The sequence below is a fragment of the Promicromonospora sp. NPDC050249 genome, from assembly GCF_040656015.1.
Taxonomy (GTDB): Bacteria; Actinomycetota; Actinomycetes; order Actinomycetales; family Cellulomonadaceae; genus Promicromonospora.
The window spans coordinates 172089-284573 of sequence record NZ_JBFAKY010000001.1 but is presented as its reverse complement, the minus strand read 5'-3'; the positions used below and the strand labels follow the sequence as shown (position 1 = coordinate 284573).

Annotated in this window: 111 protein-coding genes (2 of these 111 running past the window's edge); 53 read left to right on the top strand and 58 right to left on the bottom strand. The window is 71.2% G+C overall.

Translation table 11 applies throughout. The features are described 5' to 3' along the window. The 13 genes from infB to AB0I32_RS01230 form a co-directional block, all read left to right on the top strand. Positions 1–1317: the final stretch of a translation initiation factor IF-2 gene (gene infB / locus AB0I32_RS01290; RefSeq protein WP_357502042.1), read on the top strand. It extends 1722 nt beyond the left edge of the window; only the last 1317 of its 3039 coding nucleotides appear in the window; its start codon lies beyond the left edge, outside the window; it ends in the stop codon at positions 1315–1317. Between the two features lie 92 nt (positions 1318–1409). Next, positions 1410–1850: a 30S ribosome-binding factor RbfA gene (gene rbfA, locus AB0I32_RS01285; protein WP_357502040.1), complete on the top strand. Its 441-nt coding sequence runs from the start codon at positions 1410–1412 to the stop codon at positions 1848–1850. 136 nt (positions 1851–1986) lie between these two features. After that, positions 1987–3063, top strand: coding sequence for a tRNA pseudouridine(55) synthase TruB (gene truB / locus AB0I32_RS01280; protein ID WP_357502038.1), 1077 nt, complete (start codon positions 1987–1989; stop codon positions 3061–3063). 103 nt (positions 3064–3166) lie between these two features. Continuing rightward, entirely contained in the window at positions 3167–4189 is a 1023-nt protein-coding gene (locus AB0I32_RS01275) for a bifunctional riboflavin kinase/FAD synthetase (protein ID WP_357502036.1), read from the top strand. Positions 4190–4224: 35 nt separating this feature from the next. Continuing rightward, complete coding sequence (locus AB0I32_RS01270) at positions 4225–4905, top strand: ABC transporter ATP-binding protein (protein ID WP_357502034.1); 681 nt, start codon at positions 4225–4227, stop codon at positions 4903–4905. Further along, positions 4902–6446 carry a DUF6297 family protein gene (locus AB0I32_RS01265; RefSeq protein WP_357502032.1) on the top strand — a complete coding sequence of 515 codons (1545 nt, stop codon included), beginning with the start codon at positions 4902–4904 and terminating at the stop codon, positions 6444–6446. The genes AB0I32_RS01270 and AB0I32_RS01265 overlap by 4 nt, the downstream gene beginning before the upstream one ends. 86 nt (positions 6447–6532) lie before the next feature. Further along, on the top strand, positions 6533–7909 hold the full coding sequence (locus tag AB0I32_RS01260) for a peroxidase family protein (protein ID WP_357502029.1): 1377 nt from the start codon (positions 6533–6535) through the stop codon (positions 7907–7909). Between the two features lie 26 nt (positions 7910–7935). After that, positions 7936–8421: a hypothetical protein gene (locus AB0I32_RS01255; RefSeq protein ID WP_357502027.1), complete on the top strand. Its 486-nt coding sequence runs from the start codon at positions 7936–7938 to the stop codon at positions 8419–8421. A gap of 250 nt (positions 8422–8671) precedes the next feature. Next, entirely contained in the window at positions 8672–8941 is a 270-nt protein-coding gene (gene rpsO, locus AB0I32_RS01250; RefSeq protein WP_020016810.1) for a 30S ribosomal protein S15, read from the top strand. A gap of 218 nt (positions 8942–9159) precedes the next feature. Continuing rightward, a complete protein-coding gene (locus AB0I32_RS01245) occupies positions 9160–11406 on the top strand; it encodes a polyribonucleotide nucleotidyltransferase (protein WP_357502025.1) in 2247 nt (748 codons plus the stop codon). A gap of 1 nt (position 11407) precedes the next feature. Then, positions 11408–12736: a pitrilysin family protein gene (locus tag AB0I32_RS01240; protein WP_357502023.1), complete on the top strand. Its 1329-nt coding sequence runs from the start codon at positions 11408–11410 to the stop codon at positions 12734–12736. 91 nt (positions 12737–12827) lie between these two features. Beyond that, positions 12828–13601 (top strand): 4-hydroxy-tetrahydrodipicolinate reductase, encoded by a 774-nt coding sequence (gene dapB, locus AB0I32_RS01235; protein WP_357502021.1) that lies wholly within the window; start codon positions 12828–12830, stop codon positions 13599–13601. Further along, positions 13598–14122 carry a hypothetical protein gene (locus AB0I32_RS01230; RefSeq protein ID WP_357502019.1) on the top strand — a complete coding sequence of 175 codons (525 nt, stop codon included), beginning with the start codon at positions 13598–13600 and terminating at the stop codon, positions 14120–14122. Before dapB ends, AB0I32_RS01230 begins: the two co-directional genes overlap by 4 nt. Before the next feature lie 22 nt (positions 14123–14144). Here AB0I32_RS01230 and AB0I32_RS01225 read toward each other — a convergent pair whose 3' ends face one another. Then, complete coding sequence (locus tag AB0I32_RS01225; RefSeq protein WP_357502017.1) at positions 14145–15107, bottom strand: TIGR03557 family F420-dependent LLM class oxidoreductase; 963 nt, start codon at positions 15105–15107, stop codon at positions 14145–14147. Between the two features lie 140 nt (positions 15108–15247). On the opposite strand from AB0I32_RS01225, the gene AB0I32_RS01220 reads away from it, so the two are divergent. Further along, positions 15248–16597 (top strand): APC family permease, encoded by a 1350-nt coding sequence (locus tag AB0I32_RS01220; protein WP_357502015.1) that lies wholly within the window; start codon positions 15248–15250, stop codon positions 16595–16597. Between the two features lie 52 nt (positions 16598–16649). Here AB0I32_RS01220 and AB0I32_RS01215 read toward each other — a convergent pair whose 3' ends face one another. The 7 genes from AB0I32_RS01215 to AB0I32_RS01185 form a co-directional block, all read right to left on the bottom strand. Then, positions 16650–17948 (bottom strand): MFS transporter, encoded by a 1299-nt coding sequence (locus tag AB0I32_RS01215; protein WP_357502013.1) that lies wholly within the window; start codon positions 17946–17948, stop codon positions 16650–16652. Between the two features lie 43 nt (positions 17949–17991). Continuing rightward, positions 17992–18525 (bottom strand): GNAT family N-acetyltransferase, encoded by a 534-nt coding sequence (locus tag AB0I32_RS01210; RefSeq protein WP_357502010.1) that lies wholly within the window; start codon positions 18523–18525, stop codon positions 17992–17994. A 10-nt stretch (positions 18526–18535) separates the two neighbouring features. After that, on the bottom strand, positions 18536–19003 hold the full coding sequence (locus tag AB0I32_RS01205; RefSeq protein ID WP_357502008.1) for a hypothetical protein: 468 nt from the start codon (positions 19001–19003) through the stop codon (positions 18536–18538). 124 nt (positions 19004–19127) lie between these two features. After that, positions 19128–19631, bottom strand: coding sequence for a GNAT family N-acetyltransferase (locus tag AB0I32_RS01200; protein WP_357502006.1), 504 nt, complete (start codon positions 19629–19631; stop codon positions 19128–19130). A gap of 100 nt (positions 19632–19731) precedes the next feature. After that, positions 19732–20052, bottom strand: a complete 321-nt coding sequence (locus AB0I32_RS01195) for an AzlD domain-containing protein (protein ID WP_357502004.1) — start codon at positions 20050–20052, stop codon at positions 19732–19734. After that, positions 20049–20810: an AzlC family ABC transporter permease gene (locus AB0I32_RS01190; RefSeq protein ID WP_357502002.1), complete on the bottom strand. Its 762-nt coding sequence runs from the start codon at positions 20808–20810 to the stop codon at positions 20049–20051. Before AB0I32_RS01190 ends, AB0I32_RS01195 begins: the two co-directional genes overlap by 4 nt. 72 nt (positions 20811–20882) lie before the next feature. After that, complete coding sequence (locus tag AB0I32_RS01185) at positions 20883–22355, bottom strand: NAD-dependent succinate-semialdehyde dehydrogenase (protein ID WP_357502000.1); 1473 nt, start codon at positions 22353–22355, stop codon at positions 20883–20885. 108 nt (positions 22356–22463) lie between these two features. On the opposite strand from AB0I32_RS01185, the gene rraA reads away from it, so the two are divergent. The 6 genes from rraA (at position 22464) to AB0I32_RS01155 (ending at position 27900) form a co-directional block, all read left to right on the top strand. Next, positions 22464–22928 carry a ribonuclease E activity regulator RraA gene (gene rraA, locus AB0I32_RS01180; protein WP_357501998.1) on the top strand — a complete coding sequence of 155 codons (465 nt, stop codon included), beginning with the start codon at positions 22464–22466 and terminating at the stop codon, positions 22926–22928. Continuing rightward, a complete protein-coding gene (locus AB0I32_RS01175) occupies positions 22925–23446 on the top strand; it encodes an AAA family ATPase (protein ID WP_357501996.1) in 522 nt (173 codons plus the stop codon). The genes rraA and AB0I32_RS01175 overlap by 4 nt, the downstream gene beginning before the upstream one ends. Positions 23447–23474: 28 nt before the next feature. Next, complete coding sequence (gene dapA / locus AB0I32_RS01170; RefSeq protein WP_357501994.1) at positions 23475–24446, top strand: 4-hydroxy-tetrahydrodipicolinate synthase; 972 nt, start codon at positions 23475–23477, stop codon at positions 24444–24446. A 34-nt stretch (positions 24447–24480) separates the two neighbouring features. Then, the gene (locus AB0I32_RS01165; RefSeq protein WP_357501991.1) at positions 24481–26166 is read left to right on the top strand and encodes a ribonuclease J; all 1686 of its coding nucleotides are present in this window, start codon (positions 24481–24483) and stop codon (positions 26164–26166) included. A 250-nt stretch (positions 26167–26416) separates the two neighbouring features. After that, positions 26417–27151: a DUF4328 domain-containing protein gene (locus tag AB0I32_RS01160; RefSeq protein ID WP_357501989.1), complete on the top strand. Its 735-nt coding sequence runs from the start codon at positions 26417–26419 to the stop codon at positions 27149–27151. Positions 27152–27228: 77 nt separating this feature from the next. Continuing rightward, positions 27229–27900, top strand: a complete 672-nt coding sequence (locus AB0I32_RS01155) for a DUF4328 domain-containing protein (RefSeq protein ID WP_357501987.1) — start codon at positions 27229–27231, stop codon at positions 27898–27900. Here AB0I32_RS01155 and AB0I32_RS01150 read toward each other — a convergent pair. After that, a complete protein-coding gene (locus AB0I32_RS01150) occupies positions 27897–28712 on the bottom strand; it encodes an SDR family oxidoreductase (RefSeq protein WP_357501985.1) in 816 nt (271 codons plus the stop codon). The genes AB0I32_RS01155 and AB0I32_RS01150 overlap by 4 nt on opposite strands. Positions 28713–28802: 90 nt before the next feature. On the opposite strand from AB0I32_RS01150, the gene AB0I32_RS01145 reads away from it, so the two are divergent. From AB0I32_RS01145 to AB0I32_RS01130, 4 genes are all read left to right on the top strand, one after another. Further along, a complete protein-coding gene (locus tag AB0I32_RS01145; RefSeq protein WP_357501983.1) occupies positions 28803–29222 on the top strand; it encodes a MarR family transcriptional regulator in 420 nt (139 codons plus the stop codon). A 139-nt stretch (positions 29223–29361) separates the two neighbouring features. Continuing rightward, positions 29362–30018 carry a DUF998 domain-containing protein gene (locus tag AB0I32_RS01140; RefSeq protein WP_357501981.1) on the top strand — a complete coding sequence of 219 codons (657 nt, stop codon included), beginning with the start codon at positions 29362–29364 and terminating at the stop codon, positions 30016–30018. A gap of 161 nt (positions 30019–30179) precedes the next feature. Next, on the top strand, positions 30180–31016 hold the full coding sequence (locus tag AB0I32_RS01135) for a DUF4328 domain-containing protein (protein WP_357501978.1): 837 nt from the start codon (positions 30180–30182) through the stop codon (positions 31014–31016). Positions 31017–31048: 32 nt separating this feature from the next. Then, positions 31049–32062, top strand: a complete 1014-nt coding sequence (locus AB0I32_RS01130; RefSeq protein WP_357501976.1) for an adenosine deaminase — start codon at positions 31049–31051, stop codon at positions 32060–32062. Between the two features lie 75 nt (positions 32063–32137). Here the strand turns inward: AB0I32_RS01130 and AB0I32_RS01125 are convergent, their stop codons facing one another. Further along, on the bottom strand, positions 32138–32725 hold the full coding sequence (locus AB0I32_RS01125; RefSeq protein ID WP_357501974.1) for a TetR/AcrR family transcriptional regulator: 588 nt from the start codon (positions 32723–32725) through the stop codon (positions 32138–32140). Positions 32726–32817: 92 nt separating this feature from the next. On the opposite strand from AB0I32_RS01125, the gene AB0I32_RS01120 reads away from it, so the two are divergent. Both AB0I32_RS01120 and AB0I32_RS01115 read left to right on the top strand, forming a co-directional pair. Then, on the top strand, positions 32818–33228 hold the full coding sequence (locus AB0I32_RS01120; RefSeq protein WP_357501972.1) for a hypothetical protein: 411 nt from the start codon (positions 32818–32820) through the stop codon (positions 33226–33228). A 134-nt stretch (positions 33229–33362) separates the two neighbouring features. Continuing rightward, positions 33363–36188, top strand: coding sequence for a DNA translocase FtsK (locus tag AB0I32_RS01115; RefSeq protein WP_357501970.1), 2826 nt, complete (start codon positions 33363–33365; stop codon positions 36186–36188). Between the two features lie 10 nt (positions 36189–36198). On the opposite strand, the gene AB0I32_RS01110 is transcribed toward AB0I32_RS01115, so the two are convergent. Continuing rightward, a complete protein-coding gene (locus AB0I32_RS01110) occupies positions 36199–37449 on the bottom strand; it encodes a CapA family protein (RefSeq protein WP_357501968.1) in 1251 nt (416 codons plus the stop codon). A gap of 90 nt (positions 37450–37539) precedes the next feature. Between AB0I32_RS01110 and pgsA the strand changes: the two genes are divergently transcribed. The 3 genes from pgsA to AB0I32_RS01095 all read left to right on the top strand — a co-directional run bounded on the left by pgsA (position 37540) and on the right by AB0I32_RS01095 (position 39247). Next, positions 37540–38130 (top strand): CDP-diacylglycerol--glycerol-3-phosphate 3-phosphatidyltransferase, encoded by a 591-nt coding sequence (gene pgsA, locus AB0I32_RS01105; RefSeq protein ID WP_357501966.1) that lies wholly within the window; start codon positions 37540–37542, stop codon positions 38128–38130. Between the two features lie 50 nt (positions 38131–38180). Then, entirely contained in the window at positions 38181–38630 is a 450-nt protein-coding gene (locus AB0I32_RS01100) for a CinA family protein (RefSeq protein WP_357501964.1), read from the top strand. A 263-nt stretch (positions 38631–38893) separates the two neighbouring features. After that, positions 38894–39247 carry a helix-turn-helix domain-containing protein gene (locus tag AB0I32_RS01095; protein ID WP_116674556.1) on the top strand — a complete coding sequence of 118 codons (354 nt, stop codon included), beginning with the start codon at positions 38894–38896 and terminating at the stop codon, positions 39245–39247. A gap of 72 nt (positions 39248–39319) precedes the next feature. Here AB0I32_RS01095 and AB0I32_RS01090 read toward each other — a convergent pair whose 3' ends face one another. Then, positions 39320–40123 (bottom strand): DNA-formamidopyrimidine glycosylase family protein, encoded by an 804-nt coding sequence (locus tag AB0I32_RS01090; RefSeq protein ID WP_357501961.1) that lies wholly within the window; start codon positions 40121–40123, stop codon positions 39320–39322. 211 nt (positions 40124–40334) lie between these two features. Between AB0I32_RS01090 and AB0I32_RS01085 the strand changes: the two genes are divergently transcribed. Next, entirely contained in the window at positions 40335–41117 is a 783-nt protein-coding gene (locus tag AB0I32_RS01085) for a DUF998 domain-containing protein (protein ID WP_357501959.1), read from the top strand. Here AB0I32_RS01085 and AB0I32_RS01080 read toward each other — a convergent pair. Further along, positions 41083–46230, bottom strand: a complete 5148-nt coding sequence (locus AB0I32_RS01080) for a DEAD/DEAH box helicase (protein ID WP_357501957.1) — start codon at positions 46228–46230, stop codon at positions 41083–41085. The genes AB0I32_RS01085 and AB0I32_RS01080 overlap by 35 nt on opposite strands. A 68-nt stretch (positions 46231–46298) precedes the next feature. Between AB0I32_RS01080 and AB0I32_RS01075 the strand changes: the two genes are divergently transcribed. The 3 genes from AB0I32_RS01075 to AB0I32_RS01065 all read left to right on the top strand — a co-directional run bounded on the left by AB0I32_RS01075 (position 46299) and on the right by AB0I32_RS01065 (position 48687). Then, positions 46299–46535: a DUF3046 domain-containing protein gene (locus AB0I32_RS01075; protein ID WP_357501955.1), complete on the top strand. Its 237-nt coding sequence runs from the start codon at positions 46299–46301 to the stop codon at positions 46533–46535. Between the two features lie 261 nt (positions 46536–46796). Next, positions 46797–48020: a recombinase RecA gene (recA, locus tag AB0I32_RS01070; RefSeq protein ID WP_357501953.1), complete on the top strand. Its 1224-nt coding sequence runs from the start codon at positions 46797–46799 to the stop codon at positions 48018–48020. Positions 48021–48054: 34 nt separating this feature from the next. Beyond that, positions 48055–48687, top strand: a complete 633-nt coding sequence (locus AB0I32_RS01065) for a regulatory protein RecX (RefSeq protein ID WP_357501951.1) — start codon at positions 48055–48057, stop codon at positions 48685–48687. A gap of 123 nt (positions 48688–48810) precedes the next feature. Here the strand turns inward: AB0I32_RS01065 and AB0I32_RS01060 are convergent, their stop codons facing one another. The 4 genes from AB0I32_RS01060 to AB0I32_RS01045 all read right to left on the bottom strand — a co-directional run bounded on the left by AB0I32_RS01060 (position 48811) and on the right by AB0I32_RS01045 (position 52295). Further along, entirely contained in the window at positions 48811–49719 is a 909-nt protein-coding gene (locus tag AB0I32_RS01060; protein WP_357501949.1) for an amino acid ABC transporter permease, read from the bottom strand. After that, complete coding sequence (locus tag AB0I32_RS01055) at positions 49716–50405, bottom strand: amino acid ABC transporter permease (RefSeq protein ID WP_357501946.1); 690 nt, start codon at positions 50403–50405, stop codon at positions 49716–49718. The genes AB0I32_RS01060 and AB0I32_RS01055 overlap by 4 nt, the downstream gene beginning before the upstream one ends. A gap of 138 nt (positions 50406–50543) precedes the next feature. Continuing rightward, positions 50544–51404: a glutamate ABC transporter substrate-binding protein gene (locus tag AB0I32_RS01050; RefSeq protein ID WP_357501944.1), complete on the bottom strand. Its 861-nt coding sequence runs from the start codon at positions 51402–51404 to the stop codon at positions 50544–50546. 75 nt (positions 51405–51479) lie between these two features. Further along, positions 51480–52295, bottom strand: coding sequence for an amino acid ABC transporter ATP-binding protein (locus tag AB0I32_RS01045; protein ID WP_357501942.1), 816 nt, complete (start codon positions 52293–52295; stop codon positions 51480–51482). Positions 52296–52434: 139 nt separating this feature from the next. Here AB0I32_RS01045 and miaB point away from each other — a divergent pair, with 139 nt between their 5' ends. Further along, positions 52435–54117: a tRNA (N6-isopentenyl adenosine(37)-C2)-methylthiotransferase MiaB gene (gene miaB / locus AB0I32_RS01040; protein ID WP_357501940.1), complete on the top strand. Its 1683-nt coding sequence runs from the start codon at positions 52435–52437 to the stop codon at positions 54115–54117. Between the two features lie 19 nt (positions 54118–54136). On the opposite strand, the gene AB0I32_RS01035 is transcribed toward miaB, so the two are convergent. After that, the gene (locus AB0I32_RS01035) at positions 54137–54709 is read right to left on the bottom strand and encodes a YbjN domain-containing protein (RefSeq protein WP_357501938.1); all 573 of its coding nucleotides are present in this window, start codon (positions 54707–54709) and stop codon (positions 54137–54139) included. Beyond that, positions 54706–55305, bottom strand: coding sequence for a YbjN domain-containing protein (locus AB0I32_RS01030; protein ID WP_357501936.1), 600 nt, complete (start codon positions 55303–55305; stop codon positions 54706–54708). The genes AB0I32_RS01035 and AB0I32_RS01030 overlap by 4 nt, the downstream gene beginning before the upstream one ends. A 130-nt stretch (positions 55306–55435) precedes the next feature. Between AB0I32_RS01030 and AB0I32_RS01025 the strand changes: the two genes are divergently transcribed. The 3 genes from AB0I32_RS01025 (at position 55436) to dapF (ending at position 58024) form a co-directional block, all read left to right on the top strand. Next, on the top strand, positions 55436–56014 hold the full coding sequence (locus AB0I32_RS01025; protein WP_357501934.1) for a hypothetical protein: 579 nt from the start codon (positions 55436–55438) through the stop codon (positions 56012–56014). A gap of 73 nt (positions 56015–56087) precedes the next feature. After that, the gene (gene miaA, locus AB0I32_RS01020) at positions 56088–57062 is read left to right on the top strand and encodes a tRNA (adenosine(37)-N6)-dimethylallyltransferase MiaA (protein ID WP_357501932.1); all 975 of its coding nucleotides are present in this window, start codon (positions 56088–56090) and stop codon (positions 57060–57062) included. Next, positions 57059–58024 carry a diaminopimelate epimerase gene (gene dapF / locus AB0I32_RS01015; protein ID WP_357501930.1) on the top strand — a complete coding sequence of 322 codons (966 nt, stop codon included), beginning with the start codon at positions 57059–57061 and terminating at the stop codon, positions 58022–58024. The genes miaA and dapF overlap by 4 nt, the downstream gene beginning before the upstream one ends. 27 nt (positions 58025–58051) lie before the next feature. Here dapF and AB0I32_RS01010 read toward each other — a convergent pair whose 3' ends face one another. Continuing rightward, entirely contained in the window at positions 58052–58651 is a 600-nt protein-coding gene (locus AB0I32_RS01010; protein ID WP_357501927.1) for a methyltransferase, read from the bottom strand. Positions 58652–58703: 52 nt separating this feature from the next. Here AB0I32_RS01010 and AB0I32_RS01005 point away from each other — a divergent pair, with 52 nt between their 5' ends. The 9 genes from AB0I32_RS01005 to AB0I32_RS00965 all read left to right on the top strand — a co-directional run bounded on the left by AB0I32_RS01005 (position 58704) and on the right by AB0I32_RS00965 (position 70282). Continuing rightward, positions 58704–59288 (top strand): GNAT family N-acetyltransferase, encoded by a 585-nt coding sequence (locus tag AB0I32_RS01005; RefSeq protein WP_357501925.1) that lies wholly within the window; start codon positions 58704–58706, stop codon positions 59286–59288. Between the two features lie 104 nt (positions 59289–59392). Further along, the gene (hflX, locus tag AB0I32_RS01000; RefSeq protein ID WP_357501923.1) at positions 59393–60934 is read left to right on the top strand and encodes a GTPase HflX; all 1542 of its coding nucleotides are present in this window, start codon (positions 59393–59395) and stop codon (positions 60932–60934) included. Positions 60935–61030: 96 nt separating this feature from the next. Further along, positions 61031–62050: a LacI family DNA-binding transcriptional regulator gene (locus AB0I32_RS00995; RefSeq protein WP_357501921.1), complete on the top strand. Its 1020-nt coding sequence runs from the start codon at positions 61031–61033 to the stop codon at positions 62048–62050. Positions 62051–62103: 53 nt separating this feature from the next. Continuing rightward, positions 62104–63774 (top strand): glycoside hydrolase family 13 protein, encoded by a 1671-nt coding sequence (locus AB0I32_RS00990; RefSeq protein ID WP_357501919.1) that lies wholly within the window; start codon positions 62104–62106, stop codon positions 63772–63774. 66 nt (positions 63775–63840) lie between these two features. Next, positions 63841–65214 carry a sugar ABC transporter substrate-binding protein gene (locus AB0I32_RS00985; RefSeq protein ID WP_357501917.1) on the top strand — a complete coding sequence of 458 codons (1374 nt, stop codon included), beginning with the start codon at positions 63841–63843 and terminating at the stop codon, positions 65212–65214. A gap of 65 nt (positions 65215–65279) precedes the next feature. Then, positions 65280–66254 carry a sugar ABC transporter permease gene (locus AB0I32_RS00980; protein WP_357501915.1) on the top strand — a complete coding sequence of 325 codons (975 nt, stop codon included), beginning with the start codon at positions 65280–65282 and terminating at the stop codon, positions 66252–66254. A 1-nt stretch (position 66255) separates the two neighbouring features. Then, complete coding sequence (locus tag AB0I32_RS00975) at positions 66256–67143, top strand: carbohydrate ABC transporter permease (RefSeq protein ID WP_357501913.1); 888 nt, start codon at positions 66256–66258, stop codon at positions 67141–67143. Between the two features lie 33 nt (positions 67144–67176). Further along, positions 67177–69282: an ATP-dependent DNA helicase gene (locus AB0I32_RS00970; protein ID WP_357501911.1), complete on the top strand. Its 2106-nt coding sequence runs from the start codon at positions 67177–67179 to the stop codon at positions 69280–69282. Positions 69283–69292: 10 nt separating this feature from the next. Next, positions 69293–70282: an L-lactate dehydrogenase gene (locus tag AB0I32_RS00965; RefSeq protein ID WP_357501909.1), complete on the top strand. Its 990-nt coding sequence runs from the start codon at positions 69293–69295 to the stop codon at positions 70280–70282. 84 nt (positions 70283–70366) lie between these two features. Here the strand turns inward: AB0I32_RS00965 and lexA are convergent, their stop codons facing one another. After that, complete coding sequence (gene lexA / locus AB0I32_RS00960; protein WP_357501907.1) at positions 70367–71182, bottom strand: transcriptional repressor LexA; 816 nt, start codon at positions 71180–71182, stop codon at positions 70367–70369. Between the two features lie 190 nt (positions 71183–71372). On the opposite strand from lexA, the gene AB0I32_RS00955 reads away from it, so the two are divergent. From AB0I32_RS00955 to AB0I32_RS00935, 5 genes are all read left to right on the top strand, one after another. Beyond that, a complete protein-coding gene (locus AB0I32_RS00955; protein ID WP_357501905.1) occupies positions 71373–71819 on the top strand; it encodes a LysM peptidoglycan-binding domain-containing protein in 447 nt (148 codons plus the stop codon). Between the two features lie 119 nt (positions 71820–71938). Next, positions 71939–72409, top strand: coding sequence for a transcriptional regulator NrdR (nrdR, locus tag AB0I32_RS00950; RefSeq protein ID WP_357446087.1), 471 nt, complete (start codon positions 71939–71941; stop codon positions 72407–72409). Between the two features lie 147 nt (positions 72410–72556). Then, positions 72557–72784 (top strand): DUF5302 domain-containing protein, encoded by a 228-nt coding sequence (locus AB0I32_RS00945; RefSeq protein WP_357501903.1) that lies wholly within the window; start codon positions 72557–72559, stop codon positions 72782–72784. A gap of 95 nt (positions 72785–72879) precedes the next feature. After that, positions 72880–73236 carry a helix-turn-helix domain-containing protein gene (locus tag AB0I32_RS00940; protein ID WP_357502163.1) on the top strand — a complete coding sequence of 119 codons (357 nt, stop codon included), beginning with the start codon at positions 72880–72882 and terminating at the stop codon, positions 73234–73236. A 3-nt stretch (positions 73237–73239) separates the two neighbouring features. Next, positions 73240–74580 carry a tyrosine-type recombinase/integrase gene (locus AB0I32_RS00935; protein ID WP_357501901.1) on the top strand — a complete coding sequence of 447 codons (1341 nt, stop codon included), beginning with the start codon at positions 73240–73242 and terminating at the stop codon, positions 74578–74580. A 203-nt stretch (positions 74581–74783) separates the two neighbouring features. On the opposite strand, the gene AB0I32_RS00930 is transcribed toward AB0I32_RS00935, so the two are convergent. The 14 genes from AB0I32_RS00930 to AB0I32_RS00865 all read right to left on the bottom strand — a co-directional run bounded on the left by AB0I32_RS00930 (position 74784) and on the right by AB0I32_RS00865 (position 88506). After that, positions 74784–75809, bottom strand: a complete 1026-nt coding sequence (locus AB0I32_RS00930; protein ID WP_357501899.1) for a hypothetical protein — start codon at positions 75807–75809, stop codon at positions 74784–74786. A gap of 84 nt (positions 75810–75893) precedes the next feature. Next, the gene (locus tag AB0I32_RS00925; protein WP_357501897.1) at positions 75894–76991 is read right to left on the bottom strand and encodes a hypothetical protein; all 1098 of its coding nucleotides are present in this window, start codon (positions 76989–76991) and stop codon (positions 75894–75896) included. A 112-nt stretch (positions 76992–77103) separates the two neighbouring features. Continuing rightward, a complete protein-coding gene (locus tag AB0I32_RS00920) occupies positions 77104–78189 on the bottom strand; it encodes a hypothetical protein (protein ID WP_357501895.1) in 1086 nt (361 codons plus the stop codon). A gap of 199 nt (positions 78190–78388) precedes the next feature. Next, positions 78389–78598, bottom strand: a complete 210-nt coding sequence (locus tag AB0I32_RS00915; RefSeq protein ID WP_357501893.1) for a hypothetical protein — start codon at positions 78596–78598, stop codon at positions 78389–78391. Between the two features lie 426 nt (positions 78599–79024). Beyond that, positions 79025–80011 (bottom strand): hypothetical protein, encoded by a 987-nt coding sequence (locus tag AB0I32_RS00910; RefSeq protein ID WP_357501891.1) that lies wholly within the window; start codon positions 80009–80011, stop codon positions 79025–79027. Between the two features lie 56 nt (positions 80012–80067). Continuing rightward, positions 80068–81042, bottom strand: a complete 975-nt coding sequence (locus tag AB0I32_RS00905; RefSeq protein ID WP_357501889.1) for a hypothetical protein — start codon at positions 81040–81042, stop codon at positions 80068–80070. Next, complete coding sequence (locus AB0I32_RS00900) at positions 81039–81728, bottom strand: hypothetical protein (RefSeq protein ID WP_357501887.1); 690 nt, start codon at positions 81726–81728, stop codon at positions 81039–81041. Before AB0I32_RS00900 ends, AB0I32_RS00905 begins: the two co-directional genes overlap by 4 nt. Positions 81729–81922: 194 nt before the next feature. Then, positions 81923–82336 carry a single-stranded DNA-binding protein gene (locus tag AB0I32_RS00895; protein WP_357501885.1) on the bottom strand — a complete coding sequence of 138 codons (414 nt, stop codon included), beginning with the start codon at positions 82334–82336 and terminating at the stop codon, positions 81923–81925. Between the two features lie 342 nt (positions 82337–82678). Then, a complete protein-coding gene (locus AB0I32_RS00890) occupies positions 82679–83368 on the bottom strand; it encodes a hypothetical protein (RefSeq protein ID WP_357501883.1) in 690 nt (229 codons plus the stop codon). 77 nt (positions 83369–83445) lie between these two features. After that, the gene (locus tag AB0I32_RS00885; protein ID WP_357501881.1) at positions 83446–83634 is read right to left on the bottom strand and encodes a hypothetical protein; all 189 of its coding nucleotides are present in this window, start codon (positions 83632–83634) and stop codon (positions 83446–83448) included. A 197-nt stretch (positions 83635–83831) separates the two neighbouring features. Then, a complete protein-coding gene (locus tag AB0I32_RS00880; protein WP_357501879.1) occupies positions 83832–84812 on the bottom strand; it encodes a hypothetical protein in 981 nt (326 codons plus the stop codon). A 67-nt stretch (positions 84813–84879) separates the two neighbouring features. Further along, positions 84880–85881 (bottom strand): hypothetical protein, encoded by a 1002-nt coding sequence (locus AB0I32_RS00875; RefSeq protein WP_357501877.1) that lies wholly within the window; start codon positions 85879–85881, stop codon positions 84880–84882. A gap of 175 nt (positions 85882–86056) precedes the next feature. Then, entirely contained in the window at positions 86057–87835 is a 1779-nt protein-coding gene (locus AB0I32_RS00870) for a TraM recognition domain-containing protein (RefSeq protein ID WP_357502161.1), read from the bottom strand. 29 nt (positions 87836–87864) lie between these two features. Further along, the gene (locus AB0I32_RS00865; RefSeq protein ID WP_357501874.1) at positions 87865–88506 is read right to left on the bottom strand and encodes a hypothetical protein; all 642 of its coding nucleotides are present in this window, start codon (positions 88504–88506) and stop codon (positions 87865–87867) included. Between the two features lie 483 nt (positions 88507–88989). Here AB0I32_RS00865 and AB0I32_RS00860 point away from each other — a divergent pair, with 483 nt between their 5' ends. Then, positions 88990–89148 (top strand): hypothetical protein, encoded by a 159-nt coding sequence (locus tag AB0I32_RS00860; protein ID WP_357501872.1) that lies wholly within the window; start codon positions 88990–88992, stop codon positions 89146–89148. An 81-nt stretch (positions 89149–89229) separates the two neighbouring features. On the opposite strand, the gene AB0I32_RS00855 is transcribed toward AB0I32_RS00860, so the two are convergent. The 6 genes from AB0I32_RS00855 to AB0I32_RS00830 all read right to left on the bottom strand — a co-directional run bounded on the left by AB0I32_RS00855 (position 89230) and on the right by AB0I32_RS00830 (position 95406). Then, complete coding sequence (locus tag AB0I32_RS00855) at positions 89230–89709, bottom strand: hypothetical protein (protein ID WP_357501870.1); 480 nt, start codon at positions 89707–89709, stop codon at positions 89230–89232. 50 nt (positions 89710–89759) lie between these two features. Beyond that, entirely contained in the window at positions 89760–90830 is a 1071-nt protein-coding gene (locus tag AB0I32_RS00850) for a DNA-processing protein DprA (protein ID WP_357501868.1), read from the bottom strand. 925 nt (positions 90831–91755) lie between these two features. Continuing rightward, a complete protein-coding gene (locus AB0I32_RS00845) occupies positions 91756–93117 on the bottom strand; it encodes an ATP-binding protein (protein WP_357501865.1) in 1362 nt (453 codons plus the stop codon). 176 nt (positions 93118–93293) lie between these two features. Further along, entirely contained in the window at positions 93294–93770 is a 477-nt protein-coding gene (locus AB0I32_RS00840; protein WP_357501863.1) for a hypothetical protein, read from the bottom strand. 73 nt (positions 93771–93843) lie between these two features. Then, complete coding sequence (locus tag AB0I32_RS00835; RefSeq protein ID WP_357501861.1) at positions 93844–94764, bottom strand: hypothetical protein; 921 nt, start codon at positions 94762–94764, stop codon at positions 93844–93846. Positions 94765–94950: 186 nt separating this feature from the next. Continuing rightward, a complete protein-coding gene (locus AB0I32_RS00830; protein ID WP_357501859.1) occupies positions 94951–95406 on the bottom strand; it encodes a hypothetical protein in 456 nt (151 codons plus the stop codon). Positions 95407–95632: 226 nt separating this feature from the next. Here AB0I32_RS00830 and AB0I32_RS00825 point away from each other — a divergent pair, with 226 nt between their 5' ends. Then, the gene (locus AB0I32_RS00825; RefSeq protein ID WP_357501857.1) at positions 95633–95815 is read left to right on the top strand and encodes a hypothetical protein; all 183 of its coding nucleotides are present in this window, start codon (positions 95633–95635) and stop codon (positions 95813–95815) included. Between the two features lie 106 nt (positions 95816–95921). Here AB0I32_RS00825 and AB0I32_RS00820 read toward each other — a convergent pair whose 3' ends face one another. From AB0I32_RS00820 to AB0I32_RS00740, 17 genes are all read right to left on the bottom strand, one after another. Next, positions 95922–97373: an SCO6880 family protein gene (locus AB0I32_RS00820; protein ID WP_357501855.1), complete on the bottom strand. Its 1452-nt coding sequence runs from the start codon at positions 97371–97373 to the stop codon at positions 95922–95924. 3 nt (positions 97374–97376) lie between these two features. Then, positions 97377–98789 carry a conjugal transfer protein TrbL gene (locus tag AB0I32_RS00815; RefSeq protein WP_357501853.1) on the bottom strand — a complete coding sequence of 471 codons (1413 nt, stop codon included), beginning with the start codon at positions 98787–98789 and terminating at the stop codon, positions 97377–97379. Further along, positions 98789–99094: a DUF6112 family protein gene (locus tag AB0I32_RS00810; protein ID WP_357502159.1), complete on the bottom strand. Its 306-nt coding sequence runs from the start codon at positions 99092–99094 to the stop codon at positions 98789–98791. The genes AB0I32_RS00815 and AB0I32_RS00810 overlap by 1 nt, the downstream gene beginning before the upstream one ends. Before the next feature lie 180 nt (positions 99095–99274). Further along, on the bottom strand, positions 99275–99583 hold the full coding sequence (locus AB0I32_RS00805) for a DUF6112 family protein (protein WP_357501851.1): 309 nt from the start codon (positions 99581–99583) through the stop codon (positions 99275–99277). Further along, positions 99580–100776, bottom strand: a complete 1197-nt coding sequence (locus AB0I32_RS00800) for a M23 family metallopeptidase (protein ID WP_357501849.1) — start codon at positions 100774–100776, stop codon at positions 99580–99582. The genes AB0I32_RS00805 and AB0I32_RS00800 overlap by 4 nt, the downstream gene beginning before the upstream one ends. 9 nt (positions 100777–100785) lie before the next feature. Next, positions 100786–101481 carry a hypothetical protein gene (locus AB0I32_RS00795; RefSeq protein ID WP_357501847.1) on the bottom strand — a complete coding sequence of 232 codons (696 nt, stop codon included), beginning with the start codon at positions 101479–101481 and terminating at the stop codon, positions 100786–100788. Between the two features lie 2 nt (positions 101482–101483). Further along, complete coding sequence (locus tag AB0I32_RS00790) at positions 101484–102560, bottom strand: ParB N-terminal domain-containing protein (protein ID WP_357501845.1); 1077 nt, start codon at positions 102558–102560, stop codon at positions 101484–101486. Further along, complete coding sequence (locus AB0I32_RS00785) at positions 102553–103512, bottom strand: hypothetical protein (protein ID WP_357501843.1); 960 nt, start codon at positions 103510–103512, stop codon at positions 102553–102555. Before AB0I32_RS00785 ends, AB0I32_RS00790 begins: the two co-directional genes overlap by 8 nt. Next, positions 103509–103901 (bottom strand): hypothetical protein, encoded by a 393-nt coding sequence (locus AB0I32_RS00780; RefSeq protein WP_357501841.1) that lies wholly within the window; start codon positions 103899–103901, stop codon positions 103509–103511. The genes AB0I32_RS00785 and AB0I32_RS00780 overlap by 4 nt, the downstream gene beginning before the upstream one ends. Further along, complete coding sequence (locus AB0I32_RS00775; RefSeq protein WP_357501839.1) at positions 103898–104665, bottom strand: bifunctional DNA primase/polymerase; 768 nt, start codon at positions 104663–104665, stop codon at positions 103898–103900. The genes AB0I32_RS00780 and AB0I32_RS00775 overlap by 4 nt, the downstream gene beginning before the upstream one ends. A 409-nt stretch (positions 104666–105074) precedes the next feature. Next, on the bottom strand, positions 105075–108677 hold the full coding sequence (locus AB0I32_RS00770; RefSeq protein WP_357501837.1) for a LysM peptidoglycan-binding domain-containing protein: 3603 nt from the start codon (positions 108675–108677) through the stop codon (positions 105075–105077). Beyond that, positions 108674–109078 carry a pilus assembly protein TadG-related protein gene (locus AB0I32_RS00765; protein ID WP_357501835.1) on the bottom strand — a complete coding sequence of 135 codons (405 nt, stop codon included), beginning with the start codon at positions 109076–109078 and terminating at the stop codon, positions 108674–108676. Before AB0I32_RS00765 ends, AB0I32_RS00770 begins: the two co-directional genes overlap by 4 nt. Before the next feature lie 56 nt (positions 109079–109134). Next, a complete protein-coding gene (locus tag AB0I32_RS00760) occupies positions 109135–109584 on the bottom strand; it encodes a TadE/TadG family type IV pilus assembly protein (RefSeq protein WP_357501833.1) in 450 nt (149 codons plus the stop codon). Beyond that, a complete protein-coding gene (locus tag AB0I32_RS00755) occupies positions 109581–110063 on the bottom strand; it encodes a TadE family protein (protein WP_357501831.1) in 483 nt (160 codons plus the stop codon). The genes AB0I32_RS00760 and AB0I32_RS00755 overlap by 4 nt, the downstream gene beginning before the upstream one ends. Before the next feature lie 34 nt (positions 110064–110097). Beyond that, complete coding sequence (locus AB0I32_RS00750) at positions 110098–111003, bottom strand: type II secretion system F family protein (RefSeq protein ID WP_357501829.1); 906 nt, start codon at positions 111001–111003, stop codon at positions 110098–110100. Then, on the bottom strand, positions 111000–111866 hold the full coding sequence (locus AB0I32_RS00745; RefSeq protein ID WP_357501827.1) for a type II secretion system F family protein: 867 nt from the start codon (positions 111864–111866) through the stop codon (positions 111000–111002). The genes AB0I32_RS00750 and AB0I32_RS00745 overlap by 4 nt, the downstream gene beginning before the upstream one ends. After that, positions 111863–112485, bottom strand: the 3' portion of a protein-coding gene (locus AB0I32_RS00740) for an ATPase, T2SS/T4P/T4SS family (RefSeq protein ID WP_357501825.1). 739 nt of this gene lie beyond the right edge of the window; the window shows 623 of its 1362 coding nt (coding positions 740–1362); its start codon lies off the right edge, out of view; the stop codon is at positions 111863–111865. Before AB0I32_RS00740 ends, AB0I32_RS00745 begins: the two co-directional genes overlap by 4 nt.

The window sequence follows — 112485 nt, the reverse complement described above, 5'->3', positions numbered from 1 at the left end:
CGTGCACGTGGTGCGCAGGTCACCGACATCGCGATCCTCGTGGTCGCGGCCGACGACGGCGTGATGCCGCAGACGGTCGAGGCCCTGAACCACGCGCAGGCAGCAGGCGTGCCGATCGTGGTCGCGGTGAACAAGATCGACGTCGAGGGTGCCAACCCGTCGAAGGTCCGTCAGCAGCTCACCGAGTACAACCTGGTGGCCGAGGAGTACGGCGGCGACACGATGTTCGTCGACGTCGCGGCGAAGCCGGGCATCGGTATCGACAGCCTGATCGACGCCGTCCTGCTCACCGCGGACGCGTCGCTCGACCTGCGCGCGAACCCGACCAAGGACGCACGCGGTGTGGCCATCGAGGCGAACCTCGACAAGGGTCGCGGTCCGGTGGCGACGGTGCTGGTCCAGGCCGGCACGCTGCACGTCGGTGACGCGATCGTCGCGGGTACGGCCTACGGCCGCGTCCGTGCGATGTTCGACGAGCACGGCAACGCGGTCGAGGCGGCAACCCCGGCTCGCCCGGTCCAGGTGCTGGGTCTGACCAGCGTCCCGGGCGCCGGCGACACGTTCCTCGTGGCGCCCGACGACCGGACCGCTCGCCAGATCGCCGAGAAGCGTCAGGCGGCGGAGCGTGCAGCGACGCTGGCCAAGCGCCGCAAGCGGATCAGCCTCGAGGACTTCGACGTCGAGCTCAAGAAGGGCAAGGTCGAGAGCCTCAACCTCATCCTCAAGGGCGACGTGTCCGGTGCCGTCGAGGCACTGGAGGACGCGCTGCTCAAGATCGATGTGGGCGAAGAGGTCGAGCTGCGTGTCATCCACCGTGGTGTGGGTGCAATCACGCAGAACGACGTCAACCTCGCGACCGTCGACAGCGCCGTGATCATCGGCTTCAACGTGAAGTACGGCGAGCGCGTCGAGGAGCTGGCGGAGCGCGAAGGCGTCGACGTCAAGTTCTACTCGGTCATCTACCAGGCGATCGAGGACGTCGAGGCAGCCCTCAAGGGCATGCTCAAGCCGGAGTACGAGGAGGTCCAGCTCGGGACCGCGGAGATCCGCCAGGTCTTCCGTTCCTCGAAGTTCGGCAACATCGCCGGTTCGATGGTTCGTTCGGGCAGCATCCGCCGCAACTCGAAGGCGCGTGTGCTGCGCAACGGCACGGTCGTGGGCGACAACCTCACCATCGAGTCGCTGCGTCGCGAGAAGGACGACGTCACCGAGGTCCGCGAGGGCTTCGAGTGCGGTATCGGTCTCGGGTCGTTCAACGACGTCAACGAGGGCGACACCATCGAGACCTTCGAGATGCGCGAGAAGCCGCGCGTCTGACGCTGATGGTTCATTGAGTGCGGGGTATCCGCCCGGCCGGCTCGTCCGGACCGGGCGGATACCCCGCACTCACGCCGAAAGGATCAATGCTCATGGTCGACTCCCCGAGATCTCGCAAGCTCGCCGACCGCATCAAGGTGATCGTCGCGCAGATGATCGATACGCGGATCAAGGATCCGCGGCTCGGTTTCATGACGGTCACGGACGTCCGGGTCACCGGTGACCTGCAGAACGCCTCGGTGTTCTACACGGTCTACGGCTCGGACGAGGAACGGGAGGGTACGGCCGCGGCGCTGAAGAGCGCCACCGGTCTGATCCGCTCGGAGGTGGGCAAGCAGACGGGTATCCGCCTGACGCCTACCCTCGAGTTCCACCTGGACTCCGTCCCGGACACCGCCGCCAACCTCGACGCCGCTCTGATCGAGGCTCGCAAGCGCGACGCCGAGCTCGAGGCGCTGCGTGCCGGTGCCCGGTACGCGGGCGACGAGGACCCCTACAAGAAGCCGCGCGAGGCGGACGAAGAGTCCGAGTGACCTCCGTCCCGTCCCTGACGGGCTGCGCCGACGCCACCTGACGTCCGGCCGGAACCAGTGCGTTCCGGCCGGCGCGGGTGGCTTCGTCGTCTCCCGGCGCCGCGCGTCACTCCTGAACCACTGGATACTGATACCCATGATTTCCCCCACCCCGCAGGCGCCCGTGCGCCGTCCGACGGCTGCCGACGGCTTCGTCGTCGTCGACAAGCCGCAGGGCTGGACCAGCCACGACGTCGTCGGGCGCATGCGGCGCCTCGCCGGGACGCGCAAGGTCGGCCACGCAGGCACGCTCGACCCGATGGCGACCGGCGTGCTCGTGCTGGGCATCGGCAAGGCGACCCGCCTGCTCACCTATGTGGTCGGTGCGGACAAGGACTACGACGCGACGATCCGGCTGGGCGTCGCGACGACCACGGACGACGCAGAGGGCCAGGTGCTGTCCGTGGCCGATCCGGGCGCCGTCGAGCGGGTGGACCGGGCCGCGCTGGACCGGGTCATCGCCGATCTCACGGGCGACATCCAGCAGGTCCCGACGTCGGTGTCCGCGATCAAGGTGGACGGCAAGCGCGCCTATGCGCTGGTCCGGGCGGGGGAGTCGGTCGAGCTGCGGGCACGACCGGTCACCGTGGCCCGCTTCGACGTCCTGTCCGTCCGCCCGGTCACGGCGACGGTGCCCGACGTCGACCCGGTGGAGGTCTACGTGGACGGTCCTGCCGACCGGGACCTCGGCGCGGCGCCGGGTGTGGCGCCCACCGCTGCCGAACCGGGGAACGGCCCGACCCGCGACGTACCGGCCGTCGACATCGACGTCCGCGTCACCGTCTCCTCGGGGACCTACGTGCGTGCCCTGGCGCGCGACCTGGGTGCGGCCCTCGGCACCGGTGGGCACCTGACGGCGCTCCGCCGCACCCGCGTGGGCGGCTACGACCTCGCCGGCGCCCGCACGCTGGAACAGCTCGAGACGCAGGCCGACGCCGACGGAACGCTGGCCACCCTGCCCATGGCAGAGGCCGCCCAGGCCACGTTCCCGGTGCGCGAGCTGGACGAGGACGAGGTCAGGGCGCTCGGCTACGGGCAGTGGGTCGCGCCGTCGGACCGTAGCGAGGTCGTGGCGGCGCTGTCGCCGTCGGGCGAGCTCGTGGCGCTGCTCGAGGACACGCGACGGCGGGGCGAGAACCTCGCCAAGCCCGTGCTGGTGCTCGCCGCCCACTGAGCACGGGCACTCCCGGCTCCGGCTAGGCTTTCAACGATCGGTGCGGGCAGTCGCGTGTGCGGCAGCCGCACCCGCGCCACCCGATTCATGAGGAGCAACCCGCGTGCAGCTGTGGACGGACCTGGAACAGGTTCCCCCGGGATTCGGGCCATCTGTGGTGACGATCGGCAACTTCGACGGCGTCCACCGCGGCCACCAGGCGGTGCTCGACCGCATCCTCCGGCTCGCCCGGAGCGACGGGGCCAGCGCCGTCGCGGTGACGTTCGAGCCGCATCCCTCGGCCGTGCACCGCCCGGAGTCAGCCCCCGAGCTGATCACCGGGCTCGAGGACCGGCTCGCACTCATGGAGCGCACCGGCCTCGACGCGACGCTGCTCGTCAACTACACCCTCGACTTCGCCGCCCAGACGCCTGAGGAGTTCGTCTCGCGCTACCTCGTGGAGGGCCTGGGCGCCCGCACGGTGGTGGTGGGCCACGACGTGCGTTTCGGCAAGCAGAACGCCGGCACGCTCGCGACGATGGTCGAGCTCGGCGGCCAGCACGGCTTCGAGGTGGTCGCCATCGACGACGTCGGCGACTTCCTGCCGCCGGAGGGCGACGGGCACCAGCGCTGGTCGTCGACGGCGGTGCGTGCGCTGCTCGCGGAGGGCGACGTCGACCAGGCCGCCGACGTCCTCGGCCGTCCGCACCTCGTGCGCGGGACCGTGGTGCACGGCGACGCGCGCGGCCGCGAGATGGGCTTCCCGACCGCCAACCTCGGCGACATCACCGGCCTGGTCCCCGCCGACGGCGTCTACGCCGGGTGGCTGCGCCGCGGCACGGCCGCGACCTGCGCGAGCCTCGCCGGACCGGAGGGTGACCGCGCCGCCGTGTCCGGCACGGGGATGGGGCAGGAGGAGATCCTCCCGGCAGCGATCTCCGTCGGCACCAACCCCACGTTCGACGGTGTGGAGCGTCGCGTGGAGGCGTACGTGCTCGACCGCACCGACCTCGACCTGTACGACCAGACGGTGGTGCTCGAGTTCGTGGCCCACCTGCGGCCCACGCTGCGCTTCGACGGCATGGAGCCGCTCATCACCCAGATGAACGACGACGTGGCGCGCGCCCGCAAGATCCTGCGCGCGTAGGGAGATCTTGCGGACCTTCGTACGTTGAGGTGGGCATGACGCTCCTCGAACTGTCCGACCTGGTCGTCGGGTACGGCGGCAACGCCGTCTGCCCGCCGGTCACGCTCACGCTAGAACCGGGCGACGTCGTCGCCGTGATCGGGACCAACGGAACCGGCAAGTCCACCCTGCTGCGCACGGTGCTCGGCCTGCAGGAGCCGCTCTCTGGCACGGTCAGCGCGTTCGGGCGGGTGGTGGACGAGCGCGAGCGAGGGTTCCGCACCCGGGTCGCGGGCGTGCTGGACGACGACGCGTTCTTCCCCGGCGTGACCGTCCGAGAGCACCTGGTGCTCACCGCGCGCGGCCACGGCGTGCCCGACGCCGGTGCGGTCACCGACCAGGTGCTCGACCACGTGGGCATCAGCGGGCACGGCGGCGCAATGCCGCACACGCTGTCGTCCGGGCAGCGCCGGCGGTTCCTGCTCGCGAGCGCCCTGGTCCGGCCGCGGGACCTGCTCGTGCTCGACGAGCCGGAGCAGCGCCTCGACACCGCCATGCGCGCCCGGCTCGGCGACCTGCTGCGTGCCGAGGCCGACGCCGGCACGGCGGTCCTGTTCGCGACGCACGACGACCGCCTGCTCGCCGCGACCGGCGCGAGCGCCCTGTACCTGTCCGACGACGGCGCCGTGCTGCTGCCGTCCGCCGACGCGCCGGGCGTGCTGGCGGGCTTCCGGTGACCCGCGAGGAGTCGGGCGCCGGCGTCCCGTCCCCGCTGCCCCGGCTGGTCGGGGACGAGGAGGAGCAGCTCACCGGTGCCGAGCTGCGCCGTCTGACCGCGCGTGTGCGGGCGCACAACCTGCCTGCCGAGGCCGGCCGGGTGGCGATGGACGTCGCCGAGGTGGTGATCTCCCTCGCGATCGTCACGCTGTACGTGTGGGGGTTCGGTGCGCCCGTGCGGGAGCTGCTCGGGTCGGACGCGACCCGCTTCGGGCTCGGCCAGGGCCTGATCCAGGCGATGGTGCTCGCGCTGGCGGCCGTAGCGGGTGCGGTGGTGGCGCTGCGCGTCGGTCCGGCGGGGCTGCCCGCCGCCGGGGTGCGCTGGTGGGTACCGACCCCTGCCGACCGCGCGGGCCTCGCCTCGCCGTCAGTGGTCCGCACGGTGCTCGCCGGGATCGGCGCCGGCCTGGTCGCGGGCGGCGTACCGGCCGCCTTCGTGGGTGTGGGCCTCACCGGGATCCTCGCCGACGCCGCGTTCGGCGGCGCGCTCGGGCTCGTCGTGGTGGCCGGAACGGGTGCGCTCCAGGTGACCGGAGCGGCGTCGGGCGACCGTGCGGGGAGGGTGCTCGTCCTGTTGCTCGCCGCCGTGCCGGTGGCCGGGCTCGGCCTGGCGCTCTGGGCCCCCGGGTGGGCGGCCTGGTCCGTACCGTTGCCCGTGCTCGCGGCAGTGGTCGTCGTGGGCGGTGCGGCGCTCGCGGTCTGGGCCACTCGACTGGACCGGCTCCGGGCCGGCGAGCTGCGCGCCCGCGCGTCGGCCGCGATGCAGGCCTCGGCAGCCCTGCTCTCGCTCGACAGCGGCGGCATGAGCCGCGCGCTCCTCAGCGGCGGCCCGACGGCGTCGCGCGTGCTGCCCTGGCTGCCCGGTACGGCACGCGGCCCGGCCGGCGCGCTGCTCGCCGCCGACGCCACCCTTCTGGCCCGCTCGCCCGCCGCGCTGGCCGGGCTGGTCGCGCTCGCCGCCACCGGAGCCGTCGCCGTCCAGGTGCCCGTGCTGGCGGACGGGATAGGGCTCTGGGCGGTCCTCGCGTGCGTCGGGTACGCGGGGGCGCTCGCGGGCGCCGTCGGGCCGCGGGCGGCGGGGGAGAACCCCCGGCTGGACTCGCTGGTACCGCTGGGTGCCCGCGCCACCCGGGCCGTGCGCACCGCGTGGCCGGTGCTGACGGCGGCGGTGGTGCTGCTGGCGGTCGCCGCGACGGTCGGGGGCGGGCAGTGGCTGGCGATGGCGGTGCCTGCGGCCGTGGTGCTCGGGGCCGCCGCCGTACGGACCGCCTACCGCGGGCCGGTGCCGTGGGACGTGCCGATGATCGCGACGCCCGCTGGCGGTGTGCCGACCGGGCTGGTGCTGCACCAGTTCAAGGGACTGGACCTGGCGGTGCTGGGCACGCTCCCGCTCGCGTGGGTGGCCGTCTCCGGGGTCGTGGCGCCGTCGGTGGTCGCCGTGCAGGTGCTGTTCGCGGCCGGCGCGGTGCTGTGGGCGGCGCACGTCAAGCGGACCGCCTGATTCGGTTCTGGCCGAATACGTCACTGACCGGGCTGTGGTGCTCTCTGACTTGGTGAAGGCCTTCACCCCTAGAGAAGGAGAGACCCATGGCCCAGACCACTGAGGCGCCGCCTCAGGGCGAACCGAACCACGCCCCCCACGAGGCGGTCGACCTGGCGCAGACGCCGGCCGGCCGCACGGTGCGGCGGATCGGGCACGGTGGCGTGTTCGTGCCCGCCGACCCCGACGACACGGCCGAGCCGCACGAGAGCACGGCGACCCTCATGCCACGCACGGAAGCGGCCGTGCGGCGCGACCTGCGCGAGGACCGCTTCGACGCGACGACGTCGTTCGACTACCTGCTGAGCGGCCTGGCCGGGAGCTACCCGGAGGGGCACCTGCCCGTGGGTGGTGGTCGCCTGAACGAGACCCGGGACGCCCTGCTGCGGCTGGGCGCCGCCATGATCGAGCCCGCCGCCGCACCCGGGCCGCTCGACGCGACGGTCCCCGCCGTCTACACGTACTGGGGCCAGTTCATCGACCACGACATCACCCTGAACACGAACGGGCCTGACGACGGCTCCGGCCCGGGCGGCGACAAGGCGCTCGGCGACGTCGTCAGCGACCCGTTCCGCGTGTTCCGGCCGAAGACCGTCGTGCGCAGCCTCCACAACGGGCGTGTCCCGCTGCTCGACCTCGACAGCCTGTACGGCTCCGGCCCGCGGTTCGAGGGTGAGAAGGACCGCGGCACCACCCGCAGCGAGGCGGCGTACGTGCCGAACTCGGCCAAGCTGCGGCTCGGCAGGGTCTCCACCGAACCGCTCGGGCCGTTCTCGCTCGTGGCGCCCGGCGACGACCCGCAGCGCGACCTGCCGCGCAGCACCGAGCCGGGCAGCGAGCGCATGCCGCTGATCCCGGACAGCCGCAACGACGAGAACCTGGTCGTCGCGCAGTTCCACGTCGCGATGATCCGGTTCCACAACGCCACCGTCGACTGGGTGGCGCGGCACGAGCCGTGGTCGGCGACGACGCAGCGCGAGCTGTTCGACCGGGCGCAGCAGCTCGTCCGGTACCACTACCAGTGGCTGGTCGTGCACGACTATCTGCGCACGCTCACCAAGCCCGGTGTGCTGGACGCGGTGCTCGCGACGGACCGAGGCTGTTCCGGCCCGCGCGCCGCGTGTCGATGCCGCTGGAGTTCGCGGTGGCGGCGTTCCGGTTCGGACACTCGATGGTGCGCGGCACCTACGACTACAACGTCAACTTCACGCGGAACGGTCCCGGCGGGACGGCGACGCTGGACCAGCTCTTCCAGTTCACGGGCAACGGGGGTCTGTCGCCGAGCCCCGAGAACCCGCTGCCCGCGCTGCCGTCGAACTGGCCCATCGAGTGGGCGCGGTTCACCGACAAGGGTGACGCGGCCGCGTTCCGCAAGGCCCGCAAGATCGACCCGTTCCTGGCGGACGGCCTGGGTGACCTGCTGAACGAGGGCAACGCCGCCGCCGGCCCGGTGCGGGCGCTGCTGAAGCACCTCGCGCAGCGCAACCTGCTGCGCGGGTACATGCTGGCGATCCCGACGGGCGAGGCGGTGGCCAAGGAGCTCCGGGTCCGGCCGCTGACGCCGGAGCAGCTCCGGCAGAACGCGTCGCCCGAGCTGGTGGCCGCGCTCGACGACCTGGACGGCACGCCCCTGTGGTACTACGTCCTCAAGGAGGCCGAGGTCCAGGGCAACGGCAACTTCCTGGGTGAGGTCGGCAGCCGCGTCCTCGTGGAGACGTTCCTGTACCTGCTGCGGCTGGACGACGAGTCGTTCATGCGACGGCCCGGCCGCGACTGGACGCCGGCGAACGGCGTCCGGTTCGACGACCGGCGTCTCATCACGACGCTCCCGGACCTGCTGGCGTTCGCGGGCGTGCTCCCGATCGGGCAGGACCAGGCGGGCCTGCCGGTCTTCCGCAAGGTCAAGGGCAGGTACGCGGGCCACGACGGCGCGTGAGCCGGCGTGGTCGGTAGTTCGTCAGGTGATCGGCAGTCCGGACTGCCGATCACCTGACAAACTACCGACCGCGTTGCCGGTCTCCTGACCAGGCGCGACCAGAGACGAGCGTCATACGCGGCACCGCGTCCGCCGTCGGGCAGAGAGGCCTGGCACTGGTAATGTGGTACTGCCGTCTGAACGGCCGCGGATCGAGAGCGCCCCGGTGAACTAGTCCCGGAGCACCGCGCAACGACACTGAAGGAGAGCCATGCCGCTCGACACTGCCACGAAGCAGCAGATCATTTCCGAGTACGGAACCAAGCCGGGCGACTCGGGCTCGCCGGAGGTGCAGATCGCGCTCCTCACGCAGCGCATCAAGGACCTCACCGAGCACCTCAAGGAGCACAAGCACGACCACCACAGCCGTCGTGGTCTGCTGCTCCTCGTGGGCCAGCGCCGTCGTCTCCAGGGTTACCTCAAGGGGATCGACATCGAGCGCTACCGCGCCCTGGTCGACAAGCTCGGCCTGCGCCGCTGATATGACGCCCACCAGCCCGGCCCCCGCTGCGGGGGCCGGGCTGGTCTGGTGAGATGCTGTAGTACGACAACAACGCGCCGCCCGTGACCTCGTCCGGTCCTCGGTAGTGGCTTCCCGAACACCTCGCCTGTGGCGAGCGGCGGTTCGGTAGGCCTCGATCGATGACCGTCAGGCACGGGGGCGTTCCAAGAGAACACCCCAACAGAAGGAGGGCACCCGTGGAGGGTCCCGAGATTCAGTTCGCCGAGGCAGTCATTGACAACGGTCGCTTCGGCACCCGTACCGTCCGGTTCGAGACCGGACGCCTTGCCAAGCAGGCAGCCGGCGCAGTCGCCGCCTATCTCGACGGCGAGACCATGCTGCTGTCGACCACGACGGCCGGCAAGCACCCCAAGGACCAGTTCGACTTCTTCCCGCTGACGGTGGACGTCGAGGAGCGGATGTACGCCGCCGGGCGCATCCCCGGCTCGTTCTTCCGTCGCGAGGGTCGTCCGTCGACCGACGCGATCCTGACCTGCCGCCTGACCGACCGCCCGCTGCGCCCCCTGTTCGTCAAGGGCCTGCGTAACGAGGTCCAGATCGTCCTCACGGTCATGGCTCTGCACCCGGACGACGCGTACGACACCCTGGCGATCAACGCCGCGTCGGCGTCGACCCAGATCTCCGGCCTGCCGTTCGACGGCCCGGTCGGTGCCGTGCGCATCGCGCTGGTCGACGGCCAGTGGGTTGCGTTCCCCAAGTACTCCGACAAGGAGCGCGCCGTCTTCGACATGGTCGTCGCCGGCCGTGTCGTGGGTGACGACGTCGCGATCGCCATGATCGAGGCCGAGGCCACCGACAACGCCTGGAACCTCATCAAGAACGAGGGCGTCGCGGCTCCGAACGAGACGGTCGTCGCCGAGGGCATCGAGGCGGCCAAGCCGTTCATCAAGGCTCTGTGCGACGCGCAGGCTCAGCTTGCGGCGCAGTCGGGCAAGGAGACCAAGTCCTTCCCGCTGTTCCCGGACTACCAGGACGACGCGTTCGCCGCCGTCGAGGCAGCCGTGACCGAGCCGCTGCGCGAGGCCCTGGCCATCGCGGACAAGCAGGACCGCGAGAACCGCCTCGACGAGATCAAGGACCGCCTGCTGGGCGACCTGCAGGCGGGCTTCGACGGCCGCGAGAAGGAGCTGTCGGCCGCGTACCGCTCGCTGCAGAAGAAGCTCGTCCGCCAGCGCGTGCTGACCGAGGGCGTCCGCATCGACGGCCGTGGCCTCGCGGACATCCGCACCCTCTCGGCCGAGGTCGAGGTGCTGCCCCGCGTGCACGGCTCGGCGATCTTCGAGCGCGGCGAGACCCAGATCCTGGGTGTCACCACGCTGAACATGCTCCGCATGGAGCAGCAGATCGACTCGCTCGGTCCGGAGACGCGCAAGCGCTACATGCACAACTACAACTTCCCGCCGTACTCGACCGGTGAGACGGGCCGCGTGGGCAGCCCGAAGCGCCGCGAGATCGGCCACGGTGCGCTCGCCGAGCGTGCCCTGGTGCCGGTCCTGCCGAGCCGCGAGGAGTTCCCGTACGCGATCCGCCAGGTGTCCGAGGCTCTCGGCTCCAACGGTTCGACCTCCATGGGCTCCGTGTGCGCGAGCACGCTGTCGCTGCTCAACGCCGGTGTGCCGCTGCGTGCAGCGGTCGCCGGTATCGCGATGGGCCTCGTGTCCGACACCGTGGACGGCGAGACCCGCTACGCCGCGATGACGGACATCCTGGGCGCCGAGGACGCGTTCGGCGACATGGACTTCAAGGTCGCCGGCACCAAGGAGTTCGTCACGGCCATCCAGCTCGACACGAAGCTCGACGGCATCCCCGCGTCGGTGCTGAGCGCCGCGCTCGGCCAGGCCCGCGACGCGCGCCTGACCATCCTCGAGGTGCTCGACGAGGCGATCGACACGCCCGACGAGATGTCCCCGAACGCCCCGCGCGTCATCTCCGTGAAGGTCCCGGTCGACAAGATCGGCGAGGTCATCGGGCCGAAGGGCAAGATGATCAACCAGATCCAGGAGGAGACGGGCGCGGACATCTCCATCGAGGACGACGGCACCGTGTACATCGGTGCTGTCGACGGCCCTTCGGCCGAGGCCGCCCGCGCGGCGATCAACGCGATCGCCAACCCGCACGTCCCCGAGGTGGGCGAGCGGTTCGTCGGAACCGTCGTCAAGACGACGTCGTTCGGCGCCTTCATCTCGCTCTCCCCGGGCAAGGACGGTCTGCTGCACATCAGCCAGATCCGCAAGCTCGTGGGTGGCAAGCGCGTCGAGAACGTCGACGACGTGCTGTCCATCGGCCAGAAGGTTCAGGTCGAGATCGGTGAGATCGACCCGCGCGGCAAGCTGTCGCTGGTCGCCGTGACCGACGAGGACGAGTCGGCTCCGGCCGACGCCGTCGAGCCGGCCACCGAGGCCACCGCATCCGCGGACGCCTGACATGGCGTGGCACCTGCCGCTCGTCCCCACGGGCGAGCCCGGTGCCGAGCTGACCGCCGGGCAGGACGGGGCGACCATTCGTCGCTCCGTCCTGCCCGGCGGTGTCCGTGTACTCACCGAGCACATGCCGGGCCAGCGCTCGGCGACGGTGGGTGCGTGGATCGGCGTCGGCTCGCGGGACGAGACCGACGGCCACTTCGGCTCGACGCACTTCCTGGAGCACCTGCTCTTCAAGGGGACCGCACGGCGGTCCGCGATGGACATCGCCGAGGCGTTCGACGCCGTCGGCGGTGAGGCGAACGCGGCCACCGGCAAGGAGCACACCTGCTACTACGCGCGGGTGCTCGACTCCGACCTGCCGATGGCGGTCGACGTCATCTCCGACATGGTCACCTCCGCGCGCCTGGACGCCGACGAGCTCGAGACCGAGCGCGGCGTCATCCTCGAAGAGCTCGCGATGAACGACGACGACCCCACCGACGTCGTGCACGAGCAGTTCTCCGCCGTCGTCCTGGGCGACCACGCGCTGGGCCGCCCGATCGGCGGCACGCCCGAGACGATCAACGCCGTCCCGCGCGCCGCCGTCTGGGACCACTACCGCTGGAACTACCGGCCGGAGACCCTCGTGGTCACGGCCGCTGGCGGCATCGACCACGACAAGCTCGTGCAGCAGGTGACCCAGGCGCTGACCGACGGCGGGTGGGATCTCGACGCCGCCGTCGCGCCGCGCGACCGCCGGGTCACGACCGAGGACCGCACCGGTGTGCCGGAGGCTGGCGCCGAGCTGACCGTGAAGCGCCAGGTCGAGCAGGCCAACATCATCGTGGGCTCCACCGGTATCGCGGCGACGGACGACCGGCGCTTCGCGCTGTCCGTGCTGAACGCTGTGCTGGGCGGCGGCATGTCGTCCAGGCTGTTCCAGGAGATCCGCGAGAAGCGGGGCCTGGCGTACTCGACGTACTCGTTCGCCTCCGCGCACGGCGGCCTCGGCACGTTCGGCCTGTACGCGGGCTGTGCCGCCGCCAAGGCGGACCAGGTCACGGAGCTGCTCGTCGAGGAGCTGGAGAAGCTCGCGAACGACGGGATCACCGAGTCCGAGCTGAAGCGGTCGATCGGGCAGCTGTCCGGCGGCACGGTGCTCGGGCTGGAGGATTCCGGGTCGCGCATGAGCCGCCTCGGCAAGGCCGAGCTCGTGTACGGCGACCTGCTGTCGCTGGAGGAGTCGCTCGAGCGCATCCAGGCGGTCACGGCGGCAGAGGTCCAGGAGCTGGCGGTGGACCTGGCTGCCCGCCCGAGATCGATCGTCCGCGTGGGCCCGTTCGACAACTGACGACCCCGTTGAGTGCTGGATATTTGTCGATCTGAGCCCTCAGTTTCGACAAATACCCAGCACTCAACGAAGAACCAGAGGGTGGAAGATCGTGAGTGACATCAAGGTGGCAGTGCTCGGAGCGGCCGGGCGCATGGGTACCCAGGCGTGTGCGGCCGTCGAGGCCGCGGACGGCCTCGAGCTGGTCGCCAGGCTGGACCACGGCGACACGATCACCGGCGAGACGCTCGGCGGGGCCGACGTCGCCGTCGACTTCACCATCCCGGCCGTTACCGAGGCCAACGTGCACGCGGTGCTCGACGCCGGGGTGCACGCAGTGGTCGGCACCACCGGCTGGGACGACGACTCGCGGGCCCGCGTCGCGGCGCACCTCGCCGAGCTGTCGCCGCGGGGGACGGGCGGCACGGGTTCGCTCGGCGTGCTCATCGCCCCGAACTTCGGGCTGTCGGCCGTGCTGGCGATGACGTTCGCCGCGAAGGCGGCCCGGTACTTCGAGTCCGCGGAGGTCATCGAGCTGCACCACCCGAACAAGGTGGACGCCCCGTCCGGCACCGCCCGGCACACGGCCGCGGCGATCGCCGCGGCCCGCGCCGAGGCGGGCCTCGGTCCGTCGCCCGACGCGACCGAGACGGGCTGGGAGGCTCGCGGAGCCGACGTCGACGGGGTACGCGTGCACGCCGTGCGGCTGCGCGGGCTCGTGGCGCACGAGGAGATCCTCTTCGGCAACGAAGGGGAGCAGCTGATCATCCGGCAGGACTCGTTCGACCGGTCCTCGTTCATGCCCGGCGTGCTGCTCGCGATCCGGTCGGTGGTGTCCCGCCCGGGGCTGACGGTCGGCCTCGAGCACGTGCTGGACCTGTCGTGAGCGACCCGGGGGGCGACGGCCCCGCCGCGGACCCGCGGCCGTCGTCGGGCCGCAAGCTGCCCAAGGGGCTGCCCGGCACGCTGGCCGTCACCGCGCTGCTCGCGCTGTACATCTGGCAGATCGCAGGGCGCGGCATCACGATGGTGCGCGCAGGCGAGCCCGTGCTGATCGCCATCGGCCTGGCCGTGCTGATCATCCCGTTGCTGGTCATCGGGCTGATCGTGCGCGAGTACCGGCTCGCGGCGACGGTACAGACGATGGCGGACACCTTGTTCGCCGAGGGCAACCTCCCGGCGGACGACCTGCCCCGGTCACCCGGCGGGCGCATCGACCGGGCGGCCGCCGACGAGGCGTTCGAGCCACGGCGGGCAGCCGTCGAGGCCGCGCCGGAGGACTGGCGCGCCTGGTACCACCTCGCGTTCGCGTACGACGCCTCGGGTGACCGCCGCCGGGCCCGTGAGGCCCTGCGCAAGGCCGCGGGGTTCTACCGCGCCAAGCCCGCCCCGGCCGCCCAGGACTAGCCCGCAACGCAGGGCTGGCCCGTTAGAGCGCCCGCAGGCGCTCCACGAGCGGCCCCGCCGCCTCGGCGAGGAACCGGTCCTGGTTGTGGTCGCCCACCTGCACTATCGCGAGGTCGGTGAACCCGGCGTCCAGGAACGGGCGGGCGCTCTCGGCGAGCTTGTCCAGGTCCGGTCCGCAGGCGATCGAGGACGCGACGTCCTCCGGCCGCACGAACTGCGAGGCCCCGGTGAACCCGGCCGGCGTGGGCAGGTCCGCGTTCACCGACCAGCCGCCGCCGAACCAGCGGAACTCCGAGTGGGCGCGCTCTATCGCCTTGTCCTCGTCCGGGTCCCAGCAGATCGGCACCTGCCCGAAGATCCGGGACCCGCCCGGGTGCTTGTCGTTCCAGCCCTTGACCACGTCGGCGTCGGGCATCGCCTGGACCAGGTGGTCCGCGAGCGGCGCGAACCGCTCGACCCCGTGCTCGCCCGAGAGGGCGACGCCGATCTGGACCCCGGCGTCCGGCACGTCCCAGAGGCGCGCCGAGTCGACCCGGAAGTACTCGCCCTCCCAGGTGACCAGCTCGCCCGTGAGCAGCTCGCGGATGATGTGCGTCGCCTCCTCGAGCATGTCCTGCCGGACGGCGATGGCGGGCCAGCCCTCGCCGACCACGTGCTCGTTGAGGTTCTCGCCGGAGCCGAGCCCGAGGGTGAACCGGCCGTCGGCCAGGAGCTGGAGCGTCGCCGCCTGCTGCGCCACCACCGCCGGGTGATACCGCATGGTCGGGCAGGTCACGAACGTCATCAGCTCGACCCGGCTCGTCGCCTGGGCCACCGCCCCCAGGAGCACCCACGCGTTGGGTGCGTGTCCCTGCTCGGGGAGCCAGGGGGAGAAGTGGTCGCTGGAGAGCTCGAAGTCGAAGCCCGCCTCCTCGGCGGCGACCGCATACCGCAGCAGCTCCCGCGGTCCGCTCTGCTCGGTCATGAGGGTGTACCCGATGTGCATGGTGTGCTCCTTCCCGCGTCGTCCTCACGACGATAGGCAGGTGTGGTTGCTGCTCGCCGCTCGGGGCCGTGCGGTACCCACCGGCGCCGTAGCCGCCGTCGCGCCCTGCGAGTAGACGCCGGAGGTGTCAGCCTCTGGTCATGACGACGACCAGCCAGGCAGACCCGGAGACCCGGCTCTCCCGTGCCGTCAGCGGGCGGCTGCTGTACCTGTTCATCCTCGGCGACGTGCTCGGCGCCGGCGTCTACGCCCTGGTGGGGGTGATGGCCGGCGAGGTGGGCGGCCCTGTCTGGCTGCCGCTGCTGGTGGCACTCGGCCTCGCCCTGCTCACCGCGGGCTCCTACGCCGAGCTGGTCACCAAGTACCCGAGGGCCGGCGGCGCCGCCGTGTTCGCCGAGCGCGCCTTCCGGCGTCCGGTGATCTCGTTCCTGGTCGGGTTCTCGATGCTGGCCGCCGGCGTCACCAGCGCGGCGGGACTCTCCCTGGCGTTCGCCGGCGACTACTTCGGCACCTTCGTCGACGCGCCGGAACGCCTCGTGGCGGTGCTGTTCCTCGTCGCCGTCGCCGCGCTCAACGCGCGGGGAATCCGCGAGTCGCTGGGCGCGAACGTCGCCATGACGATCATCGAGGTCAGCGGCCTCGTCCTGATCGTCGTCCTCGCGGTCGTGGTGCTCGGCCGTGGCGACGGCGACCTGGGGCGCGTCACGCGGTTCGCCGACGACACCACGCCCGCGCTCGCGGTGCTCTCCGGGGCGATCCTCGCGTACTACTCGTTCGTGGGCTTCGAGACGTCGGCCAACGTGGTCGAGGAGGTCCGGGACGTGCGGCGGGTCTACCCGCGTGCCCTGTTCGGCGCCCTGATGACGGCCGGAGCGGTCTACGTCGCCGTCGGGCTGGCCGCCGTCGTCGTCGTGGACCCCGAGACGCTGGCCGGCTCCAGCGGGCCGCTGCTCGAGGTGGTCGAGCGGGCCGGGACGGTGCCCGGGTGGCTGTTCTCTCTGGTCGCCCTGATCGCGGTGGCGAACGGGGCGCTCCTGACCATGATCATGTCGAGCCGGCTCGCCTACGGGATGGCCGAGCAGCGGCTCCTGCCCGCCGCCCTCGGGCGCGTCCTGCCGCGTCGCCGCACGCCGTGGGTAGCGATAGTGGTCACCACGCTCGTCGCCATGGGGCTGGTCTTCACCGGGGACCTCGCCTCGCTGGCCGAGACGGTGGTCCTGCTCCTCCTGCTGGTCTTCATCAGCACCAACGTCGCGGTGCTCGTGCTGCGCCGGGACCACGTGGAGCACGAGCACTTCCGGGTGATCACCGTGGTGCCGTGGCTCGGGGTCGCGAGCTGCGTGCTGCTGCTCACGCAGCAGTCGGGCGAGACCTGGCTGCGGGCCGGCGCGCTGCTGCTCCTCGGGCTCATGCTCTACCTCGTGATGCGCCTCCTCGGGCGCGGTCAGCGGGCGGCGACGGGTTCGTCCGAGGGGCCCTCGGCCGGCTGACAGTGGGGGTGCGCGCGGGCCGGCCACACCGGCGACGGCGGGCCGGCCCGCGTCAGGCCGGGTCGGGCGTCAGGTCGGTCTCCGCGTCCGGGTGGGTGGGCACCCAGCGCACCATCACCAGCACGAGCCCGACGACGAGCAGAGCCGCCGTGAGTATGAACGGATAGGTGCGGTCGATCCCGGAGAGCCAGCCGGCGATCCAGCCGAACGGCGCCGCGGCGAGCATGATGCACGTGCGCTGGAGCGCCATCACCCGTGAACGTTCGGCCTGGTCCACGTGCAGCGCGACGAGCGACTCCGAGAGCATGTACAGCATGCCCGCGCCGAAGCTGTCCAGCAGCAGGCACAGGCCGAGGAACGCGTACGTCGCCGGCGTCGCGCCGCCTTCGGCAGCGGGGATGGCGACCAGCACCACCTGTCCGGCGAGGTGGACGCCGAAGCCCCACAGCGTGGCGCGCCTGAGGTCGACGGCGGTGGTCAGGAGCGGGATGAGCGTGAAGAAGAAGACCACGGACAGGATCGAGCGGACCATCGGGAAGAAGGGCAGCAGCGCGTCCGGCACGTGCAGGTGCTGGCTGACCACCACCTGCCAGAACGTGCCGTTGACGAGCGTGACCGCTGCGGTCAGCGCGGCCACGGCCAGGGCGAGGAGCGAACCGCGCGAGCGCAGCAGCAGGCCCAAGGCGCCGCGGTACCCGGCCAGCATGCGCCACATGCTGTGCCCGCGGGTGGCGGCCATGCGGACGCGGCCCTGCCGGGTCTCCCGCGACCACAGGTAGAGCCAGATGATCTTCACGGTCATCACGACCGCCGCGTTGATGTACAGGATGCGCACTGCGGGTTCGAGCCCGAGCTGCGCGACCAGGATGGCGGCCAGCGGAGCGAACAGGGCCGAGCAGTCGGCCGCTACCTTGACCAGCGAGTAGATCCGGGTGATCTGGCCCCGTTCGGCGTCCTCGACCATGAGGCAGTCCCACGAGTTCTGCGTGACCTGCAGGGCTCCGTTCACGAGCGACGCCGCGAGGAAGAACCAGAAGTTCTCCGCGAACGCCCACAGCACGCACGGGATCACCCAGGCGATCACGTCGAACCACGCGGTCGTGGCGCGCCGGCCCAGCCGGTCGGTGATGATCCCGCCGGCCAGCCCGAAGACGACCTGGGAGAGCATCGCGACGGTCGCCAGGAACCCGATCTGCTGGTCGTGCAGGCCCAGCGCCAGCATGAACACCGACGCGTACGGCAGCACGAGGGCCATGGACAGCCCCCACAGCGGCTCGGTCCACACGCAAGCGCGAGGGTTGCCACGGAGCTCGACAAAAGTCCGCCAGAGCGGGTTGGGGGTGCGGATCACCGGGTTAGTGAAGCACCTCCACGGCCCTCCGGTCACGCTGCTTTCAAACGTTGTCCGTCGGCCGGACGGCGCGCTCCATGCAGACCAGGTCGTCGCGTTCGTCCCACGAGTCGACGACGGCGAAGCCGAGCCTCTCGTAGAGGCCCAGCGCGCCCGTGCGCCAGCTCCAGACCGAGAGCGCGACAGTGCTGACGCCGACGGCGGCCGCGTGGCTCAGCGCAGCGCCGACCAGTGCCGAGGCGACGCCGTGGCCGCGGAGCTCTGGAACCGTCCAGAGCCGTTTGATCTCCACCCGGCCCGCCACGGGCGCGGTGACGACCACGCAGCCCGCGGACCGGTCGCCGCGGCGCGCGACCAGGACGACGTCGTCCGCGAAGGCCGACCGGGGGTCGCTGATCTCCGCCCGGTAGCGGGCGGGCAGCCCGTCCACGTCCGTGACGGTGGCGCCCTTCTCCTCCTCGGTCCGCAGGTGGTACGCGGCAAGGAGCGGGCCGAGCCCGAGCTCCGCGGGGCAGTCCCGGCCGGGAGTGCGGACGATGATCGTCATCTCGGTGATCGTCATCTCGGTGCTCGTCATTGAGGGCTCGTCATTCGGTGAGGCTCGTCCAGCAGTAGAGCCCGTACCCCTGGTCGGCCGCGCGTGCGGCGAGCGCCGCGAGCGGCAGCAGCGCCGCGGCGAGCTGGCGCGGCGGCACGGCGGGCGTGGCGGTCGCGTGCCACTCCCGGGCCACCCGGGCCAGGCGGGCGGGTGCGGCGGACGCGAGGTCGTCGGCGAGCATCTGCGAGACGGTGACTATCCACGGACCCTCGTCGCCTCCGCTGCAGACCAGCGTCCCGTGTCGCGGGTGCGCGGTGACCTCGCCGTACGGCCGGCCGGACAGCGCGCCGGCGAGTCCGCCGAGCATCACGAACGGGTCCATCGACGGCACCGCGACGGCGTCGAAGCGCGGCAGGTCGGTGCGCTGGTCCGGGTCGGCCGGCCCGCCCGGTGTGCGGAGTGCCGTCGCCGCCACCTCATCGCTCGGTGCGGCGAAGTACTCCGTGCGTATCCCCATGAAGGTGATGGTCGCAAGGCCGTGTCACGGGACTGTCACGCGGGCGTGAAACCTGCGATTCGCTCGGTGGACCGGGCAGTCGGCAGGGTGGTGTGCAGGGCGGCGGACCCGGACGGCGCAGCCGTCAGATCGTGGCGGACCAGCGACGTTCGACGACCTCGCGGACCCCTGTCGCGAGGGTGCGGCTGCGCCCGTCCTCGCCGAGCCCGCTGGACTCCAGGAAGGCGGCACGCGCGGTGTCGTCCGCCAGGGTCCAGGTGGTCACGGTCTCCGAGCCGTCGGAACGGAGCCGGTCGACGGCGGCCGCGAGCAGGCGGGACCCGTGCCCTGCGCGCTGCGCCTCGGGCAGCACCTCGAGCGACAGCACCTGACCGGGGGAGACGGCGGCGAACCCCACGACGTCGGGCCCCGCGAGCGCGACGAACACCGCGAAGCCGGGGCCGGGCGGCGAGGTGATGGCCGACGACCAGCGCGCCCGCATGGCGGGCACGTCGAGCGCGTCGATGACCCCCTCGCCGAGCACGCCCGTGGCGCGCCACGCGGCGACCTGCACGTCGGTGACGGCGGCCTCGTCGCCGGCGATCGCTGGGCGGACGGATACGTCGGCGGTCTCGCGAAACAGTGCCACGCAGCCACCCTAGCTGCCCGGCGGCTCGTCAGGATGACCATGCACCTGCTGCCAGGCATGGCTCGATCCTGGCAGCAGGTGCATGGTCATCGGGAAGGCTTCAGCCCCAGCCGAGGGCGCGGAGGCCTGCCGCTGTTGCTGCCGCCAGCACGACGACCAGGATGAAGGGCGCGCGCAGGGCGAGCGCCAGTGCGGCCACCGCGAGCGCCGGCACGCGCGCGTCGACGGTCAGGGTGCGGCCGTCGGCGAAACCCTGGACCACGACGAGGGAGACGAGCAGCGCCACGGTGACGAGCGCGGTGACCCGCTGGACGCGCTCGGAGGCGAGCCAGCCGCGCGGGATCAGATGCCCGCCCAGCTTGAGGGCGAAGCAGGCCAGGGACGCCAGCAGCACGGTGATCCACAGGACGGTGGTGGTCATCGGGCAGGCTCCCGGTCGGTGTGGTGGTCGGTGTGGTGGTCGGTCTGGTTCTCGGGCCGCCCGGCAGCTGTGGCACCGGGGCCGGACGGCGCGACCAGGCCCACGACGATCGCGACCGCCGCCGCGGCGAGCACCGGGATGCCCGGCGGGACGAAGGGGATGAGCGCCGCGGTGGCCACGACGGCGAGCCCCGCGACGAGCTGGGCACGGCGCGGTGCGAGCCGCGGCCACACCAGGGCCAGGAACGCGGCGGCCGCCGCCGCGTCGAGGCCCCAGGCGCGCGGGTCGCCGAGTGCGTCGCCGGCGAGCGCGCCGAGGAGCACGAACACGTTCCAGAGCACGAAGACGCCGACCCCGGTGACCCAGAACCCGATCCGGGAGGCCGCGGGTTCTGGCTGGGCGACGGCGACCGCCGTCGACTCGTCGATGGTGACGTGCGCGGCGGCGAGCCTGCGCCAGCCGCGCACCTGGAGCAGCGGCGAGACCACCGCGCCGTACAGGGTGTTGCGCAGGCCGAGCAGGGCGGCGGTGGCGATCGCCGCGACGGGGGTGCCCGCCGCGCCGATGACGCCGATCAGGGCGAACTGCGAGCCGCCGGAGAACATGAGCAGGCTCAGGGCCATGGTCGGGCCGAGGCCGACCCCGGCGGCGACCGAGAGGGCGCCGAACGAGATGCCGTACAGGCCGGTCGCGACCGAGACGCTCACGCCCTGGCGGACGGCGGCGCGGGCCTCCGGATCACTGGGGAGGACGTTCACGCAGCGAGGCTACGTCGTCGTCCGGCGTACGCGGCACCCCGCCCGCCCGCCGGACGGGTCTGCCGGACGGAGCTACAGAGCCACGTACACGGTCTCCTGGTACTCCTCCATACCCGCCTCGCCGCCCTCGCGGCCCAGACCGGAGGCCTTGACGCCGCCGAACGGCGCACTCGCGTCGGACACCAGGCCGCGGTTGATGCCGATCATGCCCGCCTCGATCTCGTCCATCGCGCGCTGGGCCCGCGCCAGGGACGTCGTGTACGCGTACGCGGCCAGGCCGTACGGGGTGCCGTTGGCCAGCTCGACCGCCTCGTCGTCGGACCCGAAGGCGACGATCGGGGCGACCGGGCCGAAGATCTCCTCGGTCACGACCGGAGCGTCGGCGTCGACCCCTGCGAGCACTGTCGGCTCGAAGAAGTGGCCCGGCCCGTCGAGCCGCGAGCCGCCGGTGAGCACTTGCGAGCCGTGCGCGACGGCGTCGTCCACCAGGCCGGAGACCTTGTCCACCGCAGCCTCGTCGATGAGCGGGCCCACCTCGGTGCCCGGCCGGTTGCCCGGTCCGGTGACCTTCGCACCCATCGCCGCGGCGAGCTTCTCGCCGAATTCGCGCGCGACGGTGACGTGCACGAGGAAGCGGTTGGCGGCCACGCAGGACTGGCCGGAGTTGCGCAGCTTCGCGATCAGCGCGCCCTCGACCGCGGCGTCGAGGTCGGCGTCCTCGAAGACGACGAACGGCGCGTTGCCGCCGAGCTCCATCGAGGTGCGCAGCACGTTCTTCGCGGCCTGGGCGAGCAGGACCTGACCCACGCGGGTGGACCCGGTGAAGGAGATCTTGCGCAGGCGCGGATCCTCGAAGAGCGGCTCGGTGACCGGCCCCGACCGCGAGGTAGGGACCACGTTGACGATGCCGGTGGGCAGCCCGCGCGCCTGCGCCTCGGAGCGGATGATCTCGGCGACCAGCAGCGTGGTCATCGGGGTCAGCGAGGCCGGCTTGATCACCACTGTGCATCCGGCGGCGAGCGCCGGGGCGATCTTGCGGGTCGCCATGGCGATGGGGAAGTTCCAGGGCGTGATCAGCAGGGAAGGTCCCACGGGCCGGCGGCTCACGTACTGCTTGTTGGTGCCAGACGGCGCCGTGCGCACCAGGCCGTCGGCGCGCACCGCCTGCTCGGCGAACCAGCGCAGGAAGTCGGCACCGTAGACGACCTCTGCACGCGCCTCGGCCAGCGGTTTCCCGGCCTCGGCGGTGATGAGGGCGGCGATGTCGTCGGCGCGGGCGACGAGCCGCGCGAAGACGGCGCGCAGCAGCTCGGAGCGCTCGCGGGGCGGTACCGCCCGCCAGGCAGGGGCCGCGGCGTGTGCGGCGTCCAGGGCCCGCACGGCGTCGGCGGGCGTGGCGTCGGAGACGTCGAAAAGGGGCTCGGCGGTCGCCGGGTCGGCGACCTCGAACGTGGCGCCGCCCACGGCGGAGCCCCAGTGCCCGTCGACGAGGATGCCGGTGGGCAGGTGCGCCACGAAGGCGGGTGAGAGCGTCGTCGCCGTCATCCTTCGAGTATCCACGTCCGTGCACGGCTCGCCCGGGCAGGACGAACCGGGCGCCGGGTGAATCACTGAGTAGGGTGCTGGCGCAGACCCATCCACGAGAGGACCACGATGACCGCGACGGCCGACCTGTACGACGAGCACGGCGAGGCGCTGGCCTCGCTCCCCGTCCAGCTGCGCGACTTCGGCGGGGTGCGCGCCTTCTCCGGCCCGGTGCGCACCGTGCGGTGCCACGACGACAACGGCTTGGTCAAGGCGGTGACGCAGACCCCTGGCGAGGGGGCGGTGCTGGTCGTCGACGGCGGCGGCTCGCTCCGCAGCGCCCTGATGGGTGACCTCATCGCGGCCGCGGCGATCGAGAACGGCTGGGCCGGCGCGATCATCCACGGCGCGATCCGCGACTCCGTGGCGATCGGCGGGCTGCGCCTGGGGGTCAAGGCGCTCGGCACCAACCCTCGCAAGTCGTCGAAGACGGGCGCGGGCGTGCTGGACGAGGCCGTGGAGATCGGCGGCGTCGTGTTCCGCCCGGGTGCCACCGTGTATGCGGACGAGGACGGCGTCCTGGTCGAGCGGTGACCCGGGCCGCCGAGGGCAGGGCCCGGCTGATCCTGCTCAACGGGCTGCCGGGCGTCGGCAAGTCGGCCGTCGCGGCGGCCTGGTCGGCACGGCACCCCGGTACGCTCGACCTCGACATCGACCGGGTCCGGTCGCTGATCAGCGGCGACCCGCGGGACACCGCAGGGCCGGCCCGGGCGCTCGGGCTCGCCATGGCGGCCGTGCACCTGCGCGGCGGGCACGACGTCGTGGTGCCGCAGCTCGTGGCGCGGCCGGACCAGGTGGCACGCTTCGCGGACGCCGCCGTCCGCGGGGACGCTCGTCTTGTCCATGTCCTGGTGGAGGCGCCCGACGACGTGGTCGCGGACCGGGTCGCCGCGGACGCCGCGCCCCACCGCCGGGGCCTCGACGCGACCGCGGTCGCCGTCTACGCGGCCGGCCTGGCCGAGGTGGCCCGGGAGCCCGGCGTGCACCGGCTGACCAACGACGAGGTCGCCGCCGCCGTCGACCGGCTGGAGGAGCTCGTGCGACGGCGGTGACCGGGGCGGTAAACGGTACGGTAGAGCCATGGTTCTTCCCACTGACCCGACGCGCCCGTTCGGCGCTGTCCTGACCGCAATGGTCACCCCGATGACGCCCGAGGGCGCCGTGGACCTCAAGGCAGCGGTCAAGCTGGCGAAGAAGCTGGTGGACGACGGCAACGACGGCCTCGTCCTCTCCGGCACCACAGGCGAGTCCCCGGTGACGCACACGCCCGAGAAGGAAGAGCTCGTCGCCGCGGTCGTCGAGGCCGTGGGCGACCGCGCGGCCGTCGTCGCCGGCGCGGGCTCGAACGACACGGTGCACGCGATCCGCATGGCCGAGCAGGCCGCCGAGGCCGGCGCGGACGGCGTGCTCGTCGTCTCGCCGTACTACTCGCGGCCCAGCCAGGAGGGCCTGTACCAGCACTTCGTGGCCGTCGCGGACGCGACGGACCTGCCCGTCATGCTGTACGACGTGCCCGGCCGTACCGTGGTGCGCATCGCGCCCGAGACCTACCGGCGCCTGGCCCAGCACCCGCGGATCATCGCGAACAAGGACGCCACCGGCGACGTCTACGCCGCCACCAAGCTCATCGCGGAGACCGGGCTGGCGTGGTACTCGGGCGACGACGGCCTGCTGCTGCCGTTCCTGAGCGTCGGCGGCGCGGGCATCGTCTCCGTGTCGGCGCACGTGGTCGGCGCGCACTTCGCGGAGACCGTCCGCCGGTTCGACGCCGGCGACATCGCCGGGGCCGTCGAGGTCTTCCGCACGGCGACCGGCGTCATCGACGCCCTCAACGGCGCGGGCGCCCAGGCCGTCATGGCCAAGGCCGCGGTCGAGGCGATCGGCATCACGGACAACCGGTTCCTGCGCCTGCCCAACGTCGCCGCGACGGACGACGAGGTGGCCGCCCTGCGTGTGGTACTGGCCGAGGCCGGTCTGCTGAGCGACGGCGCCGTCGCGCACCAGCCCGAGGTGAGCGAGCTCGCGGAGGCGAGCTCCGCCGTCGGGCACTAGATCTCTTCTGTTGGAACGAGGCCTTGGAGGCCACGTGAGTCATCCTCACCCCGAACTGTCCCTGCCCCCCGCGCTGCCCGAAGGCGGACTGCGGATCGTCGCCCTCGGCGGCCTGGGCGAGGTGGGACGCAACATGGCGGTCCTGGAGCATGCCGGAAAGCTGCTCGTCATCGACTGCGGCGTGCTGTTCCCCGAGGACAACCAGCCCGGCGTGGACCTGATCCTGCCGGACTTCGACTACATCAAGGACCGCCTCGACGACATCGAGGCGATCGTGCTGACGCACGGGCACGAGGACCACATCGGCGCCGTGCCGTACCTGCTGCGGCTGCGCGGGGACATCCCGCTGGTCGGCTCGCGCCTGACGCTCGCCTTCATCGAGGCGAAGCTCAAGGAGCACCGCATCAAGCCCTACACCCTCGAGGTGAAGGAAGGGCAGCGCGAGCAGCTCGGCATCTTCGACTGCGAGTTCGTCGCGGTCAACCACTCCATCCCGGACGCGCTCGCCGTTGCGGTCACCACCGCAGCGGGCACCGTGCTGCACACGGGTGACTTCAAGATGGACCAGCTGCCGCTCGACGGCCGCATCACCGACCTGCGCGCCTTCGCCCGCCTCGGCGAGAAGGGCGTCGACCTCTTCATGGTGGACTCCACCAACGCGGAGGTGCCGGGCTTCGTGACGCCCGAGGCCGAGATCGGGCCCGTGCTCGACGACGTCTTCGCGCACGCCGACAAGCGGATCATCGTCGCGTCGTTCTCGTCGCACGTGCACCGCGTGCAGCAGGTGCTCAACGCCGCGCACGCGCACGGCCGGCGCGTGGCCCTCGTCGGCCGCTCCATGGTGCGCAACATGGGCATCGCCGCCGACCTCGGCTACCTCGACGTCCCGCCGGGTGTGCTCATCGACATCAAGAAGGCCGACTCGGTGCCCGACGACCAGATCGTCTACATGTCGACCGGTTCCCAGGGCGAGCCGATGGCGGCTCTGTCCCGCATGGCCAACGGCGACCACAAGGTGCAGGTCGAGTTCGGCGACACCGTGATCCTCGCCTCCTCGCTCATCCCGGGCAACGAGAACGCCGTCTTCCGCATCATCAACGGCCTGACCCGCCTCGGCGCGCGCGTCGTGCACGGCGGCAACGCCAAGGTGCACGTCTCCGGGCACGCCTCGGCCGGCGAGCTCATGTACTGCTACAACATCCTGAAGCCCAAGAACGTCATGCCGGTGCACGGCGAGGTGCGCCACCTGGTGGCGAACGGGGCGCTCGCGGTCAAGACCGGCGTGCCGGCCGACCGCGTCGTGCTCGCCGAGGACGGCGTAGTCGTCGACCTCGTGGACGGCAAGGCCTCCGTCGTGGGCGCCGTGCCGTGCGGTTACGTGTACGTCGACGGCTCGTCGGTCGGCGAGATCACCGAGGCCGAGCTCAAGGACCGTGTGGTCCTGGGCCAGGAGGGCTTCGTGTCCGTCTTCGCCGTCATCGACACCGCAACAGGTAAGGTGCTGGCACCCCCGCAGGTTCTCGCGCGGGGTATGGCCGAGGATGCCTCGGTGTTCGACAAGGTGATGCCGGAGGTCACCGCGGCGCTGGAAAACGCGATCGCGGGCGGGGCCACGGACACGCACCAGCTGCAGCAGATCATGCGCCGCACCATCGGGCGCTACGTGGCGACGCGGCTGCGCCGCAAGCCGATGATCGTCCCGGTGGTCCTCGAGGCCTGATCCGGGCCGGCCGGCTGCAGGTGAGAACGGGGTTATGTGCGTGACCAGCCCGGTCACGTACATAACCCCGTTCTCGTCGAGCCTGCATGCCGTGGTCGGCGTGTCGCGTGCAATGTGTAGGGCTCGCCGGTTCGGGAGAAGATCACCCCACGGCGATGGGGGCATATCGGGCAACGATGGCTAGCGTTGGCGGCTGCCTGACGCCTTCTCGACAAGGCTCGGGTTTCCCGGACATCTATGGAGCCACCCCATGACGCACGACCCGTACGCCCCACCCTCCGGGCCGACGTCGCCCGCCGTGCCCCCGCCGGTGCAGTACACGTACGGCGCGCCACTGTACGACGTGCCGCCCTTGCGCAGCGCGGCCGGACTGGGAGTCGCCGCGATCGTCCTGGCGAGTGTCTGGACGGCGGTCGAGGTCTTGGAGCTGGCGTTCGCACCCCAGGCGGCGGAGGCGCTCCGGCGAGCGGGTGAGGCGGGCTTCGGCAGCTTCGACAGCGAGTTCACCGGGTATGACGCCGTCGGCCTCCTGTCCCTCCCGGTGCAGGCCGCCGCGTACATCGTGACGTGCCTCTGGCTGTACCGCAGCCGGTCCACTGCCGTGGCCGCCACCCCTGGTTGGATCCACGAGCGCAGCAAGGTCTGGGTGTGGCTGGGCTGGTGGGTGCCGTTCGTCTCGCTCTGGTTCCCCCACCAGGTGGTGCGCGATATCCGACGGGCGACGGCGTCCGGCCCTGTCTCGGGCATCGGCGGCTGGTGGGCGGCCTGGCTGGTCTTCATCCTCGGGTCCAACCTCGCGGGCCGCATGGCGTCCAGCACGACGGCGGATCAGACGCTGGCGGTTGCGGATGCGCTCGTGCTCGTCGAGGTGGTCTCGACCGTCGCGATGATCGTGGCACTGCCGCTCTGGATCCGTATCGTCCGGGACATCACGCGCTTCCAGGCGGAGCGGATCGCGGCGGCCGAACAGGAGCTCATCTCGTGACCGACTCTCGGTCGTGGGCACCTCCGGGGCCGCCACCGGCACCGCCGTCGCCGCGGCCGGTGTCGACCGATGCGCAGGTGAGCGGAGTCGCAGCACCCGGCCGCCGACCGCCGACGGGCCTCGCCGAGGCGGTGATCGTGCTGGGCTGGACCTGGGTCGCCTGGCTGGCGGTCCTCGGCGTCGCGGCCGATGCGTCCGAGGAGATCTGGCGGGATGCGGTCGACAAGGGTCTGACGTACCAGGAGTCGGCTCTCGCCCCGTTCGCCCTCTTCAATCTGCCGGTACGCCCGTTCCTCGTCGCGGCGTTCGTGGTCGTGGCGCTCTGGCTGCACCGGAGCCGCCGGTTCGCCGAGGTGCACAACCCGCGTTCATGGTTCTCGCTGCCCATCGCCTGGGCATGGCTGGGCTGGGTGGTTCCCTTGGTGTCCTTGTGGTTCCCGGCGTGGGTGGTGTCCGACGTCTGGCGGGCGACGCTGCGCAGACGCGTCGCCTGGTACGTGTTCCCGTGGTGGGGCTGCTGGCTCCTCATGCTGGTGCTCTCCTTTACTGCCGTGGATCGGCTGGGAGGACTCGCCGGGATCGGCGTGCTCGAGGACGACGTGCTCCTGATGAGCGAGCAGTACATCGCCAGCGCGGTCCTGGGGCTGTTCGCGTGCTGGGCGTGGACGGCGATCGTGATGCGTGTCCGCCGTGGCCAGCTGGCCCTTGCGTCAGGTTCGGCACCGAACGGTGACACGGCCGTCGGCTAGGCGGCGTCGGCCACCTCGTGCAGGCGCAGCCGGCGGTTGAGCCCGCCGGTCAGGCGCGGGACGAGCGTGCGCGGCAGCAGGCGTGCCGGCCAGGTCATCGCCCGGGTCACGGCGCGGCCCGGATAGGAGACCGCGCGCCGCCGGGCGTAGTCGTCCAGGGTGCGGGTCGCGACGGCGGCCGGGGCATCGGCCAGCCGTTCGTCGATGCTGGCCGTGGTGCCGTCGAAGAAACCGGTGGCGACGGCGCCGGGGTGCGCCGCCATGACGTGCACGCCGGTGCCACGCAGCTCCTCGGCCAGTGCCTCGGTGAAGGAGAGCACGAACGCCTTCGTCGCCGCGTAGCTGGCCTGGTAGGGCATGGGCTGGAAGGCCGCGGTCGACGAGACGTTGATGATGCCGCCCGACCCGCGCGCGACCATCTCGGCCCCGATCGTGTGGGTCAGCGTGAGCAGACCGCTGATGTTCAGCCCGACGGTGCTCAGCTGCGGCCCGAGCGGTCGGCCGAGGAACGGGCCCACGCTGCCCGCACCGGCGTTGTTGAGCAGCAGGTCGATGGTCAGGCCGCGGTCGCGCAGCTCGCGCAGAACTCGTTCGGGGCCGTCGGGTGCGGCGAGGTCGCCGGTGATCACCTCGGTATCGATGCCTGCGTGCCGTTCGCGGATCTGGGCGGCAACCGCCCGGAGGTCTGCCTCCGACCGGGCCAGCAGGATCACGCGGGCTCCCCGGAGTGCCAGCTCCAGCGCGTAAGCCCGCCCGAGCCCCTTCGACGCGCCGGTGACGAGGGCGGTGACGCCGCGGTAGTCGTCGCTCACAAGGTCCTCCATTGTTTCGAGACTCGAAGTATCGGGGCGCTGAACGTAGCACGATTCCTTCGAGCCTCGAAGTATCGGTAGGATGTGGGCATGACCAGGCCCGACCTCACCGCGGTGGTCGCCGCGACGCACGACCTCTGGATGCGGACGAACGACCTGCTGGGGGAGTCGCTGGCCGAGCACCAGATGACGCCGGCGACGTTTCAGGCGCTGTGGGTCATCGACCCGGACGAGCCGCCGCCCTCGATGAAGCTGATGGCCGAGCGCCTCTACTGCAACGCACCGAACCTCACCTTCATCAGCAACCAGCTCGTCGACCGGGGGCTGGTGGAGCGCGCGGTGGACCCGGACGACCGCCGCTCCCGGGTGCTGGTGCTGACCGGCAAGGGCCGTCAGGTCCGCGACGAGCTGGTCTCGACGGTGCTGGAGAAGACCCCGCTGGCCGCGCTGTCGGCGAGTGAGCTGGCGCAGCTTGCCACCCTGCTGGGCCGCGTCGCCCGGCCGGACTGATCCGGCCCAGGCCTGAAGCGGTCGGCCTCGGGTCACGCCCCGGGCCCGGATCGGTGCGCATCGCTCAGTTCCCGTTGCCGCCGTCGTCTACCGGGGAGGACGTCGGCACCTCGCCGGCGCGACACGTCCGGAGGGCGAGATGGCACAGGAGAGAAAGTTCGACACGGCGGCCGCGGTGACACGGTCGATGCTCGGCTGGGGTGTGGTCGCGGGGCCGTTCTACCTGCTCGTCGGGCTCGTCCTGGCGTTCACCCGGGATGGGTTCGACTTCGCGCGGCACCCGCTGAGCGTGCTCATGCTGGGCGACGGCGGCTGGATGCAGATCACGAACCTGGCGCTGAGCGGCGTGATGGTGCTGGTCGCCGGGATCGGGCTGGTCCGGGCGGGCGCCCGCGGCACCGGCATCGGGGTGGGTGTCTATGGCGCCGCCATGGTGGCGAGCGCGATCTTCCCGCCGGACCCGATGCCCGGGTTCCCGCCCGGGCAGGACGGCGCCACGACGATGAGCCTCTCCGGCGTGCTGCACTTCGCGTTCGGCGGCATCGGGTTCATCGCGTTCGGGGTCGCCGCCCTGCTGCTCGGCGGATGGCTCGCGCGGCACGGTGAGCGTGGGCACGCGGCCTGGTCGAGGGCTGCCGGGGTCGTGGTCCTCGCGGGCTTCGTCGGCGGGGCCGCGCTCGGCCCTGCCGGGATGGGCGGGCTGTGGCTCGCCGTGGTGGTCGGGTTCGCCTGGCTGCTGCTCGCGTCGCTCCGCCTGTACCGGGAGGTGCCGCACCCCGATCTGGCGCGCCGCTGAACCGGACTCAAGGCCCGGGACCGTGCTCACCGCCCGCACAGCCCCACGAAAGTCCACCTTGCATCCATAAAATCGCCAGTTGGGCGCTGGTTCACCCGCAACTGGTTGCTATCGGACATTGCGGTGTGAGTACGGTGGCCGGAACACATCGGAGGCCATTGATGTCCGACCCGCGCACCCCCCACCAGAACGGCGCTGCCCCCTGGGGCGAGCCCGTCCCCCAGCGAGGCATGCAGCCCCACCCGGAGCAGCTAGGCAGCCCCGCACATCCGCAGTCCCCCTACGCCGAACCCCAGTACCCGCAGCACTACGCCGGTGCGAGCACCGGACAGCACGCAGGACCGCACACGCCGGTCAGCGGGCAGCAGCGAGTGCCCGTCGACCGGGCCCACCCGCCCGCACGTCGTCGCACGTCCAGCAAGCCGCTGCCCGAACCGCCCGCGGGGCTGGCAGTCGGGACGATCGTGGCCGCGTCCTGCCTGATCTTCGTCGAGCTGGCCGGCCTGGCGATCCTGTTCGTCACGGGCGGCAGGGGCGAGGCGCTCGGCCTCAACATCGGCCTGGGCATCCGGATCGACCCCAACGGCGCCACCGTGGCGCTCCTGTTCGGCCTGGCCGCCTACGTCGCCGCCTGCGTCTGGCTCCAGGCCAGCCGTTCGTTCGCCGAGGCCTGGAACCCCGGAGCCCGGTTCGCGCACGGCAGGGCCTGGACCTGGCTCGGCTGGCTGGTCCCCGTCGCCAACCTCTGGGTCCCCTTCCGGGTGGTCCGGGACATCCGCGGCGCGGTCCTGCCCGACGGGCAGCGCCGAGCCGCGCTGGGCCTGTGGTGGACCTTCTGGCTGCTGTCCGGCCTGCGCGTGTTCACCTCGTCCGCACAGGACGTGGAGATCATCGTCCGGTCCGTCGCCGCCGTCGCGCTCACCGTGGCGTTCGTCTACTGGGTAAGGATCGTCCGGGAGACCACGGCGGCCCAGGAGAAGGCCGCCGGGTTCGCCTGATCGGGGGCGCTGACGGGACGTAACCTGCCGTCATGACCACACCCGCTTCGACGTCGCGACCTCCTCGCGCAGAGCTGCACGTGCACATCGAGGGCACGCTGGAACCGGAGCTGGCGTTCGAGCTCGCCGCACGCAACGGCGTGGCGCTGCCGTATCCGGACCCGGCGAGCCTGCGTGCCGCGTACGAGTTCGAGGACCTGCAGTCGTTCCTCGACCTGTACTCGGCGGGCATGTCGGTGCTCCGCACCGAGGCCGACTTCGCCGACCTGACCCGCGCCTACCTGGTGCGGGCGGCGCGCGCCGGGGTGCGCCACGCGGAGATCAGCTTCGACCCGCAGGCGCACCTGGTGCGCGGGGTGCCGCTGGAGGCCGTCGTCGACGGCATTGCCGGCGTCCTCGAGCGCAGCGAGGCCGAGTACGGCATCACTACCCTGCTCATCGCCGCGTTCCACCGCGACCGCGACAGCGCCGACGCGCTCGACGTCCTGGAGCGGCTGCTCGCGGCGGACGCGCCGATCGTCGGCGTGGGGCTGGACAACGCGGAGGTCGGCTACCCGCCAGGTCTGTTCCAGGCGGTCTACGCGCGCGCGGAGGAAGCCGGCCTGCGCCGCACCGCGCACGCGGGGGAGGAAGGGCCCGCCCAGAACATCCGGGACGCGCTCGACCTCCTGCACGCCGAGCGGATCGACCACGGCATCGCAGTCGTCGACGACCCGGAGCTCGTCGCCCGCGTCGTGGCGGAACAGGTCCCGTTCACCGTGTGCCCCGTCTCCAACGTGCGGCTCCGCGCCGTCCCCACCCTGGACGAGCACCCGCTGCCCGCGATGATCGAGGCGGGCATGCTCGTCAGCATCAACTCCGATGACCCGCCGTACTTCGGCGCCTACGTGGACGACGTCGACGACGCCGTCACCGCCGCCTTCGACCTCACCCGGGAGCAGCGGGCGGCGCTCGCGGCGGCATCGTTCCGGGGGTCGTTCCTGCCGCCGGACCGGGTCGCCGCCTATCTGGCAGAGGTCGAGTCCTGGCGGGCCGCCGGCTCCTGAGCGGCCAGGCCGGCCGGTCCGGCCAGCCAGGCCAGGTCGGCCGGACCAGCCGGACCGGCTGACCCGTGACCGGCGTCAGCCCGCGAGCAGTGCCGGCCCGACCGTTCCGGCGGCCCGGTCGAACGCCGCCTCGCGTGCGCTCTCGTCCCCGGGCAGCAGCCCGGCCAGCTCGAGCGACACCAGCCCGTGCACCAGCCCCCACAGCCCGACGGCAGCGCCCAGCACGCGCTCGGGCGGCGCGCCGTCGAGCGCCCTGGCGACGGCGTCGTGCAGCACCTGGAAGGTGGGGCGCTCGACGGCGGCCGCCGGACCGCCGTCGGCCGGTGCCACCGCGCGGTAGAACATGACGCGGTAGAAGTGCGGGTCCGCCAGGGCGAACTTCCGGTACGCGCCGCCGAGGGCGCGCAGGTCCGCCGCGGGGTCGTGGCCCTGGCCGACGGCGGCGAGGCGCTCGGCGAAGCGTCGGAAACCCTCGTCGCTGACCGCCGCGACCAGCGCCTCGCGTGAGCCGAAGAGCGCATAGACGGCCGACGCGCTGGTGCCCGCCTCCGCGGCAACCTTGCGCACGGTCACGGCGCTCTCGCCGTCGGAGGAGATCATCCGCGAGGCGACCTCGAGCAGGCGGGTGCGCAGGGCGTCGTCGTGCAGTCGTGGTCGAGCCATGGCGCGAGTCTAGAAGCCTTGACGTCCGTTTGCGAACGTTGTTTGATAACACTGTTATGAAACACCGGAACAGCTAGTCCCTGGAGGACGCCGTGCTCGAGCTCTCGGATCCGGCCCGCATCACAGCGGGCATCGTGCTGCTGACCGTCGTGGGGATCGAGTCGGGCGGGTTCTTCCTGCTCAAGGTCTTCGGCGGCCGGCTGGTCACCACCGACCTGCAGAAGAGCTTCTACCGGGCAGGCCACGCGCATGCGGGAGTGCTCGTGATCCTCGGCCTGCTCTGCCTGCTCCTGTCCGAGGCGACGAGCCTGACGGGGTTCGCGCACTGGCTGGCCGCCACCGGCGTGCTGTACGCGGCGATCCTGATGCCTGCCGGATTCTTCTTCTCCGCGATGGGCGAGGGGCGGACGAGGCCCAACCGCGCGGTGGTGCTGCTCCCGGTCGGCGCGGCGGTCCTTGCTGCCGGGGTCGTCACGCTGGCGGTGGGGCTGCTTCTGGGCTGAGCCGGAAGCGGAACCGCAGGCTCAGGCCATACCGACTGAGCCTGATCCCGGCAAAGCGGACAAGAACCCGGTCCTGGGACACACCGCGGGACTTCCTGGGCCCGGCCGCGCTCCCCGGTTACGGTGGCGACATCATGGCGACCCGCACGTCGGCCCGGCGAAGCTCCGGGAAGGGATCCGGGCAGGGCGCGAAGAGCGCCAAGCCCAAGGCTGCCGCGTCGAAGCGACCGGCGCAGCGCCGGGGGGCTGCCCGCCCGGCGGCCAAGGCCGCGTCCGGTCCGTCCCGCCCGCCGTGGCCGGTCCGTGCACTACGCGGGCTGTGGATGGGGATGGCGCACGCGGTGGGTGGCGCCACCCGCGCCGCCGGGCCGCGGACGGTGCAGGACCCGTCCGACGAGGGCACGCAGAAGCAGCAGGGAGGACAGGAACTGGAACCGGACCACCGGCGCGACGGCGTCGGCTTCGCCCTGCTCGCGGTCGCGGTGATCGTCGCCGCACGCGAGTGGTGGGGCATCGACGGACCGTTCGGCGACGGTGTGCACGCGGTGGTCGCCGGCACCTTCGGCATCGCGGGCGTAGCCCTGCCCGTGCTGCTCGTCTGGCTCGCCTTCCGCGTCATGCGCCACCCGGAGCGCGCCCAGCAGAACGGCCGGGTGGCGATCGGGCTCAGCTTCCTGGTGGTCGCCACGTGCTCGCTCGTGCACATCAGCGCGGGTCTGCCCTCGCCGACGGCGGGCTTCGCCCCCGTGCAGGACGCGGGCGGCATCATCGGGTTCCTCTTCGCGACGCCGGTGGTCACCGGCCTGACGCAGTGGTTCGCGATCCCGCTGTACGTCCTGGCCGGTTTCTTCGGCGTCCTCATCGTGACGGCGACGCCGGTGCACCGGATCCCAGCGCGCCTGCGCGGCATGTACGACCGGCTGACCGGTAACCACCGCGAGGGGGCCGCCACCGACGAGGACGGGCTCTCGCTCGCCGACGGCGTCTCGCGGCACGACGGCACCACCGGGGCCACGAAGCGCCGCAAGCGCCGCAGCAAGGAGGAGATCGCCGCCGAGAAGGAGCGCCTCGCCGGGTTCGTGGGCGACGAGGCCTTCGAGAAGGCCGCCGAGGTGGAGGCCGCCGAGCGTGCCGCGAAGGCCGGCAGGCTCATGACGCAGCGCATCCCGACCAGTGAGTCCGCGGGCAAGGTCACCGGCGCTCCGGCCATCGGGCCGGGGGTGCTCGGCCCCGACGGCGAGCGGGCGGCGTCAGGCGCCAAGGCCGCCACCAAGTCGGACGGGCCCAGGCCGCCGCAGGCGGGCGAGCCGATGCCGCGGGGCGTGCAGCCCATGCTGGAGGGCGACACGGTCTACCTGCTGCCCGACGAGGACCTCCTGGTCGCGGGAGCGCCGCACAAGGCACGGTCGGCGGCCAACGACCGGGTGGTCGAGTCGCTGACGGGCGTGTTCGAGCAGTTCGGCGTGGACGCCAAGGTCACCGGCTTCAGCCGCGGGCCGACGGTCACGCGGTACGAGGTCGAGGTGGGCGCCAAGACCAAGGTCGAGCGCATCACGTCGCTCTCCAACAACATCGCGTACGCGGTCGCGAGCGCGGACGTGCGCATCCTGTCGCCCATCCCGGGCAAGTCCGCCATCGGCATCGAGATCCCGAACACGGACCGCGAGACCGTGGTGCTGGGCGACGTGCTGCGCTCGGGCGCCGCGCGGCGCACCGAGCACCCCATGGTGATGGGTGTGGGCAAGGACGTCGAGGGCGGCTACGTCGTGGCGAACCTCGCGAAGATGCCGCACATCCTCGTGGCCGGCGCCACCGGCGCGGGCAAGTCGAGCTTCATCAACTCGATGATCACGTCGATCCTGATGCGCTCCACGCCCGAGCAGGTGCGGCTCATCCTGGTGGACCCCAAACGCGTCGAGCTCACCGTCTACGAGGGCATCCCGCACCTCATCACGCCGATCATCACCAGCCCCAAGAAGGCCGCGGAGGCCCTCGACTGGGTGGTGCGCGAGATGGACGCCCGGTACGACGACCTGGCGCTGTTCGGCTTCAAGCACATCGACGACTTCAACACCGCCGTCCGGGCGGGCAAGGTCAAGCCGCTGCCCGGCTCGGAGCGCAAGATCGCGCCGTACCCGTACCTGCTGGTCGTGGTCGACGAGCTGGCCGACCTGATGATGGTCGCCCCGCGCGACGTCGAGGCCTCGATCCAGCGCATCACGCAGCTGGCCCGCGCGGCGGGCATCCACCTCGTGCTGGCCACGCAGCGTCCGTCCGTCGACGTCGTCACCGGGCTCATCAAGGCGAACGTGCCGTCGCGGCTCGCGTTCGCGACGTCGTCGGTCACCGACTCGCGGGTCGTGCTCGACCAGCCGGGCGCCGAGAAGCTCATCGGTCAGGGTGACGCGCTGTTCCTGCCCATGGGCGCCGCCAAGCCGATGCGTGTCCAGGGCGCCTGGGTCACCGAGTCCGAGGTGCACCAGGTCGTCGAGCACGTGAAGAGCCAGCTCAAGCCTGTGTACCGCGAGGACGTCGCCGCGCCCGCCGCGGCGAAGAAGCAGGTGGACGACGACATCGGCGACGACCTCGACCTGCTGCTGCAGGCCACGGAGCTCGTCGTCACCACGCAGTTCGGCTCGACGTCGATGCTGCAGCGCAAGCTCCGCGTGGGCTTCGCCAAGGCGGGGCGGCTCATGGACCTCCTGGAGTCCCGCGAGATCGTGGGGCCCTCTGAAGGGTCCAAGGCGCGCGACGTGCTGGTTGCCGCGGACGACCTCCCCTCGGCGCTCGCCCTCATCCGTGGCGAGCCGCAGGCGCAGGTCTTCGACCAGTCGGCCTCGGGGGACGACGGCGCGGACGACAGGTCCGCCGCGTCGCCGGACCAGTACGCCGACGGCACCGACGGCCACATGCCTCCGGTCGCCACGGACTACCACGACGGCGCCGAGGCGCTGCGCTGACCGGATCAGGTCAGGGGGTGCGCGGGACCACGCGCGGCGGTTCGCCCGTGGAGGTGGACGGCCTGTCCTGCTCCTTCGCGCCGTCCCCGGCCGCCTCCTGCGCGATCAGGAGGCGCTCCTGGAGCTCGGCGGCCGTGAGCACGGCGCCGTCCGGCCGTGCGAGGGCGTCGCGCGTGCTCCGCAGGCGGTGGCCCGCCCCGCGGTCGACCGTGGTCGCCGCCCAGCGGACACCGGTGACCCGGGTGTTCCCCTCCGGAGCCTGCACGATGTCCGCCACCATCAGCAGGCCGACCGCCGAGGCCGGCACGCAGCAGTCCGCCCCCTGGTTGGACAGGAGGTTGCCCAGGCCGTAGGCCACCCACATCCCGTCGCCTCCCGGGCCGCCTCCCAGGCGTTCGACAGGCTGCGGGACGTGGGCGTGGTGACCGATCACGAGGTCGATCTGCCCTGAGCGAGCCAGGGCCTGCGTCGCCTCCCGCTGGTGCTCTGTGGGCTCGGTGACGTACTCGACGCCGTCGTGCAGGCTGGCGACCACGAGGTCCGCGCCAGCGGCCCGCGCCGCCTTGGCCTGCCGGACGATCCGTGCCGGGTCGATGATGTCCACCGACCAGGTCCCGCGGGGCGGCTGGAGGCCGTTCAGCCCGTACGTCGCGGAGAGGTGGGCGACGGTGACGGTCCGGCCGTCGCGGTGGAGCTCGTAGAACTGGGCTCCGCGTGACTCCTGCTCGTCGCGCGCCGTACCGACGTGGCCCATCCCGGCCTGGTCGAACGCGTCGAGGGTCGCCGCGAGGGCGTCGTACCCGCCGTCGGCCGCGTGGTTGGACGCCGTCGAACAACCGTCCCAGCCCTGCTCGCCCAGGTCGCGGACGATCTCGGCGGGCGCGCGGAACACCGGATAGCCCGAAGGCGCCACGCCTGGCGGCGCGACCGGCACCTCCAGGTGGCACAGGGCCAGATCGGCGCCGGCGACCCAGGGATCGATGCCCGACAGCAGCGGCGAGTAGTCGATGCCCTCCGCTCCGGTCGCGGACTCGTTGACCGCCTTGTGGGTCAGGACGTCGCCCGCCGCGAGCAGCGTGAGCTCGATGTCCTGCGGCGGTGGCGGTGGCGGCGGCGTGGCCGAGGGGGACGGAGTGGTGCTCGCGCTGCCGGAGGGACCCGCGACCGGGTCGGTAGCAGGGGTGCAGCCGACGGCGGTGGCGACGAGCGCGGTACAGAGCGCCACGTGGGCCAGGAACCGCGGGGCGCTGACGGTGTTCACCTGCGGATGTTATGGCAGGCGGTCCGTCGCGGCGAGCGTGACGCGCGCCGGGCGGTCGGGCCGCGGGTGAACCGCAGTTAGGCTTGAGCAATGGTCAACGACGCTCCGTCGCCCTGGAATATTGCGAACGTCGTCACGATGATTCGCATCGCCATGGTCCCGTTCTTCGCCTGGGCACTACTCGTCGAAGGCGGGGACGACACCACGTGGCGGCTCGTGGCCACGGCGATCTTCGTGGTCGCCGCCGTCTCCGACAAGGTGGACGGCTACCTCGCCCGGTCGCGCGGGCTGATCACCGACCTGGGCAAGCTCCTCGACCCGATCGCGGACAAGCTGCTCGTGGGTGCCGCCCTGGTCCTGCTCTGGATCCCCCTGGGCGAGGTGCCCTGGTGGATCCCGGTGATCATCCTGGTGCGCGAGCTCGGCATCACGTTCATGCGCATGGGCATGCTCAAGTACGAGGTGATGCCGGCGTCGCGCGGCGGCAAGCTCAAGACGGTGCTGCAGGCCGTGGCGATCTCGATGTTCCTGCTGCCGCGTGACGGCTTCGAGTGGTTCACGGTGATCGCCTGGGTGGTGCTGATGGCGGCGTTCGTCGTGACCGTCGTGACGGGCGTCGAGTACGTGTACCAGGGCTGGAAGATCCGCCGCGACGCGCGGGCCAGGACGCAGATCGTATGACCGCGCCCCGTTTGCTGGCGGAGGCAGCCGCACGGGGCTGGACCATCGGCGTGGCGGAGTCGCTGACCGGCGGCCTGGTCACGGCGGCGCTCGTCGCCGTACCCGGCGCGTCGAGGGTGCTGCGTGGCGGCATCGTCGCGTATGCGACCGACCTGAAGGCCGGACTGCTCGGTGTGGACGCCGACCTGCTCGCCGAGCGGGGTGCCGTGGACGAGGCCGTGGCCGCCCAGATGGCGGCCGGGATCCGCACCGTCACGGGCGCCGATGTGGGGCTGGCCACGACCGGGGTCGCTGGACCAGATCCACAGGATGGTCAAGAGCCGGGTGTGGTTTTCGTCGCGGTCAGCACTCCGGTAGCGTCGGAGGTGCAGCGGCTTGACCTCGACGGTGACCGGTCAAAGGTGATCGCTGACTCCGTGCGAGGCGTGCTCGATCTGGCGTTGCTGCTCGTCAGCGAGACCTCGGGTGAAAAATTCGACACACCCCACGAAGTTTCCTGAAGTTACAGACATGTGAAGTTTCTTGGTTTAATCTTGCACAGGGCTTGACGCAGGCGCACTTCGGGAACAAGGCTCATATCCACGGCGTTAGTCCCGGTGTGATCATGAACAGGCCGACCACCCGGAGCGGGCGCAGGAACTCTTCGAGCGCGGGGTACGGTAGAACGAACTCCACGCATGGAGCACGCACCACACGCAAGGCACGTCCGGTCCAGGCAGGACAGGGCGTGAGTTCAGGGACAGGCACTGAGAGGGGGCGCGAGATGGTCGTACTACGGCGAGAAATCGGAGACGTGCTGCGTGACACGCGGCAGCGTCAGGGGCGCACCCTGCGCGAGGTTTCGTCGGCGGCGCGAGTGTCGCTGGGTTACCTCAGTGAGGTGGAGCGAGGGCAGAAGGAGGCGTCGTCCGAGCTTCTTGGCTCCATCTGCGAGGCGCTCGACGTGCCGCTGTCCTTGGTCCTGCGTGAGGTGAGCGACCGCGTGGCGGTGGCCGAAGGATTCCAGATCCCCGACACGATCCCGGCGGACTTCGTCGCGGGCCTGCTGGCCAGGGGAGGCGACCGGACTGCAGCGCGGCGAGAGGTCGCGCAGTCGGACCTGGCACCTGTCGGCTGACCAGCCGCCATCAGCACGAGCTAGAGCTACAGCGAGACAGAACTGAGGCCGGGCGCGGATCAGCGCCCGGCCTCAGTTCTGTCTCGCGTCGGGGGCCTGGCAGGTGGGGCACCAGAACACAGGGCGTTCGTAGGGCTTCTCGTTCGCCGAGCCGACGCTGATCGGGGTGCCGCACCGGTGGCACGGCCTGCCCGCCCGGCCGTGCGCATGCATCTCGACGGCGCCAAGGCCCCGTGCCCGGCCCACCGCGACGCTGCGTTCCATGAGCCTGCGCGCGGTGCGGAGGAGGTCGTCGCGCTCTTCCTCGGTCAGCGCCCCGGCTGTCGTCCACGGGAACAGACGCCGCGCGAACAGCGACTCCGCCATCCAGATGGTGCCGATGCCCGCGACCGTGCGCTGGTCCAGCAGGGCGGCACACAGCGGCCGGTCCGGCTCGCGGACGAGTCGTGCCGAGGCGTCGGGCAGCCCGGTGGTGGGAAAGTCGGCGCCGAGCACGTCCGGGCCGAGCCCGTTGAGGATCCGCTGCTCGTCGTGGGTGCGCAGCAGGTCGAGCATCCCGAGGTGCCATCCGGTGGCGGTCCAAGCCTCCGTCGCGAGCACCGCCCGGATGGCGGCGTTGCGGGCTGAGGCGTCGCGGGAGCCGGTGCGGTGGACCCTCCAGTACCCGTCCATACGCAGGTGCGTGTGGAGCGTGCGCCCGTCGTCGAACCGGGTGAACAGGTGCTTGCCGTATGCGCTGGTCTCCAGCGCGGTGGCGCCGGTCAGGTCGGCCCCTCCGGCGCTCGGCCAGCGCAGCTCCGCGCGGACGAGCGGCAGTCCGCGGAGCGCGGCGGTGAGGCGCGCGGCCGTGAGGCGCAGTACATCGCCTTCTGGCACGTATGCTCCCCTCGTCGTGGGGCTTCAGCGTAGTGTGCGCCTGGGTCGAGGTACGTCGCGCAACCGACATATCACCCACCCGACACGGCCTGGTCCGGTTTACGCCCGGATGGCCGTCCGTGCCGTATCAGGGATCGCCCGCAGAAAGATCAGGGCGCGATCAGGGGTAAAACTGATGGTTTCCGCGGGTCCGCTCCAGGACCCTAGTCTCATGACCGCCGCTGCTGTTGACCTGGGGATACACCCAGACCTGTCGTCCGTGCCCGAGATAGACCCCCGCAGTATGCGGACCGTCGGCTGGTTCGGCGCGACGGCACTGCTGCCGATGGTGGCGGCGCACGTGGTGGGCGCTTCCGCGGTCGACCCGGTGCTCGATCCGATCAGCTGGTATGCGTTCGTGCCCGGCGGTGGCGAGCTGATCCTGGCCGGCGGCCTGGTCCTGGCCGTGCTCGGCCTGATCCTCATGGTGCGGATGTATCGCAGCGGGCTGGCGGTCGGCCCGGTTCCCGCCGTCGCGATGATCGTGTTCGCCGTGGCGATGGTTCTGGTCGGTGCATTCCCGACCGACCCGCCAGGCACTGCCGCGTCGTTCTCGGCCATCGTGCATCGCGTGAGCGCCGCGACGGCGTTCTGCGTGCTGCCAGTGATCGGGCTGAGCCTCGAGCGGTCGATCGGGGAGCCCCGCTCCGCCCTCCCGCGGGGTCTTCGGTCGGCGGCCATCGCCCTGGGCGTGGTGGTCGGGCTGTTCCTCGCGGTGCACATGTCGCTGGTCTTCTTCGCGAACTCTGGCATCTTTGCGTTCGGTCTCATCGAACGCGTGGGCTTCATCATCATGATCGGCTTCCTGTTCCTGCTCGCTGCCACCATCGACCGGGAAAGCCTGAGCGCGGAGGATGAGGCGGCCCGCTCGGCGACGGGTGCGTCGACCGGGCACCCGACGGACGAGCAGGCCTTCCTGCTCAGCGGATCGAGATCCGCAGACCTCGCGGCGTGACCGCGAAGCCGGCCTCGACGAGCGCACGCGCCACCGGATGGTGCCGGGCGGCCTCCAGCGCCGGTATGCCGTCGACACGCTGGACCACCAGCCGGCCCAGGCGACCATCGCGGACGGTACGGGCCAGCGCGTCGGCGGCGACCGCGAGCCGTGCAGGGCTCTGGCTGAACGACAGCACGGTGCGCCCGCCCCGCTCCACGAAGAGCGTGAGGTCGCCGTGGGTGAGCACCACCACTGCACCCGCCTTCCGGCCGGGCCGGTGCGCCGTGACGTGCTTGTTCCCCGGGCTGCCGTCCGACGCCGCAGCGCCGTCCAGCACAGGGCTGACGAGGAGCCCGACGCCGCCGTCAGACCCGGCGCCCTTGGCGCCGCCCAGCAGGCCGGCGGCCGTGCCGTCCTGAGCCGCTGGACCTGCTGGTCCCGCTGGCCCGTACGGCCCCGCAGGCCAGGCGAGCGCGGCCCCGTACGGGTTGGCCGGGTCCATCGCGGCGAGCACCACCGCGCCGCTCGTGCTGCTCGCGCCCGTGCCGGTCGCGACGGCCGACGTCCGCTCGGCGACCTCCAGCTCGGCCTCGATGATCCGGGTGCGGTCCTGCGCGTCTACTCGCAGACGATCGACGGCGCCCGGCAGCGCGAACTGGGAACCGCCCAGGTGCTCGACGAAGTACCCGCGGCGCACCGCTGCACGCTCCTCCAGCCCGGACAGCACGCGATACACGTCGCGGTAGCCCGCCCCGACGCCCTCGGCTGCCGCGCCGGACCGCGTGAGCACGCCGTGCCGTTCGAGCAGCACCTGGGTCAGTGCGTGTGCCCGCACGGTCGGGTCGGCCTCCCGCATCGGAAGGGCCGCCCAGCGCCCACCGCCCCCCGGGACCGACGTACTCGCCCGGAGGGCCGACGCAGGCCGCCCGGGTGACACCGCGAACCGTGAGCGCCGCACCGGCCGGGCGCGCGGGACCGTCCGCGGCGCTCGGTGGGCACCGGCGCCGCTGACCCGCTCCCGGAGGGCGCCCAGCCCGTCGTTCGTGACCTGTCCGGCCCAGACCAGGTCCCACAGCACGTCGAGCACCGCGTCCGGCTCGGCGCCGGTGAGCTCGGCGACGCGGGGCAGGAAGAAGCCGCCGGAACCGGTCAGCAGGTCCAGCACCGCACGGTGCAGCTCGGAGTCCAGCAGGCTCTCCTCCTCGACCGGTTCGAGCGCGGGGAGGGTGAGCGGGGCGCCGTCGGCCAGGTGGAGCGAGACCAGGCCGTCCCCGCCGCCCGAGCCAGGCAGGCGGGAGTGCCCGGCCCAGAGGACCTCGCCCGCGACGGTCAGCTCGTCGAGGAGGGCGGGGGAGTAGTCGGTCACGCGCGCGGGCAGCACCAGGGTCTCCAGGGCCGACGCCGGGACGGCGGCACCCGCGAGCTGCTCGATCGCCTGCACCAGGCCGTCCGCACCCCGCAGCAGGCCCGTGGAGACGTTCTGCCAGCGGGGCAGGAAGGCGCCGAGCGCCTCCTGCTCCACGGGTTCCACCTCGGCCCGCAGCACCGCGAGCGAACGCCTCCGCAGCAGGCGCAGCACCCCTGGGTCGCACCACTCGTCGCCGGTGCCGCCCAGCGAACCGGGGCGGAGGCTGCCGCGCGCGAGCACGCCGTCGCCCTCCAGCCGGGAAAGGCCGTGCACGACGATCGCGACACCCAGCCCGAACCGCTGAGCCACGGCACCGGCGCCGAAGGGCCCGTGCGTGCGGGCGTGGCGGCGCAGCAGATCACCGAGCGGGTCGGGCACCGGTTCGGTGAACGTCTCCGGGATCCCCACCGGGAGCGCCACGCCGAGCGCATCCCGCAGCCGACCCGCGTCCTCCGCGACCGCCCACTGCTCCGTGCCGGCGAACCTGATGCGGATCACGCGGCGGGTGGCCTCCAGCTCGTCGAGCCAGTGCTCCACCGCGTGCCGAGCCTCCTCGCGGGTGCGGGCCTCCAGCGCGTCGAGCGGATGCGGACCGGTGCGACGAAGGAGGTCCCACAGCCCCTCGGCGTCGCGGGCCTGGCGGTCGGGTGCGAGCCCGGCCAGCTCGGCCTCCGTGCGCTCGACGGCGCCAGGGTCCAGGAGGTCGGACAGGTCCGCGGAACCCTGCTCACCGAGCAGCTCTGCGAGCAGCTCCGGGTCGAGCGAGAGGGCGGCCGCGCGCCGCTCGGCCAAGGGCGCGTCGCCGTCGTACAGGAACTGGGCGGTGTAGCCGAACAGGAGCGACTGCGCGAAGGGTGAGGGAGTCGGCGTCGTGACCTCCACGACCCGGACGCCGCCGGCCGCGATCTCGCGCATGAGGTCGGCCAGGGCGGCGACGTCGAAGTCGTCCTGCAGGCACTCGCGGGCGGCTTCCAGCACTATCGGGAAGTCGGGGAACTGGCTGGCCACCTCCAGCAGCTGGGCGGACCGCTGGCGCTGCTGCCACAGGGGCTGCCGCTTGTCAGGCCGCCGCCGGGGGAGGAGCAGCGCGCGCGCAGCGGCCTCGCGGAACCGGGCCGCGAACATCACCGACGAGCCCAGCTCGTCGCGGACGGCGCCGAGGACCTCGTCCGGGTCCAGGAGCAGGTCCTCGAGCGTGACCCGGCCGGGCGTGTGCTCCGGCCGCGTGCCGGACTCGCCGTCCTCCGGACCGGCCGCGCCCATGTCCCACGTGTCGCCGTCCCAGCCGCCGCCGGAGTCGGGCAGCCGCAGCACTATCCCGTCGTCGGAGTGCATCGCGGCGACGTCGAGACCGAACCGTGCCCGGAGACGGGCAGAGATCACGAGGGCCCACGGTGCGTGGACCCGGGCGCCCAGCGGCGAGTGGATCACGACGCGCCAGTCGCCGAGCTCGTCGCGGAACCGCTCCACGACGACCGTCCGGTCGTCGGGTACCCGTCCGGTGCCCTGTCGCTGCTCGATGAGGTAGGCGGCGAGATTGTCCGCCGCCCAGGCGTCGAGCCCGCCGTCGCGCAGGTGCTTGCGCCCGGCCTCGGGGTCGGCGGCCAGGGCGGCGTCGGCCTCGCGGACGAACGCGCCGACGGCACGCCCGAGCTCGGCGGGGCGGCCCTGGGCATCTCCCTTCCAGAACGGCAGACGTCCGGGGAGGCCCGGCGCCGGGGTGACCAGCACCCGGTCGGTGGTGATCTCCTGGATGCGCCAGGTGCTCGACCCGAGCGTGAACGTGTCGCCGACCCTGGACTCGTAGACCATCTCCTCGTCCAGCTCGCCGACCCGCTTGCCGCCGCGCATGCGGGCGCCGCCGCCGGTCACCGTGTCGGTGAGGGCGTCGCCAGGGGCTCCGCCGTCCGGCGCGTCCGTGGCGAGGAAGACGCCGTAGGCACCCTTGTCCGGGATGGTGCCGCCGCTCGTGGCGGCGAGGCGCAGGGCTCCGGGCCGGCCGCGCAGCATGCCCGTTGCGCGGTCCCAGGTGATGCGGGCGCGCAGCTCCGCGAAGTCCTCGCTGGGGTAACGGCCCGCGAGCATGTCGAGCACGGCCCGCCAGGTGGCGTCGCCGAGGTGCGTGAACGGCGCGGACCGGCGGACGAGAGCGAGGAGGTCCTCCTCGGCCCAGTCGTCGACGGCCAGGGCGGCCACGACCTGCTGCGCCAGGACGTCGAGCGGGTTGGCGGGGACGTGCATGTGCTCGATCTCGCCCGCGCGCATGCGCTGCGCGATGACGGTGGCCGGCACGAGGTCGCCGCGGAACAGCGGGAAGACCACACCCTTGGACACCGCACCCACCTGGTGTCCGGCGCGCCCGATGCGCTGCAGCCCGCTCGCCACGGACGGCGGTGCTCCGACCTGGACCACCAGGTCCACCGCGCCCATGTCGATGCCGAGCTCCAGGGACGACGTGGCGACCACGGCGGGCAGCCGGCCCTCCTTGAGCTCGTTCTCGGTGCGTGTGCGCTCCGCGCGGCTCATCGACCCGTGGTGGGCGCGCGCCAGGATCATCTCGCCCTGCCCGGTAGCGCCTCCGGTCGTGTCCCGGCCGGGTACGGCCTCGGGCAGGCCGCGCCGTCCGGGCACGGGAACAGGGAGGCCGGCGCTGGTGCCCGACTGGCCCGGCACGAGCGCGGCCCAGGTGCTGGCCGGGTCGGCGACCTCCAGCCCCTGGCGTCCCGCCCACACCTCGTTCATCCGGGCGGTCAGGCGCTCGGCGCCCCGCCGGTTGTTGGTGAAGACGATGGTCGAGGTGTGGTCGGCCACCAGGTCGACCACACGCTCCTCGACGTGCGGCCAGACCGAGGCCCTGCGCAATGGCCGCGTGGCCTCGCCCGAGAGGTCGATCTCGTCGTCACCGGACGTCGCGGTGTCGGACGGACCGGTGGCGGGCGCGCTGTCGAGGTCCGCGAGGTCGGGAACGGGCACCACCACGTCGATGGCCCACTCCTTGTGCGACGGCGGCTGGACGACGGCGACCTCGCGGGCCGAGCCGTCGGCCCGTCCGCCGCCGAGGAACCGAGAGACCACGTCGACCGGGCGCACCGTCGCGGACAGCCCGATGCGCTGCGCGGGCCGCTCGAGGAGGGCGTCGAGACGCTCCAGGCTGAGGGCGAGGTGCGCGCCACGCTTGGTGCCCGCGACGGCATGGATCTCGTCGAGCACCACCGTCTCCACCCCGGCGAGCCCGGCGCGGGCCGCCGAGGTGAGGATGAGGAAGAGCGACTCCGGCGTCGTGACGAGGATGTCCGGGGGCCGGGTCGCGAACGAGCGCCGCTCGTTGGCCGGCGTGTCGCCGGTGCGCATGCCGACCGTGACGTCCGGTACCACCACGCCGTCCCTTGCCGCGGCCTGCCGGATGCCGGTGAGCGGGGAGCGCAGGTTGCGCTGCACGTCGGCGGCGAGGGCCTTGAGCGGCGACACGTACAGCACGCGGCAGCGACGGGCCCGGTCCTCGGGCGGGGGAGTGGACATGATCCGGTCGATCGACCAGAGGAACGCCGCGAGCGTCTTGCCCGACCCGGTCGGCGCGACCACGAGCGCGTGCTGGTCGCGCGCGACGGCGTCCCACGCGCCGGCCTGGGCGGCGGTGGGCTGCGCGAACGCACCGGTGAACCATGCGCGGGTCGCGGGTCCGAACCGGGAGAGCGGGTCGTCGGGCGTTGACATGCACCCCATTCTGGCCCTGACCACTGACACCGGCCCGGAGTTCACCGAGCGCGCAGGGGGAGACGTAGGGTTGACGGGTGCGCGAACGGGATTTCTGGCAGCTGATCGACGAGGTGTTCGGTCCGGGCTACGGGCGCGCCCTGGCGCGCGAGCAGGTGCTGCCCGCGCTCGACGGCCGGACACCGGCTGTCGCGCTCGAGGACGGCGACGAACCGCGTGACGTGTGGCACGCGCTGTGCGACGCGCTGGACGTGCCCGACGCCGACCGGTGGGGCAACGACAAGCACCGGCAGGCGCCGCCGCCCCGCCGCTGAGGCGGGATCGGTGAGTTCCCGGAGCCGCTCGGTCCAGGAGTCACCGCGCCGACGAGATGTCCTGCGACACACCGATGTGTCCTGCCTTGCCTCGAACACGCGTTCGGCTAGACTTCGACCACAGGCACGGATTTCGGAACGTCGTCCACAGGCGGCGGCCGGAGAAGGCGTCCGTGTCAGTGGCTCCGCGTACGGTCGGCAACGACGTACAGAGCCATCCATGCCGGCGCACAGAGCGCCCCGAAACCGAAGGTGTTGCACATGCCCGCACCAGCAGATCGCGACAAGGCCCTCGAAGCGGCCCTCGCCCAGATCGACCGCAGCTTTGGCAAGGGCTCGGTCATGCGCCTCGGCGACGAGATCCGCGCACCCATCGAGGTGATCCCGACCGGTTCGATCGCCCTCGACGTGGCCCTCGGTATAGGTGGCCTGCCCCGTGGTCGTGTCGTCGAGGTGTACGGTCCCGAGTCCTCGGGTAAGACGACCATCGCGCTGCATGCGGTGGCCAGTGCGCAGCGCCAGGGCGGCATCGCCGCCTTCATCGACGCCGAGCACGCGCTGGACCCGGACTACGCCAAGAAGCTCGGCGTCGACACCGACGCCCTTCTGGTCTCGCAGCCGGACACCGGCGAGCAGGCGCTCGAGATCACCGACATGCTGATCCGCTCCGGCGCGCTCGACATCATCGTCATCGACTCCGTGGCCGCGCTGACGCCCAAGGCCGAGATCGAGGGCGAGATGGGCGACAGCCACGTGGGTCTGCAGGCTCGCCTCATGTCGCAGGCCCTGCGCAAGATCACGGGTGCCCTGAGCCAGTCCGGCACGACCGCGATCTTCATCAACCAGCTGCGCGAGAAGATCGGTGTGTTCTTCGGCTCGCCCGAGACCACCACCGGTGGCAAGGCGCTGAAGTTCTACGCGTCGATCCGCCTCGACATCCGGCGTATCGAGACCCTCAAGGAGGGTACGGACGCGGTCGGTAACCGCACCCGGGTGAAGGTCGTCAAGAACAAGATGGCGCCGCCGTTCAAGCAGGCCGAGTTCGACATCCTGTACGGCCACGGCATCTCCCGAGAGGGCGGCCTGATCGACATGGGCGTGGAGCACGGCTTCGTGCGCAAGTCGGGCTCGTGGTTCACCTATGAGGGTGACCAGCTCGGCCAGGGCAAGGAGAACGCGCGCTCGTTCCTGCGGGACAACCCCGACCTCGCCAACGACATCGAGAAGCGCGTCAAGGAGAAGCTGGGCGTCGGCCCGAAGGTCGATGCACCGGCGGTCGAGAGCGCAGGCGCGACCGCGGCGGCTTCCGCCACCGATACCGCACCGGCTGCGGGTACCGTCGCCGCGGCGAGCTCGTCCTCCCGGACGACGACCACGGCGAAGGCCACCAAGTCGACCACCGCACGTTCGAAGGCCACCACCAAGCCGGCGGTGTCGAAGACCGCTGAGAAGGCGGAGGCGGCAGCCGAGAAGGCGCCGTTCTGACGTGCAGTACGGTGATCCAGCGGATGGTCCCGGCGTGGGGAAGCGTCGGGGCCGTCCGGCCGCTCGGGAAGGTGGCTGGACGAGCAGCCGCGGAGGGCGCAACAACGCCGACCGAGCACCCCGCAAGACCGTCGCGGAGCGCCTGGAGTCCGGCGAGATCAGCCGCGACGAGGCCGTCGAGAAGGCCCGTGAGGCAGTCCTGAAGACCCTGACCGCGGCACAGCGGTCCCGGCGCGAGCTGGAGCAGTCCCTGGCCCGCAAGGGCTACCCGGAGGACGTCGTCGTGCAGGTGCTCGACAGGTTCGACGAGGTGGGCCTGGTGGACGACGCGACCTACGCGGAGACCATCGTCCGCACCCGCCACGCCGAGCGGGGACTCGCACGGCGCGGCATCGCCGCGGAGCTGCGCAGGCGCGGCATCGACGAGGACACCGCCACCGAGGCCCTGGACCAGCTCGACTCCGACGACGAGCGGGCGGCCGGCGCCAAGCTGGCCACCAAGCTGATCACCCGCACGCGAAGCCTGGACCGCGAGGTCCGGGTCCGTCGCGCCGTCGGCTCGCTGGCACGCAAGGGCTACGCGCCCGGGCTGGCCTTCGAGCTGGTCCGGACGGCGCTCGCCGCAGAGGGCGAGGACACGGACGACCTCGGCTACGCCGAGGACTGACGTCCCTGCACCGCGCCGCCCCCACCGATGTCGTCGCGCGCCGGTCTGGCCGGGTGACCGAACGCCGAAGCCGCCCCCAGCGTGTGTGCTGAGGGCGGCTCCGGCGTCGGTGCGGTCGGACCGTCAGGTGCCGCCGGCGCCCGCGCCGGGGCCCGGGCCACCGCCGACGAACCCGCCGACCGCGGTCGGGTTGCCGATCCCGGTGCCCTCGATCGTGGCCCCCGCCGTCCGGCTGGACAGCAGCCTCGCCAGTCGGTGCGCCACCAGGGTGAGCAGCCAGTTGATCACGATGAACACGATCGCCACGACGACCAGCGTCTGCAGGGGGTTCTGCTCCCTGGACGAGAGGATCTGTGCGGACCGGAGCAGCTCGGAGTACAGGATGAACTGGCCGAGCGCCGAGTCCTTGAGGACCACCACGAGCTGCGACACCATCGCGGGGAGCATGGCGACGAGAGCCTGCGGAAGCTGGACCGAGCGGAGCGTCTGTCCGGGGGTGAGGCCGATCGCCAGGCCGGCCTCGCCCTGCCCCTTGGGAAGGTTTCCGACGCCGGCCCTGACCAGCTCCGCGATGACCGAGCCGTTGTACAGGACGAGGGCGACCACCACTGCCGTGAACGGCCGGTCGACGATCCACTGCGCCTGCGCCGAGAAGTACATGTAGAAGAAGATCATCATCAGCAGCACCGGCACCGCGCGGAAGAACTCCACGACCACGCCGGAGAGCCACCGGATCGGACGGTTGCGCGACAACCGTCCGATGCCGAAGACGATGCCGAACGCGACCGCGCCCACCGTGGCGAACAGCGCGGAGCGAAGCGTGTTCTGCAGGCCCGGCAGATAGTAGGACTGCCAGGCCTCGGCGGAGACGGCGTTCTGCCACAGCGAGGCCTCGAGCTGCCCCTTGGCGGCAAGGACCGAGATGACCCAGCCGATCCCGGCGACCACCGCGACGGCTGCCACGATGTTGCCGACCAGGGACACGGTCCGGGCGCGGGGCCCTTGTGCGTCGAACAGGACGGACGCGCTCATCGCTTCACCGCCAGTCGTTCGGAGAGCCAGGTAGTGCCCACACCGATCGGGATCACCAGGATCACGTAACCGATGGCGAACACCAGGAAGATCGCGACCATGAGGTCCGGCCTGAACTCGATCATGGTCCTCATCAGTGACGACGTCTCGGTGGCGACCGACGCGGCGGCGGCGACGGTCGAGTTCTTGAGCAGTGCGATGAGGGTGTTGCCGAGCGGTGCGATGGCTCCGCGGAAGGCCTGCGGAAGGATGACCATGCGTGCTGCGGGCAGGAACGAGAGCCCGATCGCGCGCGCGGCCTCCGCCTGGCCCACCGGCACCGTGTTCACGCCGGACCGGATGGCCTCGCAGACGAACGCCGCGTGATAGACGGACAGGCCGATCACCGCGAACCAGAAGAACGTGGTCGCGAAGTCGTCCGAGAGCGTGAGCCCCAGCTGCGAGAACACCACCAGGAACATGAACGTGAGGATGATCGTCAGCGGCGTGTTCCGGAAGATGGTCACGTACGCGGTGCCGACCCACTGGAGCGACGCGATCGGGGAGATGCGCATCAGTGCGAGCACGGTGCCGAGTGCCAGGGACAGCAGCGCGGCCCAGAACGTGAGCTGGATATTGACCCAGAACGCACCCAGGACGTCGTACTGAGCGAAGAGCTCGGCGAACCCGGAGAATAAGTCGTCCACGGTCACCTTTCAGGGAATTGGTCAGGGGTGTCGCGGCGCGGGGCGACGACACCGGACGTGCCCGACGCCGGACCGGCAGCCGCGTGGAGAGCGGGCGGCCCGGCGTCGAGCACGCTGGATCACGAAACGGTCAGCAGGTCACGCGCAGGCGTCCGGCTCCGGCGGGTTGAGGTCCGCGTTCGGGGTGTAGCCGGTGCCCTCGGTGTTCTTGGCGACGAGCTCTTCCCACGTGCCGTCGTCGATCATCTTGGTGATCGCGGTGTTGATCTCCTCGCAGCGCTCCGTGCTCTCGGCAGGCAGACCCACGCCGTACCGCTCCTCGGAGAAGGGCGCGCCGACGACCTTGAACTTGCCGGCGTTCTCCTCGGCCGCGGCCAAGCCGGCGAGGATGATGTCGTCGGTGGTCACCGCGTCGACGGCACCAGAGGCGAGCGCCGTCGCGCACTCGGCATAGCCGCCGCGCTCCACGAGCTGCACGCCCTCGGCGTAGTCGTTCTTGATGTTCTCGGCCGACGTCGATCCGGTGACCGAGCAGAGGTTCTTGCCCTCGAGGTCCGCCGGACCGGTGATGTCGGTGTTGTCCGTGGCGACCAGCAGGTCCTGCCCGGCGACGAAGTACGGTCCGGCGAAGTCGATGAGCTCCTTGCGGTCGTCGTTGATCGAGTAGGTCGCGAAGATCATGTCCACGTCGCCGTTCTGCAGCGCCGTCTCGCGGTTGGCCGAGATGGTCTCGACGAACTCGATCTGATCCTCCGAGTAGCCCAGCTCGTTCGCGACGTAACGTGCGACGTCGGTGTCGAAGCCCGTGAACTCCTCGCCCTCCTGGAGGCCCAGGCCCGGCTGGTCGTACTTGATGCCGATGCGGATGGTGTCGCCACCGCCACCGTTCGCGGTGTCCTCGCCGCCCGGCTCGCCGCCGACGTCGGCGCCGCTGCAGGCGGAGAGAGTAAGAGTGGTCGCTGCCGCCATTGCCAGCAGCCCCATGGTGTGCTTGCGCATGATTCCCCTTCGGTAAGTGCGGGATCCGGTACGGAACCCGTGGCTGGGATCAGTCGATGAAGTTCGGTGGGTAAGTCAGTGGGTGAGGATCTTGGAGAGGAAGTCGCGGGCACGCTCGCTCTTGGGCGCCGTGAAGAACTCCTCGGGGGGAGCCTCCTCGACGATCTGGCCGTCCGCCATGAAAACCACGCGGTGCGCCGCCTTGCGGGCGAAGCCCATCTCGTGCGTGACGACGATCATGGTCATGCCCTCCTGGGCGAGCGACACCATGACGTCGAGGACCTCGTTGACCATCTCGGGGTCGAGCGCGGAGGTCGGCTCGTCGAACAGCATGACCTTCGGCTTCATCGCCAGGGCCCGGGCGATGGCCACGCGCTGCTGCTGCCCGCCGGAGAGCTGCGCGGGCATCTTGCGGGCCTGGTTGCCCACGCCCACCCGCTCCAACAGGGTCATGGCCTCTGCCTCGGCGTCCTTCTTCGACAGGCCGCGCACCTTGCGCGGTCCGAGCGTCACGTTGTCCAGCACGGTCTTGTGCGCGAACAGGTTGAACGACTGGAAGACCATGCCGACCTCGGCCCGCAGCTGCGCGAGGGCCTTGCCCTCCTCGGGCAGGTTCGTGCCGTCGACGGAGATGGTGCCGTCGTCGATGGTCTCGAGGCGGTTGATCGCTCGGCACAGCGTCGACTTGCCGGACCCGGACGGGCCGATCACGACCAGCACCTCGCCCTTGCGGACGGTGAGGTCGATGTCTTGCAAGACGTGCAGCGCACCGAAGTGCTTGTTGACGTGCGTCAGCTCTACGAGTGGCGCCCCGAGGACGCGGTCCGACGTCGGAGCGTCCACGGTCTCGTCGGCCGCCGGTTGGCCGGTGGTCGGGGTGCTCTGGTCCATCCCTTGAACCTAACGATCCGATGTTTCAAGGACCAAGTCGACGGGTCATCGGGGCACAACGTTTCGGTAACAGATGCCCGCTATGAGGTTGAAAGACCCCTGTTCGGAGCGACTCGACAGGGGTCGTAAAATCGACGGGATGTCCACGACCGCCCTCACCCCAGCCCTGCCCGACGCCGCCCCGACCGACCGCTGGACCGATCCAGCCGTCCACGACGAGGCTCCGGAGCAGCGCACCTACATGGTGCGCACGCTGGGCTGCCAGATGAACGTGCACGACTCCGAGCACATGGCCGGGATGCTCGAGGAAGCGGGCTACACGCGGGCCTCCAGCGAGGACGAAGCGGCGAGCTCCGCCGACGTCGTGGTGATCAACACGTGTGCCGTGCGGGAGAACGCCGCCAACAAGCTGTACGGGAACCTCGGCCAGCTCGCCGGCATCAAGGCGACGCGTCCAGGCATGCAGATCGCCGTCGGCGGCTGCCTGGCCCAGAAGGACCGCGGTGACATCGTGGCGAAGGCGCCGTGGGTCGACGTCGTCTTCGGCACCCACAACCTCGACGCCCTGCCGGTGCTGCTGGAGCGCGCCCGGCACAACGAGGCCGCGCAGGTCGAGATCGCGGAGTCGCTGCAGGTCTTCCCGTCCACGCTGCCGACCAAGCGCGAGTCCGTGTACGCCGGCTGGGTGAGCATCTCGGTGGGCTGCAACAACACGTGCACGTTCTGCATAGTGCCGCACCTGCGCGGCAAGGAGCGCGACCGTCGACCGGGGGAGATCCTGGCCGAGGTCGAGGCGCTCGTCGCGGCGGGCGCCATCGAGGTGACCCTGCTCGGCCAGAACGTGAACAGCTACGGCGTCGAGTTCGGCGACCGCGGCGCGTTCGCCAAGCTCCTGCGCGCCTGCGGGCGGATCGAGGGCCTGGAGCGGGTCCGGTTCACGTCCCCGCACCCCGCCGCGTTCACGGACGACGTCATCGCCGCCATGGCCGAGACGCCCAACGTGATGCCCCAGCTGCACATGCCGCTGCAGTCCGGCTCGGACCGGATCCTGCGCGCGATGCGTCGCTCCTACCGTTCGGAGAAGTTCCTCGGCATCCTCGACCGTGTCCGCGCCGTGATGCCTGACGCCTCGATCACCACCGACATCATCGTGGGCTTCCCCGGCGAGACCGAGGAGGACTTCGCCGAGACGCTGCGCGTCGTCGAGGCCTCGCGGTTCAGCTCGGCGTTCAGCTTCCAGTACTCGCCGCGTCCCGGCACGCCGGCCGCGACCATGGACGGCCAGCTGCCCAAGGAGGTCGTGCAGGAGCGGTTCGAGCGCCTGCTCGCCCTGCAGGAGCGCGTCGGCGCCGAGGAGGCCGCGAAGCAGGTCGGTCGCACGCTCGAGGTGCTCGTCGCCGAGGACTCCGGCCGCAAGAGCGGCGAGCGGCACCGCCTGTCGGGCCGTGCCGAGGACAACCGCCTGGTGCACTTCGCCCTGCCCCAGCACGACGCGCTGGCCAGGCCGGGCGCCTACCTCGCCGACACCGACCTCACACAGGCACCGGCGAGCCTGGACGACCCGCGCCTTGCCGACGTCGTCCCCGAGGGGCTGCCGCGCCCCGGCGACATGGTGACCGTGACCGTCACGAAGGCCGCCCCGCACCACCTGCTGGCGGACTCGCCGCTCACCGACGGTCTCCCGGTGCGGCGTACCCGCTCGGGCGACGCCTGGGCCGCGCGGGAGAAGGCACGGCTCGGCGGGGGAGAGGACGAGCACTCGCACGGCAGGCCCGCGGCGTCCGGCCCGGTCTCGCTGGGCCTGCCGGTCCTGCGTCGCTGACGCAGGACCTGGCCGGGCGCTAGCCCTCGTCCGACGGCGGCTTCTCGTCCGACGGCGGGGCCAGCGAGGCCACCGTCGAGAAGAACTGGCTGGCCGTGACCAGGCCGCACGACACGGTCTGGGCGAGCTGGTCCTCGGTCGCGCCGTGCTCGAAGTCCACCGACACCTCGGCGTACAGGGCGAGCCCCGAGGACTCCTCGCGCGTGTAGACCTTCGGCCAGATGCGCTCGCGGTTCCAGTCGTTGGCCGCCTGCAGCACGGCAAGGCGCGCCCCGGCGGGCAGCGTGCCCGCCCAGCGGCCCCGCACCTGCAGGATCTCGTCGTGCTCACCGAGCAGCAGGAACCAGAACCGGTTGCCGTCCCAGGTGCCCGTGACGTCGCCGTCGTCGTCGATGCGGAACCGGTAACCGCGCCGCGAGAGGTCGTCACCGACACGCTGCGTGCTCAACGGCCGGGGCTTCTCGACCTGGGTGTTGGTGATCGTCCGGACCTGCGCACCGGAGGACCGCCGCGCGGCCGGCGGGCGCGGGTTCAGCAGCCGTGCGAGCCAGCGGCCGGCGCCGCGGCCGCCCCCGCCGATGGGCGGGCTCATGGTGCGGACCTCAGCGGATCGGGGAACGTCTCGTCGAGATGCTCGAAGAACATGGAGCCGGTGGTCAGGCCGCACTGCAGGAGCTGGTCCAGCTGGTCCTCGGTGACGCCGTGCTCCAGGTCGACGGTGACCTCGGTGTAGACGAGCACCGCACCGTTGTCCCGGACCCGGACGTACGTCTTGGGCCAGATGCGCTCGGCGTTCCACTCGTTGCAGAGCTCGAGGATCTCCTCGAGCCGTTCGATGGTCAGGTCCCGGTGCCACTGCCCGCGCACCTGGAGCACCTCGGAGCTCTCGCCGACCATCAGGAAGTAGAACAGCCAGCCGTGCCAGAGCCCGCCGACGTCACCCTCCGAGTCCACGAAGTAGCTGAACCCGTTCTCACCCAGCCACTCGACGACACGGTCGCGCGTCAGGGGCTCAGGGATCGAGGAGGGATCGTCGAGACCGCCCGTCAGCTCCCGGAGCAGCACCCCTTCGACCTGGGCGCGGAGCTCGTCGTCGTCGAGTTCCCTGGGCTCGGGCTGTTGCGGGCTGGTGGCCGCACGGTCGCCTTCGCCCGCCGTGTTACGGCGTCGTGACCCGAAGAACCTCACCCGCCCACAGTACCCGCCGAACCCCTTCTCTCGCTGCGTCGGACACGTGGGAAATGGGGTGGAATCGTCCAGAGGCCTTGTGCGCCGCCGGAACGGCGCGGACCGTGTAGTTTCGTGGATCGTGCGTGCCGTGATCCTGCCTGCGACCCCGTTGCTCGTCCCGGGGCTCGCCCCCGGCCTGAGGGCGGACCCCCTCAGGGCGGTACGCGGCGCGGTCCGGGCCGCCCTCGCGGAGCTCGTCGCAGGCGGTCGGCTGCCACTGGTCCTTGCCCACGGACCCGCGCTCCGCCACGGACGGATGCGCCCGTCGCTCGCGGGAGCCGGGATCGGCGACCGCTGGTTGCCCGACCTTTCGACAGCCGCGTCCTGGGCGGACGGCGCCCCCGCGGGCACCGGCGCGTCCGTCGCACTGCTGGCGCTCGCGGACGTGCTGGGCGACCGGGCCGCCGACGTCGAGACGCTGGAGGTGCCGGCCGATGGCATGTCGCTCGACGACGGCGTTGCCGACCTGCTGCGCGGCGCGACCGGCCTGGTCGTCGCGGGCGGGGGAGTGCCCGGCGGGCTGGACGACGGTCCCGAGGCGCTCACCGACGGGATCCGGGCGGCGCTGCGTGCTGCCGGAGCCGACGCCTGGCACGCCGAGGTCCAGGTGTTCGAGCAGTCGCACGGCCACCTGCCGACGTCCTATCGCGTGACCACCCTGGTGTGAGGGGCCGGCGTGAGGGGCCGGCGCGGGGACTGGCGTGCGGGCCGGTGTCGGCGTCGGCCCGTAAGGTAACCGCGTGATAGTCGTAGCGATCGTGGGTCCCACCGCCACCGGAAAGTCGGACCTCGCGCTCGACCTGGCCCAGGCACTGGGCCCCGCCGAGATCGTCAACGCCGACGCGTTCCAGCTCTACCGCGGCATGGACGTCGGGACCGCCAAGGTGCCGCCGGCCGAACGGCGCGGGATCGCGCACCACCAGCTCGACGTGCTGGACCCCGCAGAGGACGCCTCCGTCGCGCGCTACCAGGAGTCGGGACGCGCCGACCTGGACGCGATCGCCGGGCGAGGTGCGCGGGCCGTCGTCGTCGGCGGATCCGGGCTGTACGTACGGGCCCTGCTCGACGCGATGGACTTCCCGGGCACCGACCCCGAGGTCCGGACGCGGCTCGAGGCGCGCGCCGAGGCCGAGGGCCGCCGCGCCCTGCACGCCGAGCTCGCAGGCCTCGACCCGCGGGCGGCGGAGAGCATCGACCCGCACAACACCCGCCGGATAGTGCGCGCGCTGGAGGTCATCGAGATCACCGGCCGCCCGTACACGGCCAACCTGCCCCGGCAGGAGTACGTACGGCCCGCCGTGCAGATCGGGCTCGACTGCTCCCGCGAGGTGCTCGACGCCCGTGTCGCGTCGCGCGTGGACCGCATGTGGGACACGGGCCTCGTGGACGAGGTGCGCGCCCTGGCGAGCCCCGAGCAGGGCGGCACCGGCTCAGGCCTGGGTGTGACCGCCGCGCGCGCCGTCGGGTACGCCGAGGTGCTCGCCTGGTGGCGCGGCGAGCTCACGGAGGCGGAGGCCAGGGAGGCGATCACCGCGAACACCCGCCGGCTCGCCCGCAAGCAGATGGGCTGGTTCGGCCGCGATCCGCGCGTCCACTGGCTCGACGTCGCCTCGCCGCACCTGCTCGACGAGGCGCTCGCGATCGTCGCCGCTGCCGACGCCGGGACCCTGCCGGTTGCCGGATCCGAACCCGTGCGCCGTAGCCTGGGCTCATGACGCAGCCCGCGACCAGCCCTGTGCCCTCCGCCCCGACGCCCGGCACCCTTGCCTTCACCAAGGGGCACGGCACGCAGAACGACTTCGTGCTGATCGCGGACCCCGAGGGCACGCTCGACCTCGGGCCCGCCGACGTGCGCAGGCTCGCCGACCGTCGCTCCGGCATCGGCGGCGACGGCGTGATCCGGCTCGCCCCGACCGCCGCGCTCGCCCGCGCCGGTGAGGAGGCCGCCCAGGAGGTACTGGCGCAGGACCCCACCGCCGAGTGGTTCATGGACTACCGCAACGCGGACGGCTCCGTCGCCGAGATGTGCGGCAACGGCGTGCGCGTCTTCGCGGCGTTCGCCGAGCAGGAGGGGCTCGCCGACCTGTCCACCGGGCCGCTCAGCCTCGGCACCCGCGCCGGCGTCAAGCGCGTCACCAAGGAGCCCGGCGGCTGGTACGCCGTTGACATGGGCCCCTGGTTCCTGCCCGGCGGCGAGTCCGCCGCGGCCGAGGGGTACGACGCGGCGGTCGCCGTCCACGGCTGGACCGCACCGCGCCCCGCCCTGAGCGTCGACCTCGGCAACCCGCACACCGTCGTCGCCCTCGCGAGCCTCGACGAGCTCGACTCGCTCGAGCTCTTCCACGCCCCCGAGGTCGCGCCCCCGCCCCCGCACGGCACCAACGTCGAGCTCGTGGTGCCGCTCGGCGAGGAGGAGGGGCCGGACGGCGTCGTCGGACGCCTCCGCATGCGCGTGCACGAGCGCGGGGTCGGCGAGACGCCGTCGTGCGGCACCGGCGCGTGCGCCGCGGCGCTCGCGGTGCGGACCTGGCAGGCCGGGTCGTCCGGCGACGGCGCCCCCGACACGTGGATCGTCGAGGTGCCGGGCGGCGAGGTGCGGGTGCGTGTCCTGCCGAGCGGCAACGTCGAGCTCGCGGGCCCCGCTGAGCTGGTCTACTCGGGCCACGTCGCCCGGTAACCCGTTGGTCGACAGGCGGCCGCCAGGTCAGCCCGCGACCCGCAGGACGCGGAACCCCTTGGACGACGCCTCCCGCTCGACCTGCAGGCCGAGCGTGTCGGTGATCCACCGCGCGAGCGAGTCCGACCCCAGGTTCTTCTGCACCACCAGCCACGCCTCGGCGCCGTCCGCGAGCCGCGGCAGCCACCGCGTCAGCAGGTCGTGCAACGCCTGCTTGCCCACCCGGATCGGCGGGTTGGACCAGCACGTGTCGAACGCGAGGTCCGCCGGCACGTCGTCGGGCAGCGCCGCACGGACGTTGGTCAGGCCGAGCCGCTCGGCGTTGCGTCGCACCAGGTCGAGGGCCCGCTCGTTGACGTCGACCGCCCACACGGTGGCGTGCGGCGCCTCCAGCGCGAGGGAGATGGTGATGGGACCCCAGCCGCACCCCAGGTCGAGCAGGTTGCCCGACGGCGGGGCCGCCGGAACCTCGCCCAGCAGCACCGCCGTGCCCTTGTCGACCCCGCCGGGCGAGAAGACCCCCGGTGCCACCTCGACCTCCAGCTCACGACCGGCGAGGTGGATGGTCCGGGTGCGGCGCTCGTCGTCCGAGGCGGGCTGCGCGGTGAAGTAGTGGTCGGTGGGCACCGCGTAATCCTAGGCGCTTGCCGCCCGGCGTGACCGGTGCCAGCCTTCCGGCATGGAGATCGTGCCGGCCACCCCGGACCGGTGGGACGACGTGCAGACCGTGTTCGGTCTGCGGGGCGGCGCCCACCACTGCCAGTGCCAGCGCATCCGGCTCGGCGACCGGGCCTGGTGGTACCTCTCGGTCGAGGAGCGCGGCCACCACCTGCGCGAGCAGCTCGACGCGGGCCCGGACGCGCCGACGACCGGCGCCCTGGTCGCGTACGACGACGGCGAGCCCGCCGGCTGGGTGGCGGTCGCGCCCCGCACCGAGTTCGTCCGGTACCGCGGCAGCCAGGTCCCGTGGGCGGGCCGGCACGAGGACAAGGACGACGACGGCGTGTGGACGGTCACGTGCTTCGCCGTCCGCGTCGGCTACCGCAAGCAGGGCCTGATGTACGAGCTGGCCGCTGCCGCCGTCGAGCACGCGCGGGACCGGGGCGCCCGGGCTATCGAGGGCTACCCGATCGTGTCGAACCCCGGCCAGGAGATCGCATGGGGCGAGGTCAACGTCGGTACACCGGGACCGTTCGCGGCGGCGGGCCTGGCGGAGGTCAGCCGGCCGACGAAGCGGCGCCGGGTGATGCGGCTGGACTTCTGACGCCGGGCCCCTGGTCATCCCGTCGGGAAAGACATAGCCGCGGGACTTTCGGCCGTGGGATCCTTGTTGTACAGACGGAAGAACAATCGAGAGATAGGTAGTACATGACCCACACCCCGACAGAGCCCGAGCTCCCCGCAGAGGAGACGCCCGAACTCCGCGAGGTCCAGCCTGATGCCCAGGCGATCGCGAACGATGTCGTGGCACGGGTTCTCGCTCGGGCGGGGACCGCACGTGCCGACGGCGCCACGGTGCACACCGTGGCCGACGGCGACCAGCTGGAGCTCGAGGAGCGGACCGCGCTGCGCCGCGTGGCCGGTCTGTCGACCGAGCTCGAGGACGTCACCGAGGTCGAGTACCGGCAGCTGCGCCTGGAGAAGGTCGTGCTCGTCGGCCTCTTCACGGGTGGCGAGCACGCGGCCCGCGACGCAGAGATCTCGCTCCGCGAGCTCGCCGCGCTGGCCGAGACGGCCGGCTCCCAGGTGCTGGACGGCATGCTCCAGCGCCGGCAGAAGCCCGACCCGGGCACGTATCTCGGCTCCGGCAAGGCCCTGGAGCTGGCCCAGGTGGTCCTGGCGACCGGTGCCGACACCGTGATCGTCGACAGCGAGCTCGCCCCGTCCCAGCGTCGTTCGCTGGAGGACGTTGTGAAGGTCAAGGTCATCGACCGCACCGCCCTGATCCTGGACATCTTCGCGCAGCACGCGAAGTCCCGTGAGGGCAAGGCCCAGGTCGAGCTCGCCCAGCTCGAGTACCTGCTGCCGCGCCTGCGCGGCTGGGGTGACTCGATGTCCCGCCAGGCCGGTGGCCAGGTGGGCGGCGCGGGTGCCGGCATGGGCTCACGTGGTCCCGGTGAGACCAAGATCGAGCTGGACCGGCGGCGCATCCGTGACCGGATGGCCAAGCTGCGGCGTGAGATCGTCGCGATGAAGCCCGCCCGGGAGACCAAGCGGCTGAGCCGCAAGCGCAACGCGATCCCCGCGGTCGCCATCGCCGGCTACACGAACGCGGGCAAGTCCTCGCTGCTGAACGCGCTGACCGGTGCGGGGGTGCTCGTCGAGAACGCGCTGTTCGCGACCCTGGACCCGACCGTGCGGCGTACCAAGACCGAGGACGGCCGCATCTACACGTTCACGGACACCGTCGGGTTCGTGCGGCGGCTGCCGACCCAGCTCGTCGAGGCGTTCCGGTCCACGCTGGAGGAGGTCGGCGACGCCGACATCCTGCTGCACGTGGTCGACGCGTCCCACCCGGACCCCGAGGGGCAGATCACCGCGGTGCGTGAGGTGCTCTCCGAGATCCCGGCCTTCGACAAGGTGCACGAGATCGTGGTGCTGAACAAGGCCGACATCGCCGACCCGACGGTCGTCGGCCGGATCCAGCGGCGCGAGCGGCACACCGCCGTCGTCTCGGCGCACTCCGGCGAGGGCATCGCCGAGCTGCGCGCCCGGATCGCCGCCGAGCTGCCGCGCCCGGGCGTCGCCATCGACCTCGTGGTCCCGTACGAGCGGGGCGACCTGGTGCACCGCGTGCACGAGCACGGTGACATCGACCTGACCGAGCACGTCGCCGCGGGGACCCACCTGCGTGGACGGGTGGACGAGCAGCTCGCCATCGAGCTGCGGCAGGTCGCCGTCACCTCCTGATCCACCGCCGGCGTCCGACGCCGTGTACGCAAGCCGCTTGCAGGGGTATGCAATCCCTGCAAGCGGTTTGCGTTATCCGCGACTAGGATCGACGTCATGTCGAGACGGTTAGCGGATGTGGCGAAGAAGGTCGGCGTGAGCGAGGCGACGGTCAGCCGTGTGCTCAACGGAAAGCCGGGCGTGTCCCAGAGCACCCGGGACGCGGTGCTGACGGCGCTGGACGTGCTGGGCTACGAGCGGCCGACCAAGCTGCGGGGCAGCCGCGGCAAGCTCGTCGGGCTGGTGCTGCCGGAGCTGGTGAACCCGATCTTTCCCGCGTTCGCGGAGGTGATCGGCGGCGCGCTAGCCCAGCAGGGGTACACGCCGGTGCTCTGCACCCGCACGGCCGGCGGCGTCACCGAGGCCGAGTACATCGACCTCCTGCTGCAGCAGCAGGTCTCCGGCGTGATCTTCGCGGGCGGCTTCTACGCCGAGCGCGAGGCCGACCACTCCCACTACCGGCGGCTGGAGGACCTCGGGCTGCCCGTGGTGCTCATGAACGCGTCGATCGAGGACCTCGGCTTCCCGCGGGTCGCGACCGACGACCTCGTGGCGATCGAGCAGGCGATGGGGCACGTCGCATCGCTCGGGCACCAGCGGATCGGCCTGCTGCTGGGCCCGGCCGACCACGTCCCGTCGGAACGCAAGCTCGCCGCCGCACGCCGGTTCGCGAAGCGGAACGACCTCGACCTGGACGACAGCCTGGTGGTGCACTCGCAGTACTCGCTCGAGAGCGGCCAGGCCGCGGCGAACCGGCTGATCGAACGGGGCGCCACCGCGATCGTCTGCGCCAGCGACCCGCTCGCCCTCGGCGCGATCCGTGCGGTGCGCCGCGTCGGGCTGTCGTGCCCGGCGGACGTCTCGGTGGTCGGGTTCGACGACTCGGCGCTGATGAACTCGACCGACCCGGCCCTCACCACCGTCCGCCAGCCGATCGAGCCGATGGGGCGCGCCGCCGTCGACCTGCTCGCCGCGCTCATCGACGGCGGCGACGTGCCGCGCGACGAGCTGCTGTTCGAGCCGGAGCTCGTGGTCCGCGCGTCCACCGCTGCGATGAAGGTTGTCACGAATCGATAAGGTTACTGTCGAGTTCTTGCGTAGTCGTTGTCACGTGACTTACGGTTCACTGCATGACGACGACGTCCGAGCCTGCAGCAGACCCGCAATCCGCCGGGCCCGAGTGGTGGCGCAGCGCGGTGATCTACCAGATCTACCCCCGCAGCTTCGCGGACGGGAACGGCGACGGGACCGGTGACCTCGCCGGCGTCCGCTCGCGGCTGGGCTACCTGCGGGACCTGGGCGTTGACGCCATCTGGTACACGCCCTGGTACGCCTCGCCCCTGGCGGACGGCGGCTATGACGTACGGGACTATCGCCGGATCGACCCGGCGTTCGGCACCCTGGACGACGCCGAGGCGCTGATCGCCGAGGCCCGTGAGCTCGGTATCCGGACCATCGTCGACGTGGTCCCCAACCACATCTCCGCGGAGCACGAGTGGTTCCGCGCGGCGCTCGCCGCGGGCCCCGGCTCGCCGGAGCGCGAGCGGTTCTGGTTCCACGACGGCGGGGGCAGCGACGGGGCGCAGATCCCGACCGGGTGGGTCTCGAGCTTCCAGGGTCAGACCTGGACCCGCACGACCAACCCGGACGGCACGCCCGGCCAGTGGTACCTGCACCTGTTCACCCCCGAGCAGCCGGACCTGAACTGGAACCACCCGGACGTCCGGCAGGAGCACGAGGACGTCCTGCGGTTCTGGTTCGACCGGGGCGCGGCCGGCATCCGGATCGACTCGGCGGCGCTCATCGTCAAGGACCCCGGGCTGCCGGAGGTCCCTGAGACGCCGGGGCCGGGGGAGCACCCCCACCTGGACCGCGACGAGATCCACGACATCTACCGCGGCTGGCGGCGCGTCGCCGACTCGTACGCCGAGCCGCGCGTGCTCGTGGGCGAGGTATGGCTCGCCGACCACGAGCGGTTCGCCCAGTACCTGCGCCCCGACGAGATGCACACCGCGTTCAACTTCGACTTCATGGCCCGCCCCTGGGACGCGAAGGAGCTGCGTGAGTCGATCCGGATGACGCTGGAGGCACACGCGCCAGTGGGCGCACCGGCCACCTGGGTGCTGTCGAACCACGACGTCACGCGGCCCGTCACCCGGTACGGGCGGGAGGACTCGTCCTTCGACTTCGCCGCCAAGCGGTTCGGCACGCCGTCCGACCTGGAGCTCGGCACGCGACGGGCGCGCGCCGCCGCGCTGCTGGTCGCGGCGCTGCCCGGCGCCCTGTACGTCTACCAGGGCGACGAGCTCGGCCTGCCCGAGGCAGAGGTTCCGAGAGAGCTCATCCAGGACCCCATGCACTTCCGGTCCGACGGCGTCGACCCCGGCAGGGACGGCTGCCGTGTCCCGCTCCCGTGGAGCCGGACCGGCACGAGCCTCGGCTTCGGGCCGGACGGCGGCCGGGCGCCCTGGCTGCCCCAGCCCACCGGCTGGCGCGACCGCTCCGTGGAGGCGCAGGACGGCGACCCCGACTCGATGCTGAGCCTCTACCGCCGTGCGCTGCACCTGCGGCGCGACCTCCCGGCGCTGCACGCCGAGGAGCTCACGTGGCTCGGCCTCGACGGCGACAGCCAGGGCGACGACGTCGTCGCCTTCACCCGCGGCGCCCGCTTCGCGTGCGTCGTCAATCTCGGGACGGCTCCCGTCCCGCTGCCCACCGGGGCCACGGTGCTCCTGGCGAGCGGCCCCGTCGACGGCGAGATCGGGCCGGACACAGCCGTCTGGCTCGACCTGCCGTCCTGATCCCTTCTTCCCTACTCGTCTTCCCCCAGAGATGCCGCCCCAGCGGCACACGACCAAGGAGTGACAATGAAGTCAGCACAGAAGCGCGCGGCGATCGCCCTGGTGGGCGTTCTGTCCGTCGCGGGAACCCTCACGGCCTGCGGCGCGTCCGAGGAGCCGGCCGCGGAGCCCACGGGCCCGGTGACCATCGAGGTCTCCATCGACGCCGGTCTCGAGCAGGAGGCGATCGACGCGTTCGACGAGCGCATCGCGCAGTTCGAGGAGGCCAACCCGGACATCCAGGTGGAGACGAAGGAATTCACCTGGTCCGGCACCACCTTCGCCGCCGAGCTCGCTGGCGGCACGCTGCCCGACGTCTTCCCCATCCCGTTCACCGACGGCCGCGCCCTGATCGAGCGCGGGCAGATCGCCGACGTCAGCGACCTGGTGGCCGAGCTGCCGTACGCGGACCAGTTCAACCCCACCATCGCGGCGGCGGGACAGGATGCCGAAGGCGGCATGTGGGCCATCCCGATCGCCGCCTACAACCAGGGCCTGCACTACAACCGCGCGCTCTTCGAGGAGGCCGGGCTCGACCCGGACGACCCGCCGGCGACGTGGGACGAGGTGCGCGAGGCCGCCAAGGCCATCGCCGACAAGACCGGCCAGGCCGGCTACGCCCACATGACCCAGAGCAACACGGGCGGCTGGATCCTCACCACCGAGACGTACGCGCTCGGCGGCCGCATCGTCGAGGGTGAGGGCGAGGAGACGACCGCCACCGTCGACAACGACGCCACGGTCCAGGCCCTCGAGATGCTGCAGGAGATGCGCTGGGAGGACGACTCGATGGGCTCCAGCTTCCTGTACGACTGGGGCACCATCAACCAGGACTTCGCCGCCGGGAAGATCGGCATGTACATCTCGGGCGGGGCGAACTACCCCAACCTGTTCACCCAGAACCAGATGAACCCGGACGAGTACGGCGTCACGGTGCTGCCCCTGGAGGGCGACGACGCCGGCACGCTCGGCGGCGGCACGCTCGCCGCGGTGAGCTCCGCGGCGTCCGAGGCCGAGCAGGCGGCCGCCGTGAAGTGGATCGACTTCTACTACATCTCCAAGCTGACCGACCAGGAGGCCGCCGTGGCCGACGCCGAGGTCCTCGCCGAGACCGACCAGCCCGTCGGCGCCCCGGCCCTGCCGATCTTCGACCGGGAGACGTACGAGGAGCAGCAGAGCTGGATCAAGGACCTCGTCAACGTCCCGCTGGAGAACTTCGCACCGATGACGGAGCAGATGTTCGACCAGCCGGTCGTTCCAGAGCCCGCCGTCGCGACCCAGGACGTGTACGCGGCGCTCGACCCGGTGGTCCAGGCGGTGCTGACCGACGAGAACGCGGACATCGACGCTCTGCTCGCCGACGCGCAGACCCAGGTCCAGACCCTGCTCGACCGCAGCTGACCTCCCGTTGGTCGGGCCGGCTCGTCGACGCGGGCCGGCCCGGCCACCGAAGCGAAGGATCCACGATGACGACCATCTCCAGCCCGCTGCGAGCCGCGGCTCCGGCCCCACCACCGCCGTCACGTCCCAGCCCCCGCCGCACCCGGCGGCGCACGCCCAAGGACTGGCTGCGCGAAGGCGGTCTGAGCACCCTGATCATCGCCTTGCCGATGATCCTCGTGTTCGGCGTCTTCTCCTGGTTCCCGATCGGCCGCGCGCTCGTCATGAGCGTCCAGGAGACGAACCTCGTCACCGCTCCCGTGTTCGTGGGGCTCGACAACTTCGTGTTCGTGCTGCAGGACCCGCTGCTGGGCAAGGCCGTCCAGAACACGCTGTGGTTCGCCCTGCTCGCGCTCGTCTTCGGCTACCCGCTGCCGCTGGCCGCCGCGGTGCTGATGAGCGAGGTGCGGCGGATGCGGGGCCTCTTCTCCGCGCTGGCGTATCTGCCCGTCGTCGTGCCGCCCGTCGTGGCGGTGCTGCTGTGGAAGTTCTTCTACGACGCCTCGGACACCGGCGTGTTCAACACCATCGCGGGCTGGGTAGGGCTCGGCCCGTACCCCTGGCTCCAGGACGCCGGCAGCGCCATGCCGTCCCTGGTCCTCGAAGCGACCTGGGCCGCGGCGGGCGGGACGGTCATCATCTACCTCGCCGCGCTCGTCGGGGTGCGGACCGAGCTCTACGAGGCCGCGGAGGTCGACGGCGCGGGCGTCTGGCGCAAGATCTGGCACGTGACCCTGCCGCAGCTGCGCGGCGTCCTCTTCATCACGCTGATCCTGCAGATCATCGGCACCTCACAGGTGTTCCTCGAGCCGTTCCTCTTCACCGGGGGCGGGCCCAACAACGCGACCCTCACCATCCTGATGCTGATCTACGACTACGCGTTCGGGAGCAGCCTCGGCGGCAACTACGGGGCCGCGACCGCCCTGAGCCTGATGCTCGCGGGCGTCCTGGCCGTCCTCTCCGCGGTGTACTTCCGCGTGACCCGACCCTGGAGCAGCTGACATGGCAGCCACCATCGAACGCGGCATCGTCTCGTCGCACGACCGGCGCCGGCCGAGCGTCCGGACCTCCCTCGGCGTGCTGCAGGGCGGCCTGCTGGTCACCCTGGTCGTCGTCGGGCTCGGGCCGATCCTCTGGCTCGCGAAGGCCGCCGTCACCCCGACGCAGGAGACGCTGCGCGAGCCGCTCGGGCTGTTCCCCACCGGGATCGACTGGGCCAACCTCACCACGGCGTGGAACCGGGCCGAGATCGACCACTACTTCGTCAACACGCTCATCGTGGCGCTGGGAGCCTGGTTCTTCCAGATCCTGGTCGCCACCACCGGCGGCTACGTGCTGTCGGTGCTGCGACCTCGGTACGGCAACGTCATCTTCGGGCTCGTGCTCGCGACGCTCTTCGTGCCGTCCGTCGTGCTCCTCGTACCGCTGTACCTGACCATCCTCGACGTGCCGATAGTCCACATCAGCCTGCTCAACACGTTCTGGGCGGTCTGGCTGCCCATGGGCGCCAGCGCGTTCAACGTGCTGCTCGTCAAGCGGTTCTTCGACGGTCTCCCGCGCGAGATCTTCGAGGCCGCCCGCGTCGACGGCGCCGGACCCTTCCGGCTGCTGTGGAGCATCGTGCTGCCGATGTCGAAGCCCATCCTCGGCGTCGTCTCGGTGTTCGCCGTCATCGCCGCCTGGAAGGACTACCTCTGGCCGCTCCTGGTCCTCCCGGACCCGGCCCACCAGCCGCTCTCCGTCCGGCTGCCCGCCATCGCCCCGTACCTCGAGCTCGACGTGTTCCTCGCGGCGCTCGCGATCTCCACGGTGCTGCCGATCGCCCTCTTCCTCGCCTTCCAGCGCCTGTTCCTCAGCGGCGCCGGACTGGGCGGCGCGGTCAAGGGATAACCCCTCGGCCGCCCGCCGGCACCTGTGGACGAGATGGGGTGCATGTCGGTGGTCCGGCCTAGGATCGAACGTGTGACCAGCCTTCCCGACGCCCCTCCCGCAACTACCGACATCCCCGATGTCGAGGAGCTTCTCGACCTCGCTGTCGGTGAGCTCGGCGGTGGGCGCAGGGACGGCCAGCACCGCATGGCCGTGGCCGTCGGCGAGGCCATCGAGAAGGGTGAGCACCTGCTCGTCCAGGCGGGTACCGGCACCGGAAAGTCGCTCGGCTACCTGGTTCCTGCGGTCCGACACGCGGTCGCCGCCGACAGCAAGGTCATCATCTCGACGGCGACGCTGGCCCTCCAGCGCCAGGTCATCACGCGCGACCTGCCGCTCGTGGCCAAGGCCGTGACGCCGCAGCTCCCGCGCGAGCCGCGCATCGCCCTGCTCAAGGGCTGGCACAACTACCTCTGCGTGCACAAGGTCGGGGGCGGGTACCCCGCCGACGAGCCCACCCTGTTCGACCTGCCCGGCGGCGAGGACCACCCGCGCACCGAGGAGCCGGCGGCGTCCGGCGGCGCTCGCGGACGGCGCAGGGACGACGGCGCCACGCTCGCCGACCACGTCCGCCGCCTGCACGAGTGGGCGAACGAGACGGAGTCGGGCGACCGCGACGACCTCGTGCCGGGCGTGCCGGACCGGGCGTGGCGCCAGGTCTCGGTCACCGCCATGGAGTGTCTGGGCGGCAAGTGCCCGATGCTCGCCGAATGCTTTCCCGACAAGGCACGGGCCGCCTCCCGGGAGGCCGACGTGGTGGTGACCAACCACGCGATGCTCGGCATCGCGGCCACGGGCAGCCCGGGCATCCTGCCGGAGCACGACGTCGTGGTGGTGGACGAGGCGCACGAGCTCACGGACCGGGTCACGTCCTCGGCGACCGTCGACCTGTCCATGGCCTCGGTGGAGAACGCCGCACGCCTGGCACGGCGGCATGCGGGCACCAACACCGACACCCTGGACGCCGCTGCCCAGGCGCTCGGGACGCTGCTGGTGACCGCGCCCGCCGAACGGTTCCCGAGCGGCCTGCCCGACGAGCTGCGCATGGCGGTCGGCGCGGTGCGCGACGCCGCCCGTGAGGTGCTGAGCACGCTGAAGCCGGAGGCGGGCGGTGGCAAGGGACAGGCCCCCGGCCAGCCCGAACCCGGCCTGAAGATGGCCCAGGGCGCCATGCTTCAGCTGTTCGAGACCGCCGAGCGTATGGCCTCCCAGGACACGACCGCCGACGTGCTGTGGTGCTCGCGCCCGGACAACAACTGGGGCGGGTTCGCCGACAACGTGACGCGGCTGCACGCGGCGCCGCTGCACGTGGCCGGCCTGATCCGGATGCACCTGCTGGGCGAGGCGACGGGCGTCTTCACGTCGGCCACGCTGGCGCTGGGCGGCACGTTCGACGCTGTGGCCGGCACGCTCGGCCTCAAGGGCGAGGACGCCCCGCCGTGGCACGGCCTCGACGCAGGCAGCCCGTTCGACTACCCGCGCCAGGGCATCCTGTACATCGCCCGGCACCTCCCGGCACCCGGCCGGGAGCCGACGACGGAGGCGCAGCTCGACGAGATCGCCGAGCTGATCACCGCCGCCGGAGGCCGCACGCTCGGGCTCTTCTCCTCGCGCCGTGCCGCGAACGCCGCGGCGGAGGCCATGCGGGAGCGGCTGGACTTCCCGATCCTGGCGCAGGGCGACGACCAGCTGCCCACCCTCGTGCGCGAGTTCGCCGAGGATCCGGAGGCATGCCTGTTCGGCACGCTGTCCCTGTGGCAGGGCGTGGACGTACCGGGCCCGTCGTGCCAGCTCGTGCTGATCGACCGCATCCCGTTCCCACGCCCCGACGACCCGGTCAAGGCGGCACGCGCCAAGGCCGTGGAGCAGGCGGGCGGCAACGGGTTCATGGCGGTGTCCGCGCAGCACGCGGCGCTGCTGCTCGCGCAGGGTGCCGGGCGCCTCGTGCGGAGCATGGACGACAGGGGAGTGGTGGCAGTCCTGGACCCGCGACTCGCGACCGCGCGCTACGCGTCGTTCCTGACCCGTTCGATGCCCGGGTTCTGGCCGACCACCGACTCTGCGCTGGTCCGTGCCGCGCTGGCGAGGCTCGACACCTAGCCTGGGGGGCATGGCAGCCCTCTCGGACACCCCGGCCGCACGGTCCTCCGGCGCTCGCACCACCAAGCTCGCCGTGGTGGGTGCGGGCGCGGTGGGCTCGACGCTGGCCTTCGCCGCACTCGCGCGGGGCGCGGCGCGGACCATCGCCCTGCATGACGTGAACCGGGCGAAGGTCGAGGCGGAGGTGCTCGACCTCCAGCACGGCCTCATGTTCACGCCCCAGGCGCAGGTGATCGGCTCCGACGACGTCGCAGTGTGCGCGGACGCCGACGTCGTCGTCGTGACCGCGGGGGCGAAGCAGAAGCCCGGGCAGACCCGGATCGACCTCGCCGAGGGGACCATCGGGCTGATGCGCGACATCCTGCCCGGCCTCGTCGAGGTCGCGCCGGACGCCACGTACGTCTTGGTGACCAACCCGGTCGACGTCGTGACCTACGCGGCGCTCAAGATTTCCGGCCTGCCGCGGGAGCGGATGTTCGGCAGCGGCACGGTCCTTGACTCCTCCCGGCTGCGTGTGGTGCTCGCGGAACGCTGTGGCGTGGCGGTGGGGAACGTGCACGCGTACATCGCCGGAGAGCACGGCGACTCGGAGATCGCGCTGTGGAGCTCGGCGTCGATCGGCGGCGTGCCGCTGCTCGACTGGGAGCCGCTGGGCGGCAACCCGCCGCTCGACGCGGCGGTGCGTACGGAGGTGCACCACGAGGTGGTCGACTCGGCGTACCGGATCATCTCCGGCAAGGGGGCGACCAACTACGCCGTCGGCCTGGCTGCTACCCGCATCATCGAGGCGGTGCTCAACGACGAGGGCCGGATCATGCCGGTGTCGTCGCTGCTGGAGGACTACCACGGCATCAGCGACGTGTGCTTGTCCGTGCCGTCGCTCGTGGACCGGCGGGGTGTCACGGACAACGTGCTGGTGCCGATGTCCTACGACGAGCTGGCCGGCCTTCGTGCCTCAGCGGAGAGCGTGCGGGCCGTGCAGAGGCGATTCGGCTTCTGACGACACCGCGAAGTAGAGCGCCTGTCCGCCCTACGCACGCCAAGCGTTGCGCAGGGCGGACAGGCGCTCTACTTCGCGGTCTCGTCAGAGGCTGCGCAGTACGGCGACCACGCGGCCCAGGATCTGGGCCTCGTCACCCGGGATGGGCTCGTAGGCCGGGTTCTGCGGCAGCAGGAAGACGTGACCGTCGGTCTGCTTGAACGTCTTGACCGTCGCCTCGCCGTCGATCATGGCGGCGACGATCTCGCCCTGCTCCGCGACGTTCTGCTGCCGCACGACCACCCAGTCCCCGTCGCAGATCGCTGCGTCGACCATCGAGTCGCCGGCGACCTTGAGGAGGAACAGCTCGCCGTCGCCCACCAGCTGGCGGGGGAGGGGGAACACGTCCTCGACGACCTGCTCGGCAAGGATGGGGCCACCGGCAGCGATACGGCCCACGAGCGGCACGTATGACGGCGGGGGAGTGCTGGCGTCGTCGGGCACCGAGCCGCCCCAGTGGACCTGGCCGCTACGGCGCGGCTCGGGCCAGTGGATCTCGCCGCGCGTCGGCTTGTCGACCTGCTCGGCCATCGGCTCCACGAGCTCCATGGCGCGCGGCCGGTTGGGGTCGCGACGCAGGAAGCCCTTCTTCTCGAGCATCTGGAGCTGGTGCTTGACGCTCGACGGACTGGCCAGCCCGACGGCCTCGCCGATCTCACGCATCGACGGCGGGTAGCCCCGCGTCTCGAACGACTGCCGGATCGTGTCCAGCACGAGGCGCTGCCGTTCGGTGAGGCGGTCTGTCGGCGAGATCGTGTGCACGTCAGCGACCGCCTTGTCGGCTGGCGTGTCCAGCGTGGCGACGCCGGAGGCTGCCGTGTCGACGGCTCTCGTGTCGCTGGTCCCGTCCCGTCCCGTCATGCCCGTGCCCCTCCCGTTCCGACAAATGTTCTCCTGTGCGGTACCCACTCTAGGTCACAAACGCGCTCGGCTCAAACGAATGTTCGAGCGTGTCTCGACATGGACGGTGTCCCGTGCTACACAATGGTACGGGCGTTCGACGAACGCTTGTATGAACGACAGAAGCTCAGTCACTCTTCGAGGAGGGGCCATGGGGGACGTGATCCCGCTGCGGCAGTACACCCCGACGTATGAACAGGCGTATGTGCCGTCGTATGGCCGGGCGTATGCACCGGCGGCCGGACCAGCTGCGGTCCGTGCGTACACCCCGGCGGAGGGGCGCACGCTCGCCGACCGGCTGGGCCTGGCCGGCCTGCGGCTCACGCGGCGCGGCCGGGTGGTCCTCGTGCTCCTGGCCATGCTCCTGCTCGCACCGATGGTCACGTGGGGGGCGACGGCGGTCGCCAGCTCCCCGGGGGAGCCCACAGAGGTCCGGGTGCATGCGGTGCAGCCGGGAGAGACGCTCTGGGGCTTCGCCCAGGAGGTCGCGAGGCCTGGCGAGGACGTCCGGCACGCGGTCGGCAGGCTGCAGGAGCTGAACGAGATGTCGACCGGCACCCTGCGCGTCGGGGAGCTGTTGCTCCTACCCAAGGAGTGACCGAAGGCCTCGATTCGCGGACGAATGTTGCGGCTATGTTGCAAGGGGGTGGTTTGCCCGCTTACGGTCGGGGCGCGACCGGAGGCCTCCGGTCGATGGTCGACCACGCAGGAGTGAGCATGCACTGCCCGTTCTGTCGCCACGCCGACTCGCGTGTGGTGGACTCGCGGACTGCCGACGACGGCCTGTCGATCCGGCGCCGACGGCAGTGCCCGAACTGCAACCGACGGTTCACCACCGTGGAGACCGCGAGCCTGTCCGTGGTCAAGCGCTCCGGCGCCACAGAGCCGTTCAGCCGCGACAAGGTCGCCGCGGGTGTACGCAAGGCGTGCCAGGGGCGCCCGGTGAGCGACGACGACCTGGCGATCCTCGCTCAGCGCGTCGAGGAGACCCTGCGGAGCAACGGCAGCGCGGAGATCGACGCGTACGAGGTGGGCCTTGCCATCCTCGGTCCGCTCCGTGAGCTCGACGAGGTGGCCTACCTCCGGTTCGCGAGCGTCTACCAGGCGTTCGACTCGCTCGAGGACTTCGAGAGCGCGATCACCTCGCTCCGTGCGGAGCGCGCCGAGCGGGCGGCCGCTCAGGCGTAGGGAGTCCGCGCGGCCCGTCGCGCGGTCGTCGGCCGCGTCGGCCTGGGTGGAATCCAAAAATGTTGGCACCTGGGTGTGCCGTGGTGCAGGCTGGGGCCGACGACGGACCCGATCGAGGGACCCCCGGAACAAGAGGAGGTGATCGGTGTGACGGACGAGAAGCCCAATGCCGAGGTGGCCGAGACCAAGGGCGCTGAAGAGCCCAAGGTCGCGACAGCGCCGAGCACGGACGCGAAGGCGAAGTTCAAGGAAGCTCTGGACCGCAAGAACGCGGCTCGGAGCCGGACCTCCGCGGGCGATGTGAACACTGGTGCGGTGCACGGCTCGGAGACGACCGGCCCTGTGCAGAAGATGTTCCGCCGCAAGAGCGGCTGAGACGGCTCGACCGAGGCCGTCGACCGGGTATCTGACCTGGTCGGCGGCTTTTGTTGTCTCGCGAGGACGCCTAGAGAAAGAAAGGGCGACCCGTGATGACACGGTTCATGACACAGTTTGAGCGCCAAGGGACGACCGTCAGTACCAACGGATACGTGCCGTTGTTGACCCCGGCGGCACACCTCAGGTACATGACCGACCCGCGCAGCAAGCCCGAGGACCGCACGCCGATGTGGACCCTCGACGAACTGTGTGCGTTTCTCCGCACGACGCCCGCAACGGTCTACACGTGGCGGAAGCACGGTCAGGGACCCCAGGCCTACAAGATTGGCCGACACCTGCTTTTCGCCGACGCGGATGTGCGAGCCTGGCTCAAGACGCGTGTAGCGGACCCCGAGCGCGGTGGAAATGGGTCGGAGCCCGAGCACCGATCCACCGGATCGGGGTGGTGAGCCATGGGCAGGACTGAACTCAAGCCCGGCGAGCACGGCAGCATCTCGATCAAGCAGACCGGACCCAAGACGTGGCGCGCGAGAACCAGGCTCAAGCTCCTTACCGAAGAGATTGTGCCGGTCTCTCGAAACGCATCCCGGGAGGACGAGGCACGGCTCAAGGTGCAAGCTGCCGTTGCCGAACTGCTCACGGCCGGACGTGGCTCGGACGAGCTCAAGCCGGACTCGAAGGTAGGGCTCGCGTGTCGTCAGTGGATCACCGAGATGCGGGTTCGCTCCACCTGGCCACGGCCCCCGATGCGGACACAGACGATCGACAAGTACGAGTATCAGCTCGACCGATATGCGGTGCCGGTTCTGGGTAACAGGCGCCTCAACGAACTGACACCAGCCCTGTGTCAGCGCCTCATTGACTCCGTGGTCGCTCGCGGGATGCCAGGTGAGAACGACATGACAACCACCGCTGTTCGGATTCGAAGCGTCCTCAACATGGTGCTGGACCGCGCAGTCATCCATGACGCGATCCGTGACAACCCGATGCGCAAGACGATCACGCCGGACCTGAAGCAGCCCGTACCGCGCGCGATCACAGCGACAGACGTGTACCGCCTGCGCAAGGCCGTCCGCAAATGGGTCGAGGGTGGCAAAGACCGCCCTGGGCCGGATCCAAGCAGGAACCTGGCAGTCGTGATCGATGTCCTGCTGGGCACCGGCGCCCGCATCGGTGAGGCGCTCGCACTGCGGTGGGACGAGGTCGATCTCGATTCTGCGGACGGAGTACCGACGGTCACAATCGCAGCCACGATGGTTTCGGTCCGGGGACAGGGTTGCGTCCGACAAGGCATCCCTAAGACCGATGCTGGCGAACGCGTGATCACCCTTCCACCATTTGTCGTCGAATCCCTTCGAACGATCCAGCCAGCAACGGTCACGGCTGCGATGCCAGTGTTCCCCTCTCGCCGCTACCGCGATGACGGCACCGTCCTGCGGTGCCAGGCCCCGTCGAATCTTCGACGGCAGCTCCGTGCGGCACTCGCGGCAGCCGACATGACGGGAGAGGTGCATCCCCACCTTCTGCGATCGACCGTCGCCACGTTCGTCGCTCGTAAGCGTGGTGTGGCTGAAGCTGCCGCTCTGCTTGGCCACAAGATCCAGGCTGGTGTCACCGGCAGGAGCTACATCGAACGGCTCCGGCATGCACCTGACGTGTCGGCCGTACTGCAGGCGATGGTCGATATCGGAGAACAGGAAGGGCGCTTGCGAGAGCAGGGTCAAGGCACCGAGAGCGACGGCGCTAGTGGCAATGACCGTTCGGACGCTCGTGCCGAGGTGCAGGCCGCATGACCAGTTATCCGCGGTGACACTTCTCGGCGGCTCGCGGCTAACCGGTTGCGCGCAGCCGCGAGCCGCCGAGGATTGTGCGCCTCATCAGGCCGACGCCACCATGGCCCACGGCTGATTTGGTGTGCTGATGACAAGGGTGACCAAGTGGGTGGCCGGCTCGGCAGGCTGCTGACTAGCATCGCGATAGATCACAGGGCGTTGTACTAAAGGTCCGGCGTATAGGCCGGAGCCATGGATTTCGATGTCTGTTGCGGCCCGGTCTCTGGTGCGTGGTAACTGGGTGCACGGGGTCGCAGCCCGTTGATCATGACGGTGGCGATCTGGTCGAAGGCGACCTGCAGCGAATTACCCAGCGGTTCCGACCGGGGGGCGACTGTGAAGGTCGCTGAGTTGAGCTCGGGCCTGAGCTGGCCGAGCACGTGTTCGGGGTTGTCGAGCCAGTAGTCGTTGAGGTGGCCACGACCGGACGGGGTGATCACGTCGCGGGCCGGTGGGATGCCGGGGCCTGCCTGACCGGGCTGGCGGTGGTAGAGGAACAGGACGTCGGTCGGGCCTTCGGCGTTGCTGCCCGGTCGCATGGCTCCGCTCGGGAGCCGGACCGCGCCGATCAGGTCGGCCTTCGCGTCGGCGGCCTGGCGCAGGGTCGGGTCGGGGTGGTCGAGGAAGACGGGGGAGGCGAGCGCGACCGTGATCCCGCCGAGGGTGCTTTGGTTCAGTGCGCTGATCAACAGTTCTTGGTGGTAGGTGCCCAGGCGGGCGCGCCGGTCGGGATCGAAGAGCGCCACGTCGTGGAAGGGCAGGTTGGCCAGTACGAGGTCGTAGCGTCCGGGGTCGTTCTGCGCGCCGAGTTCGTGTACGGGCAGGTCGTTGTGTGGCCACTGGCTGGTGGGTGGGATCGGGGTGTGGAAGACGAGGTGACGTTGTGGGTCGCGTGGGTAGTGGGGGTGCGGGCCGAGGCCGGCGAGCATGTCGGCGTCGACACCTGCGGCGAGCAGATGACCGGAGATCTGCCCGGTGTGGTGTGTGACGGACTTCAGGGCTGGCCACAGGTGGATCGCGATTTGCCAGTGCCGGTCGACGCCCGAGATCTGCTGGTGTGCGTCCAGGGCGCGGCGGTCCATCACCGCGGTCGCCCGCGCTACGACGTCCATGCCGGGGTGCGGCTGCCCCATGATCAGGTCTGCCGCGAGATGCGCGCCGCCCTCGACGCTCTCGTCCTTCGCATTCATGGCGTCTCCCTTCGTCTGTCTCTGTCGTGGCATTGGTTCCGTCGGCGGCTGCTGGGTCGCAGCCGAAGACTTGGGGCGTGCGGGCTACAGCTGATGTGGGCCCGCTTTTGGATCGAAAGGTGCAGCGTCCATGTGGCGCGTAGATGGCGACGGCTGCGTTCGGCGCGGGATTGACGCCTTCGCGTTGCCAGGCCCTGCTGTGGAGCGCCGAGCGGACCAGGCCGTCTCGGCTTCGGCGAGACGTTCGTTGGTTGCCTGCGTCATGGCCGGGCGCATGGGGCGAGGATCGATTCCGAGTCGGATGGCTTGGGAGACGAGGGTGGTGAGTTCCGCGTCCTTGTCTGCGTGGCGCAGGAGGCCGTGGACGAGGGGTGGGTGCCATGCGGCAAGGAAGGTGGCTGCTGCTGCGGTGCTCGCGAGCTGGGGTCGCTGTTCGGGTGGTGCCGCGCGAAAGGTGCGCACCAGGGCACCGGTCCGGGCGTCCATCAGCTCGTCACCGCCGCTGATGGCATGGGCAAGCATGCTGTCGCGGACGAGGGCAGTGGTGGCGATTAGGTAGGACAGGACCGCCATCTGCTGGAGGTCGTCGACCCGGCTCGCGGCCAAGGTGTCCAGGGCGCGCTGCGCGATCTCGGTTTGCAGCAGGGGTGAACTGCCCAGGAGCTTGGTGGCCAGGTCGGGGTCGAGAGGCCTGAACAGCGGGGTCGGCAACGGCGCCACGGACTCCAGGAGCGCGGTGCGCGAGGCGGCAGGTGCGGGGAGTCCGTCTAGCGCGGCCCGGGGCACGACGCCGGCGACGGCGATCGCGCGTCCCCATTCACCAGTCGTGTTGCTCCGGACCCGCCCGTGGCCGTCGTGGACGTGGATCTGGAGGGAAGCCAGGCCGAAAGCGCCCTGGAGGGCGTCGGCCATTAGACGTGAGCGTGCCGGTCCGTCTGGACCGTAGGCGGTCACGACCAGTCGCGCCACAGGGTGTTCGCGGAGGGCTCTGGCGAGGTGTGCGGTGGTCTGTTCGGCGGTCTCGTGGTCTCTGCCAAGGCCGTCATTCCAGTCGATCGCGGCATGCACGACGGTCTTCATGTCGGAGTCATACGCTCCGACAACGACGTGCTGGTCGCCGAGCTGGTGGCCCACCGTGTAGGGCAACTGGGCGAGGTATTCGGCGAGCTTGCTCTTCTTCATGATGACGGCGTCCTTCCTGGTCGGATACGCGGCTGGTGCGGTGCACGGTCAGAGCCGTACGCCCGCATGGCGGAGTGGAGGGTCGTGTCGGAGCAGGCCTGGACGCGCTGGCTCACAGCCCGGGTGGCTCCGGGCCGGGACTGTTCGAGGGCGCGGGACCATCAGGCGTGGTCGAGCGGGCGTTGCGGCGCTGGGCGCGCAGCTGTGCGACCACAGTGCGCGCCTTGTCCAGGTCCTGGGCTCGGATCGTGGAAGGGCGCCGTGGGGCCTGGTCACCGGATTGGCGCGTTGCGGAGTTGATGGACGCGTCCAGATCAGCCGCGTTGGCCCGCAGCGTCAGTCCACGGGTGAGGGCGGAGTCGGCGATGGCGTTCAGTCCGGTTCGTAGTTCCTTAGCCAGGTCTACGCGCCCGGGGGCGACAGTTGTGTCCGCCGGTCCCCAAGGGTTGTCACGACTGGTCAGGGTGCCCAGGACGTGGTCGGGGTTGGCGTCGTAGTACTCGTTGACGTGTACCTCGCGGCCGTCGAGCGTGACCGGTATCGACTCCGTGAAGCGGGCCGGGCCGGGTGACCCACGGTGGTGGAGCAGGATCAGGTCGACGGTGCCGTCGTTGCCCGGGGCTCGGCGCAGTGCTCCGGCAGGCAGACGGAGCGCGCCGAGCAGCTCGACCGCGCGGTTCATCTCACGCCGCACGTGCGAGTCGGTGTCGTCCAGAAGCCGGCTGGAAGCTAGGAGGACGCTCAGCCCGCCCGGGCTGGTGAGTCCGATCGAGCCGAGCGCGTTGATCGCGTGCTGCTGCCACTGTCGAGCGGAGCCCACGGCCGAACGGGTCACGAGGTCGTTGGCCGGCATGTTGGTGATCACCAGGTCGAACGGGTCCGGTTGCGTGCCGGGGTGCTGATGCAGCTGCAGCCCCGTGTGTGGCCAGGACGGTCCCGGCACGAGGCCGATGAGTTCGGCCGTGGCACCTGGTGAGATCAGGCGTTCGGTCCGGGGGAGTCCGGCGTAGATCTCTGCGTCCTCGCCCATGACGAGCATCCGTCCGCTGACACCGAACCTGCGCAGGGAGGTCCAGAGTTCCTTGGCGATCAGTGCGTGCGGGGCTGTCGCGTCACTGGTCTCACGGTCGGTGAGGGCGGCAAGATCGGCCAGTTCGGCGAGGCCGGGCTCGAACTCGGGGTTCCAGGTCGGGTCCATGGTCAGCTCACCACCTCAGCCCGGTCGTCGACCGCTGCTGCGCTTGGCTGCTCGTGGCATGGCCTGCTGGTTCTCTCAGCGGACACGTTCTGGGTCATCGTCCTGCTCCTCCCGCGTTGGTGTGTTGGGAAGGTGTGCGGGGGACGACATCGCTCTCGGGACCGGACGGAAGCTGCTCAGGAGGCAGGGCAGAGGTAGATCAGAACGGGGGTTCGACGCCGGAGTCTGTGGGCGGCTCGTAGCGAGGTGGCAGGAACCCGAAGGTCACCGCCTGCCCGCGCGGGCGGGGCGGGATGATGCCGCGTAATTGCAGTTGCGCGCGGATGTGTGCGGTCTCTCGTGCCGCGGCGCGGTAGCCGTCGATCGTTGGGCCGAAGCGTTCAAAGCGGGTTCCGTCCTCGTCGGACACGATCTCTTCCCGGTACCCGCGGCCCATGTCCTGCAGGACCTCGCCGGCGAAGTCGTGGGCATCGACGACGCGTTGGATGTTGCCGCCCGCCTCGATCAGTCGGTACAGGCAGAACGAGGGCTGCGGGTCGGGGTTCGTAGGTCCAGATCTGGGAGTCGTAGACCCGCTGGCTGTAGAACACGTATTCCTGCCAGACACGTCGCGCGGTGCGCAGCCGGGACGTGTCCGCTCCGGGACTCATGCCGGGGATACCGAGGGTGAGCGCGTGCCAGCGTTCGGCGCGCAACGCTTGGTCGAAGTTCATCGCGGGCATGACGTTTCTCGCCTCCGGTCAGGGTGTGCGACTCCAGCGGCGCGGGCGGCGGATCCTGCTGGCCATGAGGGCAGGGACGGTTCAGGCCCCACCCGTGGGTTTCCGGCTTGGCGCTACAGGGCGGGCACGTCGGGACCCGCAGCCGGACCGTGCGGCCTGTCCTGCTTGGGGGCGGGGTGCGCTGGCCTCGCGGGGCGTTGCTTCGCGTAGAGCCCGTCGTCGATGGCGATGTCGACGTGCGTGGCGAGGGCCTTGGACAGGGTCCGGCCGAAGTCGCCGCCCATCGGGGCGACGGTTGTCATGTTGGGGTCGATCGGGTCGGGCACGATGTTGCCCACCGCCGCCCAGGGTGCGTTGGCGTAGCAGTCGTTGATGAGCATGTCCGGGGCGTCGTGGATGTGTACGGGGCTGCGGTCGATGAAGTTCAGGCCGGCGGGCGGATGACCGGGTTCGCGACGGCGCAGCATCAGTATGTCCACGGGACTGTCCAGCAACGGTGCCTGGCGCAGTGCGGATGCGGGCAGGCGCACGGCTCCGATCAGGTCCGCGTGCTTGGCGATCGAACGGCGCGGCTGGGTGTCCGTCCCTTCGAGGAGCTGGCGGTGGGCGATCGTGACCAGGAGTCCGCCGGGCCTCAGCCACGTCAGGGCGTCGCGGATGACCTCGTGGTGGAACATGACAACGTCGGTCTTGGTGGATCGGGTCAGAGCCCGTGCGTCGACAAGAGGAAGGTTGGCCAGGACGAGGTCCGCCGCTCCGACCTCTTGGTCATGTGCCGGCCGCAGTCGCAGACCCTGGTGTGGCCACCGGCTGGTGGGAGGCATACGAGCGGCCAGGAGCTCACCTTCCTCGTAGTCGTCGCTGTCGGCGAGCCTGGGGCCGTCGGGCGACGCGCCGGCGAGAAGATCGACGTCTTCTCCGACAGCGAGAAGCTGCCCGGTCGCGTACTCGAGCCCACGCAACTGCGGCCACAGCTGCGCAGCGATGTTCTGGTGTGCCACGGCGGCCGAGGTCTCGTGGTGGTTCTTCTTGGCGAACACCTCCAAGAGCATCTCCGGATCGGCCTGGACGAACTCGATATTGATTCCGTCGAACTCCATAACGAGTGCCTCTCGTTTCGTCGTTGCAGGTTGGTTGTGCGCTGTGCTGTTGGTGGTCACAGGTGCGGGCCGGGGGGTTCCTCCCGCCGGTGGGCGGCGCCGTGCCTAGGCGCAGGACTGCCGTGTACCGTCGCCCGGCTCGTCGTCGTGCTGACGGGGGCGTGCTGGCGGGCGATCTGACCGAACACGGTGTTGAGGCGACCCGGCCAGGTGCGGTCGGGGTCGTGGACGGCCAGCTGCTTCATGCCCCAGTAGTCGGTCCCCACGGCGCGGGTGCCCAGGACGCGGTCGGGGCGGGTGGTGAAGTAGGTGCTTTCGTGCAGCCCGTCCGTGGGTGACCACTGCACGCCGGGGAACTGCAGACCCGGGTCAGGGTGCGGGGTCTCGCGGCGACGCAGGACCAGGACGTCGAGCGGTGCGTCGCAAGCGGGTGCGGCACGCAGCGCGTGGGAGGGCAGCCGGGCCGCGCCGAGGAAGTCGGCCATCTGGGCCAGGCGTGCCCAGCGTGATGGGTCGGGGTAGTCCAGGACCATGTGGTTGGCCAGCAACACGGCGAGCCCGCCCGGTGCCAGGCCGTCCAGGGCCTCGATGGCCTGGACGTGGAAGCTGTGCAATCGCATCGCCCTGGCCTCGCGGCTGCGCAGGTGGATGTCGCTGTACGGCATCGATGCCACCGCGACGTCGAACGGCCGCCCAGTAGCCAGCCTCAAGGGGTACCGGGTGACCGGGAACGCGTCACGGTAGGCATCCGGCCTGGCCCCCGGAACGGGGCCCTGCCACCGATCGTGGATCGGGAACCCGTCGGCGTCGCGAGCCTGGGGCCGGTTCGGGTCGCCGGTCAGGAGGACCTGCGGGTCCACGCCGAAGGCCAGTGCCCGGCCGCCGACGGGGGCGCCCAGGCCCCGCAGCAGGTCCCAGACCATGGGCGCGAGCTGAGCGTGCGCATTGGTGGCGTCCGCGTGAGCTTGGACGGTGACGGCCGCGTTATCTGCCCGTTCCCGAGCACGCTGTGTGGGAGATGCGGCGGTCATGACCGGTCTTCCTCATCCGTGACGTCGGACGTCACCGAGCCGGGTGTGGGATCTTCCGCACCCGTCGTGGGCAGGCCCCAGGCGCGGCGCAGGCGGGCGACCCGCTCAGCGCGCGCCTGCTCGATCTCGACTTGTGCCTCGGCCTCGATGCGGCGTCGCCGGTCGATGTCGTCGGCGACGAAGATGGCGAAGTCCGAGGCCCGGTCGGTGACCGTGGCGGGGGTCGGGCTGGTGGCGGCTTCCTCCCCGGGCCAGGTGGTGAGCCGGGTAGGGCGGTCTTCGGTCAGCGTGGTGCCGCACCGCTGGACCCAGTCCCGTAGTCGGCGCCGGCAGTCGCCCAGGTCCCGCAGCCACATCAGCGGTGCCCCGGGGTGGGCGTCCTCGGCGTGCCCGGCCAGCCACGAGGTGCGCAGAGCGGACAGCTCCCAGACCAGCTCGGGGTGCCGGTGCCACATGGGAGGCAGCTCCTGCGGCGTCAGCCCGAAGGTATCGCGCAGCCAGTACACGAACGCGTCCAGCTGCCACCACTCCTGTTCGGCCCGGTCCGCGTCCAGGGTGTTCCAGTTGATCGGCACCACAGGCTCCGGCTCCGCCGGAAGCAGCAGGTCCGCGTCTGAGGACGCCGCGACCCCGCTGGGGCCTGGGGCGGCAAGGCTCGCAGGAAACAGCTGTGCGTCGTCGCTCACCTCGTCCAGTGCGTCGCCCAGGCCATCGACGTCAGGCAGGGGGTCTCCTGGGCGCCAGCCCAGCATCCGCAGGAGCGAGAGCTGAGACGGATCGGCCGGGAGGCCGTCTCGCGTGGCCAGCGGCTCGTCGTAAGGTTCCTGGCCAGGCAGATCGGGTTCTGTAGGGCCGGTGACGGATGCTTGGCCCGGGCCGCTCACGACGCACGCCCCGAATCGAGCCGCACGACGGGTGCGGTGGCTGGGCGGAGTCGGCGCCGGGTGCGAGTGACCTTGTACCGGGTGCGGGCCGCGTCGTGCCCGAGCCGGCGCGCGACGAACTCCTCGCACTGCACCGACTGTCCGTCGCGGGTCACGTCGTAGGTGTTGACGTGTCCCGAGGCGATGAACGCGTCACCGGGCCGGAACCGCGTCCGGGTGCGTTGGGTCAACTCGTGGAACACGACCAGGTCACAGGTGACCGGCTCCTGGGGCGTGAAGGTCTCGCCCTCGTGCCGCCACTGCTGGGCGCGCACCCGCGCACGCAGCACCGGTATGCCGGATTGTGTGGTGCCGGGCCGTAGCCCGGTGAGGAACACGCCTTCCAGGCTCTGCCGAATGGGGATCGTCATGATGGCTCCCTGCTCGGGTCGCGGGCGCCGGGGTAGCGCCCGTATCCCTTGCCAGGTGCGCGCTCAGCACCGCCCCACAGCCATGAGAGTGGCCGGGCTGATCCGATAGATCAGCCAGTGGGTGTATGTCAGGGACGTCGTGCTGGGGCCGGCCGACCGGAACGAGGATGAAGGTCTAGTTCCACCCGATGGCGTGCCCGGGACTCCGCTCGCACGGTCCGACCTGCACAGACGGGCCGGCGCGGCGGCGGGGTTCAGGGGTAGGAGGGCTTCACCGGAACGTTTCCGAAGGCGGCCGCGGGCAGATCGTTGATGAGGCACGTGAGGTCGTACACCACGGCGTCACCCCGCCCGCCGGCGGGCCGCAGCTCGCGTGGCGAGCGCGGTCGGTGCGGTGGTGCCGTGCCGGACAACCTCGAAGCGTGTGCCAGCGCCGTCGGCACGTGACTGACGGACCACAGACAGGTGCGCCTCGCGCAGGCAGTAGTCACCGTGGTCCGGGCCGCTCCACCTCGCATGCTCGACGTTGAGCACCAGCGCCGCGCCCTCCCAGGGCATCGGCGACAGGATCGTTGCGGCGCGCTGGCGTGCCCGGGCCAGGAGCTTGCGACGCTCGCTCGCTGTCGTGACGGCGTGCGGGCCTGCGACGGCGATCTCGACGCCGTCCAAGAGTGCGGCGAGGATCGCGGCAGCGCGACCGCCGACGTCGGGCACGACGACGACACGGTCCAGGTCGACGCCGGCCTCGGCCAGCGCCAGCGGGCTGAGCTCGGGCCAGCCGACCAGAGCCACCCACCTGTCGCGCTGCGTGGCGCCCAGGAGCCAGCACATCAGGCTCGCCGAGTCCCGAACGGTGACCGCTGCCCCGGTAGGTAAATCGCCGTCGGGCAGCAGCTCGGTCAGCGGGGCAGGCTCCGGCGGAGCGAGCGCGACGACCGGGTCGTGATGCTCGACCCCGACACGACGCTCCACCGACTCGAGCGCAGCACGGGCCCGATCCCATGCCGTCGGAGCCGCCGCCGTGTCGAACATGTGTTCTAGTGTATGCGCGAACACTGCGGAGCAGCCGGTCCGCTCGGATCAGGTCGAGGGCCGGGGTTCTATGGCGGTCAGCGCCGCGGAGGTTGGTAGGTGTCTGCTCGGTCGGGCACCCCGATGCTGAGCATCTGCCAGCCCTCGGGAACCTGAGCGTCCAACTCGTCGCGGCCCGCCTCGTAGGTCGAGGCTTCGACCTCGATCTCGCGGGCCTGGGACGGCTCGTCGCCGCGGACGGCGGCGCGGGTGTCGATCGTGGCCACGACCCTCATGTTGGTGCCCTTTCTGGTGCTCTCGCTCAGCTACATGATGCGACCGACCACTGACACCCGCGTGCCCGGCGAGAAAAAGTCAGTGGTGATCTAGGTGACACGGCCGCTGGTCCCGATGAGAGCGCCGTCGCTGGGAGTGGCGGTCGGGCCCGGCGCCCTGGTCCTAGTCGGCGTCGAGCAGCAGGCCGTCATAGGTGCAGGTTGTCGCTCCCACCGGGACGCTCGACGCGGTCGATGGGCCCGGGTGCGGATGGTGTCGGAGGTGGTTGGTCGGGTGCTGGCGTGTGCAGGAAGCCAGGTGCGGTCAGTCCGAGCTGGGTCGCGGCGCCCCCGATCCGCGTGAACGCCTCCTGCATCCGCTCACCCAGACGGGTCCGGTCTGCGACCGGGACCAGCGGCGCCGAACTGCCGGACCCGGGCAGAACCCGGCTCAGAACATGTTCGGGGTGAGCGGAGAAGTATTCGTTGATCGTCACCAGACGCTCGCCAAGCTCGATCGCCGAGATGTCGGTGAACGCGTGGCCCGCGCTGCGTGACCCGGAGGGGCGGCGGCGCAGCAGGACGACGTCGAACGGCACGCCCGGCCCACCGGGCGAGGGACGTGGCGGTACGCGTAGGGCACCGACCAGGTCAGCCTGCCGGGCGAGGTTTTTGCGCCCGGTGGGGTCGGGGCTGTCCAGGACTTGGGGATGCACGAGGGAGACGCTGATCCCGCCCCGGGCCGACAGGACGACACCTTCGGTGAGGACCTTGGTCCCGTAGTCGGCCAGGGCCCGCGCTCGCTGCGGGGTGGAGGGAGTCTGTTTGAACGGGACGTCCTGGAGCACGACGTCGAGCTGGCCGCGGTGTACGGGGAGCCGGGGCAGGTCAGCGCCCTGGTGATGCAGCCGGATCCGGTCGTGTCCGGACGCGTCGGGGATCATGGCGACGAACGCGAGGTACCCCGGGGGTGCGCCGGCGCGCCGCAGGTGGGGAGCCCGGCCAGACAAGGCGTCGCTGTTGGCTCCGCGCCCGCCGAGGTACCCGCTGTCGTAGCCCAGGGCACGCAGTACCGGCCACAGGTGTCGGCCTACCTGCCAGGCGTCGGCGAGGGCGGCCGGGTCGCCGGCGCCCATGGCGCGGCGCAGCTCGGCCGGTGTCAGGGTGCGGGTAGTTGTCGTCGGGTTCATCGGGCTGCTCCTGTCGCTAGACGCTCGTATTCGCACGGCCGTGACCAGCACGGTTCTGGGGGCTGGGTCATAGGGGCGGTACGGGCTCCGCCTGTGATGGGCGGTTGGTCTCGGCACTGGCCCGCGGTCTCGTGCCCGGCGTCGGGCGGGGCGTGGGCAGGACGTCGAGGCCCGGGGCTGTCCCCGGATCCGCGGCCGGCCTGTGGGTGCGGGCGATCTGGTCGAGCACGCGTGGCAGTCGGTGCTGCCAGGTGCGCTTGGTGTCGACGACGGTGAGCCGTTCTTGGTCCCACTGGTCGGTCTGGGTCATCGGCAGGCCCAGGACACGCTCACGATGCGAGCGGTAGTAGGTGGTGACGGGGATCCCGGCGCCCGGCATCCACTGCGACCGAGGCACCACGAGTGCGCTACCTGGTCCGTCGGGTCCGGGGGAGCGGCGGCGGAAGATCAGCAGGTCGGCCGGTGCGTCGCACTGGTCCTCGGTTCGCAGCGCGTGGGTCGGCAGGCGGGCGGCGCCGAGGAAGTCCGCGACCTGTCCGGTCTGTTCCCAAGGGGAATGCGCGGAGCCACCCAGTCCGGCACCGTCCAAGATGGAGTGATTGGCCAGTGCGAACACGAGCCCGCCCGGCGCAGACCTCTCCAGTGCGATCGCGAGGTCTTCGTGGAACCGGCGCTGCTGGTAGGACCAGGCCACCAGGCTACGGACGTGCACGTCCAGCCCGACCTGGGAGATCACCTGGGCGGTGAACGGGCCACGGACCCCGGCATCGGCCGGTTGCGGGTTGACGGTGTAGGCGGGGTAAGGCCACCTTGGCGGGATCTGAGCCTGCCACGGGACTGATCCTTCCCACATGCTCGCCGTCGGGTGCATGACCGGGGTGGTGCCGATCAGCTGGGCCGAGCCGGACCCGGTCACCAGGACATCCGAGCCGGGCGGCACGCCCAGGGCCAGGGCGGTGTGCCAGATCTGCCGGGCGAGGAAGTGGTGCCCGCTGGTCGCGTCCGCCCGGACGTGCGCGGTCATCGCGAGCCGGTCGGCCTCGATCAGACGCTCCTCGTACCGGTCCATGACACCCTCCCTGAGCTCTTGCGCCGTAGCCCCGCTTCAACCGGGCCCGCGCGCCGCGTGCGATGACTGGTCCAGGCCCTGGCCGGGTGTGCGGCCCGCACTTCGGTCGTTGTTCAGGTGTGCGACCCGCACCACTCGACGTACTCATGCGGAACGGTCGGCACCCTGCTGTCGGTCAGGAAGCAGTCGGTGGGGTCGGACGGGTGCGGCGAGCTGCCGTCTGCAGCAACGTCTCGACTTGGGTGCGGTCCGTCGTGAGCTGGTCGGCGTCGGGCCTAGCGGTCCAGGTGCGCAGGTCGGTGATGATCGGTGGCGCCGCGCGCAGCAGGACCAGGCTGATCCCGAACGGCAACATGCGGATCGCCTGCGCCGGCATGATCGCGACCCTGCGGACGGCGCGTTGCAGGGTGCGGGCACCGCGTTCGCCGCGGATGTGGGTGTCGGTGAACTCGTCGCGTTCTCCGATCAGGCTCGAGAAGTCCGCTAGGTCCTTGGAGGACGAGGAGCCGCCGAGGATGACCTTGACGATCGAGGCGTCCCAGATCGCGTTGGCTGCGTTCTCACCCCACTTGTCCCGCGCCTGGGACAGCGACTGCAGGACCGGCATCGTGGTCAGCCCGGTGCCGCCGCCTTCGGCCATCAGCGTGGGTAGTGACGGCAGGGGTGCGAGGTTGCCGATCTCGTCCAGCGCCAGCAACAAGGGCGGGTCCAGGCGTGCACCAGGCGAGGCGGCGGCGAGGTGTCGGGCGGTCTCGACTAGGTCCTCAATGAACGCCGCAACCAACGGGCCGCTGGTGACCGATCCGGCCCCGGTGGCGAGCAGGTACAGGGTCCCGTTGTTGCGCAGGAAGGCCTCGGGGTCGAACGACTCGTCCGGGCCGGGAGACACGGAGTCCAGGACGCGGGGGTCGGCCAGGCAGGCCAGCGCCTGCTTGACGCCCATCCAGGCGCTGTCCCGGGTACGGGGGTCCGCTTGGATGATCGCCTCCAGCGACTGCCCCCACCCCGTAGCCGCGCCCGGGTGAGAGGCGAGGATCGCCGCGGCGTCCTCGGCAGCAGAAGGCGAGTTGGACCACGCGAACAGATCCCGCGCCGACCTTCCGTCCAGGGCTGCGGCGTGCAGCATGGCCTGCAGGGCGGAGCGGGTCATGCCCTCCCAGAACCCGCCGTTCTCCGTACTGCCGCCACCGAGCCCAGTGGCCGACGCGAGGCCGGTGGCGCGAATCATCGCGGTCAGGGGGTCTTCGCAGCCGCGCACGATTGACCATCGAAGTCCGGCTGGCAGTCCTTTGGCCAGGTGCTGCGGGTCGAACACCGCCACCGGTCCGACCCGTTCGCGTGCCTTGAGGGTGACGGTCAGGGCGTCGGGCCGTGTCGAGGTCGTGACGACGGCCCCGGGGGCGTCGAGGATGGCGTTGACCACCATGTGCAGTCCTTTGCCCGACCGCGGTGGGCCGAGCACCAGGATCGAGTCTTCGACTGATGCCCACACGCCTTGCCCGTGCGCGGCCCCGAGTTGGTACCCGACCTCCGGTGCAGTGGGTTTGCGCAGTGACGGGCGTAGGGTCCGTGACCGTTTGAGCAGGACCCGCTCGGAGGCGGTGTGGGTGACGTCGCGACGTGTCGCCGTGCCCGGGGTGTGGTGCGGGCTGCGGATCTGCCGGTGGTTCGTCGCCAGGACTGCCTGGGTGGCTTGCCAGACCACGACACCCAGGAGGCCGAGGAGTAGGGCGACCGCGGTCCAGTACGCGGCCGGATGCAGGCCGTCTGCTCTGAGCACGCAGGCGGGGTCGGCGGGTCTGAGCAGGACGCCCAGCCCTGTCAGCGCATTTCCGGTCGGTGCGTCGGCGCCGGTGGCCCACGCCGCGAGACTGCCGGCCGCGCGCAGCACTGTGGCCAGGCCGAGCAGCACGCCTAGCCCGATCAGGCCGAGGTCGGTGAGCTCGTCACCCATCGCGCGCCCGGGCGCGGACGATGGCGTCTTCACAACGCCGCCAGACCGTCGTCCGGCGTTGCCTGCGGCGCAGGCATGGGCCCGGTGGGCTGGGGGAGATGACCTGAACGGGACCGGCCCATGTCGTAGTTGCGTGCTCGTGGAGATGGGCGCGAGGGCGTCTCGACGGCATTGGTGGACAGCTGGGGGAGCTGCGCCTGGTCCAGTGGGAGTGTGGTCCCGGAGATCTCGCCGTGGACCAGGACCGTTCTGTTGGCGAGCGCGGTGGGCTGCCGGTAGTGCACGTGTCCTTGTTCGTCGGCGTGGGTGCGGCCGACGACGACGGTGATCGCGACCGGCTCACCTGGTGCGTACCGGCTCACCTCTGCCTCGGCAGAGGCCGCACGACCATCCAGTTCTGCGGGCTGGTAGGTGTTCGGGTCGACGATGTCGTTGTAGGGCTGGCCGCCGTCGACGATCTCGACCAGGACGGGCGTGCCCAGATCGTTGGTGATCTGCTGCTGGGCCCACGGGACATCGCTGCGCCCCAGCGGCACACCCGGTCTTGTCGACGTGGTGTCCCCGGTCGGGGGCTGCCAGGGCTGGCCGTCGACTGTGACGGCCAGGCGACCGTCGGGGTCGATGTCGAAGCGTGCTCGGGGGAGCGTCACCGGCACCTGCTGGCGATTCACAGCGCCGGTCCTGCCGTGAAGGGCGCGCTCGGCGCAGGCCGGGCCGGCGCCGAGCGCGCGGGGCGTAGTGGCGTGCGCCGTGGCCCCGTCGTGGCGTCGCGATCGGCGATCTTCGGCTCGAGCGAGCGGGTGTCCTTGTGCATCCGGTCCTCCCACAGGTCGTGTGGGAGGCAGGTGCGCCAGCGACGTCGCGTCCGACCGCCAGCGCCGGTACCGGCCAAGAGCTGTCCGCGCGGCGGACGTCACGGGCAGCCTTCGCGTTCAGCTAGGAGCGGCGGGACTGGCGCCTCGGCGCCCCAAGCAGGTCCTGGGCCGCCCGGAACTGGCCGCGTCCCGGGTCGTGCCGTGCGCGGTCGGCAGGCAGGATGAAGTGATGGAACACAACGCTCTGGCGCCGTCTCGACGCACCGCAGACCACGAGCGGGCTGCGCGCCTCACCCGCCGCGAGGAAACAAGTGAGGCGAGCTCGGGCAGGAGGCTCTCGTGACTTCGCAGCTGCTGGCTCTGCTGATGGCGGGCGCGATCCTGCTGGCGTTCTTCGGCGGGTACCTGATCGGGCGTTGGCACGCCGACCACAGCCGGATCCCCGGGAGCACCACCCGGCAGACACCCGAACCTGGCTCAGAGAACTCACCCTGGTGACCTGAGGCGCAGGCGCGCCGAACTGCGGCGAGCGCGCCCTGTCCGGTCGGTTCTCCCCGGCGAGCCGGCCGCGGGTAAAGGTCAGAGGGCGACGCCCGATGATTCGTCGGGTCCCGGTCGAGGGGCGAACGGCCACGGCTCCTTGGCCCGTGTCGTGGTGGCGGGTCGTTCGCGGTGGAGCGCCGGGGCGTGGGCCTCGTTGTAGACCCGGAGGGATTCGGTCAATGCTCGCTTGAGCAGAGTGACAGCCCGGTCAGCGCTGGCCAGCGGCAGGTGCAGCAGGTCGGCGACGCCGCTGGCGGTCAACGGCTGCAGGTCATGGTCCCGTACCGAGTAGGTGGTGCCCCGGACCGCGAACTTCACGGTGAACCGTGCGCTCGTGACCGGCTGGTAGGCGTGGATCACGGCCGAATACATGGGGCGATTCCAGCCTTCACCGTGGAACCGGAACTGGTCGAACTCGACGTGGGCGGGATCCAGCCCCGGCAAGAGCTCGATCGCGTCTAGCGCCCGCACCACGGGCAGGTCCCACGCCTGGGGAGATTTCACGTCGTCGGTCATCGCAGACTCCACATCGACAGTTCAGCGAGGGCTACGGGGATGCTCTGGCGTCAGAGCGGGATCAGGGCCGGTGGGGTCGGCGGAACGTCCCTCCCCGGTCGTGACACCGAGGAGTCATACCCGGGGGTGCGGCCGGCCGTTGGCGCTGGTCGGGGTGCGGCGATCAGGTTCATCGCGTCGGTGGGGTGGGTGATGATGCGCGCCACGCGGCGTTGCAGCAGGTCGTTGGTGCCGGTGCTCGTGCCGCTGGTGATCGGTCCGGGGACCGTCCCGACGGGCACGCCCAGGCGCACGGCGTGCTGGGCGATCCTGATCGCGGGGCAGCGGTAGGCGCCCTCGGTGACCACGACGGCGTCGGCCAGGGACGCCAGGAGCCGGTCGCGGGCCTGGGCGCGGGCCCGGCTCGTGGGCCGACCGGGTGGGCAAGCGCTGACCAGGACTCCACCGTTGGACACGGTTGTCCGGAACAGGGCGGCATCGTCGCCGGGGTAGGGGCGGCGGCCCAGCCCGGCGGGCAGCACCGTGATCGCAGGCCCGCCCGCTACCGCTGCGCCGAGGAGGGCTGTGGCGTCGACGCCTGGCCAGCTGGACCCGAGGATCGTCACTCCGCGGTCGGCCAGGTCGATCGCCAAGGTTCGGGCGACGTCCCGGCCGTAATCGGTGGGGAAGCGTGCACCGAGCACCGCGACCCGCGGTGCGCTGCTGGTCAGGTGCGAGGCGTCACCGCGGGTCCACAGCACCAGCGGGTGGGTCGCCGGGGACCCGGCCAGGGCTGGCCAGCCGGGATCACCGGGGAACAGGGTGCCCAGCCCGCGCTCCTGGGTCTGCATCAAGACCCGGCTGACCTCGGTGAGGTCCAGGCGAGCGGTGACGTCTTGGCGCCAGCGGGCCAGGCGTGGGGTCTCTTCCTGTAGTGCGCCGTCGGCGATCTGCCGTACGAGGTGGACGGCGCCGTGCGCGGCGGCGAGCTGGGGTGCGAGCTCGTCACCGGGCTCGCAGCCCAAGGCCAGGACGATCCGCGCGGTGCGCTCGTCGGCGGCCATGTCCGCGATCTCGGACAGGGCTCCCCTCGTTACCGGCGTCAGGTCCTGTCCCGTGCGGTGCGGATCCTGCTCGTCCATGCTGTGCCCCCTGGGTGTGCGTGCCACTGGTGCCAACCAGGTGCACCCACACCGTCAGGACCTCAGCAATGACGCCCAGAGGAGCCAGTCAGGGACGATGGCGCCGCGTGCAGCAGGACGTGCGGCATACATGCCGGCGAGCCGCGGGCCGCCAGCATCGGGCCGGGGCGCCCGTAGCTGCCTCGATCCTGGCCAGCGCCACGGACACGTCCACCGGCCGACCGTCAGGGCCGTGCAGCACCTGGACCCGCACCAGGCCACCGCGGGGACGGAGGTCCCACCACTCGTAGCCGTGGTCGGACAGGACAGTATCGAGGTACCCGAAGGGCCCGCCTTGCCCGACGAGCTGGCCAGTGCGAGCGGCGCGCAGAGCCTCGACACAGGCCATGCAACTGCCTCGCAGACGATCGCGAGATCGTGGCGACGTAGCGAATTCTGCAACCGGACGAATGCGAAGACAGGTCCGACACTTCTTCTTGGGCAGGGGCGTCATGGCGGAGAACATAAGCGCACCAGTATCGACATGTCAACGCCAAGAGGGCGTGCGTAGCGATAACATTTCCGGACTCCGTAAGTTCCGAACGTTCGGAGCATCGCCGCAGGTCAGGATATATTTTATGTCCTAGAAAGGGCTGTGTGTTTACAGATTGTCAGCAGACTGGCTACATAGCGGTGGGTTAGTCGCGTGACACGTGTCAGTGATGGTGGCAAGCATGGTGGTGGAACAGATAGTGCGAGTAGTGGGTGTGTAGTACGGAAATGGAATCGGCGCGATCCTGTGAAGCCTGAAATCGCCTTGTCATACCGGCGGCGCGCACGAGGCGGCACCCTCCGCGCAGCCTGCTGCCGTCCCGTGCCGGCAAGCGGCTTGTGTAGTGCCGAGCTACAGGACAAGGTGTCCCGCGTGCAGGCTGATGTGATCCGTCTAGCGAGATCCGGATGCCTTCATGCCAGTTTCGAAGAGTTGGGCTTCGTTGGGGTGGAGCTGAGCCTGGACCAGGAAGGACCTGTTGCGGATGCGCCACAGGCCTTGGCCCAGGCCGAGGGTGGGCAGAAGCGTGGCCTCCGTACGGGTCAGGTTCAGGGCTTGGGCTGTGGTGCCGAGCTGGTCGGTCTCCTGCCGGTAGATGACCCGGGTCTCGGCGTTGGCCAGCAGAGCGGCGGCCAGGGAGCGTTGTGCGCTGCCGGTGTCGCCGACGTTGTCCAGGTCGGACAGCCGGTGGATCACCAACATGTTCGCGATGCCGTAGTGCCGGGCCAGGCGCCAGTGCGCGTCCATGCGGCGCAGCAGCGCGGGCTGGCTCATGAGTCTCCACGCTTCGTCGTAGACGACCCACCGCTGGCCGCCGTCAGGGTCGGCCAGGCCCCCTTCCATCCAGGCCGAGGCGCAGGTCATCAGGACGCTCAGGGCTGAGTTGTTCTCTGCGACTCGGGACAGGTCGAGGGACAGCATGGGCAGCGATGGGTCGAACTGGATGGTGGAGGGTCCGTCGAACAGGCCGGCGAGGTCGCCGCGCACGAGCCGGCGTAGTGCGTGGGCGACGTGCCGGCCGTCCTCGGTCAGGCGTCCGTCCGTGTCATCGGTACGGTCCGGGGCCATGAGGTGGTCGACGACCCGGGGGAGGACGGGGACCTCGCTGGTGCGGACGGTGGCGTCCAGGGCGATGTCGATCGCGGTGTGCTCGACCGGGTGCAGCGGCCGGCTGAGCATCGTCTCGGTCAACGCACCGACCAGCGTCCGCCGCCTGGCGGCGACCTGCTCCGCCCAGGCCGCGTCGTCGGTCCCGGCAGGGCGGTGGCCTTCGTCGAGCGGGTTCAGCCGCGCGGCCATCCCCGGCCCGAGGGCGATGGCCCGGCCGCCGACGGCGTGGGCGACTGCGGTGTGCTCGCCCTTGGGGTCGCACGGGATGTAGACGCGGCGCCCGAACGCGAGGGAGCGCAGGTACAACGCTTTGGCCAGAGCAGACTTGCCGGCGCCAACGATCCCAGCCACGACCATGTTCGGCGCGGTGACCAGACCACGCCGGTACAGCACCCACGGGTCGTACACGAACGAGGACCCGGAGTGCAGATCGCGGCCGACGAACACCCCGTCCGCGCCGAGCCCGCCTTCGGCGAGGAACGGGTAGGCGCCGGCCCAGGTCGCGGACGTGTCCTGATGCTGCGGGACCCGGAACCGGACGGGGGTACGCAGCGTCGCTGGGCCGTGGTCTCCGGAGCGGGGCAGGAACTGCAGGTCGCGGGTCTCAGCCCGTTCCGTATGCAGACGTAGCTTGTCGGCCTGCATCCGGTCCTGACGAGCCCGGGCCAGCACAGCGGCAGCGGCCCGTTGGCGGCCCCGGCGCACCGACCTCGGTTCATGACCGGTGGTCAAGGTCGCGGTGTGGACCCGCTCGGGTTCCCCCGGCGGGGCAATGCCGGGGTTGGAAGTCTGTCTAGGGCCCTGGGCGGGAGTCGGGGTAGTCATCGCGACCGCCTTGCGGCACGGCCCGCCGACCGGGCACGGGGGCGAATATCGGAGTCGGCCTCGTGGCGGGCGTGCCGCGCCTGGGCGCGGGGTCGGCTCCCACCCGCAGCGGCAGCGGTGGTGTTGGTGGCCGGGTACCAGGCGATGGCGCCGGAGTGGCCCATGGCCAGGTCGAGACTGACGTAGGCCCGGCCGAACAGTTCGACGGCCTTGCGCAGGTGCTCGATCGCGGTCAGGGCGTGGACCTGCCCGGTGGAGGCTTTGCCCTGGTCGTCGTGGGCCAGGGCCACGTTGTCCCGGTGGGCGGCCTGGACCTGGGTGGTGACCTGTTCCAGGCGGCGGACCACGGCGGCCAGGTCGGTGATCACCCAGTACGTGTCCGCGGGGTCGTCGAGCTTCTGCGTCGAGTGGGCCAGCCGGCGCAGTGCCTCGGCAGCGTCCTCGGCGTCGTGCTGCGGGTTGGTGGTATCCATGACGGACTCCCTGAGCCTCGGTGAACGGAACACCGAGCAGGTGCGCGGGCGTCACCGTCAGCGGCTGGCGCCGTCACAAGGACTGGCCGTGGTCGGGATCGTGTCCGGTCGGGCGAGGCGGGAGCGGTCTGGTCGACCCCGACGCGTGCGGCGGCTGCCTGGGAGCCACGGGTCGGCTGACTGGCGTGGAGCCGGTGAGGCCGGTGTATCGCCCCGGCCAACCGCCCGGAGCCTCCGTGGGGAACTCGCGCAGCAGGTGCACAGTCCCCAGACCCGGTTGATACGTCAGGATGTAAGGACCGTCGGTGGCTTCGTGCGTGCCCGTGTAGTGCGGTACCTGCGCGTGGTAGTACTTGTTGAACAGGGCTGCCTCGAGGGTCTCGGACCCGAAGTCCCACTGCGCCAGGTGATCGATCGCGGCCTGGGTGCCCTGCTCCTGCAGGAGGTCGACGACGGCGTGCCCTTCCTCGTCCTGGACGAAGACCACCGTGTAGAACCGCCCGGGAGGCCACGCCGGCCCCTCGTTGGCGGCCGTCGGATCAGGAGGGACCATCGGTGGCGCTTCGACCGTGGTGGGCTCGACCGCGCCGGGTTTGTCCGGGTGCTCGAGGTCGAGGGCGAGCATGGTCAGCTCGTCGGAGTTGAGGTACGCGGCCTCGGTGACCCAGGCGGGGAACAGGTCCAGATTCTCCGGGGCACTGAGCGGGTGGCTCATCTGGTACCGGTACGCGTCGGCTGCCGCGGACAGGAACGTCACCAGCGTCCCCATCCCGGTGAGGGTGTCGACGTCGGCGCCGACACCGGAGTGGATGTCCCGTCCGTCATGCGGCACCAAGCCAGGGGCCGTGGCGTCGGCGATGCGGTAGGCGTACCGCTGCCGGTAGCCGCCGTGCTCGTCCGGGCTGGTGCCGTCGTGCCACAGCGCCAGGCTGAGGGAACCAGCCTGGCGCGTGACCAGCTTCCGGGTGCTGGGGGAGGGGGCGTCGTTGTTCATGCCAGATAGGTGTGCTCGACAGGCACGGAGATCGCCGGCCGTGTGGTGCTGTCACGGGCTGGGCATGCCACCGGCCGCGCGGTCCCGGGATGGTCCGCACGGCCGGTCCTGTCGTCCCGTGGGACTTTGCGCTGTCGTACTGCCTGCGTCGCAGCATGCGGGCAGCGGGCAGGTTCGTGGTGGTGGTTACAGCGAGGGTTGGTGCGTGGGCTCCTCGCGCCGGGAGTGATCCGGGCGCGGACCGGGGCTGGGCGGCTTGCGGTCGGTCTCAGCGGTGCCGGTCAGGCGAGTGGTCTCGTTCTTTGCTCCCGCCAAGGGCTGGCAGGCGAGGTAGATCAGGTTGGTGGCATCGGTGAACTTGTCGGCCGCCCGGACAGCGGGCGAACTGCGAGGAAAGGCACCCAGGTCGCCGGCCGGTGCTGGCAGTGTGGGGTGGTCGAAGCCGAGGCGGGCCAGGTGTGTGGTGACAGTGGCCATCTCCCGCAGCGCGCTCAGGAGCTCGTCGGTGATCTGGGGCGCCTGGGCGTCCAGGCTGGTCAGGTTTCTGGTCTCACTGGCCAGGCGGCGCATCGTCTTCGCGACAGCCACAGCGGTCTCGACGGGGTCCGCATCGACGGCCCAGGGCGAGGGCTTGGTGGTCATGGTGGCTCCTTCTCGGGCGCAAGCCGGTTCGTGGCGGATGTGGTGTTCGGGAACGGGGTCAGGGTTCGGGGTCGTCGAAGTCGAACGTCTTGTCGGTCGGCCCGACCAGTACCTCCTCGTGCAGCTCCATGCCCTCCATCAGCTCGTCGAGGTAGTCGGAGGTCATTTGCTGCAGCCACTGGGGCAGAAAGTCCATCGAGCCGTCGGGCTCGGAGTTAAGGATGGTGTGGCCGATCGCCCACAGGTGTCCGAGCAGGTAGCACATGGCCGCGTCGGTATCGACGGCGCCCTGGTTGTGCAGGTCGGCCGCCTGATATCGCTGTCCGGCCTGTTCTTGGTTGATTACGAGGTAGCTGTACCGGTGCAGGACGTCGCCGTTCTCGCCCGGCTCGTCGCTGAGGTGTCGTAGCGAGCGGGCCGACCTGAGTGATGACCCGTCCCGTGTTGAGTTGAGGTGTGCGTGTGTTCATGGACCACAGGTGCGCGAGCACCACCGCGCACGGCTCGCACCGCACTCAGCCGGGCAGGATCGAACGCGCGAGAGCCTGCGCCTGCTGTCCCCACAGTCGTCGGGTCTCGACCCCGGCTTGGATGGCGGCCTGCTCGACGGCGGCGACGTCGTGCTCGAGCCGTTCGACGTCGGTGGCGGTGATAGTGATCAGCCCCGTGGCGGTCAGGAGGCTGTGCCCGGCGGCGAGGTCGGCCTCCTGCTGCAGGACATCGGACAGTTCGGCCTGGTCGGTGGCGTCGGTGGTCTGTCCTATCCGGGCGCGCTGGGTCGCGTCGGACAGGTGCCCGGTGCGGCGACGGCGCAGTTCCCGCATGGCGACGTCGGTCCGCACGGGCCGGTACGTCAGGGAGATGGTCCGCTGGACGCCGGAGGACAGCAGCAGTGGTGCGAGGAACCCGGGGTAGGACTGAGCCTGGGGCCACTGCGAGATCCACAGCACACAGTGATGGGCGCCGTCGGCGCGCAGGTTGCCCCAGGTCTCGGTCACAGCGATGGGTCCCGCGGCGGCCAGCTCCCGCCCGAGGGTGGGGTGGCGTTCCAGGGCGGGTCCGATGGCGGGGTCGTAGGCGGTGCGTAGATGGATGGCGAGCTGCCCGGCATCGTAAGGGGTACCGGGGGTCAGATCTGCGGCGCGCACTGCGATGGTCAGGGTCTCGACCTCCTGCCGCAGCACAGCAGCGGCTCCTCGCAGCCCGCCACCAGCGGCCCGGATGGTTCGGGCGGCGGCGTTCATGTCCAGAGACAGAGCAATGGTGGTCGCGTGCTGCTCCCCGGTGGGGCCGGCTCGATCGATCAGGTCGGCGTACGTCCTGCTGGCGAAGGACCCGTCGTCGATTCCGTGGGTCCGCCACCAGTCGGCCAGGGAGGCGCCCGAGCCAGGCAGCGTGCGCTCGACCACCTGGAGCGCGGCGATGTGTCCGGACCGGGAGACCGTGGCGAGGACCCGGCCCCACGCGGTGACCCGGCGCTGCTGCTCGCCCGGGTCGAGCAGCACGAACGCCGGGTGGGTGACGGGCAGGATCGCGGTGAGGGTCGGGGCGTGGGGGTCGTGCACGAGCACGGCACCGGTGACCGGGTCGGTGTACTGCCGCAACGAGGCAGCGTCCCCGGGCAGGGCCAGGGTCCCGGCCGGCCGAGGCCGCGCCGACCCGCCGGTGATCCGGGCGCGGTAGTGCAGTTGGCCGGTGATGGTGCGCCAGGCCCAGGAGCCCGCGATCGGGACCCAGGTGACCGTCTGCCGCCCGCCCACAGGCACGAGTGCGGCTGCTACGGCCACGGCGAGCAGCACGATCGCGTAGAGGGCTCCGGTGCCGGTGTAGAGCGCGACTACCAGAGGCAGTCCACCGATGCCGATGGTGGCCAGCTGGGTCGCGGTCAGGCCCAGCAGCAGGGCCCGCTTGGACAGGCGGGAGAACTTCACCGCACGCAACTGCCCGGTGGAGGCGTGGTCGACCATGGTCTACTCCCCGTCCTGGAACAGGATCCCGGGCCGCTCCCGAGGCGATGCCGACGGCGGCTGCGCATCGGCGCTAGCCGTGGGTGTCCCCCGTGCGCCGGACGGGGTACCGGATGGCGTGGGCTGGTCGGCGGTGGGCGTGGTCGCGCCGTCGCCGGTCTGGGCAGCCTGGCCGCCCAGGGCTCGGCCTGCGGCCGGGCCGGCGTCGAAGGCGGCCTTCGCCAGAGCTGCACCGGCGACCACAGGAGCCGCAGGCCCGGCCGCCGCAGCACCCGCACTGGTACTCGCACCGGCACCTGCGCCGGCACTGGAACCAGCGCCGGTTCCGGCCGCAGAGCCAACGCTGGTTGCTCCCGTGCTGCCGCCCACACTGGTGCCGCTCGAGGCGGTGGTGGTGCTGGAAGCACTCCCGCCCCCACCGGCGGCGGCGCCGTCATCACCGCCGTCGGTCGTCCCGTCGGAGCCCAGGACCTTGGCGGGGGTAGGTCTGGGCCATCCACCGGGCAGGTAGGGGACGGGACGGTTGAGTGCTTCCTTGGCGTCGGTCTCGGTGGTCATTGTCTGGTAAAGGTCGAAGCCCAGGAAGTTGAGGAACTTGTAGGTCAGGTACGGCGCAAAGGCGCCGATCACGAGGAGCACTATTCCGGTGAGGGGTTCTGCGACTGAGGCGATGTCGGCTTCGATGGGGGCGGACATCTGCTCGGTCGCGATCAGGAAGATCACGACCAGCACAAGCTTGGACACGATGAGCGCGACGGTGAAGGTGGCCCACTTGGTCACCCACCCGCGGGTCGCGTCCCACGACGCTCCGGCCAGCGCGAGCGGGGCAAGCGCGATCGCGACAAGGATGAGGGCGGAGCGCACCAGCAGACTGATCCAGACAGTGAACGCCCCGGTGAACGCCAGCCCGGCCAGGAACAGTGTCAGCAGCGGGCCGACACCGACGACCATGGTGGAGATGGAGATGCCGGTGACCATGAGGATCAGCCGTTCACCGACCTGCTCCATGGTGGTCCCGGCAGCGCGGACCAGCCCGTGGCAGAGCTGGTCGGTGATCTCCAACAGCGCCGCCGTCAGCGTGACCCCTAGGAAGCTGCCTAGGATCGACTTACCCAGTCCTAGGACGCCGCGCCCGAGGGCGCCGGGGTCGCGGCGGACCATCCCGGTGATGACCTGCAGCAGGAAGAACAACAGCATGACCAGGATCGCGATGCCGAACACGAGGGCGTAGACCCGCCGAAAGGGCGTGCTGGTCACGTCGGTCATGGTCGTGGTGACCATGAGGGCCCACACGCCTTCCAGGACCCAGGCGGCCAGGTCACCGACCATGTCCGCCAGCGCCTGGATCGGTGAGGCCACCGTGTTGGCGGAGCCGGCGCAGACCTGCGCGACGACGGGGAGGGAGCAGATGTCCATCAGATCTGCTGCCCGAGGTCCCAGCCGAAGTTGACCAGTGCGACCGCGGCTCCACAGACGACGCCGGCCGCTGCGGCGACCAGGATCCCGGTCTTGCCCCGCCCGGCCAGGTGCGGGTTGGAGCTGTTGGCGCCGAAGGCCCACACGATCGCGGCGATGATCAGGGCGACCACGGCCAGGATCAGGCCGATGCTCATGATCGCCCCGACGATTTCCCGCAGCTGGGGGATTCCCGGCAAGCCGTCCGTGTTCGGCCGGATGTCGATGTTCCCGGGTACCCGGGTCTCGATCCTGGCTGCGGTCAGTGCGGCGTGCTCGACGGCGTGGGTGACTGCCGCGGAGGCGGCGTGGGCGGCGGTCTGGAAGTGCAGCATGGCGGTTCTCCCTCAGCGCGGTGATGTCTGCGCTGGACAGGTGCACCGCCCACACCGTGCTGGGGTCGCCAGGTCGTCCTGCTGCCAGGCGTCCCCGGCAGCTGGCCGTTGCTAGAGGGTGTGGCCGAGGTCGATGAGCCAGTTCGTCCAGGCCAGCGCGCCGCCGGTGAGTACGGCGCCGGCGACGGAGATGAGCACGCCGGTGCGGGCCTTGCTGGTCGCCTGCCAGTTCCCGGACGCTGATGCCGTGGCCCAGACGAACGCACAGACGGCGAGCATCGCCACCGCGATCACCAGTGCGATGGTCAGCACCGCGCCGATGATCGGGTAGAGGCGGCTACCGGTCACCGCACCAAAGTCCGGGCCGACCCCCGCGACCAGGCCGGCGGCAAGTGCCAGCGAAACTGGTGAGCCCGTCATGACGTCGCCCCCGTCGAGCACGACCCCGTGGCGGGCAGGACGGCCGAGCCGTCCAGGGCTGCGGGCGAGTGCGCCGCCAGCCATGGTTCGGGGTTGATCGCGGCGGAGGAGGGTCCGCCGGGCCGGATTTCCAGGTGGAGGTGCGGGCCGGTCGAGCGTCCTGTCGATCCGACCTGAGCGATCTGGGTGCCCGCCGTGACGCTGTCGCCGTCGGCCACGGTGGTGGAGCCGTCGCTCAGGTGCAGGTAGGCCGAGCCCACACGCTGGGTCCCGGCGGCGCTGGCGATGGTGTGGTCGAGGACGATCATGTTGCCGCCGGTCGGGCTGGTCTCGACGGAAGCGACCACGCCGTCGGCCAGCGCGAGGACCGGTGTGCCAGCCGGTGCGGCGTAGTCCACCCCGGCGTGCAGCTTGTAGTGCCCGGTATCGCCGAGGTCACGCATGCCGAAGCCTGAGGTGCGGGTCCAGGTGTCGGCCGGCAGCGGGAACACCACCCGTGATGACACAGCCGGACCGCTTGCCTGGACGGGTACTCCCTGCCTGGCGGATCCGGTGAGCTTGTCGAGGATGGCGCGCGCGACCGGCTCGTACTGCGCGTACCGGTCAGGAAACGCCGAGACCTCCACCGCCTGCGCGGCGGCTCCTTTCGGCAGCTGCTGCCAGTCGGGGATGTCCAGCAGACCACGCGGCGATCCGCGGTTCGGCCCGGTGGGCCCGCCGTAGAAAGCCGCAGCCTGATAGCCCGGGTCCATGAGCTGGGCGACGGTCCCCCACCCGGCGGCCGGCCGCATCTGGAACAGCCCGAGGCTGTCGTGGTCCTGACCGGTCCCGTCGTGCGGATAGTTGGTCGAGTCGGGGTAGGCGCCGGGGTTGGCCAGCATCCGCAGGTGCGACTCGGTCAAGGCCGCCATGAGCGCGATCAGGATCCCGTCCCGACCGACCCCTGCCGTCCTGGAGCCGGTGGTGATGATCGTCGCGGCGTGGCCCAGCTGGACCCGGTCCAGCCGCACGACGTCACCGCCGGTCGTGGACGCGGTCAGGTCTGCGGGCAGCGAACCGACGGTGCCCACAGTCGTGCCCCCGGCCCCGCACCCGGTGCTGGGCTCGGGGGCGAGGAGGGCGTAGGCGGTCAGCGCGGTGGGCGGCCCGAACAGGAACAGCACCACGGCGACGACGGCGAGAACGCGCATCATGGGTGTCCCTCAGAGCAGGGCGGCGTCGGAGGTGGACAGGCGCAGTAGGTGGCACTGCTCGTAGGCCGGGCCGCAGACCATGAAGATCGTGAACTGCACCTGCGACCTCGCCGCGACGGGTTCGCCGTCCCAGGTCCCGGCCCGGTGACGCACCCCCGTCACGGTGCGCGCCGTCGTCCCCTCGACGACCGCGCCGTCGGGTGCCTGGGCGAGGGCCTCACGCCACGCGGCCGGTTCGACGACGTCGGTGACCTCGAGCCACTGTCGTGTCTGGTACTGCGCCAGATGCGTCCAGGCCTTCGGGCTGGGCAGGTAGGTCCGCAGGTCGACCAGCAGACCGGGCGTTTCCTCACCGGTCGGGTCCGCGACCGTGAGGAGCTGCTCGGTCAGTTCGGGCAGGTTGGAGCTCGTGGTGTCCCAGGCAAACAGGGCCTCGGCCACCGATCGCGCGAACGCGTCCGGGTCGGTCGCCTGGGCGATCGGGCCGCCCCCGTTCGTTGTGGGGTTGGGGGCGGTGCCAGCTGGAGTCTCGATCTTGTCCGGCGGGGCGGACGGAGCCGCCGGCGACGCGGTGGCGTGTTCGTCGTCGGTAGTGCTCGGTGCCAGGAGCCGCAGCCCGACGGCAACGAGCACCAAGGTGAGCACGACGATCAGGACGCTCAGGACGCGGTGCGTCAGGATCCAGGTCTTCAGTGCGTTGCGCATGGTCATGCCTCCCTCTGGTCGCGGCGGGCTGCCTGTGCCTGGTCTCGTGCGGCGCGGGCTGCGGCGGCGAACCTGGTGGTCTGGTCCAGGACGTTCTCGAAGACGGCCCAGTCCTTCTCGTCGGTGCCGGCGCCGACGTCGGTGGGGTCGTAGTGCTCCCACCACCCGTCCAGTCCCTCCCACAGCAGGGCCCACGCCCGCAGCGAGTGCCGCCCCTTGCCGCGGGTGTCCCGGGCGGGCTCGGGCTGGCTCAGACGCTGGACGGCGGCGGCGACTACCTCGTTGACCTCGTCCTGGCTGACAGGCTCGACCGCCTGGGCGGTCGGGTCGGTCGCGGCGAGCTCGGCCTTGACCCGGTCGTACAACGGAAACACGGACGCACCGGCCCGGACCTGCTCCAGGGCGTCGGCCGCCAGGGCTCGGACCCGGTCGGGCCGGGCGGGGTCCTCGGCGATGTCCGACATGGCCGCGATCCGGTCCAGGCGGGAGTAGGACGCCTTCCCGGTGACCATCTGCGCGGCCTGCCGGCGGGAAGTTCGCAGGTCATACGGTTCTGCCAAATTGGCAGAACCATAATTTTCCGTTTTGTCCCCAACCTCTGCGTGGTCGGTCGCATCAACACCGGATGGTGTGGTTCCCGGGCCGTCGGCGGGCATGCCGGTACCGCCGAACTGGGTGACCTGCTTGCGGCGCGCTCCGTCTTCGGCGATCAGCTGCTTGATCTCCCGGTACAGCTGCGCCGCCTCGACGTCGTCGAGAGGCTTGCGCAGCTGTTCCTCGTCGCGTTCGGCCAGCACTTCCTGCAACCGGGTGGAGATCCCGCGCCGCACCCACGGCCGGGTCGTGGTCCACCCCAGGCGCTGGATCGCGACCAGGCGCCGGAACCCGCACACCAGCACCATGTCCGGAGTCACGGTGATCGGCTGCAGCAGCCCGACCCGCTGGATCGAAGCTGCCAGCGCGTCGATGTCCCCCAGGTCGTGCCGGTGCCGGTCACCGACTGTGATCGAGTCGACGGCGACGTCCAGGCGCAGCAGACCTTCTGCAGTGTCCTGCTTCTGGGCTTTGAATTCAGGCATCGCACACCACCCGCAGATCGGGCCGCGGCGAACCAGCGGCGGCGTGGACGCGACCCGGCGATGCCTCGGGGCTCGCCGCCTGGAGCGCGCGCACGAGGCGGGTGTCGCTCAGCAGCTCTGTGGTGCGCTGACCGCGCATTAGTCGGACCAGCAGTCCGTCGCGGACCACCAGGGCGGGGTGGTGAGGGTGTCCGAGGACGACGGCGCACAGAGCGGTCCACCGACGCAGCTCCAGATCGAACCTGCCCAGCGCGGTCTTGTCCCGGCGCAGGTACTCGAACGCCCGAGCCGTGTCTCCAGTGATGGTCAGGCGCTCGGTGATGTAGTCCAGGCATGCCCGGGCGTCGGCGGGATCCCAGCCGAAACCGGCCAGAACCTTGGCGGCCAGATCCAACGCTGTGCGGGCCTCGACCGCCGCGACCTGCGACGGCCGCGACGAGACGATGTCGTCGTCCGCATCGAGGTGGTCCAGCAGCACCGGGTCGACCGAAACTGCTTCACCGGTGATCGACTCGATCGACCGAGCGCCGTCGAGCTCGTAGTCACTGAACCGGGTGGCGTCGTGCTGGTCGGACGTCAGCAGCCGGCGTGCACGCGACTGGTCACACAGCAGACCGTTGGCCCGGTCCTCGGCCATCAACGACAGCTGCACCGCCCGGGTCACAACGCCCCAAGGGTCGTCGGCCTCCACGGTCGCGGGGGCTCGCAGGACTTCGAACGCAGCGAACGCGGCGTCGTGCGGCGTCTGCCGGTACTTCTTCGCCATGCCCTCGTACCTGGCCATGCAGAACTCGATCAGCTCGGTGGCCTCCGGGTCGGTGGACCAGGCGCGCTGGCCGTCCATGTGCAGACGGAGCAGCAGGATCCGCAGGCCCTCACCGGTCGTGAATAACGGCCGCTCGCCCTGGGCCGTGCCGGCTTCGGGTGTGGTGGGTAGCGTGGTGGTGGTCATCGAATGCCCATCCCTTCGGTGCCTTGCTGTGGTTCGGTTCGTTCCTGTCGCCGGCCGCTCGGGGTGAGGAGCCGCTTGGCGGCGCCGGCGGCGTTCTTCGCCGCTGCGGTCGGCCGGCGCAGGGTTCGGCGCACGATCGCGGCGTGCAGGTCGACGCCGCGCACAAGGACCCGCCTGGCGAGTAGCGAGGGCAGGTCCCCGGCACGAACCCACGCGACTTCCCGGTCCCTGGCGGAGCGGGCCGGGGCCTTCGCCCGGGTGGTATTGCGGCGTGCTTGGTCGTCGAAGGCGTGCGGATCGGTGCCAGGAGACCGGGTCGGGTTCTTCGGCTGATCCGGCTGGGTGCGGGTGCCTCGGCCGTGCTGCGAGTGCGGGGATTGCGGGTTCACAGGCTCATCACCTCCGGGGGCCGGCGGCTGGAGCCGTCGGGATCGGGACGGAACATCGACTTCGCACCCGTCGGTGTCACGGGGCGGGGGCCAGCGGCGTGGCCCGACCTCTGTCCTGACCGCGTCGCGACGTCGGGTGCCAGCGCCGGCTGTCCGTGTCGCGTGGGGTCGGGGGCAACGAGGCGCCGCAGCAGGTCCGCGTCGACCGGCCCCGTGCGGTCGCTACCGGGACCGACCAGCTGGGAGTGCGCGACGACGCCGTCGGCGCGGAGAACCACTGACGGTGGCAGGAGGACGTGGCCGCCATCGCCATGGAATCTGAGACCTGACCGCGGTGCGTCCCAGGACGGCTGGGTGGTCTGCGGTGAGCGAGGGAAGATCAGGCTCAGACCACCGGTCGGGGTGCTGATCGCCAGTCCCGGCCGGGGCAACAGGCCTGCCCGCATGACGCTCTGGAGCGCGCTGATACCCGACAGGGTGCGGTCGGTGCGGACCTCCAGGACGTCGAGCCGGGAGGCGGACCCCGTCGGGACTGCGAGGTTGGTGGTCGGGTACCGCGACCACCACCACGCCACCCGGTCCAGGTCCGTAGACGCGCTATGGAGGCCTCGCACCGTCAGTGGGCGGGTGCTGCCCTGGATGCAGGGGAAGACCGGCACGCCCGCGGCAGCGAGCACCCGGGCAGCCTCACCAGTGCTGCTGGTTGCGGCAGCGCGCCGGGCAGCCGTCAACGGCGCCGGGTCGAGCTCGTGCGTGGTGTCCATGGCTCGACCTTGACGATCCAGCGCACGCTTTCCGCACACCTACCACCGTGCACACCACGGGTGCGCGCGGTGTTCGTGCTGGTCAGGAGCGCACACCAATTCGTTTCAAACAGGGGTTGCGAGCCTTACAAGGGGCCGCGCAAGCCGGTCCAGATCAGGAAGCGTGGCCGGGTGTGCGGCAGGTGCGCGCGCAATCTGTCGCAGGTGTGCAAGGTCCGCCGCCCCTTCTCTCTGGACCTACTCGGTGCGCCCTGGCTTGCCCGTCGCACGGCCGCCCGTGCGCGCTATCGCATGGGTCGCCGAGCCCGACGTTCCACCCGTGACCCGGCGGCGTTATGGCGCGGAGAGACAGGGCTCTGCCGTCTCGCTCGCCTCTCGGACCGGGACCTGCGTCGAGCAGACCCGCTCCTCAGGCTCGCCGATCTTTCTTGCCGGACGGTCGCGGTGTCATGTCACGCCGGGCCGTGATCTCGCGGGTGCGTTCGGGCGGGTCGGGCGGCGGCCACTCGTCATCGCTGCGGTCGTAGATCTCCTCGGCCAGTCGCTTGCGGGCCAGCTCGGCGTGCCCGGTGACGTACTGGATGGTGATGTCGTCCAGCCGTGAGGTCTCGTCGTCGGGGTTGGCCTGCTTGCCGACCTGTGCCGCCCACCTGGCCAGCTCGATGTTCTCCTCGGCCATCGCACGGGTGTGGACCAGGTGGGCGACGTCACCGATCGCCGCGGTCATGGTGTGGTCGATCCGGTCGCCCTTGAACAGCCAGGTCCACCCCTTGGCGCGGGTCTGGTCGAACGGGCGACCACGCACGAGCTTCAGCGCGGTGACCAGATCATCGATCCCGTCGGCACCCCCGGCCCGCGCCCGGGCCTGCAGACGCTGGAACAGGTGGATATCGACCAAGAGCCCCTCGACCTGGTAGGCGGGCGTACCCGATGCAGCGAACGCGGTCGTCTTGTTCGCGCCGGGGACGTAAGGCCGCCCGGTGGCGGGGTCGGTGCCGAGCCACGCACGCACTCCGGTGACCAGCGACCGGCCACGGCCTTCCGCGATCGCGAAGTCCTCGGCCAGCTCCGCCGGAGTCACACCACGAGGACGGAGCGCGAGGTAGGCCAGGGTCTCCACATGCAGGGCTTTGAGCCGTGCAGTGTGCTCGGTGATCCTGCCGTATGCGGTCGCGGTCACCGGCCCGAGCAGCATCAGCCGGGGACGCCTGTACTGGTCGGGGTCGAACCACGCGGTCACGTCCTGGTCCAGGGTGGGGTCCGCGGCGTGGGCCGTCTCGCTCGCCGGGCGCTGTGGTGGCACCACCGGTGCGAGGACCTCGACGTCCTGTGCCGTGGTGGCAGCTGCCTCGACGTAGCGGGCGGTCGGCGCGGGCAGGAGTGACCAGGGGCCGGCCGGTGCTTGCGGGTCGACCGGGCGCGGCTGCGCTGCCGGCGTCTCCGCGCCCGCCGCAGCAGGAGCGTGCCCCGCGTGGACAGGCTCGAGCGGTGCCGTCCGGGCCGGTGCGAGACCGACCGGCTCCAGGGTCGTGGACCGGGCTGGTTCTTCCGCGGCCCGGGTGACCTCGACGATGGCGACCGACGCGGCCAGCTCGTGCTCGGCCAGCCCGACTGCGGCCAGGTCCCAGCCGAGGGCGGGCACGCGCAGCCGGCCCTCCACGATGTCGAGGACGAGCCCGGCAGAGGCCGGCGCGGCGAGCACAGTCGACGGTCCAGCAGCCGCGCCGAGCAGCACCACCGCGGCGCCGGTCCGGCCACCTGCCGCGTTGTCGGCCTGGTCGCCGGACCAGTCCCGGTCCGGGTGCAGGTTCGCGGTCAGGGTGTGCAGGGCGGACCGTGTGGTCGTCCCGATGCCTGGTGAGGCGATGAGGGCGTGCGACTCGTCCCGCTCGCGCCCAGCGCTTTCCCGCCGGGTCTTGACGGCGGTGTCGACCTCGCTGACGCAGGCGAGCGTGTCGTGGTCGTCGGTGTGGTCGTGGTGGTGCCGGAAGTCGGACAGGCCGGTCACGTCCCAGCCGGTGGCCAGGGTGTGCAGGGTGGTGTTCTCGGTCCAGGGGTGCAGCAGCAGCTCGGCCGTGATGTACCGCCCGAAGGCGTCGACCGATTCGTGGTCGCCGGTGACGGTCACGGTGCGGGCCTGTTCGAGGTCGAGCAGCCACACGTGCCCGGCCTCATCCATGCCGACGGTCACCAACAGCGGGTACGGCGCCAACACATCGTTCGTCACGGACTCGGTCGGAGCTTCCGACAAGGCAGTGGTCCACCGGGTGCCGGACCCGACCCACGGCAACGGCAGGTCCGCCGGCTGGGCTAGGTGGACGACGGCGTCGGTCCCGGTGAGCTCGACGCCGACCAGAGCGGGCATCCGCCCGGTCGGGTTGTCCCGGTGTGGTTCGGCCAGGCCACGCAGGAGACGGTCCAGGGCGTCGATGTCTCCGACCCAGGCCTGCCCGGTGGTCGTGATCGTGCGTTCGACCGGCACCGTGCTGTCATGCGCGCGGGCAATGCGGTGGCCCGGATACCGGTAGCGCCACTGGGTCGCGCGACGGCGGCGCAGGGCGACCAGCAGTCCCGCCGCGAGCATCGCGCCCCCACCGGCAAGCCCCGGCACGAGCCACGCCGGACCCACGAAATCGCTCCGGTCCTCCTCTGCCGGTTCCTCCGGTGCAGGCGGCGCGCTGGTGGTCTGCCGCTCGCCGGTACCCCTGGGCGCCGAAGTGGGGTCGGATCCTGGCGTCGTCGGCCCTGCCCAGGGGTTGGTGTGCGGGGCCGGTTCGGCCGTCTCCGGGGACGTGGCGTTGTCGCGCACACCCTGGTGTGCGCGCTCATCCGGAGCTGAGGTGGGTGGGTCCACGCTGGTCTCGTCGGTAGACGTGTCGGTCCTCGGTCGCTCCTGCGGCGGGCTCTGCTCGGGTGGCGTGCGGGGCAAGGCATCCGAGCCCTCGGCTGCTGTCTCCTCACCGGCAGACCCCTCTGGGGCTGTGTCGCGCGCGGATGTGGATGCGGTGGGCTTCGACGGGGCGGGTGTGATGGCGGGGATGGTCAGGCGCCAGCCCGGCTTGATGCGGTCGGGGTCGGTGAGCCGGTCTCCGTCGGGCTGCACGGTCTGCCGGGAGGCGTGTGCGATGTCGGGGTAGCGGTCGGCGTCGCCGAGCTCGTCCAGGGCGATCTGCGTCAACGTGTCTCCGCCTTGGACGACGTAGGTCGCGTCGCGCGGTGCATCGTGGTTCGCCGCCGTCTCGGTCGCAGCCACCTCCGGTCCAGCGTTGTCTTCGGTGTCGTTGGCCGGTGGGGCGGGCAGGCGCAAAACGGTTCCGGGGACGAGGAAGTCGGGCCGGCCGGCCAGGACGCTCTGGTTGAGGTCCTTGAGCTCGGTGAACCGCATGGGGTCGCCGAGCTGGTCGCGGGCGATGCTCCACAGGCTGTCGCCTTCGACCACCGTGTACGCCACGGTTCGTGGCCGTGCGGGTCCGGACATCGAGCGGCGTTCACCCTGGTTGGGTCCGGTGTGCGCGGTGGTGCGCGCTGGTGTGCGGGCTGATCCGTCGCCGGTGGCTGGGGTGGTGTGCGCACTCGTGTGTGAGGTGGCTGCATCGGCCGGGGTTTGGGCTAGCGCGGGTGGTACGGATACGGCGAACAGCAGTGACGCGGTGGTCAGCAGGCGTCGAGCCAGACCGCGCTGAAACCCGAGCCGCCCTGGGATCGCGATGCGGCCGCTCAGCGCGACGAGCTCGAGGACGATCGTGAAGGTCAAGTAGGCCCAGGCCGCCCAGGTCACGCAGCCCAGCACGATCACGACCAGGGTGGTGCTCCCGACACTGGTCAGAACCAGCCCGAGGTCGTCCCACCCGAACCCTGTGGGCAAGAGCCGGTGGCGCGCCAACTCCAGCACGACGGGGACGCCGACCACTAGCAGCAACAGTCCGATCGTCGCGGCCAGGCCGCGCAGTCGGTCACCGGTCGTGGGCCGCACACCAGGGTGTGCGGTTCGCCTGTTGAGCGGGGTGGTCATGGTTGGCCTCCGGTCTCGGTTCCGGCGAGGGTGCGCACCAGGCGTGCGGTCGCCGTCCCGGTTACCTGTCGGGGCCCGGCGATCGAGCTGACGATCGGTGACTGGTAGGTGTCCGTGACGGCCACGGTGAGCGTGGCGTCGGCTACGGTGACGACCCCGGAGACTCCTGCGGTGGACAGGTAGGTCTGCGCGGCGGCACGGGCGGCGTAGGGGTCGACCGTCAAGGTCTGGGACCCGGGTGTCGTACCTGCGGCGAGGGCGATCTGTTGTCCGCCGGTGCGTGCTGCCTGGGCGGCCAGGTCGTTGGCGCGCTGCTGGGCGTGCAGGGTTCCGCCGAGTTCGACGACGAAGGCCGCGCACAGCAGTAGCGTGATCACGCACACGACCAGGAACGGAAGCATCGAACCCGCCTCAGGGTCTTGCCCGGCCGGCAGTGCGTCGGCAACGGGGGGACGCGTCACTGGGACCTCCAGGTATCGACGGGCGACGACATCGACGCCGAGATGGTCACTGGCTGTCCGATGGGTATGCCGAGCCGGATCGGATCGAGGTGGCAGGTGACCGTGGCGGACACCGTCGAGGGCTGCCCTGCAGGGGCCAGCAGGCCAGCGGTGTCCACGGCGACGTCCGTGGCCGCACAGCGCAGGTCCTGGTTGACCAGGGTCATGGCCGCCGTGGCGCGCGCTCCGGACTGCGCCTCCGGTGCGGTGCGGGCCAGGGAGGCGGTCCGGGCGGCGTCGGCCGCAGCGGCTTGCACGGACTGGTGGGCCAGCGTGTACAGGGCGAAGAACGCGATCATCCAGCACACCGCCATGACGGGGAGAGCCACGGCGACAACCTCGATCGCAGCTACCCCGGCCTCGGACTGGCCTCGCTGGTCCTTGCGCGCATTGCCTGAGCGGGTCACGGCGCCCCCGGAGCCGTGAGGCGTTCGACGGGCATCGATGCGGACTGGGTGATCGTCAGGTCCCACCCGGCCACGAGCGACTGGGTGCGGCCTGTCAACGTGACCGTGGCTGTCGTGTCGTTGCGCGTGACAGTCGCGCGGGGCAGCAGGAGGAAGCCACGCCCGGTGGTGCTGGCGAACTGGACCGCGGCAGCCTGCCCGCTGCCGGTCGTGCCGACCTCGGCGGCGGCCACGCGGGCGCCCTCGCTGGCAGCGGCGATCGCGACCTGGCGTCCGGCGAACCACAACGTCGCCTGGACCGCGGCGATGATCAGGAAGAACACCAGCGGCAGGAGGATCGCGGTCTGGATCGAGGCCTGCCCGGCCTGCCGACGATGGCGCGCACACCAGGGTGTGCGCGCTTCGGTTCCGGCCCGGGCGCGCTCATGCCGGACCAGCACGGGTGGCTGGTCCGAGGTGTGCACGGTTGGAGTGGGCACGCCGGTCCTTTCAGAGGTCTGGGCGGGGTAGGTGTCACACAGGTGTCAGCAGGCGCATGAGCGACGGCGCCATGAGCAGGGCGATGAAGGTCAGGGCCATGACGGCGCCTGAGGCGCTCATGCGGACGGCGATGGCGTTGGCGGCGGCGAGGTCCTGGTTGCGCAGGGCGTTGCGTTGCGCCTTGGCGCTCTTGCGGAGGTTGTCGTAGATCGCGGTGTTCTCCGTGGCGGACTGCTCGAGGGTCTCGGCCAGGTCGCGCAGCTCGCCGACGCCGACCTGGTCGGCCAGGTCCTTCAGCGCGTCCCAGGGCCGTGCCCCGGACATCTGGGCCTGGGCCAGGGTGATGGCGATGCGGTTCAGGACCCAGGACCCGGTGCCTTGGGCGGCCTGTTCCATGGCTTGGGGGACACCGGAGCCGCTTATGCGCCGCAGCGCGAGCAGGCTGGTGTAGAGGGACAGGGCACGTCGGAACTCGGTGCGGGCTTTGGTCGCCTTGTCGGCCACGGTGTAGTGCGGGATGTGGAACAGCGCGGCGGCCAGTAGCGCTGCACCGAGCGCCGGGACGGTGAACGGCACCTGGATGCCGAGTAGGCCGAGACCCAGCGTCAGCAGGGGAGCGGCGACCACTCCCATGACGGCGCAGACCAGCTGTTCGCCGTAGAACCGGGCGGGCGAGATGCCGAGCAGTGCCAGGTCGCGGTGTGGTGTGCGCAGCCAGAGCGAGGCCGGCAGGTGGTCGCTGCCCCACCGTCCCAGCCGTTCGGTGCTGCTCGGCACGGACTGATCGTGTGGCCGGGTCCGGGACGGGTGGGTCGCCGGGGCGAGGCGGGTCAAGCCGTCGGCGAGGTCGACGTGCGCGGGCAAGAGCTGGACCACCAGGAGGGCGAGGGCGAGCGCGAGAGAGCCGCCGGTCAGCCCGGCCCAGAAGAGCCCGGTCATGAACGGCCTCCGGCGGTGAACAGGCGAGTGGGTCCGGTGCCGTTGGACATCCGGTTGAACCAGAACAGGGTCAGGGCGAAGAAGCTGGCCAGTACGAGGAAGACGAGCTGGCCAAACGGGGTGCGGTAGGGCTCGATATAGGTCCCGTTCAGCAGCATCGCGCCGAGGGTTCCGACCGTGATGACGGTCAGCCAGGTTGCGGTAGCGCGGTACGTAGCGCGGCTGGCCTCGACCTCGCGGCGAGCGCGGACCTGGTCGGCGACGTCGTCGGCCAGGTCGTCCAGCACCTTGGCGACGGGTCCGCGCAGCTCGATGGCGGTGACCAGGGACTGGGCGACCATGTCCGCGGTCGGGTCGGCGAGGTCGTCGGCGAACGCCGACAGCGCCAACCGCGGATTCCAACTCGACTCCAGCCGTGCCGCCAGAGACTGGACCTGTGGTGCGATCGGGGCCGGCGCCGTCCACGCCGTGGACCGCAGTGCGCTCTCCAGGCCCTTGCCACCCGAGAGCGACCCGGCCAGGGACCTCGTCCAGTCCTGGATCGCTTCCAGGCGGGCGATGCGTTCGCTCTGGGCCCGGTTGGACAGCATCGACGGAACTCCGACGGAGACCACCGGTCCAACAAGCAGGAGCAGCGGCCAGCCGGTGATCAGCCACGCGACCAGGCCGGCCACGAGCCCGATCCCGAGCAGGATCCGGGTGCGGCGCGGCATCCGACCGAACGCGGCTCGGGCACGATCGATGACACTGATGCGGGGCGGGCGCGCGGTCTGCGGGAGGGCCGGCGGTACGGGGCGCAGCGCGTGAACGAGGCCGACCAGACCGCCGCAGATCAAGGCGCCGCACAGGGCCGCGATGATCATGACCGCACCCCCGCCGTGGCCCGACCCGACACACCGGGGCGCTGCAAGGCTTCGGTGAAGCCCTGCAGGTCGAACCCGTAAGCCTCCAGGCCCTGATGGTCCAGGTCAGGCATGGTGCTCGGCACGGCGTTCCCGTCCGGCCCGGGCCCGAAGATCTGGGTGGTGGCGTACCCGGTCTCCCGCTCACCGGGAGCCACGGACATGATCTCGGCGACCTGGCGGCGCGGTGTCTGGCTGGTGGGGTCGTAGGACAGGTCGACGTGCACGATCAGATCGATCGCGTGCGCCAGCTTGGAGGTCGCCAGGTCGTGCGTGACCTGCTCCTCGCCTTCCATCGCGCACGTCACCAGCTTCCGGATCGCGGCGACCGCGCTCGTGGCGTGCGTGGTGGACAACGACCCGGTGCCGGACTCCATCGCCTTGATCATCGGCCAGACCTCCGAGCCGCGGACCTCCCCGACGATCAGGCGGGACCGGTTGTACCGGAAGGACCGCCACAAGGCCTCCGCGATGGTCGACTCCCCGGCCTGCCGACCGTCCAGCCCGACCTCACCGGACCCGGGGCGGGCCTCCCACGCGATCACGTTCGAGCGCAGATCCTGTAGGCCGAGCTCGTACT

What these genes read in the sequence shown, in the direction of transcription:
- rbfA (WP_357502040.1), top strand. Translation starts at nt 1,410, where the DNA reads ATGGTCGACTCCCCGAGATCTCGCAAGCTCGCCGACCGCATCAAGGTG.
- truB (WP_357502038.1), top strand. Translation starts at nt 1,987, where the DNA reads ATGATTTCCCCCACCCCGCAGGCGCCCGTGCGCCGTCCGACGGCTGCC.
- AB0I32_RS01270 (WP_357502034.1), top strand. Translation starts at nt 4,225, where the DNA reads ATGACGCTCCTCGAACTGTCCGACCTGGTCGTCGGGTACGGCGGCAAC.
- AB0I32_RS01260 (WP_357502029.1), top strand. Translation starts at nt 6,533, where the DNA reads ATGGCCCAGACCACTGAGGCGCCGCCTCAGGGCGAACCGAACCACGCC.
- rpsO (WP_020016810.1), top strand. Translation starts at nt 8,672, where the DNA reads ATGCCGCTCGACACTGCCACGAAGCAGCAGATCATTTCCGAGTACGGA.
- AB0I32_RS01240 (WP_357502023.1), top strand. Translation starts at nt 11,408, where the DNA reads ATGGCGTGGCACCTGCCGCTCGTCCCCACGGGCGAGCCCGGTGCCGAG.
- AB0I32_RS01225 (WP_357502017.1), bottom strand. Translation starts at nt 15,107, where the DNA reads ATGCACATCGGGTACACCCTCATGACCGAGCAGAGCGGACCGCGGGAG.
- AB0I32_RS01220 (WP_357502015.1), top strand. Translation starts at nt 15,248, where the DNA reads ATGACGACGACCAGCCAGGCAGACCCGGAGACCCGGCTCTCCCGTGCC.
- AB0I32_RS01210 (WP_357502010.1), bottom strand. Translation starts at nt 18,525, where the DNA reads ATGACGAGCACCGAGATGACGATCACCGAGATGACGATCATCGTCCGC.
- AB0I32_RS01205 (WP_357502008.1), bottom strand. Translation starts at nt 19,003, where the DNA reads ATGGGGATACGCACGGAGTACTTCGCCGCACCGAGCGATGAGGTGGCG.
- AB0I32_RS01195 (WP_357502004.1), bottom strand. Translation starts at nt 20,052, where the DNA reads ATGACCACCACCGTCCTGTGGATCACCGTGCTGCTGGCGTCCCTGGCC.
- AB0I32_RS01185 (WP_357502000.1), bottom strand. Translation starts at nt 22,355, where the DNA reads ATGACGGCGACGACGCTCTCACCCGCCTTCGTGGCGCACCTGCCCACC.
- rraA (WP_357501998.1), top strand. Translation starts at nt 22,464, where the DNA reads ATGACCGCGACGGCCGACCTGTACGACGAGCACGGCGAGGCGCTGGCC.
- dapA (WP_357501994.1), top strand. Translation starts at nt 23,475, where the DNA reads ATGGTTCTTCCCACTGACCCGACGCGCCCGTTCGGCGCTGTCCTGACC.
- AB0I32_RS01160 (WP_357501989.1), top strand. Translation starts at nt 26,417, where the DNA reads ATGACGCACGACCCGTACGCCCCACCCTCCGGGCCGACGTCGCCCGCC.
- AB0I32_RS01145 (WP_357501983.1), top strand. Translation starts at nt 28,803, where the DNA reads ATGACCAGGCCCGACCTCACCGCGGTGGTCGCCGCGACGCACGACCTC.
- AB0I32_RS01140 (WP_357501981.1), top strand. Translation starts at nt 29,362, where the DNA reads ATGGCACAGGAGAGAAAGTTCGACACGGCGGCCGCGGTGACACGGTCG.
- AB0I32_RS01135 (WP_357501978.1), top strand. Translation starts at nt 30,180, where the DNA reads ATGTCCGACCCGCGCACCCCCCACCAGAACGGCGCTGCCCCCTGGGGC.
- AB0I32_RS01130 (WP_357501976.1), top strand. Translation starts at nt 31,049, where the DNA reads ATGACCACACCCGCTTCGACGTCGCGACCTCCTCGCGCAGAGCTGCAC.
- AB0I32_RS01125 (WP_357501974.1), bottom strand. Translation starts at nt 32,725, where the DNA reads ATGGCTCGACCACGACTGCACGACGACGCCCTGCGCACCCGCCTGCTC.
- AB0I32_RS01115 (WP_357501970.1), top strand. Translation starts at nt 33,363, where the DNA reads ATGGCGACCCGCACGTCGGCCCGGCGAAGCTCCGGGAAGGGATCCGGG.
- pgsA (WP_357501966.1), top strand. Translation starts at nt 37,540, where the DNA reads ATGGTCAACGACGCTCCGTCGCCCTGGAATATTGCGAACGTCGTCACG.
- AB0I32_RS01095 (WP_116674556.1), top strand. Translation starts at nt 38,894, where the DNA reads ATGGTCGTACTACGGCGAGAAATCGGAGACGTGCTGCGTGACACGCGG.
- AB0I32_RS01085 (WP_357501959.1), top strand. Translation starts at nt 40,335, where the DNA reads ATGACCGCCGCTGCTGTTGACCTGGGGATACACCCAGACCTGTCGTCC.
- AB0I32_RS01080 (WP_357501957.1), bottom strand. Translation starts at nt 46,230, where the DNA reads ATGGGGTGCATGTCAACGCCCGACGACCCGCTCTCCCGGTTCGGACCC.
- recA (WP_357501953.1), top strand. Translation starts at nt 46,797, where the DNA reads ATGCCCGCACCAGCAGATCGCGACAAGGCCCTCGAAGCGGCCCTCGCC.
- AB0I32_RS01060 (WP_357501949.1), bottom strand. Translation starts at nt 49,719, where the DNA reads ATGAGCGCGTCCGTCCTGTTCGACGCACAAGGGCCCCGCGCCCGGACC.
- AB0I32_RS01050 (WP_357501944.1), bottom strand. Translation starts at nt 51,404, where the DNA reads ATGCGCAAGCACACCATGGGGCTGCTGGCAATGGCGGCAGCGACCACT.
- AB0I32_RS01045 (WP_357501942.1), bottom strand. Translation starts at nt 52,295, where the DNA reads ATGGACCAGAGCACCCCGACCACCGGCCAACCGGCGGCCGACGAGACC.
- miaB (WP_357501940.1), top strand. Translation starts at nt 52,435, where the DNA reads ATGTCCACGACCGCCCTCACCCCAGCCCTGCCCGACGCCGCCCCGACC.
- AB0I32_RS01035 (WP_357501938.1), bottom strand. Translation starts at nt 54,709, where the DNA reads ATGAGCCCGCCCATCGGCGGGGGCGGCCGCGGCGCCGGCCGCTGGCTC.
- dapF (WP_357501930.1), top strand. Translation starts at nt 57,059, where the DNA reads ATGACGCAGCCCGCGACCAGCCCTGTGCCCTCCGCCCCGACGCCCGGC.
- AB0I32_RS01005 (WP_357501925.1), top strand. Translation starts at nt 58,704, where the DNA reads ATGGAGATCGTGCCGGCCACCCCGGACCGGTGGGACGACGTGCAGACC.
- hflX (WP_357501923.1), top strand. Translation starts at nt 59,393, where the DNA reads ATGACCCACACCCCGACAGAGCCCGAGCTCCCCGCAGAGGAGACGCCC.
- AB0I32_RS00995 (WP_357501921.1), top strand. Translation starts at nt 61,031, where the DNA reads ATGTCGAGACGGTTAGCGGATGTGGCGAAGAAGGTCGGCGTGAGCGAG.
- AB0I32_RS00990 (WP_357501919.1), top strand. Translation starts at nt 62,104, where the DNA reads ATGACGACGACGTCCGAGCCTGCAGCAGACCCGCAATCCGCCGGGCCC.
- AB0I32_RS00985 (WP_357501917.1), top strand. Translation starts at nt 63,841, where the DNA reads ATGAAGTCAGCACAGAAGCGCGCGGCGATCGCCCTGGTGGGCGTTCTG.
- AB0I32_RS00980 (WP_357501915.1), top strand. Translation starts at nt 65,280, where the DNA reads ATGACGACCATCTCCAGCCCGCTGCGAGCCGCGGCTCCGGCCCCACCA.
- AB0I32_RS00975 (WP_357501913.1), top strand. Translation starts at nt 66,256, where the DNA reads ATGGCAGCCACCATCGAACGCGGCATCGTCTCGTCGCACGACCGGCGC.
- AB0I32_RS00970 (WP_357501911.1), top strand. Translation starts at nt 67,177, where the DNA reads ATGGGGTGCATGTCGGTGGTCCGGCCTAGGATCGAACGTGTGACCAGC.
- AB0I32_RS00965 (WP_357501909.1), top strand. Translation starts at nt 69,293, where the DNA reads ATGGCAGCCCTCTCGGACACCCCGGCCGCACGGTCCTCCGGCGCTCGC.
- lexA (WP_357501907.1), bottom strand. Translation starts at nt 71,182, where the DNA reads ATGACGGGACGGGACGGGACCAGCGACACGAGAGCCGTCGACACGGCA.
- AB0I32_RS00955 (WP_357501905.1), top strand. Translation starts at nt 71,373, where the DNA reads ATGGGGGACGTGATCCCGCTGCGGCAGTACACCCCGACGTATGAACAG.
- nrdR (WP_357446087.1), top strand. Translation starts at nt 71,939, where the DNA reads ATGCACTGCCCGTTCTGTCGCCACGCCGACTCGCGTGTGGTGGACTCG.
- AB0I32_RS00940 (WP_357502163.1), top strand. Translation starts at nt 72,880, where the DNA reads ATGACACGGTTCATGACACAGTTTGAGCGCCAAGGGACGACCGTCAGT.
- AB0I32_RS00935 (WP_357501901.1), top strand. Translation starts at nt 73,240, where the DNA reads ATGGGCAGGACTGAACTCAAGCCCGGCGAGCACGGCAGCATCTCGATC.
- AB0I32_RS00930 (WP_357501899.1), bottom strand. Translation starts at nt 75,809, where the DNA reads ATGAATGCGAAGGACGAGAGCGTCGAGGGCGGCGCGCATCTCGCGGCA.
- AB0I32_RS00925 (WP_357501897.1), bottom strand. Translation starts at nt 76,991, where the DNA reads ATGAAGAAGAGCAAGCTCGCCGAATACCTCGCCCAGTTGCCCTACACG.
- AB0I32_RS00920 (WP_357501895.1), bottom strand. Translation starts at nt 78,189, where the DNA reads ATGGACCCGACCTGGAACCCCGAGTTCGAGCCCGGCCTCGCCGAACTG.
- AB0I32_RS00910 (WP_357501891.1), bottom strand. Translation starts at nt 80,011, where the DNA reads ATGGAGTTCGACGGAATCAATATCGAGTTCGTCCAGGCCGATCCGGAG.
- AB0I32_RS00905 (WP_357501889.1), bottom strand. Translation starts at nt 81,042, where the DNA reads ATGACCGCCGCATCTCCCACACAGCGTGCTCGGGAACGGGCAGATAAC.
- AB0I32_RS00895 (WP_357501885.1), bottom strand. Translation starts at nt 82,336, where the DNA reads ATGACGATCCCCATTCGGCAGAGCCTGGAAGGCGTGTTCCTCACCGGG.
- AB0I32_RS00890 (WP_357501883.1), bottom strand. Translation starts at nt 83,368, where the DNA reads ATGTTCGACACGGCGGCGGCTCCGACGGCATGGGATCGGGCCCGTGCT.
- AB0I32_RS00880 (WP_357501879.1), bottom strand. Translation starts at nt 84,812, where the DNA reads ATGAACCCGACGACAACTACCCGCACCCTGACACCGGCCGAGCTGCGC.
- AB0I32_RS00875 (WP_357501877.1), bottom strand. Translation starts at nt 85,881, where the DNA reads ATGGACCGGTACGAGGAGCGTCTGATCGAGGCCGACCGGCTCGCGATG.
- AB0I32_RS00870 (WP_357502161.1), bottom strand. Translation starts at nt 87,835, where the DNA reads ATGGGTGACGAGCTCACCGACCTCGGCCTGATCGGGCTAGGCGTGCTG.
- AB0I32_RS00855 (WP_357501870.1), bottom strand. Translation starts at nt 89,709, where the DNA reads ATGACCGACGACGTGAAATCTCCCCAGGCGTGGGACCTGCCCGTGGTG.
- AB0I32_RS00850 (WP_357501868.1), bottom strand. Translation starts at nt 90,830, where the DNA reads ATGGACGAGCAGGATCCGCACCGCACGGGACAGGACCTGACGCCGGTA.
- AB0I32_RS00845 (WP_357501865.1), bottom strand. Translation starts at nt 93,117, where the DNA reads ATGCAGGCCGACAAGCTACGTCTGCATACGGAACGGGCTGAGACCCGC.
- AB0I32_RS00840 (WP_357501863.1), bottom strand. Translation starts at nt 93,770, where the DNA reads ATGGATACCACCAACCCGCAGCACGACGCCGAGGACGCTGCCGAGGCA.
- AB0I32_RS00835 (WP_357501861.1), bottom strand. Translation starts at nt 94,764, where the DNA reads ATGAACAACGACGCCCCCTCCCCCAGCACCCGGAAGCTGGTCACGCGC.
- AB0I32_RS00830 (WP_357501859.1), bottom strand. Translation starts at nt 95,406, where the DNA reads ATGACCACCAAGCCCTCGCCCTGGGCCGTCGATGCGGACCCCGTCGAG.
- AB0I32_RS00820 (WP_357501855.1), bottom strand. Translation starts at nt 97,373, where the DNA reads ATGGTCGACCACGCCTCCACCGGGCAGTTGCGTGCGGTGAAGTTCTCC.
- AB0I32_RS00815 (WP_357501853.1), bottom strand. Translation starts at nt 98,789, where the DNA reads ATGGACATCTGCTCCCTCCCCGTCGTCGCGCAGGTCTGCGCCGGCTCC.
- AB0I32_RS00805 (WP_357501851.1), bottom strand. Translation starts at nt 99,583, where the DNA reads ATGACGGGCTCACCAGTTTCGCTGGCACTTGCCGCCGGCCTGGTCGCG.
- AB0I32_RS00800 (WP_357501849.1), bottom strand. Translation starts at nt 100,776, where the DNA reads ATGATGCGCGTTCTCGCCGTCGTCGCCGTGGTGCTGTTCCTGTTCGGG.
- AB0I32_RS00795 (WP_357501847.1), bottom strand. Translation starts at nt 101,481, where the DNA reads ATGCGCAACGCACTGAAGACCTGGATCCTGACGCACCGCGTCCTGAGC.
- AB0I32_RS00790 (WP_357501845.1), bottom strand. Translation starts at nt 102,560, where the DNA reads ATGCCTGAATTCAAAGCCCAGAAGCAGGACACTGCAGAAGGTCTGCTG.
- AB0I32_RS00785 (WP_357501843.1), bottom strand. Translation starts at nt 103,512, where the DNA reads ATGACCACCACCACGCTACCCACCACACCCGAAGCCGGCACGGCCCAG.
- AB0I32_RS00775 (WP_357501839.1), bottom strand. Translation starts at nt 104,665, where the DNA reads ATGGACACCACGCACGAGCTCGACCCGGCGCCGTTGACGGCTGCCCGG.
- AB0I32_RS00770 (WP_357501837.1), bottom strand. Translation starts at nt 108,677, where the DNA reads ATGACCACCCCGCTCAACAGGCGAACCGCACACCCTGGTGTGCGGCCC.
- AB0I32_RS00765 (WP_357501835.1), bottom strand. Translation starts at nt 109,078, where the DNA reads ATGCTTCCGTTCCTGGTCGTGTGCGTGATCACGCTACTGCTGTGCGCG.
- AB0I32_RS00750 (WP_357501829.1), bottom strand. Translation starts at nt 111,003, where the DNA reads ATGACCGGGCTCTTCTGGGCCGGGCTGACCGGCGGCTCTCTCGCGCTC.
- AB0I32_RS00745 (WP_357501827.1), bottom strand. Translation starts at nt 111,866, where the DNA reads ATGATCATCGCGGCCCTGTGCGGCGCCTTGATCTGCGGCGGTCTGGTC.